At 37.2% G+C, this 115,343-nt stretch carries 94 protein-coding genes (2 of these 94 cut by a window edge); 43 read left to right on the forward strand and 51 right to left on the reverse strand.

Annotation, left to right across the window (positions count from 1 at the left end):
• From D0T08_RS19075 to D0T08_RS19085, 3 genes are all read right to left on the reverse strand, one after another.
• On the reverse strand, nucleotides 1–495 hold the start of the coding sequence (locus D0T08_RS19075; RefSeq protein WP_116984436.1) for a porin. Its footprint begins 630 nt before the window's first position; the window shows 495 of its 1,125 coding nt (coding positions 1–495); the start codon lies at nucleotides 493–495; its stop codon lies beyond the left edge, outside the window.
• A 345-nt stretch (nucleotides 496–840) separates the two neighbouring features.
• Entirely contained in the window at nucleotides 841–1,191 is a 351-nt protein-coding gene (locus D0T08_RS19080; protein ID WP_116984285.1) for a 4Fe-4S dicluster domain-containing protein, read from the reverse strand.
• Between the two features lie 235 nt (nucleotides 1,192–1,426).
• On the reverse strand, nucleotides 1,427–1,777 hold the full coding sequence (locus D0T08_RS19085; protein WP_116984286.1) for a 4Fe-4S dicluster domain-containing protein: 351 nt from the start codon (nucleotides 1,775–1,777) through the stop codon (nucleotides 1,427–1,429).
• A 115-nt stretch (nucleotides 1,778–1,892) separates the two neighbouring features.
• Between D0T08_RS19085 and D0T08_RS19090 the strand changes: the two genes are divergently transcribed.
• Nucleotides 1,893–2,912 carry an acyl-CoA reductase gene (locus D0T08_RS19090; RefSeq protein ID WP_116984287.1) on the forward strand — a complete coding sequence of 340 codons (1,020 nt, stop codon included), beginning with the start codon at nucleotides 1,893–1,895 and terminating at the stop codon, nucleotides 2,910–2,912.
• Between the two features lies 1 nt (nucleotide 2,913).
• Here D0T08_RS19090 and D0T08_RS19095 read toward each other — a convergent pair whose 3' ends face one another.
• The 6 genes from D0T08_RS19095 to D0T08_RS19120 all read right to left on the reverse strand — a co-directional run bounded on the left by D0T08_RS19095 (nucleotide 2,914) and on the right by D0T08_RS19120 (nucleotide 10,248).
• Nucleotides 2,914–4,107, reverse strand: a complete 1,194-nt coding sequence (locus D0T08_RS19095; RefSeq protein WP_116984288.1) for a VWA domain-containing protein — start codon at nucleotides 4,105–4,107, stop codon at nucleotides 2,914–2,916.
• 23 nt (nucleotides 4,108–4,130) lie between these two features.
• The gene (locus D0T08_RS19100) at nucleotides 4,131–4,991 is read right to left on the reverse strand and encodes a MoxR family ATPase (RefSeq protein WP_116984289.1); all 861 of its coding nucleotides are present in this window, start codon (nucleotides 4,989–4,991) and stop codon (nucleotides 4,131–4,133) included.
• A 21-nt stretch (nucleotides 4,992–5,012) separates the two neighbouring features.
• Entirely contained in the window at nucleotides 5,013–5,546 is a 534-nt protein-coding gene (locus tag D0T08_RS19105) for a hypothetical protein (RefSeq protein WP_116984290.1), read from the reverse strand.
• Between the two features lie 2 nt (nucleotides 5,547–5,548).
• The gene (locus tag D0T08_RS19110; RefSeq protein WP_116984291.1) at nucleotides 5,549–6,994 is read right to left on the reverse strand and encodes an MBOAT family protein; all 1,446 of its coding nucleotides are present in this window, start codon (nucleotides 6,992–6,994) and stop codon (nucleotides 5,549–5,551) included.
• 530 nt (nucleotides 6,995–7,524) lie between these two features.
• The gene (locus D0T08_RS19115) at nucleotides 7,525–8,847 is read right to left on the reverse strand and encodes a dihydrolipoamide acetyltransferase family protein (protein ID WP_116984292.1); all 1,323 of its coding nucleotides are present in this window, start codon (nucleotides 8,845–8,847) and stop codon (nucleotides 7,525–7,527) included.
• A 126-nt stretch (nucleotides 8,848–8,973) separates the two neighbouring features.
• Nucleotides 8,974–10,248 (reverse strand): competence/damage-inducible protein A, encoded by a 1,275-nt coding sequence (locus D0T08_RS19120; protein WP_116984293.1) that lies wholly within the window; start codon nucleotides 10,246–10,248, stop codon nucleotides 8,974–8,976.
• Between the two features lie 239 nt (nucleotides 10,249–10,487).
• On the opposite strand from D0T08_RS19120, the gene D0T08_RS19125 reads away from it, so the two are divergent.
• A complete protein-coding gene (locus D0T08_RS19125; protein ID WP_116984294.1) occupies nucleotides 10,488–11,216 on the forward strand; it encodes a DUF4197 domain-containing protein in 729 nt (242 codons plus the stop codon).
• A 73-nt stretch (nucleotides 11,217–11,289) separates the two neighbouring features.
• On the opposite strand, the gene D0T08_RS19130 is transcribed toward D0T08_RS19125, so the two are convergent.
• Genes D0T08_RS19130 through D0T08_RS19145 form a run of 4 tightly spaced genes read right to left on the reverse strand, consistent with a single transcriptional unit; the run spans nucleotide 11,290 to nucleotide 16,173 of the window.
• Nucleotides 11,290–12,639: a glycoside hydrolase family 105 protein gene (locus tag D0T08_RS19130; protein WP_116984295.1), complete on the reverse strand. Its 1,350-nt coding sequence runs from the start codon at nucleotides 12,637–12,639 to the stop codon at nucleotides 11,290–11,292.
• Nucleotides 12,640–12,651: 12 nt separating this feature from the next.
• Entirely contained in the window at nucleotides 12,652–13,692 is a 1,041-nt protein-coding gene (rhaT, locus tag D0T08_RS19135) for an L-rhamnose/proton symporter RhaT (protein ID WP_116984296.1), read from the reverse strand.
• Between the two features lie 13 nt (nucleotides 13,693–13,705).
• The gene (rhaM, locus tag D0T08_RS19140; RefSeq protein WP_229238997.1) at nucleotides 13,706–14,023 is read right to left on the reverse strand and encodes an L-rhamnose mutarotase; all 318 of its coding nucleotides are present in this window, start codon (nucleotides 14,021–14,023) and stop codon (nucleotides 13,706–13,708) included.
• An 11-nt stretch (nucleotides 14,024–14,034) separates the two neighbouring features.
• Nucleotides 14,035–16,173 carry a hypothetical protein gene (locus D0T08_RS19145; protein WP_116984297.1) on the reverse strand — a complete coding sequence of 713 codons (2,139 nt, stop codon included), beginning with the start codon at nucleotides 16,171–16,173 and terminating at the stop codon, nucleotides 14,035–14,037.
• A 274-nt stretch (nucleotides 16,174–16,447) separates the two neighbouring features.
• Here D0T08_RS19145 and gldC point away from each other — a divergent pair, with 274 nt between their 5' ends.
• Entirely contained in the window at nucleotides 16,448–16,792 is a 345-nt protein-coding gene (gene gldC, locus D0T08_RS19150) for a gliding motility protein GldC (protein ID WP_116984298.1), read from the forward strand.
• Nucleotides 16,793–16,853: 61 nt separating this feature from the next.
• Here gldC and D0T08_RS19155 read toward each other — a convergent pair whose 3' ends face one another.
• The 8 genes from D0T08_RS19155 to D0T08_RS19190 form a co-directional block, all read right to left on the reverse strand.
• Nucleotides 16,854–17,633: an acyl-CoA desaturase gene (locus tag D0T08_RS19155; protein ID WP_116984299.1), complete on the reverse strand. Its 780-nt coding sequence runs from the start codon at nucleotides 17,631–17,633 to the stop codon at nucleotides 16,854–16,856.
• Between the two features lie 146 nt (nucleotides 17,634–17,779).
• Nucleotides 17,780–18,454: a DUF4159 domain-containing protein gene (locus tag D0T08_RS19160; RefSeq protein WP_116984300.1), complete on the reverse strand. Its 675-nt coding sequence runs from the start codon at nucleotides 18,452–18,454 to the stop codon at nucleotides 17,780–17,782.
• Between the two features lie 28 nt (nucleotides 18,455–18,482).
• Entirely contained in the window at nucleotides 18,483–19,178 is a 696-nt protein-coding gene (locus D0T08_RS19165) for a 16S rRNA (uracil(1498)-N(3))-methyltransferase (protein WP_116984301.1), read from the reverse strand.
• 30 nt (nucleotides 19,179–19,208) lie between these two features.
• The gene (locus D0T08_RS19170; protein WP_158561309.1) at nucleotides 19,209–21,164 is read right to left on the reverse strand and encodes a sialate O-acetylesterase; all 1,956 of its coding nucleotides are present in this window, start codon (nucleotides 21,162–21,164) and stop codon (nucleotides 19,209–19,211) included.
• A 168-nt stretch (nucleotides 21,165–21,332) separates the two neighbouring features.
• Nucleotides 21,333–23,576 carry a sialate O-acetylesterase gene (locus D0T08_RS19175; RefSeq protein WP_116984303.1) on the reverse strand — a complete coding sequence of 748 codons (2,244 nt, stop codon included), beginning with the start codon at nucleotides 23,574–23,576 and terminating at the stop codon, nucleotides 21,333–21,335.
• Nucleotides 23,577–23,723: 147 nt separating this feature from the next.
• Complete coding sequence (locus tag D0T08_RS19180; RefSeq protein WP_116984304.1) at nucleotides 23,724–24,461, reverse strand: murein L,D-transpeptidase family protein; 738 nt, start codon at nucleotides 24,459–24,461, stop codon at nucleotides 23,724–23,726.
• A 10-nt stretch (nucleotides 24,462–24,471) separates the two neighbouring features.
• Nucleotides 24,472–27,090, reverse strand: coding sequence for a DUF5686 and carboxypeptidase regulatory-like domain-containing protein (locus tag D0T08_RS19185; protein ID WP_116984305.1), 2,619 nt, complete (start codon nucleotides 27,088–27,090; stop codon nucleotides 24,472–24,474).
• A gap of 38 nt (nucleotides 27,091–27,128) precedes the next feature.
• Nucleotides 27,129–27,932, reverse strand: coding sequence for an esterase family protein (locus D0T08_RS19190; protein ID WP_116984438.1), 804 nt, complete (start codon nucleotides 27,930–27,932; stop codon nucleotides 27,129–27,131).
• Between the two features lie 374 nt (nucleotides 27,933–28,306).
• Here D0T08_RS19190 and D0T08_RS19195 point away from each other — a divergent pair, with 374 nt between their 5' ends.
• From D0T08_RS19195 to D0T08_RS19220, 6 genes are all read left to right on the forward strand, one after another.
• Nucleotides 28,307–29,026, forward strand: a complete 720-nt coding sequence (locus D0T08_RS19195; protein WP_116984306.1) for an alpha/beta fold hydrolase — start codon at nucleotides 28,307–28,309, stop codon at nucleotides 29,024–29,026.
• Between the two features lie 95 nt (nucleotides 29,027–29,121).
• Nucleotides 29,122–30,228, forward strand: coding sequence for a RimK family alpha-L-glutamate ligase (locus tag D0T08_RS19200; RefSeq protein ID WP_116984307.1), 1,107 nt, complete (start codon nucleotides 29,122–29,124; stop codon nucleotides 30,226–30,228).
• Between the two features lie 85 nt (nucleotides 30,229–30,313).
• The gene (locus tag D0T08_RS19205) at nucleotides 30,314–31,411 is read left to right on the forward strand and encodes a carboxylate-amine ligase (protein WP_116984308.1); all 1,098 of its coding nucleotides are present in this window, start codon (nucleotides 30,314–30,316) and stop codon (nucleotides 31,409–31,411) included.
• 189 nt (nucleotides 31,412–31,600) lie between these two features.
• A complete protein-coding gene (locus D0T08_RS19210) occupies nucleotides 31,601–32,413 on the forward strand; it encodes a type 1 glutamine amidotransferase (RefSeq protein ID WP_116984309.1) in 813 nt (270 codons plus the stop codon).
• Nucleotides 32,414–32,523: 110 nt separating this feature from the next.
• A complete protein-coding gene (locus D0T08_RS19215; protein ID WP_116984310.1) occupies nucleotides 32,524–33,720 on the forward strand; it encodes a hypothetical protein in 1,197 nt (398 codons plus the stop codon).
• A gap of 151 nt (nucleotides 33,721–33,871) precedes the next feature.
• Complete coding sequence (locus D0T08_RS19220; protein ID WP_116984311.1) at nucleotides 33,872–35,239, forward strand: glycoside hydrolase family 140 protein; 1,368 nt, start codon at nucleotides 33,872–33,874, stop codon at nucleotides 35,237–35,239.
• 54 nt (nucleotides 35,240–35,293) lie between these two features.
• On the opposite strand, the gene D0T08_RS19225 is transcribed toward D0T08_RS19220, so the two are convergent.
• The 3 genes from D0T08_RS19225 to D0T08_RS19235 all read right to left on the reverse strand — a co-directional run bounded on the left by D0T08_RS19225 (nucleotide 35,294) and on the right by D0T08_RS19235 (nucleotide 38,421).
• Complete coding sequence (locus D0T08_RS19225; protein ID WP_116984312.1) at nucleotides 35,294–35,560, reverse strand: hypothetical protein; 267 nt, start codon at nucleotides 35,558–35,560, stop codon at nucleotides 35,294–35,296.
• Nucleotides 35,561–35,574: 14 nt separating this feature from the next.
• Nucleotides 35,575–36,006, reverse strand: a complete 432-nt coding sequence (locus tag D0T08_RS19230) for a hypothetical protein (protein ID WP_116984313.1) — start codon at nucleotides 36,004–36,006, stop codon at nucleotides 35,575–35,577.
• A 150-nt stretch (nucleotides 36,007–36,156) separates the two neighbouring features.
• Nucleotides 36,157–38,421 (reverse strand): aconitate hydratase, encoded by a 2,265-nt coding sequence (locus tag D0T08_RS19235; RefSeq protein ID WP_116984314.1) that lies wholly within the window; start codon nucleotides 38,419–38,421, stop codon nucleotides 36,157–36,159.
• Between the two features lie 307 nt (nucleotides 38,422–38,728).
• On the opposite strand from D0T08_RS19235, the gene topA reads away from it, so the two are divergent.
• From topA to D0T08_RS19250, 3 genes are read left to right on the forward strand one after another with little or no spacing between them, the layout of a single operon-like run.
• Nucleotides 38,729–41,197 (forward strand): type I DNA topoisomerase, encoded by a 2,469-nt coding sequence (topA, locus tag D0T08_RS19240; RefSeq protein ID WP_116984315.1) that lies wholly within the window; start codon nucleotides 38,729–38,731, stop codon nucleotides 41,195–41,197.
• Nucleotides 41,198–41,236: 39 nt separating this feature from the next.
• Nucleotides 41,237–41,932, forward strand: a complete 696-nt coding sequence (locus D0T08_RS19245; protein WP_116984316.1) for an NAD-dependent deacylase — start codon at nucleotides 41,237–41,239, stop codon at nucleotides 41,930–41,932.
• 29 nt (nucleotides 41,933–41,961) lie between these two features.
• Nucleotides 41,962–43,056 carry a serine hydrolase gene (locus D0T08_RS19250; RefSeq protein ID WP_116984317.1) on the forward strand — a complete coding sequence of 365 codons (1,095 nt, stop codon included), beginning with the start codon at nucleotides 41,962–41,964 and terminating at the stop codon, nucleotides 43,054–43,056.
• Between the two features lie 70 nt (nucleotides 43,057–43,126).
• On the opposite strand, the gene trxA is transcribed toward D0T08_RS19250, so the two are convergent.
• Entirely contained in the window at nucleotides 43,127–43,453 is a 327-nt protein-coding gene (gene trxA, locus D0T08_RS19255) for a thioredoxin (RefSeq protein ID WP_116984318.1), read from the reverse strand.
• Between the two features lie 102 nt (nucleotides 43,454–43,555).
• On the reverse strand, nucleotides 43,556–47,140 hold the full coding sequence (dnaE, locus tag D0T08_RS19260; protein WP_116984319.1) for a DNA polymerase III subunit alpha: 3,585 nt from the start codon (nucleotides 47,138–47,140) through the stop codon (nucleotides 43,556–43,558).
• Between the two features lie 265 nt (nucleotides 47,141–47,405).
• Between dnaE and D0T08_RS19265 the strand changes: the two genes are divergently transcribed.
• The 4 genes from D0T08_RS19265 to rplT all read left to right on the forward strand — a co-directional run bounded on the left by D0T08_RS19265 (nucleotide 47,406) and on the right by rplT (nucleotide 50,427).
• The gene (locus D0T08_RS19265) at nucleotides 47,406–48,428 is read left to right on the forward strand and encodes a bifunctional heptose 7-phosphate kinase/heptose 1-phosphate adenyltransferase (protein ID WP_116984320.1); all 1,023 of its coding nucleotides are present in this window, start codon (nucleotides 47,406–47,408) and stop codon (nucleotides 48,426–48,428) included.
• A gap of 7 nt (nucleotides 48,429–48,435) precedes the next feature.
• On the forward strand, nucleotides 48,436–49,713 hold the full coding sequence (locus D0T08_RS19270) for an AGE family epimerase/isomerase (protein WP_116984321.1): 1,278 nt from the start codon (nucleotides 48,436–48,438) through the stop codon (nucleotides 49,711–49,713).
• 69 nt (nucleotides 49,714–49,782) lie between these two features.
• Nucleotides 49,783–49,977 (forward strand): 50S ribosomal protein L35, encoded by a 195-nt coding sequence (rpmI, locus tag D0T08_RS19275; protein ID WP_101727000.1) that lies wholly within the window; start codon nucleotides 49,783–49,785, stop codon nucleotides 49,975–49,977.
• 105 nt (nucleotides 49,978–50,082) lie between these two features.
• Complete coding sequence (rplT, locus tag D0T08_RS19280) at nucleotides 50,083–50,427, forward strand: 50S ribosomal protein L20 (protein ID WP_116984439.1); 345 nt, start codon at nucleotides 50,083–50,085, stop codon at nucleotides 50,425–50,427.
• Between the two features lie 71 nt (nucleotides 50,428–50,498).
• Here the strand turns inward: rplT and D0T08_RS19285 are convergent, their stop codons facing one another.
• Nucleotides 50,499–50,954, reverse strand: coding sequence for a nuclease A inhibitor family protein (locus tag D0T08_RS19285; RefSeq protein ID WP_116984322.1), 456 nt, complete (start codon nucleotides 50,952–50,954; stop codon nucleotides 50,499–50,501).
• A 118-nt stretch (nucleotides 50,955–51,072) separates the two neighbouring features.
• On the opposite strand from D0T08_RS19285, the gene D0T08_RS19290 reads away from it, so the two are divergent.
• The 3 genes from D0T08_RS19290 to dnaK all read left to right on the forward strand — a co-directional run bounded on the left by D0T08_RS19290 (nucleotide 51,073) and on the right by dnaK (nucleotide 56,572).
• Entirely contained in the window at nucleotides 51,073–51,651 is a 579-nt protein-coding gene (locus tag D0T08_RS19290; RefSeq protein ID WP_116984323.1) for a DUF937 domain-containing protein, read from the forward strand.
• A 249-nt stretch (nucleotides 51,652–51,900) separates the two neighbouring features.
• Complete coding sequence (locus tag D0T08_RS19295) at nucleotides 51,901–54,480, forward strand: NPCBM/NEW2 domain-containing protein (protein WP_116984324.1); 2,580 nt, start codon at nucleotides 51,901–51,903, stop codon at nucleotides 54,478–54,480.
• A 193-nt stretch (nucleotides 54,481–54,673) separates the two neighbouring features.
• Complete coding sequence (gene dnaK, locus D0T08_RS19300; protein WP_116984325.1) at nucleotides 54,674–56,572, forward strand: molecular chaperone DnaK; 1,899 nt, start codon at nucleotides 54,674–54,676, stop codon at nucleotides 56,570–56,572.
• 70 nt (nucleotides 56,573–56,642) lie between these two features.
• On the opposite strand, the gene D0T08_RS19305 is transcribed toward dnaK, so the two are convergent.
• From D0T08_RS19305 to trpS, 3 genes are read right to left on the reverse strand one after another with little or no spacing between them, the layout of a single operon-like run.
• Nucleotides 56,643–57,068, reverse strand: a complete 426-nt coding sequence (locus D0T08_RS19305; RefSeq protein WP_116984326.1) for a DUF2147 domain-containing protein — start codon at nucleotides 57,066–57,068, stop codon at nucleotides 56,643–56,645.
• Nucleotides 57,069–57,093: 25 nt separating this feature from the next.
• Nucleotides 57,094–57,657 carry a phosphatase PAP2 family protein gene (locus tag D0T08_RS19310; protein WP_116984327.1) on the reverse strand — a complete coding sequence of 188 codons (564 nt, stop codon included), beginning with the start codon at nucleotides 57,655–57,657 and terminating at the stop codon, nucleotides 57,094–57,096.
• Between the two features lies 1 nt (nucleotide 57,658).
• On the reverse strand, nucleotides 57,659–58,633 hold the full coding sequence (trpS, locus tag D0T08_RS19315) for a tryptophan--tRNA ligase (protein ID WP_116984328.1): 975 nt from the start codon (nucleotides 58,631–58,633) through the stop codon (nucleotides 57,659–57,661).
• A 62-nt stretch (nucleotides 58,634–58,695) separates the two neighbouring features.
• Between trpS and D0T08_RS19320 the strand changes: the two genes are divergently transcribed.
• Nucleotides 58,696–59,364 (forward strand): DUF2461 domain-containing protein, encoded by a 669-nt coding sequence (locus D0T08_RS19320; RefSeq protein ID WP_116984329.1) that lies wholly within the window; start codon nucleotides 58,696–58,698, stop codon nucleotides 59,362–59,364.
• A 2-nt stretch (nucleotides 59,365–59,366) separates the two neighbouring features.
• Here the strand turns inward: D0T08_RS19320 and D0T08_RS19325 are convergent, their stop codons facing one another.
• The 5 genes from D0T08_RS19325 to D0T08_RS19345 all read right to left on the reverse strand — a co-directional run bounded on the left by D0T08_RS19325 (nucleotide 59,367) and on the right by D0T08_RS19345 (nucleotide 66,423).
• Complete coding sequence (locus tag D0T08_RS19325; RefSeq protein ID WP_116984330.1) at nucleotides 59,367–60,560, reverse strand: aspartate aminotransferase family protein; 1,194 nt, start codon at nucleotides 60,558–60,560, stop codon at nucleotides 59,367–59,369.
• A 389-nt stretch (nucleotides 60,561–60,949) separates the two neighbouring features.
• Nucleotides 60,950–61,675 carry a LytTR family DNA-binding domain-containing protein gene (locus tag D0T08_RS19330; RefSeq protein ID WP_116984331.1) on the reverse strand — a complete coding sequence of 242 codons (726 nt, stop codon included), beginning with the start codon at nucleotides 61,673–61,675 and terminating at the stop codon, nucleotides 60,950–60,952.
• 133 nt (nucleotides 61,676–61,808) lie between these two features.
• Nucleotides 61,809–62,834 carry a sensor histidine kinase gene (locus D0T08_RS19335; protein WP_116984332.1) on the reverse strand — a complete coding sequence of 342 codons (1,026 nt, stop codon included), beginning with the start codon at nucleotides 62,832–62,834 and terminating at the stop codon, nucleotides 61,809–61,811.
• Between the two features lie 271 nt (nucleotides 62,835–63,105).
• Nucleotides 63,106–64,650, reverse strand: a complete 1,545-nt coding sequence (locus D0T08_RS27985) for an MFS transporter (protein WP_229238998.1) — start codon at nucleotides 64,648–64,650, stop codon at nucleotides 63,106–63,108.
• 39 nt (nucleotides 64,651–64,689) lie between these two features.
• Nucleotides 64,690–66,423, reverse strand: coding sequence for an alpha-amylase family glycosyl hydrolase (locus tag D0T08_RS19345; RefSeq protein ID WP_229239004.1), 1,734 nt, complete (start codon nucleotides 66,421–66,423; stop codon nucleotides 64,690–64,692).
• A 171-nt stretch (nucleotides 66,424–66,594) separates the two neighbouring features.
• Between D0T08_RS19345 and D0T08_RS19350 the strand changes: the two genes are divergently transcribed.
• From D0T08_RS19350 to D0T08_RS19365, 4 genes are all read left to right on the forward strand, one after another.
• On the forward strand, nucleotides 66,595–68,472 hold the full coding sequence (locus tag D0T08_RS19350; RefSeq protein ID WP_116984334.1) for a glycoside hydrolase family 13 protein: 1,878 nt from the start codon (nucleotides 66,595–66,597) through the stop codon (nucleotides 68,470–68,472).
• A 185-nt stretch (nucleotides 68,473–68,657) separates the two neighbouring features.
• Nucleotides 68,658–69,308: a beta-phosphoglucomutase gene (gene pgmB / locus D0T08_RS19355; RefSeq protein ID WP_116984335.1), complete on the forward strand. Its 651-nt coding sequence runs from the start codon at nucleotides 68,658–68,660 to the stop codon at nucleotides 69,306–69,308.
• A gap of 90 nt (nucleotides 69,309–69,398) precedes the next feature.
• A complete protein-coding gene (locus tag D0T08_RS19360) occupies nucleotides 69,399–71,720 on the forward strand; it encodes a family 65 glycosyl hydrolase domain-containing protein (RefSeq protein ID WP_116984336.1) in 2,322 nt (773 codons plus the stop codon).
• Between the two features lies 1 nt (nucleotide 71,721).
• The gene (locus tag D0T08_RS19365; protein WP_116984337.1) at nucleotides 71,722–72,369 is read left to right on the forward strand and encodes a hypothetical protein; all 648 of its coding nucleotides are present in this window, start codon (nucleotides 71,722–71,724) and stop codon (nucleotides 72,367–72,369) included.
• A gap of 67 nt (nucleotides 72,370–72,436) precedes the next feature.
• Here D0T08_RS19365 and D0T08_RS19370 read toward each other — a convergent pair whose 3' ends face one another.
• The 6 genes from D0T08_RS19370 to D0T08_RS19395 form a co-directional block, all read right to left on the reverse strand.
• Nucleotides 72,437–73,162, reverse strand: a complete 726-nt coding sequence (locus D0T08_RS19370; RefSeq protein ID WP_116984338.1) for a hypothetical protein — start codon at nucleotides 73,160–73,162, stop codon at nucleotides 72,437–72,439.
• Nucleotides 73,163–73,254: 92 nt separating this feature from the next.
• Complete coding sequence (locus tag D0T08_RS19375; protein WP_116984339.1) at nucleotides 73,255–73,809, reverse strand: DinB family protein; 555 nt, start codon at nucleotides 73,807–73,809, stop codon at nucleotides 73,255–73,257.
• Nucleotides 73,810–73,871: 62 nt separating this feature from the next.
• On the reverse strand, nucleotides 73,872–74,336 hold the full coding sequence (locus tag D0T08_RS19380) for a DinB family protein (protein WP_116984340.1): 465 nt from the start codon (nucleotides 74,334–74,336) through the stop codon (nucleotides 73,872–73,874).
• 144 nt (nucleotides 74,337–74,480) lie between these two features.
• The gene (locus D0T08_RS19385) at nucleotides 74,481–75,305 is read right to left on the reverse strand and encodes an enoyl-CoA hydratase/isomerase family protein (RefSeq protein ID WP_116984341.1); all 825 of its coding nucleotides are present in this window, start codon (nucleotides 75,303–75,305) and stop codon (nucleotides 74,481–74,483) included.
• Nucleotides 75,305–76,135 (reverse strand): hydroxymethylglutaryl-CoA lyase, encoded by an 831-nt coding sequence (locus tag D0T08_RS19390; protein ID WP_116984342.1) that lies wholly within the window; start codon nucleotides 76,133–76,135, stop codon nucleotides 75,305–75,307. The genes D0T08_RS19385 and D0T08_RS19390 overlap by 1 nt, the downstream gene beginning before the upstream one ends.
• A gap of 26 nt (nucleotides 76,136–76,161) precedes the next feature.
• On the reverse strand, nucleotides 76,162–77,313 hold the full coding sequence (locus D0T08_RS19395; RefSeq protein WP_116984343.1) for an acyl-CoA dehydrogenase family protein: 1,152 nt from the start codon (nucleotides 77,311–77,313) through the stop codon (nucleotides 76,162–76,164).
• A 141-nt stretch (nucleotides 77,314–77,454) separates the two neighbouring features.
• Here D0T08_RS19395 and D0T08_RS19400 point away from each other — a divergent pair, with 141 nt between their 5' ends.
• The 4 genes from D0T08_RS19400 (at nucleotide 77,455) to D0T08_RS19415 (ending at nucleotide 84,054) form a co-directional block, all read left to right on the forward strand.
• Nucleotides 77,455–79,059 (forward strand): acyl-CoA carboxylase subunit beta, encoded by a 1,605-nt coding sequence (locus D0T08_RS19400; protein WP_116984344.1) that lies wholly within the window; start codon nucleotides 77,455–77,457, stop codon nucleotides 79,057–79,059.
• Between the two features lie 151 nt (nucleotides 79,060–79,210).
• Nucleotides 79,211–82,168 (forward strand): M12 family metallo-peptidase, encoded by a 2,958-nt coding sequence (locus D0T08_RS19405; protein WP_158561310.1) that lies wholly within the window; start codon nucleotides 79,211–79,213, stop codon nucleotides 82,166–82,168.
• Between the two features lie 359 nt (nucleotides 82,169–82,527).
• Nucleotides 82,528–83,244 (forward strand): ferritin-like domain-containing protein, encoded by a 717-nt coding sequence (locus D0T08_RS19410; RefSeq protein WP_116984346.1) that lies wholly within the window; start codon nucleotides 82,528–82,530, stop codon nucleotides 83,242–83,244.
• A 12-nt stretch (nucleotides 83,245–83,256) separates the two neighbouring features.
• Nucleotides 83,257–84,054: a ferritin-like domain-containing protein gene (locus D0T08_RS19415; RefSeq protein ID WP_116984347.1), complete on the forward strand. Its 798-nt coding sequence runs from the start codon at nucleotides 83,257–83,259 to the stop codon at nucleotides 84,052–84,054.
• 103 nt (nucleotides 84,055–84,157) lie between these two features.
• Here D0T08_RS19415 and D0T08_RS19420 read toward each other — a convergent pair whose 3' ends face one another.
• Nucleotides 84,158–85,270 (reverse strand): MBL fold metallo-hydrolase, encoded by a 1,113-nt coding sequence (locus D0T08_RS19420; protein WP_199538192.1) that lies wholly within the window; start codon nucleotides 85,268–85,270, stop codon nucleotides 84,158–84,160.
• Nucleotides 85,271–85,289: 19 nt separating this feature from the next.
• Complete coding sequence (locus tag D0T08_RS19425) at nucleotides 85,290–86,705, reverse strand: aldehyde dehydrogenase family protein (protein ID WP_116984349.1); 1,416 nt, start codon at nucleotides 86,703–86,705, stop codon at nucleotides 85,290–85,292.
• A 187-nt stretch (nucleotides 86,706–86,892) separates the two neighbouring features.
• Here D0T08_RS19425 and D0T08_RS19430 point away from each other — a divergent pair, with 187 nt between their 5' ends.
• Both D0T08_RS19430 and D0T08_RS19435 read left to right on the forward strand, forming a co-directional pair.
• Nucleotides 86,893–87,951 (forward strand): helix-turn-helix transcriptional regulator, encoded by a 1,059-nt coding sequence (locus D0T08_RS19430; protein WP_116984350.1) that lies wholly within the window; start codon nucleotides 86,893–86,895, stop codon nucleotides 87,949–87,951.
• A 64-nt stretch (nucleotides 87,952–88,015) separates the two neighbouring features.
• Nucleotides 88,016–89,161 carry a methionine aminotransferase gene (locus D0T08_RS19435; RefSeq protein WP_116984351.1) on the forward strand — a complete coding sequence of 382 codons (1,146 nt, stop codon included), beginning with the start codon at nucleotides 88,016–88,018 and terminating at the stop codon, nucleotides 89,159–89,161.
• Nucleotides 89,162–89,256: 95 nt separating this feature from the next.
• On the opposite strand, the gene D0T08_RS19440 is transcribed toward D0T08_RS19435, so the two are convergent.
• The gene (locus D0T08_RS19440; protein ID WP_199538193.1) at nucleotides 89,257–90,369 is read right to left on the reverse strand and encodes a hypothetical protein; all 1,113 of its coding nucleotides are present in this window, start codon (nucleotides 90,367–90,369) and stop codon (nucleotides 89,257–89,259) included.
• Between the two features lie 108 nt (nucleotides 90,370–90,477).
• The gene (locus tag D0T08_RS19445) at nucleotides 90,478–91,671 is read right to left on the reverse strand and encodes a histidinol-phosphate transaminase (protein WP_116984352.1); all 1,194 of its coding nucleotides are present in this window, start codon (nucleotides 91,669–91,671) and stop codon (nucleotides 90,478–90,480) included.
• A 957-nt stretch (nucleotides 91,672–92,628) separates the two neighbouring features.
• Here D0T08_RS19445 and D0T08_RS19450 point away from each other — a divergent pair.
• The 3 genes from D0T08_RS19450 to D0T08_RS19460 are packed head-to-tail and all read left to right on the forward strand — an operon-like array spanning nucleotide 92,629 to nucleotide 97,823.
• Nucleotides 92,629–95,799 carry a SusC/RagA family TonB-linked outer membrane protein gene (locus D0T08_RS19450; protein WP_229238999.1) on the forward strand — a complete coding sequence of 1,057 codons (3,171 nt, stop codon included), beginning with the start codon at nucleotides 92,629–92,631 and terminating at the stop codon, nucleotides 95,797–95,799.
• 39 nt (nucleotides 95,800–95,838) lie between these two features.
• A complete protein-coding gene (locus tag D0T08_RS19455; protein WP_116984353.1) occupies nucleotides 95,839–97,308 on the forward strand; it encodes a SusD/RagB family nutrient-binding outer membrane lipoprotein in 1,470 nt (489 codons plus the stop codon).
• Between the two features lie 41 nt (nucleotides 97,309–97,349).
• Entirely contained in the window at nucleotides 97,350–97,823 is a 474-nt protein-coding gene (locus D0T08_RS19460) for a hypothetical protein (RefSeq protein ID WP_116984354.1), read from the forward strand.
• A gap of 62 nt (nucleotides 97,824–97,885) precedes the next feature.
• Here the strand turns inward: D0T08_RS19460 and D0T08_RS19465 are convergent, their stop codons facing one another.
• From D0T08_RS19465 to D0T08_RS19475, 3 genes are all read right to left on the reverse strand, one after another.
• The gene (locus tag D0T08_RS19465) at nucleotides 97,886–98,611 is read right to left on the reverse strand and encodes a hypothetical protein (RefSeq protein ID WP_116984355.1); all 726 of its coding nucleotides are present in this window, start codon (nucleotides 98,609–98,611) and stop codon (nucleotides 97,886–97,888) included.
• Complete coding sequence (locus tag D0T08_RS19470) at nucleotides 98,577–99,677, reverse strand: AMP-binding protein (protein ID WP_116984356.1); 1,101 nt, start codon at nucleotides 99,675–99,677, stop codon at nucleotides 98,577–98,579. The genes D0T08_RS19465 and D0T08_RS19470 overlap by 35 nt, the downstream gene beginning before the upstream one ends.
• 64 nt (nucleotides 99,678–99,741) lie before the next feature.
• Complete coding sequence (locus D0T08_RS19475; protein WP_116984357.1) at nucleotides 99,742–100,212, reverse strand: ubiquinol-cytochrome c reductase iron-sulfur subunit; 471 nt, start codon at nucleotides 100,210–100,212, stop codon at nucleotides 99,742–99,744.
• 361 nt (nucleotides 100,213–100,573) lie between these two features.
• Here D0T08_RS19475 and D0T08_RS19480 point away from each other — a divergent pair, with 361 nt between their 5' ends.
• The 6 genes from D0T08_RS19480 to D0T08_RS19505 all read left to right on the forward strand — a co-directional run bounded on the left by D0T08_RS19480 (nucleotide 100,574) and on the right by D0T08_RS19505 (nucleotide 106,610).
• A complete protein-coding gene (locus D0T08_RS19480; RefSeq protein WP_116984358.1) occupies nucleotides 100,574–101,044 on the forward strand; it encodes a DUF2452 domain-containing protein in 471 nt (156 codons plus the stop codon).
• A 91-nt stretch (nucleotides 101,045–101,135) separates the two neighbouring features.
• Nucleotides 101,136–101,948: a 1,4-dihydroxy-2-naphthoyl-CoA synthase gene (gene menB / locus D0T08_RS19485; protein WP_116984359.1), complete on the forward strand. Its 813-nt coding sequence runs from the start codon at nucleotides 101,136–101,138 to the stop codon at nucleotides 101,946–101,948.
• A gap of 76 nt (nucleotides 101,949–102,024) precedes the next feature.
• Nucleotides 102,025–102,432, forward strand: coding sequence for an EVE domain-containing protein (locus D0T08_RS19490; RefSeq protein WP_116984360.1), 408 nt, complete (start codon nucleotides 102,025–102,027; stop codon nucleotides 102,430–102,432).
• Nucleotides 102,425–104,059 (forward strand): hypothetical protein, encoded by a 1,635-nt coding sequence (locus D0T08_RS19495; RefSeq protein WP_116984361.1) that lies wholly within the window; start codon nucleotides 102,425–102,427, stop codon nucleotides 104,057–104,059. Before D0T08_RS19490 ends, D0T08_RS19495 begins: the two co-directional genes overlap by 8 nt.
• 88 nt (nucleotides 104,060–104,147) lie before the next feature.
• Nucleotides 104,148–105,686 carry a hypothetical protein gene (locus tag D0T08_RS19500; protein ID WP_116984362.1) on the forward strand — a complete coding sequence of 513 codons (1,539 nt, stop codon included), beginning with the start codon at nucleotides 104,148–104,150 and terminating at the stop codon, nucleotides 105,684–105,686.
• A 27-nt stretch (nucleotides 105,687–105,713) separates the two neighbouring features.
• Complete coding sequence (locus tag D0T08_RS19505; RefSeq protein WP_116984363.1) at nucleotides 105,714–106,610, forward strand: class I SAM-dependent methyltransferase; 897 nt, start codon at nucleotides 105,714–105,716, stop codon at nucleotides 106,608–106,610.
• Between the two features lie 30 nt (nucleotides 106,611–106,640).
• On the opposite strand, the gene D0T08_RS19510 is transcribed toward D0T08_RS19505, so the two are convergent.
• Complete coding sequence (locus D0T08_RS19510; protein ID WP_116984364.1) at nucleotides 106,641–107,138, reverse strand: hypothetical protein; 498 nt, start codon at nucleotides 107,136–107,138, stop codon at nucleotides 106,641–106,643.
• A 210-nt stretch (nucleotides 107,139–107,348) separates the two neighbouring features.
• On the opposite strand from D0T08_RS19510, the gene D0T08_RS19515 reads away from it, so the two are divergent.
• From D0T08_RS19515 to infC, 3 genes are all read left to right on the forward strand, one after another.
• The gene (locus D0T08_RS19515) at nucleotides 107,349–108,617 is read left to right on the forward strand and encodes a tetratricopeptide repeat protein (protein WP_158561311.1); all 1,269 of its coding nucleotides are present in this window, start codon (nucleotides 107,349–107,351) and stop codon (nucleotides 108,615–108,617) included.
• A gap of 56 nt (nucleotides 108,618–108,673) precedes the next feature.
• Complete coding sequence (gene thrS, locus D0T08_RS19520; protein ID WP_116984442.1) at nucleotides 108,674–110,623, forward strand: threonine--tRNA ligase; 1,950 nt, start codon at nucleotides 108,674–108,676, stop codon at nucleotides 110,621–110,623.
• Between the two features lie 134 nt (nucleotides 110,624–110,757).
• Nucleotides 110,758–111,318: a translation initiation factor IF-3 gene (infC, locus tag D0T08_RS19525; protein WP_116984366.1), complete on the forward strand. Its 561-nt coding sequence runs from the start codon at nucleotides 110,758–110,760 to the stop codon at nucleotides 111,316–111,318.
• Nucleotides 111,319–111,388: 70 nt separating this feature from the next.
• Here the strand turns inward: infC and D0T08_RS19530 are convergent, their stop codons facing one another.
• Entirely contained in the window at nucleotides 111,389–112,303 is a 915-nt protein-coding gene (locus tag D0T08_RS19530) for an S-adenosyl-l-methionine hydroxide adenosyltransferase family protein (RefSeq protein ID WP_199538194.1), read from the reverse strand.
• Nucleotides 112,304–112,443: 140 nt separating this feature from the next.
• Between D0T08_RS19530 and leuS the strand changes: the two genes are divergently transcribed.
• The gene (leuS, locus tag D0T08_RS19535) at nucleotides 112,444–115,236 is read left to right on the forward strand and encodes a leucine--tRNA ligase (protein WP_116984367.1); all 2,793 of its coding nucleotides are present in this window, start codon (nucleotides 112,444–112,446) and stop codon (nucleotides 115,234–115,236) included.
• 92 nt (nucleotides 115,237–115,328) lie between these two features.
• Here leuS and D0T08_RS19540 read toward each other — a convergent pair whose 3' ends face one another.
• On the reverse strand, nucleotides 115,329–115,343 hold the end of the coding sequence (locus D0T08_RS19540; protein ID WP_116984368.1) for a PIG-L family deacetylase. 2,457 nt of this gene lie beyond the right edge of the window; only the last 15 of its 2,472 coding nucleotides appear in the window; its start codon lies beyond the right edge, outside the window — the gene reads right to left on this strand; it ends in the stop codon at nucleotides 115,329–115,331.

The raw sequence follows: 115,343 nt of genomic DNA on the forward strand, positions 1-115,343 counted from the left end.
AAAAAGGTTTGACAACGAGTAGTTGTAATTTACCGGGGCATCAATTACTTCATAACCGATATGAGTACCGAACTGACCAGCTGTTAATGAGAATTTGTCTGATGCTTTCCAGGTAATGTAAGCTTGTTTAATTGCTAAGGCTGTACTGGTTGCTCCTGTAACCGGGCTGATAATATTACCATAGTTTCCAAGGTCAGCGTGGTTACCGAATACTAGATCAATTACTCCATCCACTTTATCAGTCGAGTATGTCAATTTCGTTTGCGCAAGACCTAATTGGAACTGACCAGGTTTTTGGTCGAAGATGCGCTCGAAACCTGAAACTCCTAAATTTGATCTTGATGCAGGGTTATTTAAGTTGCCGAAAAAATAAGTATCAACGTAGCCTGAAAATGTAAGTGGGTTCTTTTTCTCTTCTGTGGTTGTTGTACTTTCTTGTGCTTGAGTCGCTGCAATTGAAAACAACGATAATACTGTAAAAATCAATTTTTTCATAATAATCTTTGGTTTAAGTGGCGATTTCTTTAAAGCAGATTTCATTACAAATGTTCGGTAAAAATATTTTAATTCCAAATTTTACGTTCAAAAAAAATAATAATTTCTTAAAAAAAATATTTTTTAGTCATTTATAGCTATTATAAAATATAAAATATTAGAAAAATACAATAAATATTGAAAACAAAGATTATACTGATTTTTCATCAATATTCAGTATATTATTCCGAAGTGCAATTATTTCTTAAATATGTACAATTGTAAGATAGAAGTAAAAAAAATGCCTGCCCGATTTCTCGGACAGGCTTCTAATATTGGTAACGAAATACAAATCAATTCTAAATATTATACTTCAGCATGAAGCCAAGATTTTTTAGCAGCAAGTATATCATCATCTTCGATATTATCTGGATCAGGCACACAACAATCAACCGGGCAAACTGCTGCACATTGTGGTTCTTCATGAAAACCATGACATTCTGTACACTTATCTGTTACTATATAATAAAATTCGTCTGATATCGGTGACATTGGGTCTTTACCTCCAATAATCGAGCCGTCGCCTAATTCAACTTCCGTCAATTTTGTTCCTCCTCCCCATGTCCATTCTACTCCACCTTCATAAATTGCCGTGTTTGGGCACTCGGGTTCGCATGCAGCACAATTGATACATTCGTCTGTAATCACTATTGCCATACTTTCTCTGTTTATTTAGTAGTTTTAAATAATTTACGAATATACAGCTTCAAGGCTTCATATTTAAACGATTTTAAATTATGCTCCATTACCTTTTGGAATAGTTAAATTTGAAGACTTACTACTCTCAAAACAAACTGTATAAAATTTCCAGAAACAAGACAAAAAAAGTGCCTGCATGATTTCTCATGCAGGCACCGAATATGGAGAGCCAAATTTATATCAATATTAAATATTATGCTTCAGCATGAAGCCAAGATTTTTTAGCCGCAAGCGTATCATCGTCTTCAACGTTATCAGGATCAGGGACACAACAGTCAACCGGGCAAACGGCTGCGCATTGTGGTTCTTCGTGAAAACCATGACATTCGGTACACTTATCTGTAACTATATAATAAAATTCATCAGAAACAGGCGACATCGGGTCTTTACCACCGATAATCGAACCATCTCCTAATTCAACTTCTGTCAATTTTGTTCCTCCACCCCATGTCCATTCTACTCCACCTTCATAAATCGCCGTGTTTGGGCATTCAGGCTCGCATGCACCACAATTGATACATTCGTCTGTAATCATTATCGCCATACTCTCTCTATATTTTTAGTAGTTTTCAAATAATCAACAAATATACGGCTTCAAAGTTTCAATTTAGTCGTATTTTTGTAGGTTTTTAAGATACAAATCATTTTTTCTAAAAATAATGCAATTAAAAGACCTTATACTTACATTTTCACAATTAGGGGATTTCATACTTGATGAAAATAACGCTGAACTGATTAAACAATGGTCTTATGCCACCCGCAATGAAAATGCCTGGTTTACAGAAGATAACGTAAAATTAGCCCTGAATAATACAGCTAAATATTATCTCAATAAAGAACAATTAGAAAACTTTGTTGTCGCTAACCATATTGAAACAAATATTAGTCCAAAAAAAGTGGGGATTGTAATGGCAGGAAATATTCCTGTTGTAGGATTTCATGACTTGCTATGTGTGGTTTTGAGTGGAAATATCGCTATGGTTAAGTTAAGCTCAAGTGATTCTATTCTGATGCGTTTTCTCATTCATAAAATATTTGAGATTAATCCTGAGCTTAAAGAATTGATCCGAGTGGTAGATAAACTGAATGCAGCCGAAGCGATGATTGCTACCGGAAGCGATAATACAGCTAAACATTTTGAGTACTATTTTTCTAAAATACCACATATTATTCGCAAGAACCGAACTTCAGTCGCTATTCTGACAGGTGCAGAGTCGAGAACGCATTTAGCTAATCTGGGCAATGATATTTTTCAATACTTTGGACTCGGTTGCAGAAATGTTTCGAAAATGTTTGTCCCAAAGGGTTATACATTTGATAAATTCTACGAATCTATAGAGTACTGGAGTACTATCAGCATTCACCATAAGTATAATAACAACTACGACTATAATAAGTCGGTATTACTCGTAAACAAAACACCACATTTTGATAATGGCTTTTTATTATTAAAGGAAGATACTGCTTTGGTGTCAGCTATTTCGGTTTGTCATTTTGAATATTATGAGAGTGAAAACCATTTGAAGGAGTTAATTTCAAACCATCAGGAAAAGATTCAGTGTATTGTATCTAAAGAAAGGACTTTTAAGAATAGTTTTGATTTCGGAGAAGCACAATCACCACATTTAAATGATTTTGCAGATGGAGTGAATACGATTGAATTCCTGAAAAATATCTGATTCAATACTTCAATTTCCTATTCTTAAGGCATTTCATGGCTTTTTCAATACCATTAATAGTTATAGGAAACATGCGTTCATCTGTCCACTCTCTGATTTGCTTAATGGTACTGGTATATTGCCAATAACCATCATTAATCGGGTTTAACCAGACAAGATTCGGGAATTTATCTTTGAACCTTGCCAACCAGGTTAAGCCTGATTCTTCATTATAATGTTCCACACTTCCCCTTGGTTCTGATAATTCCCAGGTAGACATGGAGGCATCTCCTACAAAAATAACCTTGTAGTCTTTATTATATTTATTCAGGACCTCCCAGGTAGAAATCTTGTCTTCATATCGTCGCCCATTATCTTTCCATAAATTCTCATAGATGCAATTATGGAAATAATAGTGTTCTAAATGTTTAAACTGATATTTGGCCGAAGAGAAAAGAGTTGAGCATTCTTCAATATAATCATCCATTGAGCCACCCACATCTAACAACAAAAGTATCTTCACCCGGTTCTGCTTGGATGCTTGCATTTTAATATCCAGGAGACCTGCATTCTCGCTGGTCTTGTGGATTGTCTCATCTAAATTCAGTTCATCCTCCACCCCTTCTCTTGTTAATATCCTTAAGCGTCGTAACGCCATTTTTGTATTTCGGGTATTCAATTCAAGGTCTTCATCGTAGTTTTTAAACTCTCTTTTATCCCACACCTTAACAGCGCTTTTCCTACCACTGTTCCCTCCTATTCTGACTCCGGCAGGATTATATCCGGAATTACCGAACGGAGATGTACCACCTGCACCAATCCATTTGCTTCCCCCTTCATGTTTTTCTTTTTGCTCCTCTAATAATTCCCGAAATCTATTAAGCAACTCCTCCAGTCCACCCATTGCTTTTATGGCTTCCTTTTCTTCGTCGGTCAGTTCTTTTAGTAAATTTGTTTTTAGCCAATCTTCATTGATATTCGCCAATATTTTCTCAACAGGGATATTTTCAGAATCCCCAAAGAATTGGCCAAACAATCTATCAAACAAATCAAGGTTTTGTTCGTGCTTAACAAAAATGGCCTTACTTAAAAAATAAAACTCCTCTACATTATAGGCAATCACTTCCCTGTCGAGAGCCTCCAGTAAAGTCAAGTGCTCTCTCAATGAAACCGGAAGTTTATTACTTTTAAGATGATAGAAGAAATCTAAAAGCAATTTTGTAGATATTTTAAATGGTGTTATTTAATTCCTTTTTCTCTCAGCGCTTTGTATAAATCATAATCTGATTCGTTCTTTAACAAAGCACCTAAAAATGGTGGTATTTCGTTAATCTCACTTAAATCATTCAAATCATTAGCTGATACTCTACCAACCAGAAGCAATTTCAACCAATCTATTAATTCGCTTGTTGAAGGTCTTTTCTTCAGGTTTTTGATTTCTCTGATACCAAAGAAAGTTTTCAACGCATTTGTAAGTAATGCTTCTTCAAGGCCCCGATAATGTACATCAACAATTTGTTGCATGGTTTCCTTATCCGGGAATCGGATAAAATGGAAGAAGCAACGACGCAGAAAAGCATCAGGCAGTTCCTTTTCATTATTAGATGTGATAATAATAATTGGTCGATGTTTGGCTTTTATGGTTTGCTTTAACTCATAACAATAGAACTCCATCCTGTCGAGTTCCTGCAATAAATCGTTTGGAAATTCAATATCGGCTTTATCAATTTCATCAATCAATAATACACTCTGCTCGTCGGTATCGAATGCCTCCCAGATTTTACCTTTCTTAATATAATTCTCCACATGATTCACTCGGGTATCACCTAATTGAGAATCACGCAAGCGAGAAACCGCATCATACTCATATAAGCCTTGCTGAGCAGTTGTAGTAGACTTAATATGCCAGGTAAAAAGTTGCTTTCCTAAAGCCCTGGCAACCTCAAAAGCCAGAAGTGTTTTGCCAGTACCAGGCTCGCCCTTTATAAGCAAAGGTCTTTGCAAGGATATAGAAGCATTTACTGCTGTTTGCAGTTCTCTGGTTGCTACATAATCAGATGTACCTGTAAAGCTATTGTTTTTATCGAAATTGCCTGCCATAATTGTTCTGATTGCCGATGATTACTCTTCCTCACTCATGAAGCTATATAAAGTCGGGTCAAGCTTTAACGTACCTGCATTAAATTCATTCACGAATTTAGTAATGACTTCACTGTCAATCTCTTCTACATTCAAGGCAATATCTAAACCAATACCGTACTCAAAGTCTTCGTCAATCTCTAAAGTCTCTGCTACCTGAATCACTTCTTCTTCTTCCAATTCTTCTATTATTTCTTCCAGCATCAATTCCATGTCTTTATTGACCTTGTAATTGGGTTTACGTTTATCTACCTCTATGTAGTCTGGGTAAGATTTTTTCATTCTGTTCTCCGCCTCTTCAAAAACCAGACTGCTATGATTTAAGCGTAATGTTCCCATTACGGCATCATAAATTACTTCCTGTCCATTATGCTTGCCAACAAACTGAAAATGTGCAAATTCGCCTGAATCATTCATGCCGTCTTCATCCTCTACTATTACATAGTTTTGTCCTTCCTGCTGACATTCGGCTTTTAGTTCGGCTATTTCCTGTGGGTCAAATCCTTCGTTTTTCATATCTAAAATTGGAAATAAATAAATTGTGAATTATTATAAACACCATAGCATAAAATCATAAAAAGTACCAGATAATATGCCCCCCATCTTTGCCAGCGTGGTTTGGCATCAATCCAGGATGATAAGTTTTTACCTCTCTGCAACCACTGAACTACTTCCATGATAACGAATGAAATGATAATTAAATATAGTTCATTTTTACCGATCATGTATAGCACATGGTCTAAAGAATGTGATGGGGCTTTGAAAATATTTTTGGCAATATAAATAGCATCTGCATTTGTATTGGCTCTAAAGAAAATCCAGGCAAAGGCTACTAATACAAATGTAATTGCCCCGTGAAGCAGTTTTTGAGGAATGGTAGCATGTTCCAGCGAGGTTTTAACACCTGTAATTTTCCTTTGAAATGCACCAGTAATTTGACCAACAATCAAGTAAAATCCATGCAATGCTCCCCATATTACATAATGCCAATTAGCACCATGCCATAAACCACTTACCATGAACACAAAAAAACGATTAAAGTATTGTCGAGGCTTTGAAACACGGTTTCCACCTAATGGTATATAAAGGTAATCACGAAACCAGGTAGAAAGTGATATATGCCAACGTCGCCAGAACTCTCCTACTGATTTAGATAAATAAGGTCTATCAAAGTTTTTCATCAGTTCAAAGCCCATCACGCGAGCCGAACCCAGAGCAATATCCGAATAACCAGAAAAATCGCAATATATCTGAAAGGTGAAGAATATTGTGGCTACAATAAGCGGTAATCCCTGATATTCTGTAGGATTATTATAAATCAGGTTTACAAATTTGGCAAGCCTATCAGCAATGACTACTTTTTTGAACATTCCCCACAGCATCAGGCGAAGCCCACTGACAACCATATTGTAATCAAAATTATGTTTTTCATAAAACTGATGTATCACATTTTGTGGACGCTCAATTGGACCTGCTACTAATTGGGGGTAAAACATGACATATAAAGCATAAATACCAAAGTGCCGCTCGGCTTTCTGATTTCCCCTATACACCTCAATGGTATAACTCATGGCTTGAAACGTGTGGAACGACAAGCCAATGGGTAGGATAATATCCCAATAAGGTAGAAGTTGTTCAGGATTGATTTTGAACAAGACTGAATTAAAATTCTCAATAAAGAAGTTGTAATATTTAAAAATTGCCAATACGCCGATATTTGCCACTAAACTCATCACCAACGCCCATTTCCTTTTCTTTCCGTGAGATTGCTCTATCCAGATTCCGGCAAAGTAATCAATGATGATGGTAAAAAAAAGGATAAGTATATAGTAAGGGATAAAGAAGCTATAAAAAATACAGCTTGCTACCAATAAGTGAAACCAGCGGTATTTGTGCGGAAGAGCAAAATAAAGAAGCGTGACAACAGGAAAAAATATTAAAAACTCTAGCGAATTAAAAAGCATCTTCAGGTGGTTCAAAGTTCGAATCTCAAAGTTCTCGCTTTAATGTTAGATTTTAAAACAAATCGAGTGTTTTTGAATCAAAAATTATTTATTAAAATACAGAACTGGCTTAACATTCTTGGTCTCTTTCAAAAAGTTTCCCACCATATTGGTAACCTTTTCTGGTTCCGTTTTCATGGTTAGTAATGCAAGACTGGGCGTCCCTTAAATCTCCGGTTTTTGGATTTAGTTTTCAAGTCGAAAATCATTTATAAAATATAGGACTTGTTTAACTTTACTATTCCCGGTCAAAAAGGTATTCACCATAATGGTAACCTTTTCTGGTTCTGTTTTCATGGTTGGTAATACATGACTGGGCATTCACTAAATTTCCGGTTTTGGATTGTCTTTTCAAAGTGTTTGAAAGGTTTTTAATATTATCAGACTGTTGCTTATATTAGCAAGGCGGCTTCCTAGTCTGGGTTTCATTATCTTTATGAGTTATTGCATAAAATAATAAGAGGTCTGAACTGTCAGACCTCTTAAATATACTAAAACAATTTTCTATCTAAATCAAAATTTTCAAGATAATCCGAAACACGCTTTACGAATTGGCCTCCCAAGGAGCCATCTACAACCCGATGGTCATAAGAATGAGAAATTATCATTTTCTGGCGGATACCAATGGTATCGCCATGAGGGGTTTCTATGACTGAAACCTTTTTCTGAATTACACCAAACGCCAGAATCGACACCTGTGGTTGCATGATAATTGGTGTGCCTGCAATATTACCAAATGAACCAATATTAGATACCGTCAGAGTTCCATCAGATAAATCATCGGCCTTTAGTTTATTCGCCCTGGCACGATTGGCAAGTTCATTTACCTTTTTGGTAAGGCCAATTAAACTATAAGAATCAGCTTCATGTACTACCGGAACAATCAGGTTTCCTGATTGTAAAGCTACCGCCATACCTATATTAATTTTTCCTTTACGGATGATTTTTTCACCATCTACCTGAATATTAATTAAAGGAAAATCCTTAATTGCTTTTACTACCGCATCAATTAATAATGGTGTAAAAGTAATATTTTCGCCGGTTTCCTCATGAAATTTCTTTTTGATTTTATCTCTCCATAAGGAGATATTCGTCATATCCGTTTCAACAAATGAGGTAACGTGAGCTGATATTCTTTTCGACTCCACCATTCTTTCAGCAATCATTTTTCTCATTCTGTCCATTTCTATAATCTGGTCAGTTGAGCTTGGAATATAGGTTGCTGGCTGAGCAGGTATAGCTATTGATGGACTAGAAACCGCTTGTATTCCTTTTTCTTTTTTCTGTTTTACGTATGCCAGAATATCATCTTTGGTCACACGATTTTCTGCGCCTGAGCCTTTGATACTTTCTAATTCTTCGCTTGATATGTTTTCTTCTTTGGCAATATTCTGTACTAAAGGTGAATAAAAACGACCAGTCAGCGAATTAGCCTTTGGCTCAGCATTTTCAATAAGAATCGAAGTTAATTGTGATTGTTTTTCCAGCTCATTAGCTACGTTTTCAATTTCTTTTTCTTCTACTGGTGTTGTTACAGCGGCCTGTTTATCTTTAGAAACAGGTGTATTTTCAGCATCTGTTTCAATAATACATATGGGTTTACCTATAGTGGCAATTTCTCCCTTTTGAACCAGTATTTGTTTCAGAATGCCATCAAAAGCCGAGCCTATCTCTGTATCGATTTTATCGGTTGCCACTTCAAGAATCATTTCATCTGATTCTATTTTATCGCCTACATTTTTCAACCAACTCAATACAGTACATTCAAATATACTTTCACCCATCTTAGGCATTATCATTTCTACAAGCGCCATAGTCTATTTTTAGATTTTGTTGATGTCAAATTGAGGATATGCTTAAAATAATTATTAAACAAATATCATTCTGACAGCAAAGGTAGCTTTTTTAATTATCCTTTTTGGTCAAAAAACAATATTTCCCTATGATTCATAATCGCCATTCAGCATTTTTCTCAAAAGATTCATGGCCACCACACTTCCATAATTTATATTAGTTTCTCTCTGGTTAGACATCTGAATTTTGCGGGCTATAGTCCTTCCTTCCATTGCACAGGCAATCCAAAGTGTGCCTACAGGTTTTTCAGGTGTTCCACCCTCAGGGCCAGCCACACCGCTGGTAGCAATCGCATAATCGGTCTTCATTAATCCTCTCACACCCTCGGCCATTTGCGTTACGGTTTCTTCACTTACCGCTCCATAGGTTTCAATGGTTTCAGATTTTACACCGAGAACATTAACTTTTACTGAATTATCATAACTCACAACCCCACCCATAAAATAGGCCGAACTTCCCGGAACCTTAGTGAATAGGTGTGAGATAAATCCACCTGTACAACTTTCTGCCGTTGAAACGGTTTTGCCTTTACTTTTTAAGAGTTTGCCCAAAGCCACTTCTAGATCATCATCGTCGTATCCGAAAATAAAGGATTGAATTAAAGGTAATACTTTATCAACTTCATTTTGTACCTCTTGTTTCAGAATTTCTTCATTTTCACCTACTCCGGTCAGTCTTAAACGTACCTGGCCGAAACTCGGGAGATACGCTAATTTAATATGTTGCGGTAAACTATCCTCCCATTTTTCAATTTTCTCTGCCAGAAATGACTCACCTACCCCAATCGTTCGAATCATTTTATGATATATTATCGGTGTTTCAAAGTATTTCTTTAGTCTGGGAATTACTTCGTTTGCCATCAGATACTTCATTTCATGAGGAACACCCGGCATTGAAACAAAAATTTTGCCTTTTGCCGAACCTTCTGATTTTTCAAACCACATTCCTGGCGCTGTACCGGTTTTATTCGCGAGATAGGTGCAATGTTTAGGCACCATTGCTTGTAGTCGATTTAACTCCGTCATCGGTCGCCCTCTTTTTGTAAAAAATTCTGTGATAAAAGCTAAGGCATCGTCATTGATGATTAGTTCGTCATCAAAATATTTGCAGAGAGTTTTCTTAGTTATATCGTCTTTGGTGGGGCCTAATCCTCCTGTTAATAATATAATATCAGCCCTTGATTCCGCTTCTGGCAGAATTTGCAAAATTTTATCCTCCTGGTCTCCTACCGATGACTTTCGCACTGTTTTGATTCCAATTTTATCCAATTCAGTACTCATCCACTGGGTATTTGTGTCGGTTATTTGTCCGTACAAAATTTCATCACCAATTGTTACTACTTCCGCTAAAATCTGTCTCATAGATGTGGCACGGGTTTTTGTTATTTTCTTAAGTATGAATTAAACCAGAAATTGTTTGAATTGTCTTAATGAAAAATGAGATACCTTTGCAAAAATATGGGTGTTTAAATGCTACTCATTTTAATTTAGGAAATTAGGCTTGAACAATTTCTTAATTTGCACAAAAATACAATTTTCGATGTTCATTCGTTAGTAAGACAATTATTAATTCAAAAAAAACAATTTTAAACGCGTCAAAAATGAGAAGATTACTTATTCTTTCGTTGATTATTAGTGTTTTAAGCCTACAGAGTTGTGCGGGGCAGAAAATAAATCTGGGTAAAGTTTTAGACAATATTTCTAAATCTACCCAAGGTGGTGGTTTGAGTACGGAAGAGGTTATATCAGGTTTAAAACAGGCACTTCAGGTAGGAATTAATAAGGGTGCTGATAGTGCATCAAGATTGAATGGGTATTATCTGAATCCAATCATTAAAATTGCGTTTCCTCCAGAAGTAGCAAAAGTGGAAGCAGCTTTGAGAAAGGTAGGTTTGGGTGGCGAAGTGGATAAATTTGTAATGGCTTTAAACAGAGGCGCAGAAGAAGCAGCCAAGGAAGCTAAGCCTATTTTCATTAATGCCATTTTTAGTATGAATATTTCTGATGCGTGGGGAATTCTGAGAGGAGAAAAAAATGCAGCCACTATGTATCTGAAACGCACGACTTCAGATCAATTAATAGCAGCCTTTTCACCTGTTGTTGAAAAAGCTTTACAAAAAACACAAGCAACAAGATATTACACCGATTTAGCTAATACTTATAATAGATTGCCTTTTGTGCAAAAAGTAAACCCTGATTTGAAAGGGTATGCAACTCAAAAAGCCATCGACGGGTTGTTTATATTAGTTGAAAACGAAGAAGCCAAAATCAGAGAAAACCCTTGGGCCAGAACCACCGATTTATTGAAAAGAGTATTTGGCTCTATTTGATAAAAACCTTATTTACGCAAAAAGGACACCCTCAGAGGTGTCCTTTTTTGTTGGTGTCTATCATGCAAAACTATTATTTGCTAAATATTACCGCACTATCATTTAAATCAAACTTTTTGCTTTTCAATAATTTTATCATTTCTGAACCTGCTAAGAGAACCGGGCCATAGCCATGCGCTGCGTATACATTTACAGGACGATAGTAATAGAAAGCAGGGTCAAAACCCATTCCTGTTCCCACACAAACACCTTCTATCTGGCCTTTTTCATTTACTTTAGTTGCTACGGCATTCCAACCTAATAGAGCCATTGGGCCATAAGTGGTGGCATCTAACCAACCTCTGTTTATGGCTTTGGCGATGCTATGAGTATAAATAGCTGTGGCAGAAGTTTCCAGGTAAGAATCGTGACGGTCAAGTAATTGGTGCCAGAAACCTGAACCTGATTGTTGTGCAGCTAATCCTTTTGCATGCGCTTTTAGCTGATTAAGTACAGCTGCCCTGCCTGGATGGTTTTCAGGTAATACTTCCAATAATTCTACCATTGTCAGAATTGCCCAGCCGTTGGCTCTTGCCCAATGGAATTCGGGATGCGTCTCCATTTCTTGTACCCAACCATGCATATAAATGCCTAGGTCTTTGTTGAACATTCTCCTTGAAAACTGTAAGACTTGCTTAACCGCATCGTCATAATATTTTTTATCTCCCGTCAGGCTTCCCATTTGGGCAATGGCCGGCACGCCCATAAACATATCATCCAGCCATAAAGTATTGGGCAATGGTCTGTTCCTGGCCAAAGTGCCATCTTTCAGACGCAACTCTTTAGTGAAAATATAATTAATATAATTGTCAATAATTGGTCTTAAATTAGTATTCCTCATCAAACCACTCTTTGTTGCGCGAATCATAGCTGCACACATAGCCCCACAATCGTCTAAAGCATGAGGGGCAATGATTTGTCTCAACGAAGTTTGAGGGTTTGTTTTGTAAACTTCTCTGAAATAAGGCACTACATCAGCCAGAAACTTGAATCTTTTGGTGGTATAATTAGTAAATGATGTATCGCCTGTTACTTCGCCTGCCAGAAGCATAGCCTCATAAGTGACTCCCCATTCATAACTGGTCAGACTGAAATCTCCTTTTAATACAATTGAGTTCATATTAATTTTTGAGTAATCGCTGATTTCAGCATTCGTATTTTTATCTACTACTTTAATTGGAGTGGCTTTATCTAAATAACTTTTTACTCTATTCATCACACTAATAATATCTTCAGGCTTTGTTGTGCCATATAAAGTAGGATAATCAGGCTTTGCAGTATGTAGCGCATCTGAATGTAGAGTAGAGGCTGGTGCTTGCACCTGGGCATAGCCCTGCCATGTGACTGCCAAACTAATGGCCATCAGTTTAATTGATCTTAACATATAAATAATAGTTTAATGAACGAAATAGCTTCCCATTCCGATAAAAGCCGAAGAAAGTACTATCAGGAATAAACCAATATACAAAACACGCATGGTTGGAGTACTTGCACCTTTCCACTCTTTATAAAATAGTCCCCAAAGTGTACCTACTAGAATAATGAAAGCCATATGGAGCGTCCAGGAAGCAAAGTCTAACGATTTACCTAGTTTAGACTGCCCCATTCCATAGAAAAAGAACTGAAAATACCAGGTTACTCCTGCCAGTAAAGCCCATAAATAATTGTTTTTTAAAGGTGCTTTACTATTGGAGTAATCACCAAAAGACTTATTTTTGAAATTGAGAATCATACACCAGACAAAATTGGTGGCAAATCCGCCAATCAATAATACCGGCAAAATTGCATTATTCTTAAATAGCGGGTCTGTCCCATTGGTTTCAGCCTGAGTGGCTATGGGTGCACCAACTGCTAATCCGAAAGCGAAACAGGCACTCATAATGCCACAGAAAGTCCCAACCAATAACCCCTTTTTCAAATTAAACTCTTTGACAGTTTCTTGTTTGGCCTTATCGTCCAATTCTTTTTCTTTCATCATTCCTGCTTTACCACACACAAAAATCCCTATCACACAAAGAACCACCCCTCCCAGAGTGATTTGTCCAGAACTTGTGGCCATTAATTCACCAAAACGACCTTCATAAATCGGTGGAATAAGTGTACCAAATGCCGCACAGAAACCTAAAGCAACAGCGACACCTAATGAAACACCCAAATAACGCATGGTAAGCCCGTAGGTAAGCCCACCAAAACCCCACAATACACCAAATAAGATGGTATAGAAGATAGTCTGGCTGTCAGCTGACTGAATACTTGGTATTAAATCTTTGACGGTCAGAAAACCAAAAAGCCAGGGAGCAATGATCCATGAGGCCACGCCTCCTATAATCCAACCACTCTCCCACGACCATTTTTTAATGTTTTTATAAGGAATATAAAAGCTACCGGAAGCAAAGCCACCGATAAAATGAAAAATAATTCCAAGAATTGCGTTCATAAAGGTTTATGTATTAGGGTAAGTAAAAGACTTCTTTTAATGAAACTGAAACAGGCGATTTATCAGGATTAGTATCCATAATATCAGCCATATAAGTCCACCAACGTTTCACCGTTTCAGTTTGGGGCAGAGTATCTAAAAGCTCCGGATTTTCAATTTTCAGCGAAGCAAACAGAATATTTGTTTCCTCATCCAGAAAAATGGCATAATCTTCAATGCCAATGCTTTTTAATAATTCTTTCATTTCAGGCCACAACTCATCATGACGGCGTTTATATTCTTCCGTTTGACCTGCATGTAATTTCATTTTAAGAGCGACTCTCTGCATCATAGCTTTATATTCTAAAAAAACTTTTTCAAACCTTCCCACTGCACTTTCCAGCTTCCATCTTTTGGAAAACCTGGATTAGTTATTTTACAATCATCATATCCGGCACACATTAAGGCTACAGCCGTTAATAAACCTCCGTTACCTGGCATATATAATCTTAGTCTTTGGTCTTGAAAATTATGACCATTATTCAGATACGTATTCGTTCTGATATTCATCAATAAACCATCAATGGCATATTCAGGCATATCCAAGCGAGTAGCTGACATGGCGACCATCGGAAAATCCCAGCCCCAGGTATCATCCCAATGCCAAACTTTCCATACTTTTTCAAAAGTATTTTTCATGATTTTGGTATCAAGCATAGGTGTTTCTGGCAGCATGCCAAAAGTAGCCAATACTGATGGGTGGTCGGTTAAATATAGAGGATTTGTGTAAGAATCAGGAGAGCTTTCAGTGGCCAAATAAACTTCATCTTTTACAGGCAGAGGGGATAATTTATCAATTACCTCCTGCCATGATTTATCAGGCTGCAGGCCAAGCCTTTTTCGCCAGTTTTGCGCAGCATTTAATGCCCAATACCAGTAATTAATTTCATAGGTTGGGTTAAAGGTCTCTTCCGGTTTGAATCTTTCCTGAGCAGGGATGAGTCCCTTGCCTAAAATGTATTTACCTTTTTGTTTATCAAAATACGCATAAGAAGCCATGAAATGGGCTGTCTCAAAAATCAGCTCTTTGTATTTTTCGAGTGTTTGTTTAGTTGGTTTTTCACGATAGCACAACTCGGCAAAAGTAATAATATGGGGTTGCTGCCAGATAAGATAAGCCCCCACTGAAGAACCGGTTTCACCGCCTTTATTATCTGTCATTTTTTGCCATCTTGCTCCTCTGAATCCTTGTCGCTGCGCAATTTTCTTTGCGGTTGGCAAAGCAATTCTATACCAATCAAGACTTTTTTCCAATAAATCTATTCTTCCCCACAAAGCAAAATGAACACTATGCCACCAGTGCATCTCTAAATGAGGCTTACCAAACCAGCTATTATAGGTCAATCCGGTTTCTTGAGGAGGCGTATTGGTTGTTCCTTGTACTTTTGTAAGATATTGAGATAAGATAATTCGTCTTTCTAATTCATTAGCCCGAGTATCAGTACTTCCTGAAAAATCTATCGCCCCGCCAGAGTTCCAGAATTTATTCCAGCCTTGCTGACTATTTGTTTCGATTGCTGCAAAAGTTAATGGAATAGTTGATGGTGCTTTTTCAGCAAAATCACAGGTAAAAGACCATTTATCAGTTTGGATAGATGGCTGAATGATAAAATAATGCGATTGTCTGATTTGAGACTTAATATTCTGGTCTGAGGCAAATGCTATAGCATAGTTTAGATTATCTATTTTATGCTGAATAGCTACTCGCTTTTCACCTTGTTTGGTAACAATTGATGAATGTTTATCTGCGTTAGCCCAATTATTGCCATTATCCAAAAATTTATCAGTCGGATAAGGAATTCTTATTCGTACCATTAACTGCCCGGTTTTTAGCAAAGGAGACTCAACTGAAACACCTATCACATCTTTTTGTTGATGGCTAACGGTTTTTACATTGACTGGCTGACCATCAAATACAAAATGGCTTATAATCTCTCCTGTCCATAAATTGAGTGTCTGGTCAACTTGGCTTATATCATTAATCTGAGCCTTTGTACCATCTTTTTTATACAATTCGAAGCCAATATTTCCAAGATGTACCCTATGCGGATTTTGACGCAGGAAATTGATTGCGTCTTTTTTTCGTTGCGGCTCTGAAAACTGCGGCGTATAAATAACTTTTCGTCCATGGCTATTCATCTCTTTAAAACCCTCTTCAATTGAGTAGTTTTCTTTATTTGGGAAGCTATGCCAGCTCCATTCTGATTGTGTACCTAACGGTATTCCGTTAGCATAATAATCAGGGAAAGTTTGTAGTCCGGTAGCATCAACAGTAAAGGCGAAACTACCATTACCAACAGTGAGAGAAGATAGGGTATCTAATGACTTTACTAAAACTTTATGTCTGTTAACCAATGCTTCACGGTCAATCTTTTGGGCAAAGACAAGCAGAGGACAGATAAGAAATAAATAAAGTTTAAGCAGACGCGAAAGGTTAATCATTAGAGCAATTAAGGTATTTCCTTGTACCAAAGATACAGATTATATCGAATTATTCTCTCATGCACACTCATGTTAATTAAATTTTTTCATTGAAAAGTCACATTTTGGTCAATTTACCATCAGAAAAGAAAAAGACTTTACCAGAATTTTACATGGATTTTGAACTTTCTGACAGAAAAAATAATTTTGTAACTATGACTTAAGTATTGCACTGCTCATAGAATCATAAACGACACGGATTAAGAACCCGTTTTACTTATCTAATATTAGTTGAATGAAGAAATCAGAAATTAATTTTACTGTCGAACTAGACGATACCAGAATCCCGGAGAAAATTTTCTGGGATGCTACAGAGAATCCAAATGAGGGAATCAATGAAAGTAAAGCCATTTCAATAAGTGTATGGGACCATTATCATAAAGGTTTATTAGGAATTAACCTTTGGACAAAAGATATGGCCTCAGACGAAATGAAGCATTTTGCCATAGATATTGTTGGAAATGTGGCTCAGATGGTAGCTGATTCTACAGGAGATAAGAAAATGATTGAGATTTTGGAAAGTACCTGTAGAAGTCTGAAAAGACATTTAGACGAAGAATTGAAGAGTAACCCTCAATAAGGATTATCAAAAATGATAAAAAATGGGCATTCTAACGATTTGTTATGAATGCCCATTTTTTTTAATGAGTGTGAGTATGTGTATGAACGGAGTTCTTTGCCGCTCGTTTTGGCTTAATAATCTTTGTCCAGGTAAGGAACTTAATAACCGGATAAGTTGGGTCTATCTCATACCATTTCTTTCCGAAATTAGTCGACATCGGATGCATGTGGTGGTTATTTTGGAATAATTCACCTAACATCAGGAAGTCAAAGAATAATGAGTTTTTAGACTCATCTTTATTATCAAAATTCTGATATCCGTATTTATGACCACTCCAATTTACAATAGCACCGTGAATTGGGCCCATCAGAAAGTGAATCGGTAATAAGAAAAAGAATCCCCAGTGGATATCAAAATAGAAAAAGCCTAATACATAAAATAATACATAACTTGTTCCCCAGCTGATTCTTGAAATCCAGGTATCGCCGATTTTATCAATGATTTTCCATTCAGGTAAATCCTTTTCAAATCTTTCTTCGATTTTATATTTATAATTCAATAAGGCATTATAAATCTCTTTGGTTTTCCACATCATGGTAAATACGTTTTCAGTATGATGTGGTGAATGAGGGTCTCTTTCTGTATCGCTATAAGCGTGGTGCATGCGATGTAAAATAGCATAAGAGCGTGGATTAAGATAAGATGAACCTTGTGAAACGTAAGTAAGAAAATAAAAGAATTTTTCCCAGAACTTATTCATAGTGAACATTTTATGCGCAGAATATCTGTGCAAAAAGAATGTTTGGCTAAACAATGATAAGTACCAGTGTCCAATAAAAAACGATAAAGCGGCAACCATTTTGTTATATTAAGTAATTAGATTAAAATACAAATATACGGGGTAAACGCCAAAATTGACAAAAATGTTACCTTGTTGCAAAAGAAACAAGAAAGTTCTTTAAAATGTCCAAATCTTATTCTACGAATTATCCAATTCGTATTTTATCAATAATTCGTAAAAGCGTATTGCACTAAATTTGCCCCCATTTGGAGAGCTTTCAGGCGAAGCTCCTCAGGATCGTGATAGACACTCTGGTCTTCCCACCCGTTTCCTAAATCACACTCAAAACTGAAATAAGAAACCAATCGCCCCTGCCAGATCAATCCAAAGCCTTGTGGAGGCTGGTTATCATGTTCATGCACTTTAGGCAATCCCGCCGGAAATTTATACTTCTGCTGATAGATTGGGTGATTATAGGGTAACTCAATAAATTCTAATTCAGGAAATACTTTTTTCATTTCTCGTCTGATGAATTTATTCAAACCATAATTATCATCAATATGCAAAAAACCACCAGAAATAAGATATTTACGTAGGTTCTGCACTTCTGCATCTGTAAAAACTACGTTGCCGTGACCAGTCATATGAATGAACGGGTATTGAAAAATATCTCCGCTACCCACCTCAACAATGTCCTCTTCGGGATATAAATTCATTTTCAGATTCTGATTACAAAACTTAATCAGGTTTGGTAGAGACGTTTTATTGGCATACCAATCTCCACCACCACCATAGCGTAGTTTGGCAATTTTCAAAGTGGGTTGTTGGGCAATTGCCTGTATAAGTAAGGCAAAAATCAACGACAGACTTAGTAAAGAAATTTTAATAATCTTTTTCATCGAATTAATCTAAGCGGTTAATTGTATTTTATCGAAGCAAATTGTTGCTTAAAGTACAGGCAACTAGGCCTGCGGTTTCTGTTCGTAATCTTGCATTTCCTAGAGTAACCCATACAAAGTTTTCGTGTTTCGCCTGCAAAATCTCTTCACTTGAAAAGTCTCCTTCCGGGCCAATCATGATGCAATAAGATGATTGGGGTTTTAGCAAACTTACTAAAGGTTGTGAATCATCAGTCAGGTGCGCCAAAAACTTTTGTTCCTGCTTGACCGTTTGTAGAAATTTATCAAAAGGCATTAATTCATTGATTTTCGGCAAATATGCTTTTAGCGATTGTTTCATAGCAGAAATAGCTATTTTTTCGAGCCTTTCTACTTTCTGTTGTTTTCGTTCTGAATGCTTTGTTTGTATTAACGAAATTTCATCTATTCCTATTTCAACACATTTCTCAATAAACCATTCCAACCTGTCTGCATTTTTAGTGGGTGCAATAGCAATATGCAAATAACTATCTCTTTGCTGAAAATTTTTCTGCTCCGAAATAATCTTAAACTCACATTTCTTATCATTGCCTTTAATGATTTCACACTCATACAGCCCTCCTACACCATCCACAATATGAATGATATCTTTGGTAGTTTTTCTTAAAACTTTGACACAGTGACGGGAGTCTTCAACATCAAGGAAATGATTCTGAGAAATATTTGGCTGAAAGAAAAGAAGCATGTAATCTTTTATATTGTTACGAAAGACCGTTTATTCGTTTTTACATCCACCTATTTGGGCTGTAAAGACACTCCCATGTGAGGCATCAAAACCGGGATTCAGGTCTATAAATTTATTTGCTTCCAAAGTTAGTTGTTTTGTGCTATTTAACGAAATGATTGCCGTAATTGAAGTATTGGCACCGATATAAGCCAGTTGCGTTATATTTTTTAATAAGACGCTATCAAGGCACTTTAACAGCACATCTTTTACAGCCGATTGCGCTGTTTCAGAAGTAACTTTATAATAGTATGTATTATTCAACTCTACTTGTGTATCATAATAATTATCGCCTTTAATAGTTCCTATTTCAGTGAGATTATTAGCGTTATTTACACTTCTGAATATATGATATTTGGTTTGGGCATCTCCATTCCATGTCAATTTAACCATCATTTCTTCATTTGTACTTACTGTTAAATCTAATGAAGTAGGCGTAACCGGAGGGTCTGGGTTGTTTGGGCCGGGAGGATCTACCGGAGGTTCAGGATTAGTTGGTGGGTCTGGATTGACTGGTGGCTCCGGGTTTGTCGGAGGGTCAGGAGTAGTAGGTATTTCGGGTGCTTGTCCACCAATCTGCACATTATCAAAGCTAAAAGCCCGCATACCCCAACTGTTCTTGATATGTACGCCATTATAAAACGGATAAGTATTATCTGCAAACCAGTCAGGTAAGTATGAGACTGTTTTAGGATTATTAATATTGGCTAAACTCAAATAAATCTTGTTGCCTATCCCCTCTCCATACTGCACAACATTGTTTTTCCCATCCACGTAGATATAATCTTTCATACTTCTTAATGTGAAGTTTGCTGTAGAATCTTTCGGATATATCATTTGCATACCCGCATCAAATTCCAATACTAATCGGTTACCTTCCCAATAAATTCTTTGAATATCAGGTGAATAAATTTCATTTGATTCAAAATTGCCATAAATCTCTCTTCCAATAAGCCTTGATAATTCAAAAGCTGTTTGTTGATAGCCTTCAAAGACATAATGGAGCCCATCATACCCTCTTGTACCAACTGTGCTCAGTGTACTGATTTTGGGATATAAATATTTAGTACGTCTCTGAAAATCTCTTAAAAACCCTGCTTTATGATTAGATTGTGTTAAAATATTTGCCTGCAGGTTATAAATTTTACGAAGATTAGGAAAATCACTATTTAAATAGTTGTACAATGTTGTAAACTGTTCAGGATAGGCTTCTGAATCAGCAAAATAATAACCATCACTTTCGCCATGTCTGAATACCAGATATTTAATCTGGTCTTTCAAACCGCTGGCATGAGCTTGAATAAGCATTTTGCCGTAATTATCATTAGGATTTGAAGGATTTTGCGCATTTCTATCATTTAAAGCTTTGATAGCAGCCCCTCCTACTGCTGCTACCACAACCCCAACAGGATAATTGTATTTCTGGCTCAATAACCTTTGCAACTCTAGAGCAATCAGGCCTGTCCCAGGCCATTGTGAAGATTCAAAAGGCACTAACCATTCACCAGTATTATTGTTAAAATCGTACATGACATAGTACCGCAAAAATGGGTCTTTGGCAGGTTGGTATTCATTTATACCCCCATAACCCAAAGCATTTGACTGCCCATAAACTAAAAATACATCTCCGGCTGCTACTCTTGTAGCCGATTTTACTTCCTTACCATCTAAATATAGTCTGACCGAATAATTATATTTTCCTGCCCGGATTGTTGGCGAAAATTCAAATGAAGCAACACCTGAAACATTGATGGTATTATCATAAACTATATTTTCTTCCTGAAATATTTTCAGGTTAATAGAAGAATGGTTTCTTTCTGTAATCAGTCCTTTTACATTAACAATTGCTTCGTTTTGTTCATTTCTTTGAAGAACCTGATTTGAAAGGGGGAATTTCTGATAAGAGATCTGTGCGTAAGATACCTGCCAACAAGATACTATTGGCAAAACAAGTTTTAGAAAACTATTCTTCAGGTAAAAATGGCTTAGTTTAAACACAAATAAAAGATTTCAGATATGTTTTCAGTATTAAATCAGAAAAAAACGTGCCAAATTTTTGCAAAGTGAATATGGCTTGGTAAAAGCTTAACTATCAGGTATATATAAAGATTTGAATTACTGAATAACTATTTTTCCGGAATTGATAATTTCGCCACTTCCTATTTTATAAAAATAAACCCCTTTATCCAATTTTTTTGTGGAAATTTTCTGTTGTTCATAGAACTGCGCTTCCTCAATTAATCTTCCGTTGATATCGAACAACCTAAAAACTGTTAAGACTTTATTGTGCGTGTTAATCATAAAATAGTCTGAAGCTGGATTCGGATAAACCTTAATTAATTGAGAATTACCCGGCTCGTTCACCAGAATTATCTTTTTCACGTCTATTTTAGCTGCGCCTTCTACCTTACCATTGCCACACACATTTCTTACTTCCAATACAGAATAAGTTGTTGTTGCCAGCGGTTTTACAATTAAATCTAATTCATTTTTTGTTGCTCTATGAACTGATGAGTCAGAAAGTCTGAAGTCAAATGGAGCTAACCCTGTAAATTTCAAATGGAGAATTCCCGCCGACCCTTCATTGATTTGCGGTGTTTCGGTTGAAATGGTAACTGATGGCTTTATCTGAACCGCAAAGCTGTTGGTGGTCATTTCATTCGTTTTATTATCAACAATAAGTCTAATTTTATAATTATTGCCAGCTTTAATATCTTCTGAAAAACCCACAGTTATGGGCGATGTTTTTCCCTCACCAATAATTTTACTTGTAGTGAAAGACCCATTTTCATCTGATAATTGCACCTTAAATACAACATCTGAAACATCTTCGTAGGTGGTATAATGCACCTCTCCTTGTGTTCCAATACATTTGGTGGTGGAATCAATATAGAGTGTCAAAGGCCCTAAATGTGGTGAGACTTCAATAGGATTATTTTTGATATTTACGTTATCGAAACTAAATGCCCGCATGCCTAAGGAATTGGTAAAATGAGTACCCTCATAAAAAGAGAGTGGTGAAGTATTACCATAAGAAGAGGGTAAATAAGAAACAAATGAGCCTTTGGCTATCGTATTGAGGTAAATCTTATTTCCAACCCCACTTCCTGAACTGACTAAGCCACTTTTACCATCAATATAGATAAAGTCTTTCATTCGCCAGACATGATTGTTGATAGTTGTATCTTTTGGATATTTCATCTGCATATTCTCATCGAATTCTAATACCAATTGATTGTTTTCCCAATAGGTTTTTTTTAAATCAGGGGAATAAATCTCCGCTGATTCTTTGATTCCATAAACCTCCTTCCCGAGTATTCTGGATAATTCAAAGGCTGTTTGCTGATAGCCTTCTGTATGGTAATGTAAGCCATCGTAACCTTTCGTGCCAACCGTACTGATATTGGTAATGATTGAAGATACATTTTCAGAATTTCGCTGAAACTCTCTTAAAAAACCGGCTTTGGTGTTGTGGGTATTCAGTATATTCGTCTGGAAATTGTATATCTTTTTTATATGAGGAATATCTGTTTTCAGGTAAGTGAGGAGCTTGGTAAACTGATGCGGATAGGTTTCAGATAAACCGTAAAACGTTGCATCGCTCTCACCATGTCTGAAAATCAAGTATTTTATCTGATCCTTTATTCCGCTTGCGTTTACTTGTGTTAATAGCTTCCCATAATCAGTGCGAACATCTGTAGGGTTAGAAGCGTTGCGGTTATTCAAGGTAGCAATATCAGCACCACCGACTGCTCCTACTACCACTCCAATAGGATATTTATGCTTCTCATAAAGCATTCTTTCTAATTCTAAAGGAAGCAGACCTGTCCCAGGCCATTGTGAGGTTTCAAAGGGTACCAGCCATTCACTTTCCTTATTATCAAAATTATACATTACAAAATAGCGGAGGTAAACGCTTCTTAATGGTCGGTATTCATTAATACCGCTATAGCCAAGCGCATTAGATTGGCCGTAAAACAAATAAATATCACCAGCTACTACCCTATCAGCCTTTTTTACTTCATTATCATTAAAGTACACTTTTACATAATAATTATGCTCACCAGCCTTGATTTTAGGAGTAAAACTGATTTGGGTTTGACCAGTAAGATTAATTTCGCTTTCTGTATACAAGCTTTCTTCCTGCCATATTTTTAAAGTCAATTTGCCTCTTAGAGCAGTATTCACTGTTCCTGTAATAGGAATCACCGCCTCATCTTTTTCATCCCTTTGAAAAATCTGATTATGAGTTGGGAATTTCTGGAATTCAACCTGGGAAAAGCAATGAAATGTGGATAATAGAGACAAAATAAGCACAAGCATACTTTGTCTACCAAAGTAGAAATTTTGATTTTTCATAGAGTTATGTAGTCTAAAAACAAATATACCTTTTTCTAAGGAAAAAGTACAGTTCTTTTTAAGACTAACGATTTATTAATAATGATAATACGCTATGAAATGGGAATTGTTTCCGAAAATTGATTTTAAGGTTGATTTTCTTATATGCTATAATAGTTCATACTTACCTTCAGCATTGATTTTCACAGTAGGTAGCTGTTTGTTTTTCTCGAAAGATTCGTACACGGGTTTTAAGTTTGACCAGAACGACAGTAAGTCGGGATTATCCTCATAATGGGATTTTAGTTTTGAATAGGCTTTACTATTCATGTGTGATGGAAATATATGTACCTGAATTATACCTCCTGCATTTTTTGCTTTAGCTGCTAATAGATATAATTCTTCAATATTATCGTCTCCCAAGGGAATGCATCCAATAGAGACACAATCGCCATGGATATAAATATCATTGCCTGGATTCTTTTTGTCAGCAAAAACCAAATCTGATTTATTCGGATAATTTATTTTAAAAGAAAGATGATACGAGCTCTGTGGATTGAAATTACTTACCTGATAAACACCTTCCGGAATCTGCAAGTCTCCCGATTTTCTCTTTGGGCCTAAGGTGCCCGAGAATGTACAGAAATCGTAAGTTTTAATTAAAGTAAAAATTTTTTGATTCTTGTTTTTAGCCCATACTTCCAATTTTTGCTCTTTTTTTAAAGCACGCAGAAACAGGTCGAATTTTGAATTATAAATATCATTGGAACTTAATAGTATGTCAACTTCTTTTCCCTTAGAATGATAAGCTTTGGCAACTCTTGGAAACTCTAATTGTTTCTTAAAAAAATCTGGTTCAGAAATAAAAGGTAACATGCTTAGGATAGTTAGCAATAGCGATTTCATATAGTGTTTATTACATAGTTACACCCAGTTTTACACCCCACCTTTGGTACTTTCCATTCTCATAACTCATAACAGCTTCTAGACGGATTGCTTTCAGAATGCCGTCTACTCCATAGCCAATCTCTACATAATTCTTTAAGGTAGGCGAATTAAGATAATTTACAAATATATCTTCTTTTAAGCCCCAGATTCTAACCAGCGGAACCTGAGTTAAAAGCAATTTCTTAAACTCATTAATTACATGTCCCTGTAAATAACGTCCTTTGGTGCTAAATCTGTAAGGATTCAGATAAGTTATATTTTCTTCTCCCTGAACAGGAACACGGGTTTCCAATAAACGATATCGTGCGAATAACCCTGTCTGCAGCGCATTCAGGTAGTTATTATTGATATGCTTTAAATCCATCAGATATACTTTCCTGTCATTCAAAAAGTCTCCTGCTTCAATCGTATAATCTAATTTACCCAATTGGCCAAGACTGATATTTTGTTTGATATTAAGACTTAAGTAGTCAAAATCTGTATCAATCATGCCTTTTTTATAGGTAAGGGTAATTGCCGGAGCTTTTCCCATCAAAATCTTTCGTATGCCATTCCGTATAGTAACCTTAGAAGATGGAGTCCATCTTACCTGCCACTGCCAGATAAGTGCTTTATGTTTTGGGAAAGCGCCATCACCTAGTTCAATACTTGGCGGATTATTGACAGAGAAGCCATTTTTTGGATAGTCTTTTATGACATAAATCTTGCTCAGGTTTTCTAAGGGAGACCTTTTAGCCAATTCAATATTTGTCGATAAAGATAATCTCGGGTCTCTTTCGAAAGTATAACCGAGAGTGAGATATTTTTTATCGTAAATTTTCAGGAAGTTCTGCTCATTGAGAAGCGTCGTCACCGAGTTCATCCATTCAAAAATAAAACTGTTTGGGTCAAACTGCGTGATGTATTTACCTACTCCAACCGCTAGTTTAGAAGGCCCTTTGTCGAATTCAAAACCTAGTCTTCCTCTTAAGCCTTTTTCTTCAAAAGCATATCTAATATTGCCATAAACATTGTATTTAAAGGGTACTCTTGGACTGAAAAGTGTATGATTTTTATATCCTAGACCCAAGTCTGCCACTATGCCTTCTACAGAATTATAGTTTAAGCCGACTAATGGCATATAAGGTGGCTCGAAATGCAGGTATTTGCCATTTTTGAGTTTAAAATCATAGTTCATAATAAAATATTGCCACGATTTGCGAATGGAGTCTTTCTTGAGACTGTCTCTTTTTAAAACACGGGCAACTTTTATGCTATCTCCAAATTTATAACTCTTCTTTTCTTCGGTTGTTAATGGAATATTCCGAACTGAACTCCAGAAAGTTGAATCTCTGGCACTAGCTTGTGGGTCAATTTCAATTACTTCGCTACTGAGAATACCTAAATCCTGATTTTTTTCTTTAGCACGTTCCCTTTCCTCTTTCTCAAAATCCTTCATTATTTTCTTTATATTCTTTATCGAAAACTCTTTCTGGTCTTTCAGCAATTCTTCAGTTTTTGAGTTTTTTAAAGATTTTTTAGAAAGTGCATCCTGAAATTTACCCTCCTTGGTTTCATCTATAAGTTTTATTTCTTCAACAAAAGCCGGATTAGTTTTAATGGTTGAATAATTAGCATTTACCTGAGCTTTTATCAGGAAATCAAATCCAAAAAGTTTCCCTGAAAAATCAAGCCGCTGATTGATGGGCAACCAGACTTTTTCTATAGGGCCATAATACTGGCTTAGTTTGAGATTCAGTCCATTATCAATGGTTTCTACATCGACGCTATGGATATTCCAATAATCATCAATGATATGAATTGTGCCCTGCCATACACCATCTCCATAAGATTTCGGGATAATTTTAATTTTATTGACAATTAATCCTCTATCTTCAAAGAATCCTTCATATTCAAATCTGTAATATTTAAAAGCCAAAGGAGACAATGGGGAAACCCGATTAGTGCCGGGGTCGTAGAAGTCAAAAAGATAAAAACCGTCAGACATCGAAATGCCATCAAAAGTACTCTTCTGTCCAAAAACCTTGGTGTATTTTGAATTAGGCTGTTCAAAGCTAATTTCCATTACCGATTCTGACAGAAAAGGGACACCCTCTTTAATGTTCTGCTTATTAAGATCCTTTCGTAAAACGAGGGGAATTTTATTGAGTAGGACTGAATTTTTGACATACGCTTTCGCCTGATAGCTAATAATCTGCTTTTGGTGAATCTTGCTTTTTGCAATGGCTTTCCGCATAATGGTGTAAGCGGGATCCTCTTCTTTAGAACTTATTTTTACCTCTTTCAGCGTGACGGTCTGCTCTTCTAATCTGATATTCAATTCGATAAATTCCTGACTGATTGTTACACGTTTAGTCAAAGTTTTATAGCCCAAGAACTGGAAATTCACATCATATATACCAGGCTTCAGATTCATCAGATAAGCTCCTTCGGCATTTGCCATCGTTCCGGAGTTTTGTCCTTTTACGATAACAGAAGTAAAAGGCAATCTTTCGCCTTTTGTATTGGTTATAATCCCTTTTATACCGCCTGCGTGAATTTCAGTGTAGAAAAAGAAGAAAAGATAAATAAGTGTTAGTCTGAACATAAATGATTTAAAAGTGAATTAACGCATGCCATGAGGATTTATTTCCCGACCAACCATTTCAGGAAAACAGGCATGGCTTCGCTCCATGTTTTCTGGTTGTGCTCCCCGTCTTTTACCTCATAATACACTATATCAACGGCTTTTTTATATCCATGGTTTTCTAATTCTGTAATTAAGTCAAGCGTATCTTCAATTGAATCTATAATTCCGTTATTGTTACGGTCATCTTTTTCGTCATTAGTACCACATTCGAACCAGAATTTTTGTCCCCTATGATAGGTGCCATTTTTGACAATGTTGTGCATAATTCTATCTGAATCGTCATTGTAGCCTTCTTCGTATGCTTTTTTTCGCCACCAGAAAGATCCACTGAAAACACCTGCTTTTGAGAATTTGTCAGGGTTATTCCAGACAATATCCATAGCCGAAAGCCCACCTAATGAAAAACCGCAGAAGAAATTATCTGCTTTGTCTAACGATACAGCATACTTACTCCTGATATATGGTAGAAATTCTTTAATAATAAAGCTATTATAATTATCAGCTAAATCCCCTCTGTTTTTATAGTCGGCCATTCCTGCTGTTCCATACTCCCTTATACGGTTTTCGTTAGTATGAATAGCCACTAAAACAAAAGGCTCTATTTCGGAGTTTTGATAAAGATTCTGGATTACCTGCTCCATATTTAGTGCAGATAAATCCTGCCCATCATTCATCAATAACAGGCTGCTCAGAGAAGCTTGAATTATGTAGTCGGGTGGTAAGATTACGTCATAAATAACATCTCTATTTAGGAATTCTGAATGGATTTTAAGTTCTTTCTTAACGGAAATCTTTCGCACTTGTGAATAGGTTTTAATTGGTAAAAAGACTGATAAAAAAGCTATTAGTCTGATTGACTGAACAAAATTTTTGAAAATCATTTGTATGATTGATTAAAATCGACTAATATTTCAGTTCAATGTTTTATTCTGACAAAAATACAAATTCAATACTCGAAAACACCAAATCAACACAAAACAATATTTTATATTTTCACATAAACTTTTTACAAAATTTTATATTTACACTAAAGCTCAAAGCAATTAACAATCAGAATTTTATTTTGCAAAACATTTTTTCATTAATAGATTATCTACGATTTTTGCATTAAAATATTTTCATCAACCAAATAAACTGCTCTAAAGCTACGAGCCTTTTAAGCATTCTAAGCTGTATGGACGAAAAACATATAAAATTCTTTTCTCATTTTTTAGGTCGCGACATTGACTTATTGGTAAGTGGGCATTGGGGTTATCCTGTTCTTATGTTTCCGACTTCAATGGGAAACTATCTACAAAACCGAGATTTCGGGCTCAATAACTCTATTGCTAATCTGGTAAACGAAGGCAAAATAAAACTATATAATGTTGACAGTATAGACTTTCAGAGTTTTTATGCACAAGGCTTATCGCCTAACGTGAAGATTTTCAATTATAACTTATATACCAGGTTTATCCGCGAAGAACTTATTCCTTCTATTCAAAGAGAATGTAGCGTACATAGGATTGCTGTAGCAGGCTGTAGTTTTGGTGGGTATCACTGTACTAATTTCGCCCTGAAATATCCAGATGTAGTTGATTACTGCTTCAGTATGAGCGGAGCTTTTGATATAAAGAGCTTTATGAAAGGCTATTTTGACGATAATGTGTATTTCAATAATCCAATTGATTATATGCAGAATCAGGATGGTTGGAAGTACAATCACATGAAAATAGTATTGGGTACATCGGATTGGGATATTTGCAAAGATGATAATATCAATATGTCGCGAATTTTAGCAGCCAGAAGCGTTAATCATTGGTATGATGAGAAAAAATGGGCGTCTCATGACTGGCCTTTATGGAGAATGATGTTCCCTGAATATATCGGCAAGATGTTAGCCGGACAACTATAATAAAGTGACTAATCAGGCACTGAAAGGTTAGATAATGAATTGATTAAACTTACATTTAATAAAAAATAAAGCAATTATTTAATTAAGACTTGTTTATGAAAAAAATAGGAATTCTTTTTGGCATGGAAGACACTTTTCCGTGGGCATTTATTGAAGAAGTAAATAAAACCGCTCCTGCCGGAATCATTGCTGAACCTGTATCTATTGCTAAGGTAGAGCAAGGTGTCCCAACCGATTATGCAGTAATTATTGATAGAATTTCGCAAGACGTACCTTTTTACAGAGCTTATCTGAAAAATGCAGCGCTTTGTGGCACAGCAGTTATTAATAACCCATTCTGGTGGAGTGCTGACGAAAAGTTTTTCAATAACTGTCTGGCGGTGCAATTGGGCGTTCCAGTACCTAAAACAGTACTTTTACCTTCAAAAGAAAGACCAACAGATACAACAGATAAATCATTCAGAAACCTGAAATTTCCGATGGATTGGGAATATATGTTTGGCCAGATTGGTTTTCCGGCATATATGAAACCTCATGCAGGTGGTGGCTGGAAAAGCGTATACAAAGTTTATGACCCTAACGACCTTTGGCAAAAACATGAAGAAACAGGCCAATTAGTGATGTTGTTGCAAGAAGAAATTGAGTTTACTGATTATTATCGTTGTTATTGCCTAAATGGTAAATATATACATATTATGCCATATGAGCCTCGCAACCCACATCATCTACGTTATGCAACTCAACCTAAAACACAGGGTGAAGAGCATAAAAAACTGATGGCAACTATTACAGATTATGTATTAAAATTAAATAAAGCCTTAGGGTATGATTTCAATACTGTAGAATTTGCCGTTCGCAATGGAATCCCTTATGCTATTGATTTCTGTAACCCTGCGCCAGATGCTGATGTAAATTCGGTAGGACAACAAAACTTTGAATGGATTGTAGAGAATGCAGCAAAAATGGCTATTGAAAGAGCAATTAAGCAAAAAGATGGCCAGAATAACTGTACATGGGGTACATTCGTAGGTTCGGCAGTAGGAAATATTTCTGCTCCAACACCTCAGGCTCCGGCAGCTGAGAAAAAACCTGCTCTTGCAAAAAAGGCAATAGCTGAGGCAACACCGAAAGCGGCTCCTGCTAAAAAAGCGCCTGCAGCCAAAAAAGAAGAAGTTCCCAAAACAGCAGTTAGGAAAAAATAAGCTATCGACCTTGGTTGGCAATGAACCTCTCCATTGCCAACCACACTAAACTGTTCCACTGTTAACCCCCTGAACTAAGAAAATTATGTCACAATTCACATTAGGTATTGAGGAAGAATTTCAGACTATTGACCCAAAAACGCGTGAGCTTCGCTCACATATGTCAAAATTAGTTGAGGGTGGCCAGGTTATTTTACAGGAAAGAATTAAACAGGAAATGCATCAGGCGGTAGTTGAAATGATTTCGAGTGTTTGCGAGAATATTCAACAGGCCAGAGAAGAAGTGACTTATCTGAGGAAAATGCTGTTTGATTTGGCTGCCAAGCAGAATCTTCATATAGCCGCAGCAGGCACTCATCCATTTTCAGACTGGCAGAACCAATTGATCACTCCTAATGAAAGATATGAGAAGTTGATTGATGATATGCGCGATGTGGCCCGCGGAAATCTGATTTTTGGTTTACACGTGCACGTAGGTATTCCAAATCGGGAAGAGGGTATGCAGATATTGAACACAGCTAGGTATTTTTTGCCCCATATCTATGCACTTTCAACAAATTCCCCTTTCTGGTGCGGGCGTAATACCGGTTTTAAATCTTATCGTTCAAAAGTATTTGATAAATTTCCTAGAACTGGTATTCCTGATTTTTTTTCAAGTGTAGCAGAATACGACAATTATATTAATCTTTTAGTGAAAACTAACTGTATTGATAATGGGAAGAAAATCTGGTGGGATATCCGTTTACACCCATTCTACCCTACTGTTGAGTTCAGGATTTGCGATATTCCTATGCGCGTGGATGAAACGATTTGTCTCGCGGCTCTGATGCAGGCAATTATTGCCAAAATCCATAAGTTGCACCAGCAGAATCTAAGTTTCCGTCCTTATCATAGAATGTTGATTAGTGAAAACAAGTGGCGCGCAGCAAGATATGGTATTCAAGGAAATCTGATTGATTTTGGTAAAGAAATTGAAGTACCTTATTCACATCTGGCAGAAGAATTAATAGAATTCGTGGATGATGTACTGGACGAATTAGGAAGCCGTAAAGAGGTAGAATACATTCATGAAATATTAAGAATGGGCAGTGGCGCAGACAGACAATTAAAAGTATTTGAAGAAACTAATAGTCTGAAATCTGTAGTAGATTATATAGTATCTGAGACCAAAGTCGGTCTGTAACAAGGGAACGAAATAGTGCTAGAATACTGTTATCCCTTTTTAGACAAGTAAATCCTGTAAGCGAGATGCTTGCAGGATTTACTTGTTTAATGAATCACTACATCAACTAATCCGCAATTTTTTGTTAAATTTGTATTAATTTCTTACTAATATAAGCCTTGTTGAAAAATAACAAGCCTGTTGTGTTTTATGAATATTGCAATTTTAGACCTATACGATGGCAGACCCAATGAGGGAATGCGTTGTATAAAGATGTTATGCGACCAGTTTTTATCGCAGGAAGGGATTGGTGGTGGCTATGATATTTTTGATGTTCGTCAAAAAAATGAAATCCCTGATATTAATGAATATCAGATATTTATTTCTACCGGAGGCCCAGGCAGTCCATTACCTGAGGGACATGTTTGGGAGAAGAAATTTAATGATTTTATAGACTCGATTTTTGAATACAATCAACAAAATGAGGTAAAGAAATATCTATTTCTGATTTGCCATTCTTTCCAGATTGCAAGTAATCATTTAGGATTTGGCGAAGTTTGTAAAAGAAGATCAACTTCTTTTGGCGTGATGCCCATTCACCGCACAGAAGACGGTGAAAGCGAACCATTATTCGATAAATTACCAGAGCTTTTCTTTGCGGTTGACTCAAGAGATTATCAGTTGATTCAGCCAAACTGGAAAAAAATCAATGCATTTGGGGCAAAAATATTGTGTTTAGAAAAAGAACGTCCTTATGTGCCTTTGGAACGTGCGGTAATGGCAATAAGATTCTCCAACGAAGTATTTGGCACACAGTTTCATCCGGAAGCCGATTCAGAGGGGATGATGCATTATTTTAAACAACCTGAAAAAATGCTGGCGGTTATCAAAGAGTATGGTTCGGATAAATATGAAGAAATGATTGACCGTTTAGATGATCCTGACAAGATTATGCTTACCGAATCCGTCATTATTCCAACATTCTTAAGAAATGCTGCTGAAAATATATTAGAATTAGCATAAATCATTTGAGAGAGAGGTTGAAAATGCGTTTTCAACCTCTTTTCTGATTAGTTTATTTGTGCTTTCTATCCACAACCTTTATATTCACTTCATTAATAATCCCATCATTTATGATTCCTGAAATCCGTCATGAATTCAATAAAAGTTTTTCAACTGAAAAATATCAGGCTCTCTTAGCCGAAATTGAAAAAGATTTCCCATCTCAATTAGATTTTCGAGTGGCAGAAACTCCGGTATTCGTTCCCCAATCGCTCAAAATCAAGATTCTGCAAGCTTGTAATGATATTATTGATACGCTCCTAAAAGACGACTTTAAAAGCAAGACTGATAGAGCCATTCCAATCAATCAGAACGTGCCCAATGAGGATTCACACCCGAATTTTTTAGCAATAGATTTTGCAGTTTGCCTGGATGAAAAAGGAGAATTAAGCCCTCAATTGATTGAACTACAAGGTTTCCCATCCTTATTTGGCTACCAATGGTATATCGGACAGAAGTACAAAAAATTCTTTTTTAACCCTAAGAACTTTAGCCAATATTTTAATCGCCTGAATTTGGCGAGTTACGTGGAGTTCATGAAAAAAGTTTTCTTAGGTGGTGAAAAGGCAGAGAACGTTATTCTATTAGAGATTTATCCTGAAAAACAAAAGACTCGCCTGGATTTTGAGATTACCAAACAATTGTGGGGTATTGAGCCTGTTTGCTTAACCAAAATAAAAAAAGAAGGAAGAAAGCTATATTATGAAAAAGATGGTAAAAAAATTGAAATAAAGCGTATTTATAACCGTCTGATTTTTGATGATATACTGCAAAATTTCCCTGATTTAGAAACAGAATTTAAGTTAACTGACGATGTAGACGTAAAATGGGTAACACACCCAAACTGGTTTTTCAGAATCAGCAAGTTTACTTTGCCTCTACTCAATAGTCCGTTTGTGCCTAAAAGTGAGTATTTGTCTGAATTAAAAGAATATCCTGCAGACTTAGAAAATTATGTTTTGAAACCATTATTTTCGTTTGCTGGAAGTGGCGTAAAACTGAATTTCAGCAAAGAAGATTTAGATGCCATTGAAGATAAAGAAAACTTCTTAATTCAAAGAAAAGTAAAATATGAACCGATTATTGAAGACCCTGAAGGCAATCTGATAAAAACTGAAATCAGAATGTTATTTGCCTGGGAAGATTCAACGCCACGCCCTACTCTGGTTACCAATCTTGCCAGATTAAGCCGTGGAGAAATGATTGGTGTAAATTTCAATAAGAATTTTGATTGGGTTGGTGGTAGTTGTGCCTTTTTTGAAGATTAATAGAGAATAGTTTTAATTTAAATATATTTCATGCCGATAAATGATGATGCATTTATCGGCATTTTTTTGTAAGAAATTTATCAAGCTTTACAATTTTATGGATTTTATTGATTAGTTTGGAATTCTATTCAATCAAGAATTCCTATAACACATGAAATCAATTCGACCTTATTTAACTTTATTACTCCTTTTTACTAGTACTGGCATCTATGCTCAAACCTTTTCAGTCAGTGAAAACAAGCGGTTTATTCTAAAAGAAGGTAAACCTTTCTTTTGGTTAGCTGATACGGCCTGGGAGCTATTCCATCGACTTGACCGTGAGGATGCCGATTATTATCTAAGAAAACGCGCTTCACAGGCATACACGGTTATTCAAGCGGTGGCACTTGCAGAATTTGATGGTTTAAATGAGCCAAATCCTTATGGAGAAAAACCATTAATTAATAATGACCCAACTAAACCAAATGAAGCTTATTTTAAGCATGTGGATTATATCATTGACAAAGCAGCCGATTATGGCTTAACGATTGGTTTCTTGCCAACCTGGGGGGATAAACTGAATAAATCAACCTGGGGAAAAGGCCCGGAAGTGTTTAACGTAGATAATGCCAAGACTTATGGAAAATGGCTGGCTACTAGATATAAAAACAAAAAAAATATCATATGGATATTAGGTGGTGACAGACAACCCCGTGCTAATACCAACGATGTAGAAGTCTGGAGAGCAATGGCTGCAGGGATTGTTGAGGGTGCTGGTGGCAACGATAAAGCGCTGATAACCTATCACCCACAACCCAATAAAGAAGGTTCAAGTGAATGGTTTCATAGTGATGATTGGTTTGATTTTAATATGTTTCAGAACGGACATTGCAGAGATATGCCCATTTATGATAACATCAAAGGTTCTTATGATAGAGCCGTTGTGAAACCCGTAATAGATGGAGAGCCGTTGTATGAAGACCATCCTGTTTGCTTCAATGTGCACGATTTAGGGACATCTAATGCTTATGATGTACGTAAATACGCTTATCTCGACCTTTTTGCAGGAGCTTTCGGACATACCTACGGTTGCCATGACATCTGGCAGATGTATTCTCCTAATCGAGAGGCTGTTAATGGTCCTCATATTTACTGGCAACAGGCTATGGAATTACCAGGGGCCAAACAAATGCAACACGCCAGAAGACTAGTTGAATCTCGTCCTTTTTTGGATAGAATGCCTGACCAGTCTTTAATAGTTGAAAATAATCAGGCTCCTAGTGAACGAATTCAGGCCACAAGAGGGAAAGATTATGCCTTTATCTATTCTGCAGCTGGAAAGTCATTTACTGTTAATTTGGGCAAAATATCAGGTACGCAACTGAATGCTTACTGGTTTGACCCAAGAAATGGTAAGGTACAAGATCTGGCTAAAGTTGAGAATAAAGGAACTCGAAAATTCACTCCTCCGCGTTCTGGATATGGGCAAGATTGGGTTTTAGTTTTGGATGATGATTCTAAGAATTTTTTGAAGCCGTAATTTATTTCTATTCCTAATTTTCAGAATTTGGCTACTATTTTTTACGGGCTCATCCTAGAAATCTCTATACTCAATACTAGAACCTCCGATAATAATTAAAGTCCAGCTCTGGGTAGAAGAAGTTAGTTTTAATGAATAAGAAAAGTTTTCATTATCTATCTCCAATAAGTCTATTGGAATATTGGTGCTGAGAATAATGGAATTAGAAGAAGCAGGAGTATTAAAAGTAAAAATACTTGTAGCCCCATTAAAATTATCTAATGGTGCGCGAATAATCTCCCCGGTTATTGATACTGAATTAGTATTACTGTTATTAAACAAAAACTTAATGCCACTTAGTTTACTTTTATGAGGAAAAAAAGTGGAGCATAAAGCGCCCTGTTTGTGCTGGGCTCTAAAAATATAACATACTGATCGCCATAATAAGTAAAATCTGATCCATATGCTGTAGATGCTCTATCTGAATTAATATCGTAACTTAATTTGAAAGCCGAAGGGTGGATACTAAAGTAACCCGTTACATATCCTGTAACTAAAAACCCATCATTGTTTGCATAAACTGGTCTCGCTATAAAAAGGTTTCCTGTAGCAAGTCCATTGATTCTAACTGAGTTACTTTCTGTTACACCTGATACCTTTACGTTCCCTTTAATATCTTGAATATTATCACCATTAGGATCAATAGTAACTGATTTGGGTTGTGGGACTTGTGCAATACACTTAATACTTAAAAAGATAAATACAAGAATAATAGGTGTGTTCTTCATTTGGTTCGCTATTCTTTAATATCTCAAAATAAGTCAATAATCAAGATGTTGTAAATAGCATAATAGTGTTAGGGATGCGTTGCACAGAAGCCATAAAAAAATATCCTGCGTTTCCACAGGATATTCTTAGTTAATACATACTACTCAGGATTAAACCTCTGCAGCAATCAGATTTAAGGCAGAACCAGCTTTAAACCAGCCGATTTGACTTGTATTATACGTATGGTTCAATTTAATTTCATCCTTTGAACCATCTGCATGATGTGCTACTAAGGTTAATGGAACTCCCTCAGCGAAGGTGGTTAGACCTAAAATATCAAAAGTATCATTTTCCTGGATTTTATCATAATCCGCTGGCTCAGCAAATGTTAGGGCCAACATACCTTGTTTTTTAAGGTTTGTTTCATGGATACGTGCAAATGAACGAACAACAATCGCACGAACACCTAAGTGACGTGGCTCCATTGCAGCGTGCTCACGTGATGAACCTTCACCATAGTTTTCATCTCCTACTACGATAGTTCCCACGCCAGCGGCTTTATAAGCACGTTGTACAGCAGGTACTTCGCCATATTCGCCTGTTAATTGGTTTTTTACTTTGTTGGCAGTGCCATTTGCAAAGTTGATTGCACCAATCAATAAGTTATTAGAGATATTATCTAAGTGACCACGGTATTTTAACCAAGGACCAGCCATAGAAATATGATCAGTTGTACATTTACCCTTAGCTTTAATCAACAATTTTAAACCTGTCAGGTCAGTGCCTTCCCATGCTTTAAATGGATCTAACAACTGAAGACGATCAGATGTCGGGCTAACAGCAACTTTCACACCGCTACCATCTTTTTTAGGTTTCTGATATCCGGCATCTTTTACATCATAACCTAGAGGAGGTAATTCAAGTCCTTGAGGAGGGTCTAATTTTACCTGCTCGCCTTTTTCGTTTGTCAAAGTATCTTTCGCAGGATTGAAAGTCAGACTACCCGCAATAGCAAATGCTGTTACGATTTCAGGAGAAGCTACGAATGCATGTGTATTTGGGTTACCATCGGCACGTTTAGCAAAATTTCTATTAAATGAGGTGATGATAGAGTTTTTCTCCCCTTTCTCTGCCCCATGTCTGGCCCATTGACCAATGCATGGTCCACAAGCATTAGCTAATACTACCCCACCTATTGCATTAAACGTATTAAAGATTCCGTCTCTTTCGGCTGTATAACGAACCAATTCAGAGCCTGGCGTAATAGTAAATTCGGATTTAGCAACCACATTTTTAGAAGCTGCTTGCGCTGCTATTGAAGCCGCACGAGTCATGTCTTCATAAGAAGAGTTTGTACATGAACCAATCAAACCTACATCCAGTTTTTCAGGCCATTTGTTTTTCTTAACTGCTTTAGCAAATTTTGAAAGAGGCCAGGCCAAATCTGGTGTGAAAGGACCATTGATTCTTGGCTCTAATCTTGAAAGATTGATTTCGATTACCTGATCGTAATACGCTTCCGGATTATCAATGCACTCCTGATCAGTGCGAAGTAAATCTTTAATACCATTGGCTAAAGAAGCTACTTTTGCACGGCCGGTTGCTTTCAGATAAGCAGCCATTTTGCGGTCATAACCGAATAATGAAGTAGTAGCACCGATCTCTGCACCCATATTACAGATAGTACCTTTACCGGTTGCTGATAGGGCATCAGCACCTTTACCTATATATTCCACAATGTAACCTGTTCCGCCTTTTACAGTTAAGCGACCAGCTACTTCAAGAATTACGTCTTTAGCAGATGCCCAGCCCTTTAATTTTCCGGTTAGTTTAACACCGATTAATTTAGGCATTTTTAACTCCCATGCCAGACCTGACATCACGTCACAGGCGTCTGCACCACCAACACCAATCGCCACCATACCTAAACCACCCGCATTTGGTGTATGTGAGTCGGTACCAATCATCATACCACCCGGGAAAGCGTAGTTTTCAATCACTACCTGGTGAATGATACCCGCACCTGCTTTCCAGAATCCGATACCATATTTATTAGAAACCGATGAAAGAAAATCGTAAACCTCTTTATTTTTTTCGTTAGCAACTTTTAAGTCTTCAGCAGCACCTACTTTTGCCTGAATCAAGTGGTCGCAGTGTACAGTAGAAGGAACGGCAACTTTTGGACGCCCTGTAGTCATAAATTGCAATAATGCCATCTGTGCAGTGGCATCTTGCATGGCTACACGGTCAGGAGCAAAATCCACGTAATCAACCCCTCTGTTATATGCTTTTGCGGGAGCTCCTTCCCATAGGTGAGAATAAAGAATTTTTTCCGCCAAAGTCAAAGGTCTACCCACAATTTTGCGAGCAGCCTCTACTCTTTCGGGCATTCGAGCGTAAACGCTCTTAATCATATCTAAATCAAAAACTGCCATTTGTTAAAGAAAATTTTAAATGTTAAAAACTCAAATCTGGATTGATGAGATGAAGGATTGCGCCAAAATTACAAAACATCGTCAAATTATAAATAGTAAATTTTCAAATATTGCTAAAAATCTACACTTAAATGCAGATAAAACCATTTTCAGCAAAAATGCGTCTATAAGAATAACCTAAAAGTCATGCTTTTTTGTTCAAATCTTTTCCGTTTTATAATTTTTTAATAATTTTTCTAAAACTTTTGTATTCAGTTTTGCATTTATATCTTAATATCGCACAAAAATTAAATCGAAAGGCCAAAGAATGTCTAAGAACTTAGTAATAGTTGAGTCCCCCGCAAAAGCAAAAACCATTGAAGGTTATCTCGGAAAAGATTTTACAGTCAAATCAAGTTTTGGACACGTAAGAGATTTACCTGAGAAGGAATTAGGAATTGATATCAGTAAAAATTTTGCACCCAAATATACTATTTCCTCAGACAAAATAAAGGTGATTAATGAGCTGAAGAAACTGGCCAAAGAATCTGAAACTGTATGGCTAGCGACTGACGACGACCGTGAGGGAGAGGCCATTTCATGGCATTTGAAAGAATCTCTGGGTTTAAAAGATTCGACGCCAAGAATTGTTTTCAGAGAAATTACAAAAAAAGCAATAACTACAGCCATTCAGAACCCTAGGACAATAGATATGGATTTGGTAAATGCTCAACAGGCACGCCGAATTCTCGACCGTCTGGTGGGCTTTGAATTATCTCCTGTATTGTGGCAAAAAATCAGAACCGGTGAAAGAACTAATTTATCGGCAGGTAGAGTACAATCGGTGGCTGTAAGAGTAATTGTTGAAAGAGAAAGAGAAATTGATAATCATAATTCGAAGTCTTCATTTAAGGTAATAGCACAGTTTATAGTAGATAAAGGCAAAGTACTGAATGCTGAATTACCTAAGAATTTTGAAACAGAAGCACAAGCAAAGGCATTTTTAGAAAAATGTATCAGCGCTATTTTTACCATAAAAAATTTAGAGGTAAAACCTGCCAGGAAATCGCCTGCAGCGCCTTTTACTACTTCAACCTTACAACAGGAAGCGTCAAGAAAATTAGGATTTTCGGTTTTACAAACTATGACGGTGGCCCAGAAACTTTATGAATCTGGTAAGATTTCATACATGAGAACTGACTCGACAAATTTATCGGGTGAAGCCATTGAGAAAGCCAAAATTCAGATTGAGAATGCTTATGGTGAAAAATATGTAAAAGTAAGACAGTATAAAACCAAAAGTGAGTCGGCACAGGAAGCTCACGAAGCTATCAGGCCTACTGATTTTGGTGTTGAGAGAGTTGATGGTGACCGTAGCGAACAGCGTCTGTATGAATTAATATGGAAGCGCTCGATAGCTTCTCAGATGGCTGATGCTGAACTGGAAAGAACGATTGCCACTATTGGTATCTCAACTACGCCGGAAGAACTGGTAGCCACTGGTGAAGTAATTAAATTTGATGGGTTCCTGAAAGTATATCTGGAGTCAAGCGATGATGAGGATGAAGAAAGCAAAGGTATGCTGCCACCCTTAATTATCGGTCAGACACTTGATCTTTCAGAAATGAAGGCTACCGAAAGATTTACTAAACCTGCGGCAAGATATACAGAGGCAAGTCTAGTAAAAAAACTGGAGGAAATGGGAATCGGACGACCATCTACCTATGCTCCAACTATTACAACGATTATTAAGCGTAATTATGTAGTAAAAGAAGACAGGCCGGGTAAAGAGCGAAACTTCAAGGAGTTTTCGTTGAAGAACAATGCTATTTCTGAAAAAGTAGGTAAAGAAACCTACGGTACTGAAAAAGCCAAGTTATTCCCTACCAATACTGGAATAGTGGTTAACGATTTCTTAGTCGATAATTTCGATGATGTAATTGATTATAGTTTTACGGCCAATGTCGAGAAAGACTTTGATAAAGTAGCAGATGGCAAAGTAGAATGGCAAAAAATGATTGCTGATTTTTACAAAGACTTCCATCAGAAAGTTGAACAGGCAGACGGTGTCAAAGCAACCAAGGGTGCAAGAGAATTGGGTATTGATCCTAGAACTGGCAAGAAGGTATCAGTTAAGATAGGGAAATTCGGGCCATATGTACAATTGGGTGATATAAACGATGAAGAAAAACCTGTATTTGCCAGCTTACTAAAAACCCAATTGGTTGATTCTATTACTTTAGATGATGCCCTGGCTTTATTTGATATGCCTAAGCTCCCACGCGAGGTGGGTTTTTATGAAGATAAGCCACTGGTGGTTGCCATTGGTAAATTCGGGCCTTATATCAAGCATGACGATAAGTTTTATAACTTAGAAAAAAGCGATGACCCATATCTCGTAACAGAGGAAAGAGCCATTGAAATTATTGAAGCCAAACGCAACAGCGGAGATTTATCTCAACCAAAAGACTTGGGTATCTATGAAGGATTAGCTGTGAATATAGGCAAAGGCAGATTTGGCTTCTATGTAAAACATGGCGACAAATATTATAATATTGAAAAAGGTATTGTAGCCGCTGAAGTGACCATTGAGAAAGCGATTGAGATTATCAAAGCAAAAAAAGCTGCAGAAAGTAATAAGATTATTAAGGAATTCCCTGAAGATAAAACGATTCAAGTATTGAACGGACAATATGGACCGTACATCAAAGTGGGAAAAAGAAATGTAAAAATACCAAAGGGAACAGACCCCTCATCTCTCACTCTGGAAGATTGCAAGAAACTGGCAAATGGATAAACTTTACAATTATTAAGACATAAACTCTTACTCTATCTCATGAAAAAACTGGTTGTGTTAACAGGTGCAGGCATTAGTGCCGAAAGTGGCCTTAAAACCTTTAGAGATAGTGATGGTTTATGGGAAAATCATAGAATTGAAGATGTAGCGACTCCCGAAGGCTGGGCTAAAAACCCAGCCCTTGTTCTGCAATTTTACAACGAACGCCGGGCTAAGGCGGTTGATGCCAAACCAAATGCAGGACATTTAGCTTTGGCAGAATTAGAAAAGTATTTTGAGGTAAATATTATAACCCAAAATGTAGATAACCTCCACGAAAAGGCAGGCTCTACCAATGTTCTGCACCTACACGGAGAATTGACCAAAGTTCGAAGCGTTAAAAATCAACATTTAATTACGGATATTGGTGGCAAAGCGATTGAAATTGGCGATTTAGGAGAAGATGGGCAACAGCTTCGCCCTCATATAGTATGGTTTGGTGAAGCCGTACCTATGATTGAATCTGCTACTGATATATCGATGAACGCGGATATTTTTGTAGTAGTGGGTACCTCTTTACAAGTATATCCTGCTGCTGGGTTAATTCATTACGTGAACAAGACAGTACCAAAGTTCATTGTTGACCCACATATCCCAGAGGCTTCTTCCAATTACAGAAGCATTACCTTTATTACTGAGACAGCCACTGTGGGCGTCCCTCAGTTGGCTGAAATTCTGATTCGTGATTTTCAATAATCATAATAGTGATAAATCACTTAAACTTCATGAGAAAAACCATTTTATTACTACTAATGGCAAATATTTCGCTTGCACAAAGTTTGCAGAAGAAATTAGACTCTCTTTTACAGGCACATGTAAAGAAAGATGAAGCAGGAATGGCTGTATTGGTGATGAAAAATGGGAAGACTCTCTATAAAGAAGGTTTTGGGTTCGCGAATATTGATGCACAAACGCCAATTACACCGCTGACTAATTTCAGAATGGCTTCGGTGTCAAAACAGTTCACAGCAGCTTGTATAATTCTTCTTGAAAACAGGAAGAAATTAAGCTATGAAGATAATCTCTTGAAATTCTTTCCTGATTTTAATAAAGAGGTTGGCTCAAAGATAAAAGTGAAACATTTGCTTACGCATACCTCAGGAATTTTAGATTATGAAGAATTAATATCTGATAATCAGAAAGATCAGTTATTGGATGAAGATGTATTACAATTTCTGAAAACTCAATCTAAAACGTATTTCAAATCTGGCGAAAAATTTCACTACAGCAATTCAGGGTTCTGTTTATTGGAGCAAATCATCGAGCGCGCATCAGGGCAAAATTTTGTAACCTTTATCAAAGCGAATATTTTTGAGCCTTTAGGCATGAACAATAGTACCATTTATGAAGCAGGAAGACCAATGCCCAATAGAGCGATGGGTTATGCTCGAAATAAAGAAGGTAAGCTTGTTTTTTCAGACCAGAGTATCACAAGCGCTACCAAAGGTGATGGCTGCGTTTATTCTTCTTTAGAGGATTATGCCAAATGGTACCATGCTATAGTAGAGAATAAACTAATTAATATAGATAAAGAGCTAAAAAAGATAAATCATCAGATTGAAGGCACAAAAAATATTAATTATGGCTTAGGTTGGTTTAATGGAGATGGAACAAAAGTTACAGAGTTATATCATACAGGCAGCACCTGCGGATTCAGCAATGTAGTGAATATAGTACCCGATAAACAATTCTTATTCGTTTGTTTTTCTAACATTGCCAATAATCACGCCGTTGAAAAACTAATCAGAGATTTATTAAGAGCAGAAAAAATTGATGATACGTCTATAGACTTTAGCAAAACTTTGAGTTTGACAAACTGATTTTCAAATAATCAAAAGCAAAAGAGCCGGATTATCAGATGATAACGCGGCTCTTTTTATGCATATATAATTAGTTCAACTGAGCTTCTAATTTTGAAGTAAGTATATGTTTTGGAACAGCCCCAACAATTTTATCAACTAACTGACCATTTTTAAAGATCATTAAAGTTGGGATTGAACGGATACCAAAGTTCATAGGAACATTTGAGTTAGCATCTACGTCCATTTTACCAATAATTGCTTTGCCTTCATAATCACCCGCCATTTCTTCAACTACCGGCCCGATCATTTTACAAGGTCCACACCATTCTGCCCAAAAATCTACTAGTACTGGTTTGTCAGAGTTAATCAGTTCAGCGAAATTTGCATCCGTGATTTCAATTGCTTTATGTGCCATTTTATAATGATTTAGTACCTTTTACGCTATTTACGTTAAGGTTTTTTATTTATTATTTTGTTTGTTATAGGTCTAACAAATGAGCATTTAATAAAAGTTCCATCACGAGAAGACAACATTTTCTTCCCCAACAATTTGCTTCAATTCTTTAACAAAATCATTAGTAGAAGCCACTTTTGCCTTTCTTGAAAGCAGTAAAACATCCAGTCTTTCGTCGGCATCGTGCACAGATAATTTGAAATCAAAATTACCCGGATACCGTGTGGCCATAGCATCAATTTCTTCAATGAGTTGTGCATTGATTTGCTGTAAACCCAGGATAATTTTAATTTCCTTAAACATCTTATTCCTTAGCTCACTCAATAGTTCCATGCTCACAGGTTTGAAGTCCCATTCACCTTCCCTACCCCATTTATTCTGCAATTTTCCTCTGATAAAAAGGAATAGGCCCATATTCAGGAATTTCGAGAAATTGACATAATCCTGCCCGAAAAGCATCATCTCCATACTTGAGCCATAATCTTCAATTTTCAGGATTCCGAATGGATTACCGTTTTTAGATTGCTTATGCTGCACATTGGTAACTACGCCACCAATAGTAATTTCCTTATTTTGGTTAAGAGGGTCGAAAACCTGATCAAGTGCCACACAACGCTTCATTTCCATCGAAAATTCATCTAATGGATGGCCTGAGATGTAGAAGCCAACCACATCTTTTTCTAAACGGAGTTTTTCAATATCTCCCCATTTCTCACAAATATTCACTTTTGGCTTGGCAATATCAAAGCCACTTCCACCCATCGCACCAAATAAAGAGTTTTGTCCAGCGGAAGCGTTTTCATGATATTTGTTAGCATATCTGATTAATTTCTCAATTAGGGTAGCGCCATCAGAATTATCAAAATACTGGGCTCTGTGCAAATCTGTAAAGCAGTCAAAAGCTCCCGCATAAGCAAAAGATTCGAGTGTCTTTTTATTCACTGTGCGCAGATTTACTCTGATTATAAAATCAAAAATATCTTTGAATGCCCCCCCTTTCTTTCTTTCTTCAATAACCGCATCAACGGCTGCATCGCCTGAGCCTTTTATGCCACCCATACCGAAGCGAATCTCTCCTTTCTTATTTACACTGAATTGCTTTTGCGATTCATTCACATCCGGCCCTAAAATTGTTAAGCCTTTAGATTTACATTCCTCCATAAAGAAGGTAATCTTTTCAATATTACCTAATTGAGAAGTCAAGACGGCCGCCATATATTCTGATGGGTAATGGGCTTTCAGATAGGCAGTCTGATAGGCCACAAAGGCGTAACAGGTTGAGTGCGATTTATTAAAGGCATAAGAAGCAAACGCCTCCCAGTCTGTCCAGATTTTCTCTAATTTCTTTTCAGGATGTCCTTTAGCTTTTGCTCCTTCCAGAAACTGAGGTTTCAGTTTATCCAGCGTTTTCCGGTCTTTTTTACCCATTGCCTTACGCAACACGTCGGCATCTCCTTTTGTAAATCCGGCCAACTTTTGTGAAAGTAGCATAACCTGCTCCTGATATACAGTAATACCATAGGTTTCTCCTAAATACTCTTCCATATCGGGCAAGTCATAACTTACTTCCTGCAGACCATGTTTACGCTTAATAAAATCTGGAATATAAGCAATGGGGCCTGGACGATATAGGGCATTCATGGCAATTAAATCATCCAGACGGTCAGGTTTGAGGTCTTTCATGTACTTTTTCATACCGTCAGACTCGAATTGGAACACCGCATTGGTCTCCCCTCTCTGGAATAACTCGTAAGTAAGCGTATCGTCAAGCGGAATATTATCAATGTCGATTTCTACATCATGATTTTCTTTAATCATACGCAGACAATCTTTAATAATCGTTAAATTTCGCAGACCCAAAAAATCCATCTTGATTACCCCTGCGTCTTCAATGATCTTCCCTTCATATTGGGTCACTAATAAGTCAGAATCTTTGGAAGTAGATACAGGCAGAATATTAAATAGCTCTTCGGGAGCAATAATAATACCTGCCGCATGGATACCTGTATTTCGAATCGTACCTTCTAATTTCTCGGCTTGTTGCATAACCTTAGCAGTAAGGTCATTGCCGTGATAAAAAGCACGCACTTTCTTTACATTCTCAATTTCATCTGGTTGTAAGCCAATCTCTGTCAAACTTTTTGGTCCCTCTAAAGGATAATGAATTAACTTCTTAAAATCAATCTGATAAGTAGGTTTATCAGGTATCAGTTTTGCGATATAATTGGCATCGGCTAATGGCAACTCCATGACACGGGCTACATCCTTTATTGACGATTTGGTAGCCATTGTACCATAAGTGATAATTTGTGCTACCTGATTTTTGGTATATTTCTGCACCACATAGTCAATCACTTTCTGACGGCCTTCGTCGTCAAAATCGGTATCGATATCGGGCATTGACTTACGGTCAGGATTCAGGAAACGCTCAAAAAGCAGATTATACTTAATTGGGTCGATATTCGTGATGCCAATACAGTAAGCTACTGCGCTACCCGCAGCACTACCACGGCCAGGCCCAATCATAACACCCAAATCACGTCCGGCTTTAATAAAGTCAGCTACAATCAGGAAATACCCGGCAAATCCCATTGATTTGATAGTAAATAACTCAAAATCCAGACGTTCCTGTACTTCTGATTGAATTTCTCCATAGCGTTGACGTGCACCCTCATAAGTTAAGTGCTTCAAATATTCCCATTGGTTCATCACATCATCTACATGAACTTTAAATTCCTTAGGAATCGGGAAGTTTGGAAGCATGATATCTCGCTTCAATTTTAGCGTTTCTACTTTATCTACAATCTCATTCGTATTATCAATCGACTCAGGAATATCGCTGAAAAGCGTTGTCATTTCCTGCGTATTTTTGAAATAGAACTGATCGTTGAAGAAGGCAAAACGTGTATCTCTTGACATCGCCTCATCATCATTAAACTCTTTAGCTGATGGCGTTGACAATTTTTCGTTGGTATTGACACATAACAAAATATCATGCGCTACCCAATCCTGTTGATCAACATAGTGACTATCATTGGATGCAATTACTTTTACTCCATACTTTTTGGCAAACTTTAACAATACTTCATTTGCCCTGATTTGCTCAGGAATTTCATGACGCTGAATCTCTACATAATAATCCTCTCCGAATCTGTCAAGCCACCACTTAAATTCTTTTTCTCCCTCTTCTTCTCCCTTTTTCAATATAGTTTTAGGCACTGAGGCACCAATACAGCAAGTAGTGGCAATTAGTCCTTCTTTATGTTGTTCTATCAGGGCTTTAGTAATACGCGGAAACTTACCATATAAGCCTTCGATGAAACCTAAAGAGCAAAGTTTTGTCAAATTTTTATACCCTGTCGCATTTTTTGCCAATAAGAGTTGATGGAAGCGCTGGTCCTTTTGCTCTTTAGTAAATTGCTTGCGAGTATGGTCTTCTACCACATAAAACTCGCAGCCTACAATGGGTTTTACATTGTATTTTCCGGCTGTAGCTACAAAATCAAAGACACCGAACATATTGCCATGGTCGGTAATAGCCATTGCCGGCATGCCATCAGCCTCTGCTTTGGCAAATAGTTTTTTTATGTCGGAGGCACCATCAAGGAGCGAGAATTGTGTGTGGTTATGTAAATGAGAAAACTTCATATATGGGGCTTTGTGTATTCTATTATAACACTAAATTACGAAAAAATCTCTCTTCTGCATTGATTATTTTTTCTAAAGAACGATAAAACCTTCAATATCAGTAGTCGCTTTTTATATTTTTTCAGTCTTATAAAAAGACTATTTTTTATGATAATAAGTTTTAAAGGTTTTTAGTCTCTATTTAGCATTTTTTTAGCAATTTTACCACCCTCATCTATTTTGTATTTTTAAAATAAAACTTAGCAAGAATTTAATATCCTGACGAATGCCTATTATCAAAAGTGAAATTGAAGCCATTTTTAATAGAATTAGTAACCTGCGAGTTGGAGTCATTGGCGATTTTGCAGTCGATTTTTATTATGACATTAATTATCAGACCGGAGAATTTTCGGTTGAAACAAATAAAGAGGTTTTCTGGGCAAGTAAACCTCACTCTTCTTTAGGAGCTGCAGGGAACGTAGTTAATAATCTAAGTGCTTTGGGGGTTAAAAATATTCAGGTTTTTGGATGTATAGGAAATGATATTTATGGAAGGGAAATGCAAAGCCTTTTTCATGAAATTCATGCCAATACCCAACATTTAAAAATCCTTAATTCTGATTGGGACACTTGTACATATACCAAGCCGATGGCTAAAGAAGGTGAATCTAACCGACTTGATTTTGGTACTAATAACCAATTATCTGATGATTTATTTAATGAATTGCTTGATACACTGGCAAAGGCTTTACCAAATTTAGATGTTTTAGTTATCAATCAGCAATTTCCGAATCCTTTACTTAATCCTAAGCGAATTGAACAATTAAATGCCTTAATCGCTCAATCTTCTGATTGTCTTTTTGTCTCTGATTTGCGTGCTTACGGATATTGTATAAAAAATACCATTCTGAAAGTAAATACGGAGGAAATGGCTAGACTGCTTAACATTAAGGAAGTGGATGAAGCTGATGAAAAAGCATGCATTGAACATGGCAAAAATTTACAAGCCCAAATTGGCGATTGTTTAATAGTAACTCGTGGAGAGCATGGCATTTTATATATGGATAAAGAAGAAACACAGAACGTAAAAGCTATTCCCCTTAAAAATGAAATTGATACGGTTGGGGCGGGTGATACTGTGGTTGCGGCGTTTTCGGCTACCAAAGGTGCAGGTGCCTCCATCAAACAGTCTTTAGAAATAGCCAACCTGGCAGCGGCTGTTACAGTGCAAAAACTAAGACAGACCGGGACAGCGACATTGGACGAAATTTTAACAGTTTATCAGGCAAATTCAATTCAAAATATATAACACACCTATGTACTCAAAAGAAACCGCTATTCAACTTCGCGATGAAATAATTAATTACCTTAACACTGGTCTTCTACCATTCTGGATTAGCCGTACGGTTGATAATCAATATGGAGGATTTCTGACTCATTTTGACCAATTTGGCAATGATTCGGGAGAAGACGAAAAATCTTTGATTGCCCAATCCCGTTCAGTTTTCACGTATTCTTCTGCACACAGAGCAGGATATGGTGGCGGTAAGCTGGCTGAAATGGCTCGGCATGGTGTTGATTTTCTATTAGATAAAATGTGGGATCATGAATACGGTGGCTTCTACTGGATGGTAAACCGTAAAGGAGAAGTGACGATTGATGAAAAAATTGTATATGGTCATAGTTTTGCCATTTATAGTCTAAGTGAGTACACCTTGGCAACAGGAGACCCAAGAGGAAAAGAATATGCCGAAAAAGTATTTGACCTTTTGCAAAAATATGCTGTCGATACCCATTATGGCGGTTATTGGGAGATGTTCTTAAGAAATTGGGACTTGAAAGGCCCGGGTGCAGCAGGTGGAGACAGAAAAACATTGGATGCACATATGCACTTAATGGAAGCCTTTACTACACTTTATGAATGTACTGGTCAACAAGTTCATAGACGTAAATTATTAGAAATAATAGAATTATTGACCAGGAAAATCATGCACCCGGAATATGGCACAGGTATTCCGCAGTTCTGGGCCGATTGGTCAATAGCACCGCAAATCAAGTTTGATATTGTATGGGGTTGGGATAGGTTCTCAGAAGATGGCCAAAAGGCTTCTGCAGAAGACAATACCAGCTACGGCCATAATTCTGAATTTGCCTGGTTATTAATGCATGCACTGGATATTCTTGGGCTGCCTTATGATACACATCGTGAGCAAATCATAAAATCTTATAGCCATTCGGTTGATAATGGCGTGGACTGGGAATTTGGCGGTGTATTTGTTGAAGGCTCCCATGCAGGTGAGGTCTACGACCGTGAAAAAGAATTCTGGCAACAAGCAGAAATGCTGATTGGTATGTTAGATGCTTTCAGATACCTGAAAGATGAAAAATACTGGAATGCATATGTAAATATTCATCGGTTCGTATTCGACAAAATGATTAACCATGCTTTGGGTGAGTGGTGGCCTTTAATGACCCGCCAGGGAGAGCCAATTTGGAAGCATATGAGCCATTCCTGGAAAATAAATTATCATGATGTGCGCTCAATGGTACAATCTGTGGTGCGTTTAAACAAGATTTTAGACTCAGGTTTGTAAAAACAAGAATTAAATTGTAATTTTGCAGCCCAATTTACTTTTTTGTTCAATACTTAAAGTTTCAGTACAATGCCAAAACAAAAAACCAATTCTGGAGCGAAAAAACGCTTCAAAATTACAGGTACTGGTAAAATCAAGCGTAAACACGCTTTCCATAGCCACATCCTGACCAAAAAATCAAACAAACGTAAAAGAAACTTAGTTTCTGCTACATTAGTAAGCCCGGCTGATACTAACCGTATCGAGTCATTACTAAGCATGTAATTGTAGTCTCAGGACTCTTACATTTGGTTCAATTGTTTCACCCGATGAATGGCACCGAAGAGTTCAGATTTTCTGGACCGCCAAAGTCAAAAAACTAACAAAAAAATGCCTAGAAGTGTCAATCACGTTGCCTCAAGAGCAAGACGTAAAAAAGTTTTAAAATTAGCCAAAGGCTATTATGGACGTCGTAAGAACGTCTGGACGGTTGCTAAAAACGCCGTTGAAAAAGGTTTAGTTTACGCCTACGAAGGTCGTAAACAAAAGAAAAGAAGTTACCGCCGTTTGTGGATTGTTCGTATCAACGCAGGGGTTCGTCCATTAGGATTATCTTACTCTGTTTTAATCGACAAATTAAACAAGGCTGGCATTGAATTAAACAGAAAAGTATTGGCCGACTTGGCGATGAACCACCCTGAGGCGTTCAGAGCTGTAGTTGAGAGAGTAAAATAAGCAGCAGATTTTCAATTCTCTGTTATAAGAGGTGTCAATATAAATTGACACCTCTTCTTTTTTATAGAAAATCAGCTTTCAATAATCAACGTCTTTAATCCTTTCCATTTGCCCTCAAAGTCTTTTCCGATAAGATAAGCTTCAACCTCCACCCTTCCCGCTCTTAAGTACTCTAGTTCAGTGAGGTTTTCTTGCATAATCGCTTTGATTCTGGCAAACTTCTCTGCTCTTTGTTTTTCAAAGTCAGTCCACCAATCTTGTTTGTCGAGTACTACAGTAAAAAACTTTTCCCAAGGCAAGGTTTCTACTCTGTCTGAAGGAGTCAGACCAATGTATTTTCTGAAAAGGATTGGACTAAAGGGTGCAGGATGATCAGCCTGCCAATCTATCACCTTTAATTTTTCATCCGATTCACTCGGATATAAGACATCAATCACACTATCTTTTAATAATTCAACAACCGATTTCTGAGCTAAGTTTGTTTCTTTAGAAGATTCTGACTCAACATTATTTTTTTCTGATTCCATTTTGTTACTTTACAAAAATTTATTAGTCTAAACATCGCGTATTTAAACTAGATTCTGGTTTAAATGTAGACAAAAAATATAATATTGTACCCCTTAACAACCATAAAAATTCAAGAAAATGTTAGAAGTTTTGCAAGGTCTTATTCAACAATACGGCCAGGGAGCCGTAGTTAACAATCCTGCCGTACCCAATCAACATAATGAAGGTGTTATGAACGAGGTTATGGAAGGACTTATGGGCGGCTTGTCTAACCAAGCTAATAGCCAAGGTGGTCTTGGAAGTCTATTGGGTTTGCTTGGTGGTGGGTCTGGTTCTGGCCAAAGCATGATGTCGAATCCAATTGTTGGAAACATTGCTCAAAGCGTAATCAGAAACCTTATGGAAAAATTTGGCTTATCAAATTCTGCCGCAGCAAGTGTAGTAGCAAGCATGCTTCCTCAGGTATTAGGCAGTTTGATTAATAAAGCGAATGACCCTGATGATGATTCTGTAAATACTGGAGGTATTATGGATGTATTGTCGGGAGGTAAAACATCAGGCATTGATTTTGGCAGTATTTTAAGCCGTGGAGCAGGAGCATTAGCTGATGGCAAATTAGACATGAACGATTTAATTAATATTGCCGGTGGTGGCAGACAACAAGGTGGCGGAAGTGGAATTGGAGGTCTGCTTGGTGGTTTATTTGGCGGAAAATAATTCTTAAGTTTAATAATCAGGTCTACCAAATCATAAAATCAAAACCGTAAAATCAATTATGGCTTTGATTTTGTGGTTTGGTTTTTGTTTTTTTAATATTTTTGTATTGGTTTTATGCCCCGGAAAGTAATGAAGCGTAAACTGTCAGATTATTTATTACAATTCTCTTCTATCTGAATATCAAGCAGTTGCCTGATTGTAGGGTGGGCATCTTAATTTAATAATTTGGCAGTGTCTAATAAAAAAAACATGAATTTTAAATCCTCTTTTTTACTATCTGTTCTTTTGCTGACTACAGTTTATGCGAATGCCCAGATAAGCATCACTTTTCCTATGGAAAAGGCTGTATTCCAAAGAAATCAAAGCAATTTTGCTACACTCTCTATTGCAGGTAGCTATCCTGTTAATATTTCTCTCAGTTATGTTCAGGCGCGTCTCATAAACCCCTACAACGAAAGCGTTGCTATGGGTTGGACCACTATCCAGAATAATCCATCCGGAGGAGTTTTTAATGGAACACTCCAAGGTGTACCTGCAGGATGGTACAGATTAGAAGTGCAAAGTTATTCAGGCGGGGTAATTAGTGGGACTGCGACGCTTAATCGTGTGGGCGTAGGGGAAGTTTTTATCATTGCGGGCCAATCAAATGCGCAAGGGCTGGAGGGATTTTCAACTATAGCGAACGATGAGCGTGTAGTAACTCATAATGAAGTTACATGGTATGATAGCAATGCAGGGCAATGCAACAATAAATTCCCTAATTACCCAACGTTTTCACAGATTTCGGGAGGCTACATTTCTAAAACAGGGGTAAGTACATGGGCGTATGGAAGATTGGGTGACTTACTGACAAGCCGATTGGGCATTCCGGTAGCTTTTTTTAACGCAGCTGCCACTTCGACCTCAAGCATAAACTGGAAACAAAGTTCGGATGGGCAACCAACTGAAAATCATTATAATCCGGCCCAGACAACATTCTGTAATCAGTTAGGAGTTCCCTATTCAGGCTTAAAAAGAGTTATGAACTATTATGCTTCTACTTTTGGTGTTAGAGCCATCTTATGGCATCATGGCGAAACTGATAATTTTATTAATACCTTAGGTAGCGAATATCAAAGTAATGTTTCTTACGTAATCAATAAAAGCAGAAATGACTTTGGCAGTCAAATTCCATGGGTCATTTCAAAAGCTACTTTGTTTAATACTAACGAGACTCAAGCGGACATTAGAGTTGCTCAACAAAACCTTGGGACAGATACAGGTAATCTGGGCAAGGTGTTTTCCGGTCCTGATACAGATGTACTTAATGCTTCGTATCGGCAAGATGATGTACACTTTAATATGAGTGGCGTTATAGAGTTAGCTAATTTGTGGAATGCAGCACTTACTAATACTTTTTTTTCTGATGCCACCCCAATACCTGCAAAACAGTTACCATTTGTAAATGTTACTCAAATTAATTCTGAATTCCAATTGGCTGCTCCGGGTGGGTATACTGCATACAAATGGGTTAGACTGGATATTGGTAATTCAGACTTTGAAGATCCATCAGAATCAACCTCTCAGGTTATTAGTAGAACTAGCGGCATTTATCGGTGTTATTTAACTGATAATCAAGGTAATATTACATTTACACAACCTGTTAACTGCGGTTGTCTGGGTGCATTAAATTGTAATGGAGTTACTTATCTCTCAGATATGGTTGCTTGTACAGCTATTGATGGACGCGATAATACTATAAAATATGATAAAAGTATTGATGGTGCTCCTATCAAATTAAATGGAACTACTTATCCTAAAGGTATTGGTTGTCATGCCAATTCAGAAATTATATATAAATTAAATGGAAATTTTAGTCGCTTTATCAGTGACATTGGTATTGATGACGAAATTGCCTCTCCTCCTACTCTAGGATCAGTTTATTTTAGAGTATATGCCGATAATACTTTACGTTATGAAAGCCCGCTTTTAAATAATACCAGTACTACAATCAAACTCAACATTGATGTACAGGGCGTTCAGGAACTGAAAATAATTACTAATCAAGGCCCTGATAATTTCAATTTTGACCATACAGACTGGGCAGGTGCAAGATTACATTGTATTGATAATCAGGCTCCTTCAATCCCTCAAAATCCGAATGTAAGTCAAGTTGGCCAGAACTGTGCAACGGTTGTGTGGACGGCCTCTAATGATAATATGGAAGTTGAAAAATATGAAATTTATGTTGATGATGTTTTAGTTGGTTCTGTAGATGCACCTGCCACAAGTTATAATATTCAAGGACTTGAACCTATGCATTATTACACAGTTAAAATCAGAGCTAAAGATTTTTCTGGTAATGTGTCAGCCCTTAGTAATATGACTGAAATTGTAACTTCTTCGTATCTTTTAATTGCGGCAACTCCTAAAACAATAAATGCAGGCCAATCGGTTGTATTAGATACCTACGGGTGTACAGGTGGTTCAATCATCTGGAGTCCGGGAATTACTGCTCAAACCCAATCAGTTATTGTAAATCCTACTGTAACCACAGAGTACTCAGCTTCTTGTAAAATCGGGAATTGTATAAGTAGCCCGGTTAAAATTACAATTAATGTATTACCTAACTGTGCAACTTCTTATAATTTAGTAAGCCCTGATAATGATTTTTATGGATCAAATATAAACCTGACTTTCAGAGCTTCAACAATTATTACAGCTCAAAATATAATTTTACCTGATTCTAAGGTTACGTATCAGGCTGGGCAATCCGTCACTTTACAGCCAGGTTTTCAGGCTGAATTTGGCACAGTTTTCCGGGTTCAGATAGCCGGTTGCAATAATTAAAGGTGCTGTGACAGTTTGTACATCCTGATTTTTCTCTAAACATACTCATTAAGCCAAAATCGCTTAATTTGGCACTGATTCAATATTTCACTACTGCCAATCTGTCAGTTTTTCCTGCCAAATACAGGCTTGGCACGTCCATTGAGGAAGTAGTAATAAATACTTTGAATTAATTTACTGATAAATAAAAAATATGGGAAAAATTATTGGAATCGACTTAGGAACAACAAACTCATGCGTTGCCGTAATGGAAGGTAACGAACCAGTTGTTATTGCTAACAGCGAAGGTGCCCGCACAACTCCTTCAATCGTAGCGTTTTTAGAGAATGGTGAGAAAAAAGTAGGTGCTCCTGCTAAGCGTCAGGCAATCACTAACCCTAAAAATACTATACAATCTATTAAACGCTTCATGGGAAAACGTTTCAATGAAGTGAGTTCTGAAATGAAAACCATCTCTTATGATGTAGAGCAAGGACCAAATAATACTCCTCGCGTACGCATTGGAGACCGTCAATATACTCCTCAGGAAATCTCAGCTTTTATTCTTCAAAAAATGAAACAAACTGCTGAAGATTACTTAGGAACAACTGTATCTGAAGCTGTTATCACGGTTCCGGCCTATTTTAATGACGCTGAACGCCAGGCAACTAAAGAAGCAGGACTGATTGCAGGCTTAGATGTAAAACGTATCATTAACGAGCCTACTGCGGCAGCTCTTGCCTATGGCCTTGATAAACAAGGCAAAGACATGACTGTAGCTGTATTTGACTTAGGTGGTGGTACATTTGATATTTCGGTTCTTGAATTAGGTGATGGTGTATTTGAAGTAAAAGCTACAGATGGCGATACCCATTTAGGTGGTGACGACTTCGACCAGGTGATTATTGAATGGTTGGCTGACGAATTCAAGAAAGATGAGGGTATCGACCTACGTCAGGATGCGATGGCTTTACAACGTTTGAAAGAGGCTGCTGAAAGAGCTAAAATCGAGTTATCAAGCTCGGCACAGACTGAAATCAATTTGCCGTATATCTTCCCGGTTAATGGTATTCCAAAACACTTGGTAAGAAGCCTAAGCCGCGCGAAATTTGAACAACTGGCTGATTCATTAATCCAGAGAGCAATGGAGCCTTGCCGTAGAGCGATGAAAAACGCGGGCATGAGCAATAGCGATATTGATGAGGTAATCTTAGTAGGCGGTTCAACACGTATTCCTCGTGTACAGGAAGAAGTTGAGAAATTCTTCGGTAAAAAACCATCTAAAAATGTAAATCCGGATGAAGCAGTAGCAGTTGGTGCTGCCATTCAAGGTGGTGTATTAACAGGTGAGGTAAAAGATATTCTTTTGTTAGACGTTATTCCGCTTTCATTAGGTATTGAAACTATGGGTAGTGTATTTACCAAAATGATTGAGTCAAATACAACCATCCCAACTAAAAAAGTCGAGACTTTCTCAACAGCTGCGGATAATCAACCTTCGGTAGAATTACATATTCTTCAAGGTGAGCGCCCAATGGCATCTCAGAACCGTACGCTTGGTAGATTTCACTTAGATAGTATCCCTCCAGCACCACGTGGCGTGCCTCAGATTGAAGTAACATTCGATGTTGACGCTAATGGGATTTTACATGTAACTGCTAAAGATAAAGGTACTGGTAAAGAACAAAAAATCCGTATTGAAGCATCTTCTGGTTTGTCTGATGCTGAAATCCAAAAAATGCGTGATGAAGCGAAAGCTAATGAAGAAGCAGATAAAGCAGAAAGAGAAAAAGTTGAGAAAGTAAATGCGGCTGATACTATGATTTTCACTACTGAAAAGCAGTTGAAAGAATTTGGTGACAAATTATCAGAAGGTAATAAATCAGCAATCGAAAGTGCTTTGGCAGAATTAAGAGCTGCTCATGGTACAAGAGATGCAGCAGCCATTGATGCCTCAATGGAAAAAATAAATAATGCATGGCAGGCGGCTTCTCAGGAAATCTATGCTGCAGGTGGCGGTGCTCCAGCAGGAGAACCGACCAGCAGTGGCCCGGCAACAGGTAGCGGAAAAGATGAAGAAGTCACTGATGTAAATTACGAAGAAGTAAAATAAGTCGGTGCTTGTAAAATATAAAAAACTCCCTTAGCGATAAGGGAGTTTTTTGTTACAATCAATTTTGATATTAATCAGCTTTTGTAAAATGCTCTGTTCGGCCAATAATAGATAACCCGATAAAACCCCTTACGTCTAAAGTTGTAGGGCTTGTGAGTGTCATTTTACATGAATATGTTTTACCATTTTTAGGATCATATACTTCTCCATCTTCCCATGAATCTTTATCTGTCTGCTTAAAATTTTTAAGATTTACTAATCCTATTAAAGGCCTTGTACGCAGTTTTTCATCGGGATTCTGTTTGTCAGTACGTGGCTTACCAGCTTCATTAGGTTCTTTAAGCCATACAATTTTTCCAAAATATTTGTCTCCTTGCTTAAAAAATTGAATTTTACCACTTTTTTCCTGATTATACCAGGTTCCTTGGGTAATATCCTGAGCGAAAGAAAGTGTTGAAAATAAAAGTAAAACGACAAATAAAGATAGTTTTTTCATGTTTTGATGCGAGAATCCCTCAGTTTTAAGTTAGTAATGATTGCTTAAATTTAATTATAACAAAATAAATGATTAGAGTAACTAATACGCCAACAATGGCCCCTACTATTAAATCAGTTGGAAAATGTACCCCTACATATATACGACTATAAGAAACGAAAATTGCCCACAAAAACAGAAAATATTTCCACTTATTAGCATTATTATTTATTAAAAGAAAAGCCAGTGCCAATGCAAAAGTATTCGCTGCATGGCTGGACGCAAAACCATATTGCCCGCCACAGCCGCCAACCACATGTACCAGATTCTGTATAGCAGGGTCATGGCAAGGTCTGAAACGCATAAAGTAGGGTTTCATGAGTCCAGACGTAACGCGGTCAGACAACCCCACAGAAGCCATGATAAAAAAGAGTTTATACCAGGCGTTTTTCCTGATAACAACCAAAGTATAATAAATCAGAAAAATGTATAGGGGTATCCATGTAAAACGGTGGGTAACCCAATACATAATTATATCCCAGAATGGAGAATGGAAGCTGTTGAGCCAAAGAAACCATTCATATTCGGCATTTCTGATAATTTCAATCATATCAATTAAATCCTAGAGCATTTCTGACATCCTGAATAGTTTTTCTGGCAATTTCTCCCGCTTTCTCCTCGCCCTCTTTTAATTTTTTATCTAATGCCTCATTATTCTCTATATAATAATTATAAAGCTCTCTTTCCTTGCTGAATCTTTTCAGAATCAATTCATAAAGCGCTTGTTTAGCGTGTCCATATCCAAATCCTCCATTCAGGTAATTCTGGCGTAAGGTTTCTGTTTCTGCCTCTTCAGCTATTAAAGAATATAATTTAAAGGTTACATCAGTATCAGGATTCTTAGGTTCTTCTAGAGGTGTACTGTCTGAAATGATGGATTTTATCGTCTTTAATAATTGTTTTTCAGGCAAAAATATGTCTATATAGTTATTATATGACTTGCTCATCTTTGAACCATCAGTTCCCGGAATTACCATTACACTCTCATCAATTAATGGCTCAGGAAGCTTAAAGACCTCGCCATAAGTTCTATTGAAGGCAGCGGCAATATCTTTCGACATCTCCAGATGTTGTTTCTGGTCTTTACCTACCGGAACAAAATCGGCATGATACAAGACAATATCGGCTGTCTGTAATACAGGATAAGTGAAAAGCCCTGCATTTACATCTGAAAGCCTGTCTGCTTTATCTTTGAATGAATGCGCATTGGCAAGCATAGGGTATGGTGTCTGGCATGAAAGATACCATAGAAGCTCGGTATGATAAGCCGCTAAACGTGACTGACGATAGAAGAAGTTTTTATCAGCATCAAAACCACATGCTAACCATGCAGAAGCCACAGCACGGGTGTTTTCGGCCAGGGTTTCAGCATTCTTAACTGCTGTTAGAGAATGTAAGTCTGCGATAAATAAAAAAGACTCGGAATCTGATTTCTGAGAAAGCTTGATTGCAGGTAAAATGGCGCCTAAAATATTACCCAGGTGCGGACGACCAGTTGCTTGTATACCTGTCAGAATTCTTGCCATAAAATATTAATAATTGTTTCGATAATATAATGTAATTTGAAGCAAAAATAGACAAATTAATAATGCCTACTCAACATACACTTCAATTTTTAAAGAATCTGGAAGAAAATAATAACAGAGAATGGTTTCAGGCCCATCGGCAAGACTATGAAATAGCTAAAGCTTCGTTTGAAAAACTTTGTGAAGAAATATTAGATGGCTTATGTAAAGTGCAGGACGATTTAGCCAATACCAAAGTAAAAGACTGCATATTCAGAATCAATCGGGACATACGTTTTGCGAAAGACAAATCTCCTTATAAAAAATTCTTTTCAGCAGCATTTGGTCCTGGTGGTAGGTCATCAGGAAGAATTGACTTTTTTCTTCAAATACAGCCTGGTAATCAATCAACGCTGGGCGGTGGTATGTGGGAACCTACTGCAGCCCATTTAGCCTCATTCAGGCAAGAGATAGATTATAATCCTGAGCATCTCAAAAGCATTATTGAAGATGAGCAATTTAAAGCCTATTATCCTAATATCTGGGGCGAAAAGGTGAAGAACATGCCAAAAGGTTATTCGGCGGATCATCCGGACATTGAATTACTAAAGTATAAACAGTTATTCTTTTATCATAAGTATACAGATAAAGAGGTGCTTGCTGAAGATTTTGGGCAAGAAGTAATCAAAGGTTGTCTCATTCTGAAACCTTATCTTAATTATCAAAACGAGCTTTTTTATGACAATATCTGAAACTAGTCTATACTTGCCAAAATAACTTTGCAGGCTTGTCTGATTTCTTCTTCTGTAATAATTAATGGCGGAGCTATACGCATAGAGTTATCGCAATACAAAAACCAATCAGTAATGACTCCTTTGCTCATAGCTTTATCAATAATAGGTTTCAGTGTATCGAAATCTTCAAACTCAACGGCCATCATCAACCCTTTATTTCGGACTTCTTTAATTTTAGGGTGAAGTAATAACTTCTTGAAGAGGTTGGCTTTCTCTTCAACATCTCTGGTCAGATTCTCTTCCAGAATCGTATTAAGCGTAGCAAAAGATGCGGCACAGCTAACCGGATGGCCTCCAAAGGTAGTTATATGCCCTAAAATCGGATTCTCTTTAAAAACTGACATTATCAATTTCGGCGCAATAAAAGCACCGATGGGCATGCCACCACCCATGCCTTTCGCACATAGCAAAATATCAGGGACAACATCATATTGCTCAAAAGCCCAGAAAGTGCCTGTTCTGCCAAAACCTGATTGTACTTCATCAAAAACCAATAAAGCGCCTACTTCATCGCAACGCTTTCTTAATTGTTTCAGATAAATATGATTAGCAGGACGAATACCGGATTCCCCTCCCACAGGCTCAAAAAAAACTGCAGCGGTATTGGCAGTTATTTTTTCTAAATCGATTAACTGGTTTCGATGGATTTTAATAATTGATGGTAGCAATGGTCGGAAATTTCTTTTGAAATGCTCGTCTCCCAGCGATAAGGCGCCCTGTGTAGATCCATGATAAGAACTATGGCAAGCAACAATCCCGGTGCGTCCTGTATAGCGTTTCGCAAGCTTCATAGCTCCCTCCACAGCCTCTGCTCCGGAATTAGTAAAATATACGTTATCTAATGTTAAACCTGAGGTTGTTTGAAAATTGACTAGTGTCATTGTTATAGCATCTGCTAGCATCACTTGCGGCTGCTGAATGTATTCTCCGTACACCATCAGATGCATATATTTATCAACTTGTGATTTAATTGCATTTACTACATTCGGGTGCCGGTGCCCCACATTACTTACACCTATACCCGAGATTAAATCCATGTATCTTTCACCATTTTTTCCATACAAGTAAATGCCTTCTGCCTTTTCTATTTCAAGAGCTAAGGGGAAATCAGAAGTTTGTGCAATATTCTGTAAGAAAATTTGTCGATGATTCATTTTAATTAAATTCTAATGATTAATTTTAACGCAAAATTGAGATAAAAAAAACTCGCAAGCAAAGCTCGCGAGTTTTACGTACTAACCTATTATTTATGAGTAGATATTTACTCCATTTCCAAAATTCCCACCGCACTTCCTGAATCAGCTTTATTTGTTTAAACAACAACTTGTTTGCAAGTTTGTCTTTGGCTGGCTTCCTCACCTCCTTTTAAGAATTGAGCTAGACTTCAGTTTATACTCAAAACTATTTGACACTGTGCGTAGGAGAACTCTCTTTGAGTTTACAAATATAAAGACGTTGATTTGCTCTGAAGAGATGCACAATATTAAACATATATGTACCTTTAATAAAATACTTTCGACAAAACACCCGATTCTCGCGACGTCTATTTACCCCCTATTCTACGCATTAGTTCTTCCGAGAACTGCTCACTAACAGGTATCTGGTGAGTACCAATGCTAATTTTGAGATTTCTGATAGACTCAATCTTGTTGAGAGAGACAATGAAAGATTTATGAACACGCATAAAAGGTAGTGAAGAGAGCTTTTCTTCTATACCTTTCATGGTCATACGGGTGATAACAGGGCGGCTTTGTGTGGCCAGATATATTTTGATATAATCTTTTAAGCCTTCAATATAAAGTATATCGTTGTAACGGATTTTTACTAACGAATATTCAGCATTGACAAAGAAATGTTCTTCTAGAGCAACTGGAGCTGCCACTGGTTGTGGTATACTCTTTAATTGATATAACTCATGGGCACGATTACAAGCTTTCAGGAAACGTTCAAATGATACCGGCTTTAAAAGATAGTCTATAACATTCAGTTCAAAACCCTCCAAAGCAAATTGTTCGTAGGCAGTAATGAAAATAACCATCGGATTCGTCACAAGGCTTTTAAGGAATTGAACCCCAGTAATACCAGGCATTTGAATATCTAAAAAAAGTAAGTCTATCTGACGAGACTCTGCTTTTTCTTTCTGAATCAACTGTATAGCTTCAAAAGCGTTTCTACAGCGTCCGACTAATTCTAAATAAGGAACCTGCCTGATATTATCTTCTAATAAATCTAATGCAAGAGGTTCGTCATCAATGGCTATACAACGCATATTATTTGGGGTTTTCAGATGAAAATTTCGCTAAAGAAACGAAAGTTTCTCTATTAAATAAAATACAAACCTACTGAAATCTAAACGATAATTAAATTCCGCTATGAATGTGAACGCAATTAAGAAGAAATGGTTAAGCAACCTGTCTTAAATTCAATTTCAGCTCAGTTGTATAAAAATTATCTTTTTCTTGCACTTTTAATGAATGCTGATCAGGATAAAGTAATTCTAATCTTCTTTTTACATTGGTCAGACCAATGCCTGAAGCACCATCTTTTACTTCCTGAATATCAGTATTAAATTTATTCGTTACCTTAAACAGCAACTGGTTTTCCACTGTTTGCAATTCAACTCTGATAATAGGCTTTTCTATCATACCCACCCCATGTTTAAACGCATTTTCTACAAATGGTATCAAAAGCATAGGTTCTATATTTTTACTGAAAGTAGGGGCTTTTACTGAAAAGTCTATATCTACATAATCTCCGAACCGCAATTTCTGTAAGTCTATATAGTTTTGGAGGTACTTTACTTCATTATCAAGCGAAATCTGTTTATCATCTTTTTCGTAAAGCATATATCTTAGTAAATCCGACATCTTTAATAAAACAGGCTCTACCAGATTTGATTTTTTTCTATTTAGAGCCACCAGACTATTGAGCAGATTAAACATAAAGTGTGGAGAAATCTGCGAGCGAAGAAACGCCAGCTCAGACTTCAATCTTTCATGCTCATTATCGCGTTTAGAACTTTGTTGACGCTGGTAGTCAGTGAAGAAACTATAAGAAGCGCTGATACCAAAAATATACAGGTATTGCAGGAAGCCGTTTATATAAAATAGAGTCTGATTGATATCATTGCCAACAAAATTCACACGAGCCAGAAAACGCCCCACAAGCAATATAGCAATAACCAGAATCAGATAGATAAAGTACCGGATAGGCTTTTGTTTATAAATTTTCGGGAAAAGATACTCAGAGTTAAAATAAAAAAGGATTATTGCAGAAAACGATGCATAAGCCCAATAATAGCCATTGCTATAAGGATTAATCTGTGGTCTTGAGCTATCTCGCAGATTGATATTCAATTGAGGCAAGGCGGTATAACCTAACCACATAATGATATGAAGAAATGGATATAAGTACCTGCTTTTAAACATTTGATCGGGTTTTCAGTACAATTTAGAATTATTTAAGCACAGAGAAATACTTTTAAGATAAAGCAGTAGTGGAATAAGACCATTTTTATAATTGTATAGACTTACAATTATAGTGAATTAGAGCATTATAAATTAATCCAAAATAACTTAATCAAAGAATTTAGACTCAAAAGTTATATAAATTTTTAAAGAAAAACCATATACCGATCGGTTATTTCAGTATATGGCAGTTTGTGGAATTATACTATTTTTATGACAATATAAGCAATTTTCAATCTTTATCTTCTACCCTTAAGGCTAATAATCCCGCCAGAATCATTGATACTCCACCCAAAACAATAGTATTCAATGTATCAGCACCGAAAACTTTCATGGTAAAAAAGCCCAAAATAGTTGCAGCCACAATCTGTGGGATTACGATGAAAAAGTTAAATACTCCCATGTAATAACCCATTTTATTAGCTGGCAATGACCCGGAGAGAATTGCATAAGGCATAGATAATATACTTGCCCACGCAATACCAACCATAGCCATAGAAAGAATAATGAGTTGCGGAGTGGTAACAAAATAAATAGAAATCAAACCAATGCCACCAATAAGCAAACAGATCATATGAGTAATTTTACGATTAGTCCGCAAGGCAATCAAAGGAATAATAAAGGCAAATAAGGCAGCTACGCCATTTCTTACGCTTGAACAAACATTCAGCCAGTCGGCTCCATCGTTGTATTCATGCTTTACCCTCTTCAATTCGCTTACTTCTACGGCACTCAAAGTATTTTCTTTATTCTCTTCAAAATAATTGGCAAGGTTTATTGAAATAGTTACAGGATTCTGGTTAGCTCTGTATTCATTTATTTCATTTATATCAGCTTGCAGAGATTTGAATATCTTACTTTCCTTAGCATCGAGTTGAGGCGATTGCAATTTAGCTTGAAGTGCCGTTTCCATTTTATTTACCAGAGCCTTTTCTACTTTCATATTGTACTTAGTACTGGTAACTGCATTAGTACTGTAAATCCACATAGCAAATAAGCCAAACCAAGTAAAAAACTGTACAATTGCTAATTGAGCCATAGTTTTAGGCATTTTAAAGATACCAACAAAGGTTTCTCTGAACCCATCCATGAAGCCGGCTTCTTTCACTTCTTTTTTAAAGGCCTCCATATCTTCCGGAGGAAATTCATCAGTGGTGAAAACCGTGTAAAATACAGCTACAATAAAGGCTATACCTCCTATATAAAAGCTATACTTGACCGAATCAGGGATTTCACCTGCTGCGGCGGTATTACTAAAGTGAAACCAGTTGGTAAATATCCATGGAAGCAAAGCTGCAATAACAGAACCCACCCCTATAAAGAAACTTTGCATGGCAAAGCCTGTAGTTCTTTGTTGAGAATTGAGTTTATCACCTACGAATGCCCTGAAAGGCTCCATAGATATATTAATGGAAGCATCCAGGATCCAAAGCATACCCCCAGCAACCCAAAGCACAGACGAATTTGGCATCACAAAGAGGGCAATAGTGGCAAGGATAGCACCAATAAAGAAAAAAGGTCTTCTTCGTCCCCAATAGGGGTGCCAGGTTCGGTCACTTAAATAACCGATAATTGGTTGAACTACTAACCCTGTAACAGGTGCCGCAATCCAGAGCAAAGGAATTTCGTCTTTATTTGCACCTAAAGTTTCAAAAATACGGCTCACATTAGAGTTCTGTAATTCGAAACCGAATTGAATGCCGAAAAATCCGAAACTCATATTCCAAATCTGCCAGAACGAAAGCATTGGTTTGCCTTTATTGACAATTGTTGCCATTATTTACCTGGGTTTATATAGGTTAAAGGGTTGAGTATATCACTTAATTTCAAAAATCAAAACACTGTTTTGTGGAATATCTATTTTTATCTTATCTGAATTCTGGTCTTTCATATTCAATTTATTGCCAAAAACTCCTTTAAAAGTATGTTTTTCTGATGGATCCAACTTCATCATTTCCCAGGCACCTTTTGGAATATTAACAGCGGTTGAATATGAATTTTCCAAGTCAAAGTTGCAAATAAACAACAATTTTTGTTTTTCAGTAAATCTTAGATAACTAAATATTTTGAGGTCGTTATAATGTGGTGATTGTCCATTATTATTGACATATTGTAAATCAAAGAATTGTCCATTTTGTATGGCATCACTGCTATTGACGAATTTTAACAAATCAGCATAAAACTTCCGGATTTTCTTTTGATCAGCCGTTAGTTTACCACCATCATACTTATGGTCATTTACCCAATTCTGAAATTCTGGTACGCCCCAATAATCAAAAATCGTAGTGCGTCCATCGTCTCCACTAAAGCCTTCTGGCTCCGTTGGATTGACTCCGACTTCCTGACCAAAGTATAACATAACCGGGCCTGAGTGTAAAGTGGCACTAACTATCATAGATGGAATAGCTTTAAATGGATCACCAGCAAAATACTTTGAACTGATGCGGTGTTCATCATGATTTTCCAGAAATCGTATCATATGATTAGCAAAATTGCCCGATTCGTTTTGCCAGACTTTTGTAATATCATTGGCATCACCTGCGCCTTGCATCAATCGCCTTAAACTATCATATAAACCCACTTTATCGTAGAGGTAATCAAACTTTCCCTCATCAATGTATGACCAGTAAGCAGATGGATTGTAGATTTCTGCAATAAAAATGATATTTGGATTTATTTTCTTTACTTCAGGAATCACCCATCCCCAGAATTCCTTTGGTACCATTTCAGCCATATCACATCTGAAAGCGTCAACTCCTTTGCCAGCCCAGAAAAGCAAAATATCTCTCATTTTCAGCCAAGTACTTGGCACAGGATTAAAATAATGTGCCCGATCATCCAGATAATCAATTCCATAGTTCAGCTTCACAGTTTCATACCAGTCTTTATTACTTGGGCTTGCCAGAAACACATCATTTCCTGTAACCTTTGCCGGAGATTCGATGTAAGGCTCTGTAACTTTTATGGGAGGGGTTATACTATCCGGCACTATAAAGTCTTGTCCTACCATATAATAGAAGTTATTATTAAAGGCAAAACCTTTTGACTTATCGTCATCCTGGCCTAAATCTCTTACCCCTGCAGGCTTTACATCTGAATGATATTGGCGAGACACATGGTTTGGCACAAAATCTATGATAACCTTTAGCCCATTTTTGTGACTTCTTTGTACCAATGCTTCAAACTCTTTCATTCTGTTTTTTACATTCACTGCCAGATCAGGGTCAACATCATAATAATCTTTCACAGCGTAAGGTGAACCTGCCATTCCTTTTACAACTAATGGATTATCTTTTTGGATGCCCTGTTTAGAATAATCAGTCATGGTCGCATGTTCTATTACACCCGTATACCATACGTGCGACACTCCGAATTTTTTCAATGCCTGCAAAGCTGCATCATTAATATCATTAAATTTTCCGCAACCATTTTCCTTAATAGTTCCGTTGAACTTGTTGGTCGTTTTAGTATTTCCAAATAACCTTGTGTAGATCTGATACACTATCAGTTTATCGGCGTGTTTTTCAATTTTAGTTTTTTCTTTGGTCATTTTTGTTGGCGTTTGTGCTGTTGCTAACTGACAAAATAATATCAGAGCAAAGCATATATTCTTATACATCTTTCTAACAGGTTAAAGTGTTTTCAAATCTAATGAGTATTTTTTTATGAAAAAAAACTTTGTTTGTGTTATTTTGCCACATAAACGAAACACTTTAACTCGATGAAACTACACGGAAAACCTATTATTCTTGTTTTTATCCAATTATTATTATTTACGGAAATTTTTGGACAAAAACCTGATATACAACGCATCAATCCTACTAACTGGTGGGTTGGTATGAAAAATCCGAATCTCCAAATCTTGCTTTATGGCAAAAATATAGCTGCCCACAATCTCAGTTTAAAACCCTATTCAGGCGTAAAAATTAAAAAAGTTAACAAGGTTGAAAATCCTAATTATTTATTTGTGGATTTAGAAATTGCTAAAACTGCTAAAGCAGGGAAGTTGGCTTTTAATTTAGGAACAGGAGCAAATGCTGCAACAATAGTCTACGAACTAAAGACCCGGACAGCCAAACCTCAGGCAGTAACACAGGCAGATGTAATTTATCTGATTATGCCAGACCGTTTTTCAAACGGAGATGAATCAAATGATAAATTTCCGGATATGGTTGACAATAATTCAGACAGGAAAAACCCTTGGCTGCGTCATGGTGGCGATTTGCAGGGGATTATTAATCATCTGGATTACTTTAAAGAGTTGGGTGTAACTTCTCTTTGGCTTACGCCAGTTGTTGAAAACAATCAGCCGATAACCAATGAGGGAGGCAGCATGCGCAGTGCTTACCATGGCTATGGATTTACCGACCATTATAATGTTGACAAACGTTTAGGAGGTAACGAAACCTATCAGAAACTAATTAATACGGCCCATGAAAAAGGTATCAAGATAGTACAGGATGCGGTTTATAATCATGCAGGAATTAACCATTGGTTTTTGAAAGATATGCCTTCAAAAGACTGGTTGAATCAATGGGATAATTATACAAATACTTCTTATAAAGACCAGCCTTTATTCGATATTCATGGATCTAGTTACGATAAAAAAGTTTCTTCAAACGGTTGGTTTGTCCCATTTTTGCCAGATTTGAATCAGAAAAATCCGTTCATGGCAAATTTCCTGATTCAACACGCGCTCTGGACAATTGAGTATTTTAATATTGATGCATGGCGCATAGACACTTATATCTATAACGATATGGAATTTATGAACAGATGTAATAAGGCTATTTTAGACGAACACCCAAATATGCTATTATTTGGAGAATCAGCAGTAGGAACTGTAGTAAGTCAATCTTATTTCACCAAGAACAATTATAATATTCCATTCAAATGCAATTTACCTTCTAGCTGTGATTTTCAGATACAAAATGCTATTAATACTGCTTTGAATGAGAAATTTGGTTGGAATGAGGGAGTAAACAGAGTTTACCAGGTAATCGCACAGGATATGGTTTATCAGAACCCTGAAAGATTAGTACCCTTTGTTGAAAATCATGATAGTGACAGATATTTCTCAGTGATTGGCGAAGATTTCAACAAATATAAAATGGGTCTTACCTGGCTTTATACCCTCCGCGGGATTCCGCAAATGTATTATGGAACTGAAATATTAATGAAAAACTTCAAAAACCCATCGGACGCTGAAGTACGCAGAGATTTTCCGGGTGGTTGGCAAGGTGATAAAGAAAATAAATTTGTGGCAAGTGGAAGAAATGAGAAAGAAAATGAGGCCTTTGAATGGAATAAGAAATTACTGAATTATAGGAAAACATCAGAAGCACTTACGAAAGGCCGGATGATGCAATTCCTGCCATTTGATGGTATTTATGTATATTTCAGATACACCGAAAATCAAAGGGTCATGGTTATTAGTAATTCGAATAATGTAGAAAAAGAGGTTAATACTCAGAATTTTGCCGAGATTTTGAAAACGTCTCAGTCTGCAAAAAATATTATGACAGGAGAAACACTCACTAATATCAAAAGCATTAAAGTCCCTGCTATGACAGCCTTAGTATTAGAGGTTAATAATTAGTCATATTCATTAAAAAATACAATTCAGAGCAATTTTCTCTCAAATGACAATTGCTCTTAGAAAAACTATTAGTTAATTTGTAGATTCACAGCAATAAATAGAGAAATGCCTACTAATTTCTATCACTTACCTATTTTTAGAGGCGAATTAACCAATTGTGGCGATTATGACAACCAAAGAAAGATATGATTAAAGCATTTTTATTTGATTTAGATGGGGTAATTGTTGATACAGCTATTTACCATTATCAGGCATGGAGGCAAATGGCGAATGGTTTGGGATTTGATATTTCGGAAGAGTTTAATGAGAAACTGAAAGGTGTCAGTAGAATGGACTCGTTAGACATTATTCTGGCACATGGCGCAGTTGAATTAAGTGAGGAGGAAAAATTATCTTTAGCTTCACAGAAAAACGAAAATTATCTGAATTTAGTGAGCAAAATGAGTCCGGACGATATTCTTCCCGGAGTAACTGATTTTTTTACTCAGGTGAAAAAAGAAAATATCAAAACAGCCTTAGGCTCAGTAAGTAAAAATGCCAGATTAATTCTTGAAAGAATCGGCATGTTAGATAATTTTGACTCAATCATTGACGGCACCAAAATAGCAAAAGGCAAACCAGACCCTGAGGTATTTTTAAAAGGAGCAAAAGAGCTCGGGGTTTCACCAAGTGAATGTTTGGTCTTTGAAGATGCCGTTGCAGGAGTGGAAGCTGCTAAAAAAGGTGGAATGAAAACTGTAGGTCTTGGTAAAAAAGAAGTCCTAGTTGAAGCAGATATAGTTTTTGAAAATCTGGTAGGAGTTGATATTCATGAATTACTACAAGCTATTAAATGATTAATCACTCAATCTCTCATTCACACAATCATTCAATAAACATTACTTACTTTAACCAAAAAATAAGCGTATAGCCGCAATAGAATACATATGAAAAATTATATTGTCCATGATGAATGGTGCATTATTGAAGAAGGTTTTCATCCGGAATATAATGAGATTACCGAAAGTCTGATGAGCCTGGGAAATGGGCGTATGGGTGGCAGAGGTAATTTTGAAGAGAAATATTCTGGTAAAACTTTACAAGGTAATTATGTAGCCGGTGTATGGTTTCCTGATAAAACCCGGGTAGGCTGGTGGAAAAATGGATATCCGAACTACTTTGCCAAAGTATTGAACGCTTGCAACTGGACTGGCATAGACCTTGAAATTGAGGGTGAAGTATTGGATTTAGCCAAATGTGAAGTATTGGAGTTCAGAAGAGTATTAAATATGCTTGATGGTACACTTGAGCGCTCTTTTATTGCCAAATTCCAATCGGGTAAAGCAATTAAGGTAAATACTTTGCGTTTCTGCAGTTTAAAGGATGATGAATCTGGTGCAATAAGGTTTTCCGTTATTCCTGTAAATTTTTCAGGCTCTGCGAAAGTAATTGTTTCATTAGATGGAGACATATCTAATAAAGATTCTAATCATGGTGAAAAATTCTGGAATGAAATCAGTAAAGAAACCGCTCATGGTCAAGGATATATAACACTGGAAACCAAAAAATCAAAATGGGAATCAGTACCTACTTTTCAGGTTTGTACAGGTATGAGATTTGAATGTTATCAGAATGGTGAGGCGGTTGATTGCCAGACCATGCCTATCAAGAAAGATAAGTACGTTGCAAATGAGTTAAAAATATCTTTAAAGCAAAATCAGGAAACGGTTATTTACAAATATGCAGTCAATCTATCTTCTGAAAATTATTCGATTCAGGTTCTCACATCAGAAGCTAAAAAATATCTGGAAAGAATTGCTTCAAAAGGATTTAATCAGATGTTTGAAGATCAAAAATCAGCCTGGAAAACCAAATGGGAAGGTAATGATATTCAGATTGATGGTGATATAGCTGCACAACAGGGAATCAGATTCAATATCTTTCATCTACAACAAACGTATACAGGAGAGGATGCACGATTAAATATTGGCCCGAAAGGTTTCACCGGTGAAAAATATGGAGGCTCAACCTATTGGGATACAGAAGCTTATTGCCTACCTTTTTACCTATCTACCTCTGAGCAAAAAGTAGCAAGAAACTTATTGATTTATAGACACAATCATTTGAAAAGGGCGATTGAAAATGCGGAAAAACTAGGTTTTTCTGACGGGGCGGCTTTGTATCCGATGGTTACTATGAACGGTGAAGAGTGTCATAATGAGTGGGAGATTACCTTTGAGGAAATTCATCGTAACGGAGCCATAGCGTATGCTATCTATGATTATATAAGATATACAGGCGATGAAAGTTATTTAATTGAGTATGGATTGGAGGTTCTGATAGGTATTTCAAGATTCTGGGCACAGCGCATTAATTGGTCATCGGCACAGCAGAAGTATGTAATGTTGGGAGTTACTGGGCCGAATGAATATGAAAACAATGTCAATAATAACTGGTATACCAATTATTTGGCTGTATGGTGCTTGAAATATACTTTAGAGGCTATTGATAAGGTTAAGCAAGTTCATTTCAAATTTGAAGATATCGCCAGAATTACCAAATTTGATGAAACTTCAGAAACTTCAAAATGGAAAAACATTATTAAGAATATGTATTTCCCTTATGATGCCCAACGTGAGGTGTTTTTGCAGCAGGATGGTTTCCTGGATAAGGAATTACTCACAGTCAATGATATTGCTCAACAACGCCCGATTAACCAGAAGTGGTCATGGGATAGAATTCTGAGGTCTTGTTTTATTAAACAGGCAGATGTGCTGCAAGGGATGTATTTCTTCGAAGATGATTTTTCAGCTGATGAACTCAGAAGAAACTTTGACTTCTATGAACCTATGACAGTTCATGAATCGTCTTTATCACCTTGTGTGCATGTAATTCAGGCAGCCAGGTTGGGCAAGAAAGAAAAGGCTTATGAAATGTATGTGCGAACAGCAAGACTAGACCTGGATGATTATAATAATGACACAGAAGATGGACTACATATTACTTCAATGGCAGGTACCTGGATGTCGGTTGTAAAAGGTTTTGGGGGTATGCGCGTGAAAGATAATATGCTCTCGTTTAGTCCTTTTCTGCCTGAACAATGGCAAAGCTTTTCATTCAGAGTCGGTTTCAGACAGCATATATTAAAGGTCATAATTTATCGTGAGCATATAGAGATTGAAAATCTTTCAGAATTTCCTGTTTCAGTTTTAGTCGAAGGGAACAAGGTTAGTATCAAGGGTTCGGAAACTGTAAATATTCCTCATTGATATGGATATTGATCCAAGCAATAAGATAGTAAAGTTATGTGCTGAAGGCATGAGTGCTGAGTTTGAAGGAAAACTAGAAGATTCAGCTGCATTATTCAGACAAGCCTGGGAATCGGCCTCAGACAATTTTGAAGCTTTTATTGCAGCTCATTATATGGCTCGCAGTAAATTGTCATTAGAAGAAAAGCTGAAATGGAATTTAGAATCTTTTCATTTAGCTAATGCAATTGAAAGAGATGGTATGAAGAAATATTTTCCATCGCTTTGCTTGAATATTGGGAAGTCTTATGAAGATCTCGGGCAAATTGAGAAAGCTACAGAGTATTATCAATTAGGAGCTGATTATTCTGATATCCTTACTGTAAACCCATATGGAAATATGATAAAATCCGGTATTACAGAAGGATTGAAAAGAGTGGGTGCCTCAAGAAATCAAAATCCAATTTTAGCGTCTTTGATTGAAAAATGGTGCGAGCGAAAAGATTTGAAACCGCTTTCTTTTATACTTCCCTCCTATGTAGGTAATTTAGGGACAATACGCGACAACAACAAAATAGCAAATGCTTTAAGTTATTTAAGTGCTACAAAGTGTTTGAATGATGAAGAGCAAAAGCTTATCGAAGAATTGATTATCAGTTTTCAGAATTAAAATTATTGAACAATAAAAATGGGTTCTTTTCAGAACCCATTTTTATTTGTATCTTTATTTTTGTTATTTAATTGACCATCGGTCTTCTCATCATTCGGAATGCTTTCCTGAAACCACCAACTAGTGCCCAAACACCCAAACCTAACAATGCTAAGCCCCCAATTACCCCTAAGGCCACCCCTCCTCCAGCACTTCCGCATTGAATGCCACAGACTAAAACCACAATCCCGGCAGCAAGCAAAAGTATCCCTAAAATTACCAATAAAACTTTGGCCGCTCCATCAGCCTTTGGTCGAAGCAAAGTTGATTTCTTTATTTTGGCTATTGCATTTTTAAAATAATTCTTGAAAACTGACTTAGTTGTGAGCATTGAGCTTTCTGATTCTCCAAGAGTATTATTGGTCAATGTTACAGCCAGCACTGAAAAAGGATAGCTGTAAACTGGTTTCACACCTAGTTCTGCCATGCGGACATTTTCAAAATAGGCCGCAGTCTGATTTCCAATGAATCCCCAAAGAGTTGCAGCAGACAGACAAGCCACTAACTGCATAGCTTTGAGCTGATAGTAGTACTTGTGAATTAACTCTTTGGCATTGAAAGGATAAGCTAAACAAACACCAATATTAATCACAACCACTGTCAGCAAGAACGGTATGGAGAACGAAGTTCCCTGAAAGAACATTTCTGCTCCTAATACAAACGCCATGCGGCACTGAACATAAAATAAAATCGGGAGAATAATAAAACGAACAAGGGTTGGATGCTTCCCTGCCCACCTGGTGATTTGATACATAGTCGTTATGGATTTTGAGTGAATTTAAATTTCTTCAAAATTATAAGATATATTTATACATTTCCAAGTTTTTACTACATTTTTTTTATTTGTCAGTACTCATCGTTGAAGTCTTCACTATAATAACGGCTACTTCTCGGATCATCTTCATCATCGAATTTACTCGTTTTCGGAGCCATTTTTTTCAGAATACCAATCTGACCGTTATGATAAAGGTCATGGTTAATGATACCATGTAGAAGAGTATAGAAGTCATATTCACTACCCGGAACTATCTCTAATAGAAAATCATCTGTTTTTTCTTCAAGACTGCTCATTAATTCATCATGGCTAAGCGTTAGTTCCATTTGAAGGGTTTCCCACTCAAATTCATCAATTTCTTTCAGGTTTCCCCAATTTTGCTTCTCGGTTTTGATGTCAAACTCAGCCTCTCCCTGAATTTTCTTTAAAACAAAGATTCTCCAGGTTGTCATGTGGTAAACTAATTCAGCAATAGTATGAATCCCTTTCTGACGGTTTCCGGCAGTTTTAGGCTTTATATCCTTGACATTCTCCAGTACTGATGGGCCATGCCAGGAGCCACCATGAAAAGCGGCATTCAATAAAGTTTTAATTCTGTCTATTTCTTTAGTTTGTAGTTCTTCCATTATATTTTAAATCTAATTCTATTTCTAACGTTTAAATAATTCGTATTATTAACACTAGCACATTATTCCCATAAAACCCAAATCATGCCTAAGTGATACGTATCATGCTGGATTAATCCGGTCAATAATTTATAATAATCATAATCCTGACCAGGTACCAATTTAATAAGCAAATCATCATCAAACTCTTCAAGTTTATTTATTAATTCTTCTTGATTGGTTTTCAATTGCTCAACCAAATTAGGCCAGTTTGCTTTGGATATATCTTCTTCAGTTCCGTAATTATTTTCGTCAGTTACTAAATCGAATTTGATATTGCCATTCAGTTTTTCTATGACAAACTTTCTCCATATACCCAAATGATAAATTATCTGGCAAATGGTGTACTTCGAATATTCTTTTCTCACATCAACCACATCAGACGGCATTGAGTTGATAAATTCCATTACCGATGGCCCATGCCAGGCATCCCCTCTAAAAACTGTATCTAAATTATCAATGATTTTATCAAGCTCGTTACGATTCATAAGCGCTACTCTAAATTTTCGCCAAAAATAACATTAAAATTCCGGACTGCAAATTTGCGGAAAGAGGAATGCCGCCCAAATGTAGGATTTGAAATACTTTCTATCAAAAAATATTCCTAAATTATATAATATAAAAGACTTTACTTACTCATTCTTCCAGATGGGCTCTCTTTTCTCTTTAAAAGCTTGTATACCCTCCTGCGCATCAGCTGAACCCCGAATCTCTTGTAATAAACTAATCAGATATTGATGTTGTTCGTTTTCAGGGAAATCGGATAAATTATGATAGGCTTCTATGCCTTTTTTTATAGCAAATGGTGAACCACCTAAAATTACTTTAATTAAATCATCAGTATCTTTTTCAATGGTATCTTTTGATGAAAGATTGCTTACCAAACCTAAATTCAATGCTTCTTTGGCTGTATATTTTTTTCCTAAAATGCACATTTCCAAAACTTTTCTTTGCGGCATAATTTTTAGTAATGTGGCCATCACCTGCAATGGAAAAATTCCTCTTTTTACCTCTGGTAAACTAAAGTTAGCTTCTTCAATTGCTACCACAAAGGTGCATCCTCCAATTAATAAAAATCCTCCTGCCAGCACATCTCCTTTTACTTTGGCTACGCAAGGTTTAGACAGGCTTTTAAAAGCATCTCCCAATGTAATTTCATTATTAGGTTTAGGTAAATTTTCATTTTTAATATCCAATTCAGTATTCTGAAAAACGTTTAAGTCCATTCCTGCACTAAAAACCCGCCCCTCTGCTTCTAATAATACACACCATATATCGCTCTGATAATTAGCATAAGCCAAAGCAAATGCAATTTCATGTACCATAGTTGGAGTAAAGGCATTTCGTTTTTCAGGCCTATTGAGCGTAATAACAAATAAATTTTGTCTGAAATCTGTTTTGATCAGTTTCATCTCGACGTCAGGAAAGGTAAGAATATCGTTTTCAGTAAAATACATTAGCTTATCAGGTTTTGGAAAGCTATTTTTAGAGACTCAATCTTTTCATAATCAGTATTATTAATAAACGAAAGTAAATTTTCTGTAGGCATATTTCCGACTAGTTCATCTGCTGCCATCGGGCAACCACCATAGCCTAATATTGCCCCGTCGAATCTTCTGCACCCCGCGCTATAAGCACTTTCAACCTTTTCTTTCCAGGTATCTGGTGTCGTGTGCAGATGCGCACCAAATTCTAAATCAGGATATTGTGGAATCAGGCTTTCGAAAAGATACTTTATGCTTTCAGGATTTGCTACACCAACTGTATCTGAAAGTGAAAATATTTTTATACCCAATTGCTTCAGTTTTTCTATCCATTCTAATACAATTTCGACATTCCATATATCGCCGTAAGGATTTCCGAAACCCATTGATATATAGAGTACTAATTGCTTACTTGCTCTCTCGCAAATTTCCTGAATGGCTTTTACTCTTTCTAACGATTCTGCAATGGTTACATTAGTATTTCTTAATTGAAAAGTTTCTGACACTGAAAACGGATAACCTAAATAACCGATTCTTTCATAAACTGAAGCTTCCTGAGCTCCTCTTTCGTTGGCAATAATAGCCAGCAATTTTGTCTTTGATTCAAAAAGGTTCCCACCAGAGAGGACACCTTTTGTATCGGCCATTTGAGGGATAGCTTTGGGCGAAACAAAGCTTCCGAAATCAATCGTATCAAAAAGATTGCTTGCCAACAATTGATTAATATAGGCAATCTTTTTCTCTGTCGGTATGAAATGATGAAGCCCCTGAATGGCATCTCTTGGGCACTCAATTATCTTCATAGTTCTGATTTATAGCCCTTCTTCAATTATTTTCTTGTAATTTCTCTGGCAATTACCACTTTCTGAATTTCAGAAGTACCCTCTCCTATCGTGCAAAGCTTGGCATCTCTATAATATTTTTCTGCCGGAAAGTCTTTAGTATAACCATAACCCCCATGTATTTGTACCCCTTCATTGGCCACTTCAACGGCCGTTTCAGAGGCAAAGAGTTTCGCCATAGCTGATAACTTGGTTACCTTTTTACCACTATCTATTAAATAACCCGCTTTACGCGTCAGGAGTTCTGATGCTTCAATTTTTGTGGCCATATCAGACAGTTTAAAGCTAACTCCCTGAAAATTAATGATTGCCTTGCCGAATTGCTCTCTTTCCTGTGCATATTTTAAGGCAGCCTCTAGAGCACCTTTTGCTATCCCTAATGAAAGTGCCGCAATAGATATACGTCCACCATCTAAAATCTTTAATGATTGCACAAATCCATCGCCAACATTCCCTAAAATATTATCCTTATGTACACGACAGTTATCAAAAAACAAGCAAGCCGTCTCGCTGGCACGCATGCCTAATTTATTTTCTTTTTTCCCAGCCGAAAAACCAGGTGTATCTTTTTCAATGACAAAGGCCGTCATAGCATGAGAATCACCCTTTTCTCCCGTGCGTGCAATAACAACTGCTACGTTTGAACTAATGGCATGGGTAATAAAGTTTTTTGAACCGTTTAGCACATAATAATCTCCCTCTTCTACGGCTGTTGTTGTCATGCCGCCTGCGTCAGAACCTGTGCCCGTTTCGGTCAATCCCCAGGCACCTATCCACTCGCCACTAGCCAATTTAGGCAGGTATTTCTGTTTTTGCTCGTTGTTAGCAAAAGTCAGGATATGATTTGTACATAATGAATTATGAGCGGCCACAGACAAACCTATTGACCCACAAACCTGCGAAATTTCATCTATAATAGTAATGTATTCCTGATAGCCTAAACCAGAACCACCGTAGTTTTCGGGTACCAGCACACCCATAAACCCAAACTCCCCCATCTTATGAAAGAGCTCAACCGGGAATTTTTGGGTTTCATCCCACTCCATTACATGTGGTCGAATATAGTTCTCAGCAAAGTCTTTTGCACTTTGCCGAATCATTTCTAACTGCTCATCTGTATCTAATTCAAAAACTGTCATATCTTTAATTTTGTATATTGAGAATTAGTTGCAATACTAATTATTTTTCTGACAACTATTTATCATATTTGCAAAAAAAATTGTTCAATATTAAGAATTTATATCATTATTTTGTCTCACTAACGAAATTACTTAAATATTATGCTAAATCTGGAATCATTGATTGAGGAACTGAATCAAAAGAGAGAACAAATAAGATTGGGGGGTGGTTTAAAAAAAATTCAGGCGCATAAGGCCAAAGGTAAAATGACTACTTGGGAACGGGTTGAGTATCTGATTGATAAAGATAGCGCGTTTGTGGAATTTGGTGTTTTTGCCGGAGAGGGCATGTATGAAGAAGATGGCGGTTGCCCGAATGGTGGAGTTGTTTGCGGAATAGGATATGTGAGCGGCAGATTATGTGTAATAGTGTCTAATGATGCGACAGTAAAAGCAGGTGCCTGGTTTCCGATTACGGCCAAGAAAAATCTGAGAGCGCAGGAAATTGCCATGGAGAATCAGCTACCCATTATTTATCTGGTAGATTCAGCAGGAGTTTATTTACCTATGCAGGCAGAAATTTTCCCGGATAAAGAGCATTTTGGACGAATATTCCGAAACAATGCGCAAATGTCTTCTATGGGTATTCCACAGGTTGCTGCCATTATGGGAAGTTGTGTGGCCGGAGGCGCCTATCTGCCTATTATGTCAGATTATGCCTTGATAGTTGAGGGTACAGGCTCTGTTTTTCTGGCTGGATCCTATTTAGTAAAATCTTCTATAGGTGAAGACATTGATAATGAAACCCTGGGTGGTGCTACTACCCATTGCGAGATTTCGGGTGTGACCGATAATAAATTTCCAAACGATGCGGCTTGTCTGGATGAAATCAGAAATATTTTTGACAAAATGGGGCATAATGCCAAAGCCGGGTTTGACAGAAAAGCATCCCTGCCACCCTTAAAAGACCCAAAAGAAATCTATACTATTTTACCAGCAGATAGAGTAAAGCCATATGATATGGTAGAGATTATTGAAAGACTCGTAGATAACTCTGAATTTGACCAATACAAAAAAGGTTATGGACAAACTATACTTTGTGGACTTGCCAGAATTGATGGATGGGCCGTTGGAATCGTGGCCAATCAGCGCAAAATCGTGAAATCTAAAAAAGGCGAAATGCAGATGGGCGGTGTTATTTATTCTGATTCTGCCGATAAAGCTGCCCGATTTATCATGAATTGTAATCAACAAAAAATCCCTTTGGTGTTTTTGCAGGATGTAACAGGTTTTATGGTTGGTAGCCGCTCGGAACATGGAGGAATTATTAAGGATGGCGCTAAAATGGTAAATGCCATGGCCAATTCTGTAGTGCCTAAGTTTACATTTATAGTAGGTAATTCATACGGTGCAGGCAACTATGCCATGTGTGGCAAGGCGTATGATCCTAGATTAATTTACTCATGGGTAACAGGACAAATGGCGGTCATGAGTGGAGCTTCTGCCGCAAAAACGCTTCTACAGATTCAGGAAGCAACACTCAAGGCTAAAGGAGTTGAGATTTCAGAAGAAAAAGAAAAGGAATTACTGGATACCATTACAGATAAATATAATTCTCAATTAAGCCCTTATTATGCGGCTTCTAATCTTTGGGTTGATGGTGTGATTGACCCACTAGAAACCAGAAAAATCATTTCAATAGGCATAGAAGCGGCAAATCATGCTCCTATTACTAAAAGATATAATGTGGGTGTCATTCAGACTTAGTACCATAAGATAAAAAGTAGGATTAATTCCAGATTCATAAGTTTTTTAATACTAAATTGCGAGACCAATGCTTCCTTCATTATTACAATTTTGCGGGGAGCATTTTTTATGCTTAAAGTATTATTATTCATCACCCTTAACTCCATCCTTTATGAAGAGAATTTTCCTCCTAATTCTTTTGCTTGGCACTCAATCACTCATCTTCGCACAAAATCCAACTTCATTTGGTCGCGAAGTGCAAATCAATCTAAATCAATTAACCCAGCAACTGCAAAATGCCAATGCTGCTACTGATGATTTATTGCCTGTAATAAATTTACCTTCTCCAGATGGAAGCTCCATGCTTTTCCGCATTAAATCTTCACCTGTGATGGAAAATCAGGTAAGTGAAGTGAAAACTTACAGCGGTGTAACCCTTGATAAAAACATCCCTATCCGTATGGCTATAACTCCTTCAGGATTTACTGCCATTATGCGCTACAACAATGGTTATTATTTTATTGAGCCTATTGAAGGAAAATCACAGGCATATAGGATTTATAATATTAATGAAGCTCCTAAAGGTGCTTGTAATCTAAATGGAGATGAGGCTTTTTTGAGAGAACACAAAAATGGGCGCATTTTAAGTGCTTCTCCATTTCCAATTGGCACACAATTGCGGACATTCAGAATGGCTGCCGCTGCTACCAATAAAATGACAACTGCTTTAGGCGGCCAAACTCAGGCAAGAGATAAGATTGTTTCTGTCATTAATGCGGTAAATTTAATTTATGAGGTTGAAGTTGCTATCAGATTTACATTAATTGCGAAAACAACCACCTCAATGTCTATCATTCTTACCTCGCAGGCCTCTGACCCTTTTGTAATAAACCCTACTTTTGCCAGTGCAGCAAATGCGCAGACAGGTTTTACCGCTATGCATAACACCGGTGCGAATCCGTATAATGGTCTTTTGAATTATAGCGAATATGATATCGGACATGTTTTTAATTCTTATACTACCGGGAGTGGTCCAACTTATTATGTAAGAGGACAAGCTGGTCCTACCCCTTGTGAGGATGATAGTAAAGCAAGAGGTTGGACAGAATTCGTAAGTAATGCTGCATTAGGGACGGTTGTAGATGTATTTGCCCATGAAACCGGCCACCAGTTTATGGCCTGGCATACTTATAATGCTATAGGTGGTGAAAACAATTTTTGTACGAATGGTTGGGATGATGAAACCGCAGTTGAACCTGGTAGTGGTACAACCTTAATGGGATATGGAACAAATTGCGACTCACCTGTTAACTACGTATTAAGAGCTCCGAATAGTGAATCTTATTTCCATACCAAGAGTATAGAACAAATTCTTAACTCAGTAAATAATTTCAATACTTGCCGTACCCTATCAGCAACTGGCAATACTCCCCCCACTTCCAATGCTGGTAGTGACTATACCATTCCAAAAGGTACACCATTTACTTTAACAGGTTCTGCAACAGACCCTAATGCATCAGATGTTTTAAGCTATGCTTGGGAACAATATGATGTGGCTTCTGCTAATGATAAAGGAGCTCTGGGTAGCAGTATTAATGGTTCGGGTGGTTATCCAGCAATTAGAAGTACATTAAGTGCTCCTTTATTTAGAAGCAAAATCTCTAGTGTGCCCATAAGGAATTTCCCTGATTTAAAATTTGTGCTGAATAATGCCAATAATCCGCCGGATAATGAGGGAGAAGATTTACCAATGAAAAGCAGAATTATGAAATTTAGATTGACGGTAAGAGACAATAAGGCCAATGGAGGTGGCGTTGATTCAGATGAGGTTATCATTACCGTAGACTCGACTAAAGGTCCGCTGGCGGTTACAGCACCTAACGGTGGCCAAAGTTGGGCTGCAGGTGCTTCAAATACCGTCACCTGGAGTGTGAATAACACTAATTTACTTACGGCAAATATTAAAATTCTTTTGTCAATTGATGGCGGATATAATTATCCTTTTGTTCTTGCCGCATCAACTACTAATGATGGCACTCAATCAGTAACTATTCCTGCAAATGTGCCCAATACTACCCAGGCAAGAATAAAAGTGGTTAGTACCAATAGTCTGACAGCCGAGTTTTTTGATGTCAGCAATGCTAATTTTACGATTACCTCTACTTGTAGTGTTGCAACCACGTTTATTTGTCCAGAAACTGCAGTTTCGGGTAATAGTGGAAGTGGGGTTTTTAATTTGGGTTTAACCAAAGCGACTGGCAATTTATATTTAAATAAGAGTAAGAGTGTTAGTCTTACAGGTCAGTCTGCAAGGCCTTTAATAGTCTACACTGATAATACTTTTTCAACCTGTTCTGTAAATAATTCATGGTCACCAAATTCTCAGGTTGTTGCATTTAAAGTAACTAAAACTGGAAGTTATAGCATTTCGGCTATACCAAATGACAAAGGAAGTACAGTTTTCAGCATTTTCAACTCTTCCACATTCAATTGCTCTACTTTTATTGGTTCTAATGGCTATGGTGAAATTAGTTGGGTAGGAAGCAGATCTATCACATTAAATGCTTGTACTACTTATTATGCAGTGGTATATAGTTTTTATGCCTCATCAACAAGTTTTACTTTAAACTTTAGTGGCACTGGCGATATAATTGATATTCAGAATGACCCTGCCGGTTTCAGCTATACCTATGTAGCTGTTAATGAAACTACCAATCAAATTCAGGCCGTTTCAGCATCTTCTAACTTTACTTCATTGCCTGGTGGTTCATTTATAGCATATGGCTTATCTTATGCTAATGGATTTGATACCAATACGCTACTTAATAAAACTATAGAACAAGCCTATGCTTTGGGTACTTGCATGCTCTTTAGTAGTAATAGTAAACAACTAACCATTATTGCTGTGCCTTGTCCAACAAATATCGCTTTGGTACATCCAGCAGATGACATTACATCGGGAGATATTAATAAGATTGCATCAGCCACAAACGGAAAAATTGCAGCCACTAACTACGTAACAGGAGCTGGTACAAAAGCCACTTACCAAGCCAAGGCTGTTGAGCTAAATGCGGGATTTAAAGCAGAAACCGGAACAATTTTCAGAGCAGAAACTGGAGGGTGTAATTAAATTTTTAAAATATTTTTTGTTAAAGTCCTGTGCTTTAAATACAGGACTTTTTTTATATAGATGAGTCAACTCTTCCCCATAATGTTGTAATTAATAACGTATAGGTAGAAACTATACCTCCTTTTAGTAATTGTCAATATACGAAATTGTACTGGTATAGTTTTTTCTCGTTACACAAACAAAATTCGGATATTTCAAGAAAGTAAAGAATAATTAGAAACAATTGTTGCATACCTCAAAAAATATTTGTCTCAAGAAATCCGAAAGAATTGAAACTCCGTAAATTCTAGTATTACAATAAATAAATTAAATCCAATCATAGCTTTCAAAGGCTATATCATTTAAACATTTTCATGCCCATGGAAACACCTAATTTGGGTTCATCGCCACTCGTGCGCTCAAAAGATGAATCAGTTAAATCCGTAGACAGACGCAACTTTTTAAGAAGTGCAGGACTGACAACCGTTGCCGGAGCTGTATTTTTAGCAGGTTGCGATAATGACGATGACATGAATCCATCCCCAACTTCTGTTGATTTAGGAAGTGGAGACACTGGAATTCTTAACTATGCTTATGCTCTCGAACAACTTGAAGCTGCATTTTACACACAAGTAGTTGCCACGCCTTATTCAGGAATCACAGATGCTGAAAAAACTTTGCTTACCGACATTCGCGACCATGAAATTATTCACAGAGATTTCTTGAAAGCTGCCCTTGGTACTAATGCCATTGGGAATTTAGAGGTAAACTTCACAAGCATTGATTTTACCAAGAGAGACAGTGTATTGGGTGCTGCCAAACTTTTTGAAGATACAGGAGTAGCAGCGTATAATGGAGCAGGTAGATTGCTTACCAATGGTACTAATTTATTAGTAGCAGGTAAAATTGTATCGGTTGAGGCACGCCATGCTGCGGCAATCAGAGATTTATTGTCTCCGAATTCAGCTTCTTTCGCAGGGGATGATATCGTTAACAGCAATGGTCTTGATCATGCCACAGCTCCTGCAGATATTTTAGCAGCGGTAAAACCTTATGTTAAAACGACAATTACAGCATCAAAACTTCCAACTGCTTAACCCAATCAGACAATGAATTTTTTCCATATAATATCAGAATTAGAGAAAGTGGACGCAGACGTTCACGAAAGATTAGAGCATATTTCAAGACGTAGTATGTTCAACACTCTAGGTAAAAAAGTTTCAGCCTTAGCTATTCCTGCAGTTTTAGCGGCATCTCTACAAAAAGCTTATGCTGCTACTCCGGGTGCTATAGATATTCTGAATTTTGCTTTAACACTTGAGTATCTGGAAGACGACTTTTATAAAGCTGGTCTTGCAGCAGCCAATTTAATTCCGGCGTCAGATAAACCTATTTTTCAGCAAATCAGCAAGCACGAATCAGCGCACGTAGCTTTATTGAAATCTGCCTTAGGTGCAAAAGCCATTGCCAAACCTACGTTTGATGTAACAGGCAAAGGAGCATTTGCAGACGTATTGACTAACTACAAAACATACGCCATCGTTTCTCATGCTTTGGAAGATACAGGTGTAAGAGCCTATAAAGGTCAGGCAGGTAATTTGATGACTGCAGAAGATAAACCTCTATTACAGACTGCCTTGCAAATCCACTCGGTAGAAGCACGACATGCGTCTATGGTTAGACGTCTGTTAAATGCTAAAGGTTTTGTTCCGGGTGCGAAAGGTTGGATTACTCTGAATCAAGGTACACCGGCAGCTGTTTATGCAGGAGACGATAATTTAACGCAAGCTGGAGTAAATCTTACCGGTCTTGCAGGAAAGTCTAATGAAGCTATTTCTGAAGCATTTGATGAGCCTTTAACTAAAGATCAGGTATTAGCAATTGCTACACCTTTCATTAAATCTTAAGACTTTTTGAGGATTCATTTCTCAAAAAACAAGAGTCTGCCTTTACGTTTGTTGTAAATGGCAGACTCTTTTGTTTATAAGCAGATTAAGTGATAACAACTGACTAAGCAATATTCCACCAGACTTTATCAGGGTTTTTCTCTCCCACAATGACAGGCTCGCCAATCAATGGGGTTGTAATCGGCAGATTACTTTTATGAGCTGCCACTACTAATCTTTGAATAGGCTCATTCCAGGGATGATTAGCCAGTACAAATTTTCCCCAGTGAACAGGTAATAGAAGTTTTGCTCCCAAATCTATGGCCGCTTGAGCTGTTTGCTCAGGAAACATATGGATTAAAGGCCAGTCCTCACCATACTGTCCGTTTTCGAGTATGACAATATCAAAAGGTCCATATTTATCACCAATTTCCTTGAAATGGGTATCATAGCCTGAATCTCCGCCTAAGAACAATTTATAACCATGAATATTGAGTATAAAAGCTGACCATAGAGTTTTTCCACGTGTCAGGCTTCTGCCTGAAAAGTGTCTGGCAGGAGCAGCTACAATCTCAATGTCATTGGCTACTTTATGTTTATCCCACCAGTCTAGCTCTACTATTTTTGATGGATCTGCACCCCAATATTCTAAATGGGAACCAACGCCGAACGAAACATAAAATTTTTTGACTTTGGGTAGAAGTTTTACAATCGTTTTATAATCGAGATGGTCATAATGGTCGTGAGAAAGAAAAAGAATATCAATTTCTGGTATATCAACTGCTTTATAAATATCACTTCCATCAAATGCACTACCAAAAGACCCACCAATCGGAGAAACAGAGCCACTCAATACAGGGTCAATCAGAATTGTTGTGTCTTTAGATTTGATAAAATAAGAGGAATGTCCAAACCAAACGATTGTTGGTTTATCTGCTTTCAGATTCTTTAAATCTGTTTTAACCGATGGTAAAGTTGTAGGTGGTTTAATATCTTTGGGCTTATTAAAAAACTGTCTCAGCATTTTGAAATAAGACGCATCTTTCTTCATTACCTCTGTTGGAGATATATTCTGAAATGAATCATTTTTATAATGAGGCGATTTCAGAATCTTTTTAAGCCTTTCGCCTAATGGATTTTGTCCAAAAAATTTTTGTCTCATAAATATAATGGTACTTACTGCTGCAAGTGTAACAAAGGCAGATAAAGAAATAAATGCCCTCCGGGTTAATTTCATAGTGTTTAGTGTTAATTGATTACAGCCATTTGATAACCATATCTAACATTTTCATTACTCTATTAGTAGCAGGTGGGTGAAACATACTGAAAGTTGAAAACTTATTCTCTACAACTGCTTTTTTATTAGAAAATTCTTCGAAACCATACTTTCCGAATGATTTACCGATACCTGAATTGTTGACGCCTCCAAAAGGCAAATTATTCTGTAAATAGTGGATGGTGGTTTCATTAATTACCACCGCACCGGAAGACGTATTCTGCACGATAGTATCAATATTGCCTCGTTTTTTGCTGAAAATATACAATGCCAGAGGCTTCTCACCCTCATTAATATAAGTATTGACCTCATCCAGATTCGTGAATTCCAAAATTGGCAAAGCAGGGCCAAAAATCTCTTCCTGCATAATTCGCATTTCTGCATTAACGTGTCTAACCACCGTTGGCTCAATAAAGTTCTCTTCATGGTCGGTATTTCCACCAATGGCAATTTTAGCCCCTTTTTCAACGGCATCATCAATTAATCCTTTTATACGACTAAAATGTTTACTATTAACTACGCGACAATAATCGGGAGATTTTGAGACGTCTGAACCATACATTTTTTCAATGTATTTAGCCATTTCTGCTACAAACTGGCTTGTTTTTGAACGATGAATAAATATATAATCCGGAGCGATACAGGTTTGCCCATTGTTCAAAAATTTTTCTGCGGCAATGGTTTGCGCCGCAAATTTGATGTCCGCTGTTTCATCAACAATGGTGGGAGATTTGCCTCCTAATTCTAAAGTAACCGATGCCAGATGTTTGGCTGCGGCCTGCATTACTACTTTGCCAATAGCAGGGCTTCCCGTAAAAAAGATATGATTAAATGGCAGATTTAGTAGCAAGCTTGCTACTTTGGCATCTCCTTCCACAACTGCCACTTCGTTTGTCGGAAACAATTCCTGCGCCATTGTAGCCAGTAGTTTTGACGCATTTGCAACGATTTCAGAGGGCTTGATAATTACTGCATTCCCGGCAGCAATGGCTTGAAGTAAAGGCTTCAAGGTAAGATTGAAAGGATAATTCCATGGGCTCATAATCAGGCAATTACCTTTCGGTTCGGTAATAATCTTGCTGGTTGTACCCAGCATTTTGAGTGGGGTTTCAACGCTTTCAGGTTTCATCCACCTGTCTAAATGTTTGATGATGTATTTGGCCTCACTAACCACGGGCATCACCTCACTTACCTTAACCTCGAAAAGACTTTTCTGATAATCGGCGCTCAAAGCTTCTGCCATGAATTCCTGATTTTCAAGTACCCAGTTCATTACTTTTCTAATCTTTACTATGCGCTCTTTTGATGTAGTGGCGGCAAGACTTATTAGATTTTTCTTTTGTAACTGAAACAAAGCATCAATGTCTGTTTCGATGGTAGCAGGTATATGTGTCATCCAATTTTTTCGATTAAATAAGAGATATTCAAAATTCAAAAAAAACACTTAATTATGCAAAAAACTTTCATTAACCAATGCAATTTGGTGATTTACTAAAAATTTTAGATATTCGGGAAGTATTTGTGCGCTCTATCTTTCTAATAATCTGAAAATCGTTCTATTCACACCTCATAAATAAGTCCAGATGTCACTAATAAGTAATAATCTGAAATACCTCCGACGCATCAACGGACTGACCCAAGACCAGTTTGCCAGACGTATTGGCACCAAAAGAGCCAATGTAGGCGCTTATGAAGAAGCCAGGGCTGTTCCACCCGTTGATACCCTTAAAATCATTGCTAATACTTTTGGAATCAGTGTAGATGATTTTGTAAAGAAAGATATCCGAAAACTAAGAGAAACTCCTGACCTGACTTTCGGTTTCGAAGCAAAACCTACTTATAGTGATGATCTTCCTGAGCCGGAAGATGATCCGTTTGACTTCCCTCCTTCTATCGGAGATTTAATGGGTCAGTTTTTAGGTAATGATACTCCGACACAGGAAAAAAATACGGGAATGGTGGCGCAAAAGGTCATGCTCAGACCTGCTGATAAAATGCAATTTGAGTCCGAGCCTATGATTGCCCATCCTTCACCAAAACCGAATCCAATAAAAGAATTTACAGAGCCAACACCTAAGTATACACCAGATAATCAACCTTTCAAAGCACCTATCCAACCAGAATATACTGAACCTACTCCCAAGTACGTTCACGAATCTCATACTCATAAAAATACTATTCAGATTGTTCGCCGTTTTCAATACAACGACTACTTAATGAAGAACAAAGAGTTGAGTTTTCTGAAAACATTGGCTGAATTTCATCTGCCTACTTTATCGGCAGGAGACTACAGGGCCTTTGAAGCAGCAGAAGATTTTGCTTTTGATGGGGCACTATTAATTGGGACACTGGTTAAAAACTGGTATGAGATAACTGATAGCAAAAACTATGTGTTGGTTACCAAACCTCAGGGAATCATCTATCGCAGGGTATATAATCAGGTAAAAATTAAGGGCACATTATTGTTGAGCTCGGATAATCATCGTTTCCCAAGTACTGAAATATCGATTAATGATGTGATTGAAACCTGGGAAATAAAAGCTTTTATCAGCTATCAATTGCCTGAACCTAGTCTAAGTTTTGATAAATTGAGCCATCTGGTTGGCGAAATGAAATTTGAACTCGATAGATTAAAAAAATAAAACCTGAATTGCTTACACTAAATAATTAACAATTCGCCGGTTCTTATTGGCGAAGTTTTACTCAATGATCATTACATCTAAACAACCGAATGTGGGCACTACCATATTTACGGTTATGTCTCAATTGGCTGCCGAAACGGGGGCGCTCAATCTTTCACAGGGTTTTCCAAATTACAATTGTTCGCCCAAACTCATTGAATTGGTTAATCATTACATGCAAAAGGGCATGAATCAATATGCCCCAATGGCTGGAATTATTCCCTTACGTGAGATATTAGCCCAAAAAACAGCTGATTTATATAATTTACATTATCATCCCAATGATGAAATAACTATCGTATCAGGATGTACGGAAGCGATTTATGCTACTATGGCTGCCATTTTGCATCAGGGAGATGAAGTGATTGTTTTTGAGCCGGCCTATGACAGTTACGTACCATGTATAGAATTGAATGGTGGGAAAGCCGTTTATGTAACTTTAACTGCTGAAAATGATTTTACTATTGATTGGGCAGTTGTGAAAAGTAAGATTACAGATAAAACTAAGGCGATTATATTAACCACACCGCATAATCCAACCGGAAAATGTCTGACACAGGAAGATTTGAATCATCTGGCTGATGTGGTCAAGGGAACAAATATTTTTATTGTTTCGGATGAGGTTTATGAACATATTATTTTTGATAATAGACAACATCTATCTCCTGCCTCTCACTCAGAATTGAAAGAAAGAACATTTTTGTGTGGCTCATTTGGTAAAACTTTTCATACAACTGGCTGGAAATTAGGTTATTGTCAGGCACCAAAAGAATTAACTGCTGAGTTCAGAAAGACGCACCAGTGGATTACATTCGCCTCTCCTACTCCCATGCAATATGCTTTTGCAGATTTTATGAAAGACCCGAATAATTATCTATCAGTAAGAGGGTTTTATGAGGAGAAACGTAATAAATTCATCAATTGGCTAAAGGGTTCAAGATTCACTTTAAAGCCTGCAGAGGGCAGCTTCTTTCAGATGGTTTCGTATACACAGATTACAGATGAATCGGATTATGATTTAGCTGTTCGCTGGACAAAAGAAATTGGTGTAGCATCAATCCCGATTTCAGTGTTTTATCATGAGCGATATGACAATAAGATTCTGAGATTTTGCTTCGCCAAGGATGACGAGATGCTTGAGAAAGCTGCGGAGAAATTATGTAGGCTGTAGTAATAGATTTTATGCAACAATAAATCTTTGAAATTCAAAGATTAAAAAAAAGACAGGGAGGTGCCCTGTCTCTAATAAATTATCAAAAAAAGATTCTACGCTTCTACTTTTTCAACTCTTGCTTTTACTACCCTTGCTGTTTTAGTAAGGTATTTAGGTATAAAGCTAAAGGTAATTAATACAAGACCAGTAATAATCAGTGTTTCAGTATGAGCAAAAAATGTTCCTGCAGTTAAGATACCCATTACCAGAATAGTTGAGAACGGTAAGGAAAAAGCCAGAATTAATACGGCAAATTCTATATTGAATGTTCTCTTTTCTTTAGGCACATGATTATTTTCTTCTTTCAAGGCAACGGCTGACATGTGTGCAAATGGCCAGAAGCTACATGAACTTAATGGTACAACTACCGCTAACAATACCATAGTCGGTGAGGATATCTGGAAAATGGTAATGATCAATACACTGAAAAGAATAGTTATTCCGGCCCGAAATAGCAAAATAGAACTAGCTAGCCTGATTTTCCCTTCTTTTAATTGTACTGCTAACCCGATATAGATGAGTACCATGGGTGTCATCAATGAACTGGTTCGATTGAAGATTTCTGAGATAATTGGCGGGAGATCTTCAAAACTGATACCAAAGCTCAGAAATGCAATGGCCAGAAGCATAACAATATTAATCGGTTCTTTTACAAGGCTCAATAACAAACTCTTTAATTTTCCCTCTTCTTTTACATCACCAGTTTTGTTATTTTTGAGGTACATATTCATGGCGACAAAGTACAGGAAATTCAGAGCAAAGAATTTATTACCCACATCAGCCATAGCGGCTTTAGCTAAAGGTTCTTTTCCCAGAAATTCATGAATAAACGGAAAACTTGATAAACCCGGCGCTAATGAGGGCATCAACATAGTAAGGGTTCGCCCGATTGAACTGTCTGTTTCAATCTTGAAGAGCGTAAGAATGTATGGCATTGACAGGTAAATAAAGAAGTTAAATGCCAATGTGATGAGTGGGTAAATTAATAAGGATGAATCTATTTTCACACCCATTAAGGCCACAAAAACTGTCGAAGGAAGCGCCACTGAAAGAATCAACTCTTTAATTCCATTCAGTTCGGTTTTGCTCTTGAATTTTGTCCTTAACGCCAAACCAATCACTATCAATAATAGGAGTATAAATGTCTTTTGAAGTGCGATTGCCATAAGAAATTGGGAATTTAGGAAAATACTTTCCTGTGATGTTCGGATAAGACTCTTAAACGAAGCGATCTTACCCAAACATCAATGAATAATATAATAATCGAGACAAGCTTAGCTGATTTCTTCCAGGGCTTTAACGAAGAGTTTCATTTCGTCCATAGTACCCATGCTTACTCTACACCAGGTTTTCTTCTGGATGTCGAAAGTTCTTACACCAATACCTTTCGCATACATTTTGGCTAAGAAATCTTTACCATCCATCGTAATTGGGAAGATTACGAAGTTGGTATAAGATGGAATGTATTTGTAATTCATCTTATCCAGATTTGAACACAAGTAGGCTTTCACCTCAGAGTTCAGCTTCTTGGTCATAGTCTGAAACTCCATATCTTCGATACTTGCTGAGGCAGCTAAAACCGAAGTATAAGAGATACCCATACCACCTCTGGTGATATTCTGAATTTTATCTAAGAAAGCTGGCTGAGCAGCAATATACCCCACACGTAAACCTGCCATACCCATAATTTTAGAGAATGTTCGGGCAATGATTACGTTTTTGTTTTGTCCTAATAATGATACCATACTTTGGGTACCTGTTCCTTCTGCTAACTCTAAATAAGCTTCGTCAATGAATACGGGAACTTTTTCTGATACACGTGCGCAGAAATCTAATAAGGCTTTGCCATCAGTAATACTACCTGTTGGGTTATTTGGATTACATATATATACTAATTTGGTATCTGCATCGATGGCTGCTTCCATAGCAGGTAGGTCATGAGACCAGTCACTTTTACATGGAACGGCTTTCCATTTTGCACCAACCGATTTTGCTACACTTACTAATGACATATAGCATGGGTCTGCAGAAACGATGTTGCCGCCATGCATGAATTGTACTAAGGCTACTTTTTCTAATAAATCAGATGATCCAGGGCCCATCATAATATGATTTGGTGTTACACCAGGTCCTTCTTTTTTAACAATTTTACCTACCAAATCACTCAACTCTTTCCAGGCATAGCGGTTACCTAAGGTAACAGAATCAACTACTGCCTGTTTTGCACTGGCTGGTGGACCATAAGGGTTTTCGTTAGCATTCAAACGTGCCTTTAATTTGGTTACATCTGGAGGATTACTGATGAAATGTTCACGCATTAAAGGAGTATAATATAATCTATTTTTACTGTCTAACTGAACAGGTGTATTCGGAAATGCGCCCATACTTAACTGAGGAGCGATTACCATTCCACCCAATGTCAACAAGCCTGACTTTAAAAGATTGCGTCTGTCAATGTTCTGATTCATCTTAATAGATTGTTTAAAGAGTATAAAATTGTTTAGCTTTTAAGTAAACTGATTAATTCTAAGTATTTGCTTAAACAGACAGTGATTGACTGAACTGTACAATTCAGAAGATTCGGCTTGCGTTGACATTGAAATATTGCTGAGTATTTCAATGTGTTTTAGAAATTGTAGAAAAGTAATATTATTTAACAAAAGTAGTATAATGCAATAAAATTACAAAATTTTATTGCATTAAATTTTAACATGTTTTTTATATATTTTTATTTTTTCCGACAATTTAGTTTAATATGAAATATATAATTCAAATTTTTATATAAATTTATAAAATTTTGGTCAAAAATTAAATTTGTAATATATTTTAAATAATTTCGAATTTATAGTAATAAATTTTAAATTATTGCACATATTCAAGTTAATATTTAACGATTTAAACTATTTTTAATATTAAGTTAAATTTTTGTTAAAATAATTTGCAAGTAATTTTTACAACATATACTATTGCAGTAGAAATTATTAGAAAAGTACAATAACACTTCATCAGAAACTCACTTCCGACCGCATAAGCCGAGTAACTGAACTCTATAACACTCAAACTTCTTATTAGCGAAGTTGCGGGGCCGATGGTCTTCTTTAATGAACGACTATTAGCAATTGCTGAATACCTTTAAATATATTCAGAAAAACTCATATAAAGAGTTGAAAATCTATTTATATGTCCGTTTTGGACATATACCGGTAATACATTGCCCATTTGACATCAATAAACTAAACTAAACCTCTAAAGATTAGAAGAGTTAGGCTTGCACCTCTCTTGCTGACGTGGCTCCCGACTTCAATCATACCTCGAAGCTGAGCGGTCGGAAATTCGAGCGATTGATTGAGTCGGACAGCTTCGTAAGTCTCACTCGCCTCTCTTACTGCCTATTGTTTTAAACCTTTACAAATCACCTTACACTTATGAAAAAACATTTATACTATCTGACAGTTATGTTGCTTCTCCCCTTAAGCATCCTCGCCCAGGACAAGGTTCTGACAGGGGTTGTCAATTCAATAGAAGAAGGTGCACTACCAGGGGTTTCAATTGCCTTAAAAGGATCAGCTATAGGAACATTAACCGATGCCACAGGGAAATTCTCTCTTAAAGTACCTGCATCAGGCGGAGTTTTAGTATTCAGTGCCATTGGCTTTGCCACATTAGAAGAAAAAATAGATAATAGAACGACATACGAAATTTCACTGAAAGCAGATGCCAGAGCATTGAATGAAGTAGTAGTAACAGCTTTGGGGATTTCTCGTGAGAAGAAATCACTGGGATTCTCCCAACAGGAAGTAAAAGGTGACAATCTGGTAGAGGCACGTTCAACCAACGTGGTAAACTCTCTTTCTGGTCGTATCGCCGGAGTAAGAATCAGTAGCAATGGCGGGCCGGGTAGCGGTTCCACTATCCAGATACGCGGTTCATCTTCGGTTTCAGGTAATAACCAACCTCTGATTGTATTAGATGGCGTACCTCTTCAGCAACAATATGATAAACAATTCGGTGGCGGGATTTCAGAGATAAATCCTGACAATATTAAAGACATTTCAGTACTTAAAGGGCCTAACGCTGCTGCCCTATATGGTTCAAGAGCAGCCAACGGGGTTATCCTGATTACTTCAAAAGACGGTGCAGGTTCTAAAGGAATCGGCATAGAATATAATGCCAACTTCACGGCTGAACGCCCTTTGGTAAAACCAAATTTCCAGAATACTTACGGCGGTGGTAATGGCTATACCACCTGGTATTCTGATGGTTGGAGTGGTACTATCCAACCTGATGCCTATGACCAATATAAAGCCGCTTATGGTTTTGTAAATCCCGGAAAAACTACCGGAACTGACGGGACTGATGAAAGCTGGGGCGCTCCTATGGACGGACGTTTGATTCGCCAATGGTTTACTGGAAAAGACGTTGCCCCGTTGACTCCTCAACCTAATAACTGGAATGAATTCTGGGAAACAGGGACATCATTTACTAATCATATCGCCCTATCAGGCGCTAACGAGAAAGGAAGTTTCCGTGTAGCCTATGATAGATTAGCGCAAAAAGGTATTGCCTATGCCAATGACTTCGAAAGAAGCAACTTCAAACTTAATTCAAATTATAACCTGACCAAGTATCTTTCAGTTACCGCCTCAGGAGAGTATATTAAATCTGGTGGCAATCGTACTTATCAGAATGGCGATACTTTTATCTGGTCTCACCGTCATGTTTCCTGGGATCAACTCGCTAATTATAAAGATTATGCGGGCGTTCATATTCAACGGGCAGTGGCTGGTAAATTACCTGATAGTGACCCGCCTAACTGGCAGCATACTTATTTTACTAACCCTTATTATACCAACGAATATCTGCCTAACAGAAACGACAAAGACCGTTTGGTTGGTAATATCGCCATCAATGCCAAAATTCTACCCTACCTTAAATTAATGTTAAGAACCGGAACTGATTTATGGACTGATACCAGAATTAACATCGCCAACTTTGAAAGAGTACGTAACGGTAACAAAACACCTGGTACGTATTCAGAAGAAGTGCTTCGTCGTCAGGAAAGCAATCACGATTTCTTGTTGAGTTTCGATAAAAATTTTGGTAAAAACTTTTCATTAGTCTCACAAGCGGGAGGAGCATTGAGAACCAATTATTATAAAAGAAATTTTACAAACGTGGGTGAACTGGTAGTTGATGGAGTTTACAACCTATCTAACTCTAATCCAAGCCAGAACTCAGTTGCTAGCCGTATAGAAAAACAAAACGTACAAAGTTTGTATGGTTCTGTGCAATTTGGCTACCTGAACGCCTTATTCCTGGATGTCACTGCCAGAAACGATTGGTCGAGTACCTTGCCAGCCAATGCCCGTTCTTATTTTTATCCATCTGTTTCGGCCAGTGCGGTTATTACAGATCTGGTAAATATCCCTAAGAATATATTATCATTCGGAAAAGTAAGAGCCAGTTTAGCACAAGTAGGAAACGATGCTGACCCTTATCAGTTAGCGCAAACCTTCCGTGCCAGTGGTTCGTGGAATGGCTCAATTCCTGAGTATTATGAGAACATAACCATCTCAAATTCAACCCTTAAACCTGAGATTACCACAGGAATTGAATTAGGACTCGACCTTCGTTTCTTTAAAAACAAAGTGGGCTTAGACTTAACGTATTACGACCAGGCTACCAAAAACCAGATTCTTGGTGTAGAAATTTCTAAAGCCAGTGGTTACGATAAACGTATCCTGAATGCCGGTAGAATCAATAACAAAGGTATTGAGATTACATTGTCTGGTACACCATTTGAGACAATTAGCGGCTTTAAGTGGGATGTAGCGCTGAACTTTGCCAGAAACAGAAACCTGGTTGTTGAATTAGCCGAAGGCCTAACTACTTACACTTTACAAGAACGCAGAGGCTTGATTTCGATAGCACAAGTAGGTCAACCTTACGGCTCGCTATATGGCATCGGTTTCAAACATGCACCTGATGGACAAATAGTTTATGTAGATGGTTTGCCGGTTGTAGAAACCTCTCCAAGAGTATTAGGCAATATCCAACCTGATTGGACGGGTGGTATGTCGAATACTTTCTCTTATAAACGCTTAAGCCTGACTTTCCTGATTGATGTGAAAAAAGGTGGTGATTTCTTTGATGAAGGAACAGGAACTGCCCGCTGGACTGGTCAATATGCTGAAACAGGTATTGGTCGTGAAGAGGGAGTAATTGGTAAAGGGGTGAAAAATGTAGGTACTACCGATAATCCTCAATATGTACCAAATGATGTAATGGTGGCTGCGAACCAATTCTATGGTTATAATAACCCAAGAAGATATCATGAGGCCGCTATTTTTGATGGTAGCTATGTAAAACTTCGTGAGGTTTCATTAGGCATTAAATTACCGGAATCAATTCTGAGAAAAGTAAAAATCCAGAACGCTAAACTTTCAATCGTAGGTAGAAATCTGGCTATCTTATTCAAAAACGCTCCTCATATCGACCCTGAAGTTGACCGTTTCGGTGGCAACTCGCAAGGATTTGCCTATGGTGAATTACCATCGTCAAGAAGCATGGGTGTCAATCTGAATTTAGGGTTCTGATCTGAGGAATTTGTTTTTCATTACTAAACTTGAAATCTTATGAAATCATATAAAATACTAGCCTCAATACTTGTTTTATTGAGTATTTCTCTGAACTCATGTATCGAAGAGTTCGACGAAATGAACACAGACCCTAATAACCCCACAAGCATAAGTCCCCAATATTTATTGCCTTATGCTATTGAAAAATCAGTTGACAGGTACTGGGGTAGCAATATCAGATTTGAACGTCTGAATTTGGATGGCGCTATGCTATGGATTCAGTACTTATCAAGAAATATCTACTCAAATGAGGGTGATAACTATGGTATAACGCCAACTTTCTATAATAATACCTGGAAATCATTCTTCAATGATGGCCTGGTAAACTTTAACAGTATTATAAAACAGGCAGGGTCGGACAGCAAAACACCAAACGCTAATTATGAAGGTGCAGCTATTGTCATGCGTAGTTGGGTATTTTCAGTATTAACTGACCTTTATGGTGCCATTCCCTACTCGCAAGCCTTAAAAGGTACAGATGGGTCTCCTATATACACTCCTGAATACGATTCTATGGATAAAGTCTATGCAGGTTTAATAGCTGATTTAAAAGTAGCTAACGAAAAGTTAAGTGTAACAGGCCCTGCCATTTCTGGTGACATTTTGTATGACGGCAACATTCTGAAATGGAAAAAATTTGCCAATTCTTTGAGACTTCGTCTAGCCAACCGTCAGGCGGCTAAGAAACCTGCAGAATCAAAAGCAGTAATGGCTGAAATTTTAGGGGATGCTACCAAGTTTCCAATTTTCACGAGCAATGATGATAATGCGCTTTTGAAAAATACCGCTACCCGCCCAAGTAATAACGAGTGGCATGAGGTAATGGTAATGGGTAGTCGTACGGACTGGAGCATGAGCAAGACTTTTGTTGATAAACTGACCAGTTTAGGAGACACACGCCTATCAGTATTTGCCAATACCAATGGCGCAGGTAAATATGAAGGTATTCCGAATGGTTTGCCTGATGCCATTGCTACCACTTATTTAAGTTCAGCTTCAACTTTGGGCAGCTATTTTATGCAAGCGAACACTCCAAGTGTAATTATGACTTATAGCGAATTGCAATTAATTCTGGCGGAAGCGGCAATTGACGGGGATGTTTCTGGCGATGCCGATGCTTACATGAAAAAAGGTATTCAGGCTTCGTACGATCAATATAAAGTGACTGTTCCGGCTAATTACTTTGAAAATCTGGGTACTGCTACGAGAGAAAAAATCCTTGATCAGAAATGGATAACCTTATTTGGTAATGCAGTTGAAGCATGGACGGAGTATCGTCGCACAGGTTTCCCTATATTACCAGCCAAAGATCCAAGAGCAGTTTTTGAGAATGAGGGAGTATTGCCTACCCGATTACCTTATCCGACTACTGAATACTCACTCAATAAATCAAGTCTGGAGAAAGGAATCACAACAAATGGTGGAGCTGATAATATGAGAACTAAACTGTGGTGGGCTGAGAAGTAATTTTTGGTGCCCCCTTTTTATCACTTTTAAACTTAAAGAACATGAAAAAGACCATATATATATTATTTCTGGGGCTAATCATATTAGCATCAGCCTGCGAAAAGAAAGACCCCTTTGTAGATAGAGTAGTCTCCCCGTTGCTTTTCTTAGTAATAGATGATAATGGGGTAGCATCATCTGGCTTAACAACTGAACCAACGGTTTCAAGCAAAATCTCCAAAGATGTTACTTTCTCCGTTAAATTAGTTGAATTAGATAAAACCAATATTCTGGACAATACCAAAGGTATTGATTCCTTAGCTGTGAAGTCTTTACCAATTTCGCTATCCATCAGAGGTGGCGCGAAAATTGGTGATTTAACAACCAATGAAAAAGGCATGGCAAGATTGACAAAGTCGTGGGTAGATTTGGGTATTGCTGCACCGAAAGCAGGCACTACCGTCTTATTAAGCTGGTCGGGTACATATAAAGATGTGAAGTTTACGAAGTATACCCGCGTTCAAGGAGCGAATTAATAATCATAGGTTGAATAGATAATGCATAAACTCATCTCAAACTTTAGAGATGAGTTTTTTATTTATAGCTTAAACAACTTCTGAATTTTATAGGACTCAATTAGTAACGACTTACCCACTTCGTACCAATAGCCATCACCAATATTAACAAAAGTACCTTTATGGGCAGGCTTCTGGTTAAAGGCTGTATCCATAATAAACTCGCCCGAAAATGTATTCTTCAGGATAAAATTGAGTTCTTCCCAAGGAAGGATAGATGTTCTTCCGGACTGGTTATTTTCTTTTCTGCTGAGGTCAACTCTTCTTTCTACGAATGAAGCATTGATGGTTATTTCTTTTGTTTCACCCGCCTGATTTTTAAAGAAAACAAGATGAAGTGGTAATTCTCTTTTGGCTTTTTCGAAAACCGCCTGTTGTACTTCTTCTAACAGATACGACAATTTTTCTGCATTTGACGGATAAAATGATTGCCTATCTAAATCCAATTGCCAGAAAGATTGATGCGGTTCTAAATCTTTAACTTTTAATGGCTTAGCCGATTTCAGATTGCCATATAAAATATCTTTCCAGACATCAGGCAATGTGCCCTGCCAGCTAAAATCATCATTACCCAAGAAGCCTTCATCCAGAATTTCTTCTTCAGTCAGTAAATCTCTATCCAGATAAGACAATTCAAAAGAAAGGTTTAGTTCTTTATTTTGTACAATTTCCCCTGAAAGTTCTATTGCATGAGCAAAAGGCGGTGGGATATTCTCAGAGGTTTGGTATTTGAGGGAGAACGTAGACATTGACGGTTTTAATTTTATCGATTTTACCTGTTGGGGTTTCAATCATTTTTTCAACAAAAAATACTTCTTTGGGAATCTCAAATTTAGATAATTTTTCTAAGAAACTCAGTCCCAATTCATTGCCGTTTGAGAGCGGCTTTTTACTTTCTACTACCAGTATCAGCTTTTGTCCCAGTTTAGTATCAGGCACGCCATAGGCAAAGAATCTTCCGTTAAAATCCAGTTTAGCCAGTATCTCCTCCCCTACGCTTTCAACTTTTTCTAACTGAATTTTTACCCCTCCGCTATTAATAATATTATCAAATCGACCAATCAGTTTAAATTTGTTTTGTTCAATTACCTCAACAATATCGTTCGTGATAATCCATTCGTTATCCGTTGATTTAGACTTGATTTTCAAGCATTCTCTTTCGTCTTGTGCAATTTCAACTCCTTCTAAAACTGTAAAGAAATCTTCCTGATTTGGCCCATTTAATCGCTTGATGGCAATATGAGTAAGGGTTTCTGTCATGCCATAGGTAGCATAAACCGGTGCATAGATTTTCTGTATCTGTGCATGAACTGACTCACTAATACCTGCACCACCTATAATGATACTTTTGGCCGAATTTAGTGTATCAAGAAATTTTTCAGATTCTTCCAGAATCGTTTGAATCTGCAAAGGCACAAAGGCGAAAAAGTTTTTGCCACGATTTGAGTTGAGCAGGTACAAGTGCTTTTCGTTACCCGTAAAAGGGCTAGAGCTTGGCTCTACAATCATTAAATCCATACCGAGTTCAAAGGCACGCACCAGCATCATCATTCCGGCAATATAATCTACACTTAAGCAACAGAAAGCTGTATCACCCTCTTGCAAATTAAAGGTTTTAGCCGTTAAATAAGCTGATTCGATTAATTGCAGACGTGTGAATGTAATAGGCTTGGGAATACCCGTTGAACCAGATGTATGAATGGTGAAAGTTTGTTGCCCCGAGTCCCACGCCTCTTTAAATTTCAATACTTTATCATAGTAGATGTTGTTGGGAGCAGTATTAATGAGCGTTCCATCTTTTTCTAAGAATATCATACAAGCAAAATAAAAACCCTTCTTAAGCGAGTCAAGAAGGGTCGTTTAAGATTATGGTGCAAATTTACTCAAAAATGCGCACAGTATTATTGGTTAAATCAGAAGAAATCGAATATTTCTTCAGCGCCGTAGTTGCAGGCCCTTTTTGCACAGTACCATCTGACTTAAATTCTGACTGGTGATTCGGGCATAAAAAATCGTTGGTAGCGGCTCTGTAGCCGATAGTTGCAGACTCATGGGTACAGATGGCGCTTACAGCTATAAAAGCATCAGCATTAGTATGCGCTACAATAATGTTTTGTGGTTTTACGACTACAAACCCTCCCTTATTTTTCAATGTTGTATAAGAAGCGTTGTTTAAGTCTAGAGTAAAATCTACTTTGCCAGAACCTCCGTTCGGGTCCGGGTCTGGGATTTCACTGTCTCCACCACAGGACTGTATACAGTTCATAAGCAGAATTGCTCCAAAACTAATACCTACCTGTTTCATAAATTCCTTTCTGTCAATTGTTTTACTGTCTGCCGTTGGAGTCATAGTATTATTCGCTATGGTTTAAATGGATGCATTATATAGTTTTAACTGTTGTGTTTATATTCATACTTAAGACGTAAGATTATGGGCAAAGGTCGCAAATGAGAGCCCTTAAAAGTCATAAAATCTATAATTTCAAAAATTAATAGATATTTAATCTATAATAAAAAAAAATACTTTACTTATTATCTATATTTACTTACATTTGCAGTAATAAACAATTTAATTGTTATTAAAAGTAAAACTCAAAAGGTGGTATTTTGGTTTTAGTAAATAGCACAGCATTTTGAAAAATTACATTTTAGAAATTATTATTTTTTAAATATTTAGTACGGAAACAAAGTTTTCAAAATAAATTTGCATGATGGAAAAGAATCCGATAGACAAAATTAAGGTGGCCGAAAATCCGGGCTTAATGGAATATGCCCATACAGCAGGTAGTGCAGTGATACGCCCTGAGGATGTCGGAAAAGTAAAGGGCAAAGCGCAATTGGCCATGCGTCAGCAGACCAATGAGCAATTGGGTAAGATTTACAAGCAAATGGAATTACTGGCTCAACAGGCCAAAGAAATCAAAAACCGGATTGATATTTCAGAACGTATATATGATGCGGCCATCGGATTTGAGCCTATCATCAACCATGTCTATTATTTATATGAAAAGAAAGATGGTTCAGATATATTATCAATGGTAGCGCCATTAGAATGGGGACGTTCTTTTCCTTTCAATCAGTTTTTAGCGAGAGTTTTTTTATTAGCAGATCATACCTGGAAAGTCGAGTTTTTTCAGGAAGATGACCGTACAGATACGCTAGATTTAGATGAATTGGATTGAAAATATTAGGTCATAATTCAGCATTGATACTAATTCTTGCATATTACAACAATCATATATTTTTTACTAATTATATCTCCAAATATAAATTATGAATTGGGAAACAATTAAAGAGTACGAAGATATTAAGTTTGGTTTCTTCGAGGGAATTGCCAGAATCAGTATTAATCGTCCGGAAAAACATAATGCTTTTCGTCCGCAGACGGTCAAGGAAATGATTGATGCCATGGCGTTTTGTCGTGAGGAGCCTTCAATTGAAGTAATTATTCTGACGGGTGAAGGCGGAAAAGCTTTTTGTAGTGGAGGCGACCAATCGGTTCGTGGGCATGGCGGTTATATTGGCGACGACCATATTCCACGTCTGAATGTACTCGATTTGCAAAAAATGATTCGTTCGATTCCTAAAGTTGTGATTGCTTCGGTAGCAGGTTGGGCGATTGGCGGGGGTCATGTACTACACGTGGTTTGTGATTTAACGATTGCTGCTGAAAATGCACGTTTCGGACAAACAGGCCCGAAAGTAGGTAGCTTTGATGGGGGCTTTGGTGCGAGTTACCTGGCGCGCATAGTAGGTCAGAAAAAAGCACGTGAAATCTGGTATTTATGCGACCAATACAATGCACAGGAGGCTTTAGATATGGGATTAGTTAATAAAGTAGTACCATTAGAGCAATTGGAAGAAGTAACCGTTGAATGGTGTAGAAAAATACAGGAGAAATCGCCATTAGCTGTCAGAATGTTGAAATCATCATTCAATGCTGAGTTAGATGGACAAGCAGGTATTCAGGAATTAGCTGGTAATGCTACATTGCTTTACTACCTGTCAGACGAGGCCAAAGAAGGGTTCCGATCTTTTTTAGAAAAGCGCAAACCTGACTTTAAAAAATTCCCTAAGTTCCCTTAATAATATTTTGCAGAATCAGCCCCATTTACTGGGGCTTTTTTTATATTTACCCATTAACTTAAAACTATCGATAAAAATGAACTATTGGCTTGTAAAATCTGAACCTTTCAAATATTCTTGGGATGATTTCGTTAATCAAGGCGTAGGGATGTGGGATGGTGTACGAAATTATGCCGCACGCAATAATCTGGCTGCTATGAAGCTGGGAGATCTTGTGCTTTTTTATCACTCCAACGAAGGACTTGACGTAGTTGGAATCGCCAAAGTTGTGAGAGAATCTTATCCTGACCCAACCATAGATGACCCTCGCTGGGTAGTTGTTGATTTATCGCCAGTCGAAAAATTACCTAAGGGTGTCACTCTACAAGAAATTAAAGCAGATGAAAGATTACAAGATATGGCCCTAATCCGTCTATCAAGGCTTTCAGTACAACCAGTAAAAAAAGAGGAGTTCGACATTATAGTCGCTAAAAGTTATGAATGACAATCACAAATATGTTCAACAAAAGACCAATCATACACATACTGCCTTAATATTCGTCAAACTGTGTATATTGGCAAGCGTGACGCTTCTTCTAACCTTAACTGCTACTCAGGCTCAGAGTGTCAAACGCATTGAAATACCAACAAATGGGGAAGATAATAAATATCAGGTAATTACTCTTGGAGAGGAGGGATTGTTAATATTGTCAAAAACATCAAAGAAGACATTCAATATCACCAAGTTTGATGCTGAACTGCAGCAATCGTGGTCGGTTAACGGAGATTTGGAAGAAAACCAGTCTTACGTTGATTATGCGCGTGATGGACGGGATATTTATTTTCTTTTCAGCAAATTCAATAGTGATCTTTATCAGATTATTAAGGTTTCTACCGGAATAGGTATTATGCAGAAATTCTTCTTCGAGAATATCTCACGATTTGAGGTATCAGAATTTAAAGTGCATAACGATTTTGCTTACCTGGCGGGAATGGTAAAGGAAGAGCCTGTTTTAATGAGTGTCAATCTGCAAAGATTACAACCACGTATTCTGGCTGGCGGACTAAAAGGCACTGCCAGTATATCATCCATAGATTTTGATGATGAAAACGGTTTGTTAGTGGTTTCATATTCTGTAAAAAAAGGCCGTTCAAGCTATATGGTAGTAAAACGCATTAATCCAAATGGAAAAATCGTAGAGCAGCTAAGCGTAGAACCGGAGGAAGATTACGGACTTTTGACAGGAAAGTTATTTTCATTGAATGATGGTACACAATTAATGATTGGTAATTTTGGTTACAAAGGCTATCAGTCAAATGGTGTTCCTATGTCGCAAGGTTTATACATCAGTAAAGTTGATGAGGAGAACCCTGAATATGTAAAAATGCATAGTTTTACAGAGTTTAAGAATTTCTTCAAGTTCATGTCTCAGAAACAACAGGACAGAATAGAAAGACAGATTACAAAAAAACGTGATAAAGGCAGTGATTTAAGGCTGAATTATCGTGTTCTGGTACATGATATTATCCAAAAAGATAATCAATATATTCTGGTAGCTGAGGTATTCTACCCTGAATTCAGAAACAATAATAATTTTTATGGCTCAGGTATGTATGGTAGTCCGTTCTACAGCCCTTACGGGTTTAATACCATGAGTTATTACAGATACTACGGCTTGAACTCATGGGCCTGGAACCCATGGTTATATGGCGGTAGCAGAGGGTTTAATAATCAGCAATTTGATGGTTTTAAATATACTCATGCGGTGGTAGCTGCTTTTGACGAAAAAGGTAATCTGATTTGGGATAATAGCTTTAGTTTCGACAACGTGAAAAGTCAGGAATTGAAAGAGAAAGTAAAAATTAAGCTGGACAGTAATAACGATATTACACTTGTATATAGTAATAAGGGCAAATTAGCCAGCAAAATAGTGCGAGGTAATGAAGTAATTGAAGGCAATAAAGTGCTTGAAGTAGGTACAGAGCAGGATGGAGACAAAGTAAGAGATACTTCGACCGACGACCTTGAATACTGGCATCAGAATTATTACTTAGCCTGGGGTTATCAGAAAATTGCCAATAAAACTGGTGGTTCAAGAAAAGTGTTTTATCTGAATAAGATTGCATTCTAGTCTCAATGGGAAAACAGTATTAATAGTGTTTAAAATATTAATCACTAAATCACCCAATTACTTAGCAGTAAAAGAAAATCTATTATTGATGAGAAAGGCATTTGTTATTATTTTTCTACTCAGTTGCTTTAATATTTCTGCACAGGTTTTAAAAACAGTAGAATTTGAGATTAACGGCAGACCAACATGGCAACAACTGATTCCGTTAGGGAAAGATGGCATTATTCTGTTTGCCAAAAAAGATGTTACAAAGGCTGTAATCGTTAAGTTTGATACTGATTTAAAAAAAGTATGGGAATCTGAGATATTTCTTGATGTAGAAAAGAAGCCGACTTCCTACACCATTGATAAAGAACACATTACTTTTATATTCAGTGAAACAAAGGGAATGTATTATCAGGTTTTTAGTATTTCGCTGAAAGATGGGAAATTTAATAATAGCGGGTTTGAACTAAGAGAGTTTTTTCAGGATCAGGATTATGCGTTTTTCAAAAACCGCATCTTAATGGCAGGAGTCAATGAAAAAGGCGCTGCTTTTTATAATTATAATTTCGATGCAGACTTAGGCGAATTCATCACTGCAGAACTGATTGGTAAAGCACAGGTGCAATACTTTAATTATGATGCAGAAAAGAATATCATAGAAAGTCTCTGGGCAATTAAAGAGTCGGCTTATACCAATGAAAAGAAGAAAAAAGGTGAATTTATTAAAGATGCCTATGTAGTGTATGCTAAATATGATACTACAGGCAAGCTGATTATCAAAAATACAATTGCTTCAAATGCTGGCAATTTCCCTCTTACTGCTACACTAACAGATATTTCTTCTACTACCAAGTATATTTCAGGTACTTATCAGTCTAACTCAGGTGCTAAAGGTATGTATGTATCTAAAGTAGAGAATGGAAAAACAACGACCACGAAATTTTATGATTATCGCCAGTTGTTGAAAGGTATCCCTCCTATTGATGATGCCACGGTGAAGAAAATAATTGACAATTTTGTATTGCTCCCTATTAGGCCTGTTTTTGGTCAAAATACACTTACCATCGGCGGCACTTTCTTTCAGGCAAATTTCCAGACAGTTACAACCAGTACACCTTATTATAATGGTTATGACCCCTACCCAAGTTATGGTCGTTATGCCAATTCTAACTATAATTATCCTCGCACCCAGTCTAAACAGGTTTTTAAGGGCTATAATTATTTGAATGGATTTGTTGCGAGTTTCGACCTCGACGGTAATCTGGTTTCTCAACATAGAATCGATATGAACCTGATTTCTCCACAGGTTCAGGAAGCAATAGCTGTTTCGGAAGATAAATCTACTGCAGTTTGTATCAAAGGGGCCTTAACAGTCAATAATTTCGCTGAATTTGCTCGTCCTGCTACTTATAAACTTTCGGATGAGCCAATTGATGTAAAGAACAGCCAATTTGTGGCTAATTATCACGGTGTGAGAAATTGGTATGAAAATTATTTTATTGCTGACGGAAGTCGTATTAAATTTGAGGCCATAAAAGACCTGGATGCCCCTAAAGAAAAGCCCAACAAGCGCAAAAAAGGGCAACAACAGCTTCCTCAAACAAATATCAAGAAAATTATTTATCTGAGTAAGGTGCAATAAAATTGATTTCATTTAAACGTATTAACCTTGTATCAACTTCTACATCCAAAAATATTCTCTTACGAATTAATAGATTCGGGCAATTTTGAAAAACTGGAACGTTTCGGCGATTATATACTGGCACGTCCTGAGCCACAGGCTGTTTGGGATAAATCTTTAAACGAAGAATCCTGGGAAAAGAAAGCCTCTGCTATTTTTAGAAAAACAAAAGGTAAAGACCAGTTGAGCCCGGATGAAAGAGGTGAATGGCATAATCTGAAAAAGATGCCTGAAAAATGGTATATGAATTATGAGCAAGGAGGCAAAAAATATAAATTCAAGCTTTCCCTCTCTTCTTTTAAACACGTAGGTATCTTTCCTGAACAAGCAGAAAACTGGCAGTATATTGAAGAAAAGCTTCAAAAAATGGGTATTCCAGACCCAAAAGTTCTTAATCTTTTTGCTTATACCGGAGGGGCATCTATTGTTGCTAAAGGCAATGGTGCTGATGTTACGCATGTTGACTCTATTAAACAAACGATTTCGTGGGCAAGAGAAAACATGGATATCAGTCAATTGACTGATATTCGATGGGTGGTAGAAGATGCCTTGAAATTTGTAAAAAGAGAAGTAAAAAGAGGCAAAAAATACAACGGAATCATACTTGATCCTCCAGCATATGGCAGAGGCCCGGATGGTGAAAAATGGATTCTGGAAGAAGGAATCAATGAATTGATTAAAAACTGCCTGCAACTGATTGACGACAAGAACTTCTTTTTTATACTGAACCTCTATTCAATGGGTTTTTCAGCTGTAATAGCTGAAACTATCATTAAGCAAAATTATCCTAATATCACAAATGCTGAAATGGGTGAATTGGTATTGCAAGACTCTTTTCAGAAACGCTTACCGCTTGGGGTATTTTATCGTTTTGCTTCCATCTGAAAATATCCTGCAAAGAAGTATCTTACATCATTAAAATTGAGTTTGTAATAATCTTATTTTTGAAGATTTGAGTTCATCGTGTAAGATAATCAATAAAATATCGAAACCCGAAAAATGCATTCTATTGATTTTTGCTCCCTTTTCCCACTGAAACAATAATTCACCACATTTAAAGCAAATAAATATGCTTAATAAATTTTTATCTTGAGAATCTCCAAATATAACCACGAATCCCGGCTCAAATGCACAACCTGAAACTGGCCCATCCCAATTATAGGAAGATAAACCGAGAAAAAAGCTTTTTAAGTCGCATAAACTAGATACAGCTGGCGTGTCAATAACTTTGTTAATTCTATGTCCATTAAAATGAGTAGAAGTAATTGAGTTCCTATCAGCTTCGGGCACTTCATCTATATCATAAAGAGCGAGTGCGCTACTTTGTATTAATAAATCTATAACTTCGGTTCCTAATAAATTTACAATTCTATTACTCACTGGAGAACTAAAAGAATTTTCTTGATATTCCATTATCGGTTACTTTACACTAATCGAATAATTTTTCTTGAAAAATAGGAATTCAACTTAAAAGATGAAACAATTTGAACAAAAATATAAGTAAGATTAGTTAATCGCTACTCAGTATTAATGCTATCTGAAGAAAATCTATTTAAAAATTCAGAAAACCATACTCTATATTCTCATCAAAGGTTTTTATTGTTAGAAAATTTTCAGATTTTTGTGAAAATATTGGAACATGCCCAACGGCATGCCCTTGAAATGATGCAAAAAACATTAAATATATATTTTTTATTGATTATAACTGTGCTGTTGGCTGCTTGCGGACAGGGCAATCGTGACCGTTCTAAGATTCCACCTTCTCCTTTTCAGTTAGAAAGCGTGATGAATACGGCAGCAGTTGATGCTTTAACAGATGCTATCAGAAGTAACCCAAGTGTGGCAGAAAATTATTTTAAAAGAGCGGCTGTATTTTTGAAAATCAATAATACTGAAAGAGCTATGGAAGATATTAACCGTGCAGATCAATTAAAGCAAAATACGGGCAAATATCTGTTTGTAAAGGCGTTGATATTAAGAAAAATGAAAAGGTATAATGAGGCTTTTTCATTTGCCCAAAGTGCAGAGATTCTAAATGTAGATACCCCGGAGTTGTATACTCTGTTGGGAGATTTATCACAGCAAAAAAATGACATTCCATCGGCAGAGAAATATCTGGCAAAGTCTTTGCAAATTGCTCCATACGATGGTGAAACGCATTTTTATAAAGGAACTTTAGCTGCCAGAAAAGGCGATACCCTTACAGCTATCTCTTTAATTAATAAAGCCATTGAAATGAAACCGTCTTTTAGAGAGGGGTACACTAAACTCACAGAAGTGTTGCAGAATTACCGTATGTATGATTCGGCTTTGGTGGTTAATAAATCAGCTATGATGCAGTTTCCGAATAGTGCAGATTTATTTGTAGAACGCGGTTTGGTGTTTTTCAAATTCGGCCGTTTAGATAGTGCCTTGGTTAATTACGAAAAGGCAGCAGCCATAGATAATAAAAGAACCGATGTCTTGCTGTACTCTGCAGCTATTTACTATCGATGGAAAAGTTATACCAAAGCGCTTGAAAATTACGAAAAAGCACTTGATATTAATGAAGATACTCCTAAGGTTAATTATCTGATAGGTTTGACTCAGGAGCAATTGGGTAATATGGAGGGTGCTGAAGAAGCCTTGAAAGAAGCTGTTGAGAAAAACCCGAATGACGAACAGGCAATTATTGCCCTCAATCGTGTATCTGGACGTGTAAATGATGGTATGACCAATTATACACCTCCTACTCCTTTTAAAGCCAGAAAGCCTGTGACACCTGCACCAAAACCTGTAGTTGTTGAAGAACCCAAAAAGCTTTTAGATACTTCAAGATTGAGAATCAATACCATCAAGCCTAAGGCTAAAGTGAATGTAAAAACAGATTCTGCAAAAAGAGTTGGGTTCTAAGCGAACCATTGTATAGCTATTATTGATTATTTATGTATATAGTACAACCAAGTGTTATGATTAAAATTACATTACCGGACGGAAGCGTAAGAGAATATCCAAAAGGAAGCTCGAGTTACGATGTCGCCCTATCCATTAGTGAGGGGTTGGCAAGAAATGTATTGGCCGCCAAGGTGAACGGAAAAGTTCAGGACGCCAATCTACCTATTGATGAAGACTCAACCTTGCAACTTTTGACGTGGAATGATACGGACGGTAAATCGACATTCTGGCACTCTTCGGCACACTTAATGGCCGAAGCATTGGAAGCGTTGTATCCAGGTGTGAAATTCTGGGTTGGGCCTCCTTTAGAAAATGGTTTCTATTATGATGTTGATACCAATGGTGTTTCGATTTCAAATGATGATTTCAAGAAAATAGAAGATAAGATGCTGGAGTTGGCTCGTCAGAAAAACGAGTACCAACGTATTCCTATGTCAAAGGCTGATGCCATAAAATATTTTGAAGAAAAAGGAGACGAATATAAATTAGACCTATTGTCTGGCCTGGAAGATGGTTCTATCACTTTCTATCGCCAAGGAAATTTTACTGATTTATGTCGTGGGCCGCATATTCCTAATACTGGTTTTATCAAGGCTGCTAAGATTATGAATGTAGCTGGTGCCTACTTTAAAGGTGATCAGAATAACAAAATGCTGACTCGTATTTATGGAGTTACTTTCCCTAAACAAAAGGAGCTAGACGATTATATTCAGCTTTTAGAGGAAGCCAAACGTCGCGACCACCGTAAATTAGGGCAAGAATTAGAATTATTTACGTTTTCTGAGAAAGTGGGTAAAGGTTTACCATTGTGGTTACCCAAAGGTGCTATGTTGAGAGAAAGGTTAGAAAACTTCTTGCGCAGAGCACAAGTCAAAGCAGGTTATCAACAAGTTGTTACCCCGCATATCGGTGGTAAACAACTCTATATCACTTCAGGTCACTGGGAGAAATATGGCAAGGATTCGTTCCAACCGATTACCACACCCGAAGAGGGAGAAGAGTTCATGTTGAAACCAATGAACTGTCCGCATCACTGCGAGATATACAAAGCGCGTCCAAGAAGTTACCGTGAACTACCTTTACGATTGGCTGAGTTTGGAACTGTTTATCGCTACGAGCAAAGTGGGGAGTTACATGGTCTAACGCGTGTACGAGGTTTTACGCAGGATGATGCCCATATTTTTTGTCGTGAAGACCAGGTAGAAGATGAGTTCAAGAAAGTAATTGACCTGGTATTATATGTTTTCAGAGCTTTAGGATTCGAGAATTTCTCTGCGCAGGTATCTCTGAGAGACCCGGAAAACAAAACCAAATACTTTGGAACTGATGAAGCCTGGGATAGTGCTGAAAATGCAATCCGTCGAGCCGCAGCCGAAAAAGGCTTAGATACAGTTGAAGAATTAGGTGAAGCGGCTTTTTATGGCCCTAAGCTGGACTTCATGGTGAAGGATGCTTTAGGTAGAAAATGGCAGCTGGGAACCATTCAGGTAGATTATCAGTTACCACAAAGATTCGAGTTAGAATATGTGGGTTCTGATAACCAGAAACACCGCCCTGTGATGATTCACCGAGCACCATTTGGTTCGCTAGAGCGGTTCATTGCCATTCTGATTGAGAATACTGCAGGTAATTTTCCATTGTGGTTATCACCTGACCAGATTGCAATACTGCCGATTTCGGAAAAATATGAAGATTATGCCAATGATGTATTCCTGACATTACAGGAGAACGATATCAGAGGATATGTTGACCATAGAGATGAGAAAATCGGCCGTAAAATCCGTGATGCAGAAGTAAATAAATTACCTTTGATGTTGATTGTCGGTGAAAAAGAAGCGGAAGAGGGCAAAGTATCTGTTCGCAGAAAAGGCGAGGGAGACTTGGGGGCAATGACTATCGAAGAATTTATTACTTATGCCAAAGCCGAGATTAACAAAAATATCCCGCAGTTTGGGCAAAAATAATGTCTAGTACATTTTAATCATAAAAACAAACAATCCCTACTAAAAAATCGTTTAAAACGATAGTATTGTTTGTTTTTATGATTTTTATTTATAATTTCGTAAAATTCAATTTTTAGCAACCTTAAAATCGTTAAATGGCACAACAACCATTCAATCGTAATTTCAGAAGACCAGTACAGAAAGAAGACGAACATCGTATCAATCAGAGAATACGAGTACCTCAAGTCCGATTAGTCGGCGACAACGTTGAGCAAGGAATATTTGACATCGAGCAGGCATTGGCTATGGCCAAAGCCCAGAGTCTTGATTTAGTCGAAATAGTTCCTACTGCCAATCCACCAGTTTGTAGAATTGTTGATTATTCTAAATTTAAGTATGACCAAAAGAAAAAGCAGAAAGAAATAAAAGCAAAAGCTGCAAAAACGGTCATTAAAGAAATCCGCTTCGGCCCGCAGACGGATGACCATGACTTTAGTTTTAAACTAAAACATGCCATCAGTTTCTTGAAAGAAAATGCCAAAGTAAAAGCCTATGTACACTTTGTTGGACGACAAATTGTATTCAAAGACCAGGGTGTTGAATTATTGAAGCGATTCATTGCCGGGTTGGATGATTATGGCAAACCAGAGGGAGAATTAAAATTAGAAGGCAAGCGTATGATTGTTTTCATTGCTCCTAAAGCTCAGAAGAAATAAGCATTAATTATATAATTCTTAAACAAAAGATGTATCAACTCGATTGATACATCTTTTTGCTATTATATGTTTATTTGCTTACTTCTACTTTCCAATCCCTGCCACTTGAAATCCCATATCTATTGGCAAAGTCATTCATATTTATCCCGATTGATAAATTCATCAAACTATTCATATACAGCAAATTATCTCCCTCTTTTACATCTCCGAAAGTATGAACATAAGGCATTATGCCCTGAAATACCAGGCTATCTTTTGATAACACCTTTACATTCAGCATTTCTCCTGGTTTTACACCTAGTTTATCAAAAGTATTTTTGTCAATATTAGTCCAGACATTACCATATTGAATATCTAAAACTGGAATACCGCCTGAAGCTATACCATTTTCAAACCTTGACTTTGGATAGTCTAGCATTACTAATTGGTTATTTGGAATCACCTCCCCTACCTCAGCAAAACTGATTTTCCCTGATGCTAATTTAGCCCCAGAATAGGCAAATACATCCCGGCCATGAAAAGTGTATGAGTCTTGTGAGTCCGGACGGCGATTAGCACTTGAAATCTCTCTGATTTCTTCTACTCCTTCACTTTCAGCAACTAACGTAAAAAGGCCATTATCCGGGCCTACAAAATAATGATTGGCCTTGGTTTTCAGGATTATGGATTTGCGTTTTGTCCCTACTCCCGGGTCAACTACGCAAACAAAAACTGTTCCCTCTGCCCAATAAGGTGCTGTTTGTTGCAGGCGATAGGCTCCTTCCCAGATATTATAAGTTGGTATCTCGTGAGTTAAATCATGAATGGTTAATTCAGGAGATAGCTTCAAGGCAACACCTCTCATCGCCGCCACTGCTCCATCTTTCACCCCAAAATCGGTCATTAAAATCAGGGCTGATTTAGATTTGTCAGAAGAAATATAAAAAACACCCAAGGCGCCCAATATTAACAGTAAAATAAGACTCAATAAAATTTTACGTATCATAGCTGATAATTTTAGGTTTAATAGCCACTGAAGATAAGTTTTAGGGATAATATTTGACAAATTACAAAATTTGAAGCCTTAAAATGCTATTTTTGCAAAAATTTTCACTCAAACACGTTTACACAATTATTCTATATTATATGTCGGAGTATAACCATCGTGAGATTGACAAGAAATGGCAACAATTCTGGGAAGAAAACAAAACCTATGAAGTAAAGATTGACCATTCGAAACCTAAGTTTTATGTATTAGATATGTTCCCTTATCCATCAGGGGCAGGCTTACACGTGGGTCATCCACTCGGATACATAGCCAGCGATATCTACTCAAGATACAAAAAACTCAAAGGTTTTAATGTCCTTCACCCGATGGGCTTTGACTCGTTTGGTCTGCCTGCGGAACAATATGCTATTCAGACTGGTCAACACCCTGCTATCACTACAGAGGCAAATATCAGCACTTATATCAGCCAGTTGAAGAAAATCGGCTTCTGCTATGACTGGAGCAGAGAAGTTCGCACCTCTGACCCAAAATATTATAAATGGACGCAGTGGATTTTCATGGAGTTGTTTAAAAGCTGGTATAATAAAGATTCTGATAAAGCAGAACCGGTAGAGACATTGTATGAAAAGTTTGCCGAGAATGGTACAAAAGGAGTAAATGCCGTTTGTGATGAAGATGTAAGAAGTTTTACTGCAGAAGAATGGAATGCACTTTCAGAAACTGAGCAATATACTATCTCGTTAAAATACCGATTGACTTATCTTTCGGAAGCAGTAGTAAATTTCTGTCCTGCTTTGGGTATGGTATTATCAAATGACGAGGTGAAAGATGGTGTTTCTGAACGTGGAGGTTACCCGGTGATTCAGAAAAGAATGCAGCAGTGGATGATGCGCATTACTGCTTACGCTGACCGCTTGATTAGTGGTTTAACTACCATTGATTGGTCTGATTCATTAAAAGAGCAACAACGCAACTGGATTGGCCGCTCGGTTGGTGCCATGGTAAAGTTTGAAGTCGAAAATAAGCCAGACACCTTAATTGAGGTTTTCACAACCCGAGTTGATACAATCTATGGGGTATCTTTTATGGTTTTAGCACCCGAGCATGAATGGGTAACTAGTTTAACCACACAGGAACAAAAAGAAAGTATTGACAACTATATTACTGAAACTCAAAAACGCTCTGAATTAGACCGTATGTCTGATGTAAAAAAGGTTTCAGGAGCATTTACAGGTAGCTATTGTATCAATCCATTCAGTGGAGAAAAAGTACCTATCTGGATTGCAGATTATGTATTGGCTGGTTATGGTACAGGCGCAGTAATGGGTGTACCATCAGGTGATCAACGAGATTGGAATTTTGCGACACATTTCAATCTACCAATCGTTCCGATTTTAGATTCTCAGCAGGATATTGAAACTCAGGCCGATGCTACTAAGGAAGGTAAATATATCAATTCTGGTATTATTAATGGCCTAGGTTATCAGGAAGCAACTAAAAAACTAATTGACTCATTGGAAGAAAGAGGCATTGGTAAAGGAAAAGTAAACTACCGCTTAAGAGATGCGGTTTTTGCCCGCCAGCGATATTGGGGTGAGCCTGTTCCTATTTATTTTAAGGACAATTTGCCTTATTTAATCGATGAAAAAGATTTGCCAATGGTTTTACCCGAAATTGATAAATATCTACCAACAGAAGATGGTGAACCACCACTAGGTCGTGCCGATGGCTGGAATTACAAGGGTAATCAATACGAACTAAGTACAATGCCGGGTTGGGCAGGAAGTAGCTGGTACTGGTTCAGATACATGGATGCTCACAACGAAAACGAGTTTGCCTCAAAAGAAGCCATTGATTACTGGCAGAATGTTGACTTGTATCTGGGTGGTACAGAACATGCAACCGGACACTTATTATACAGCCGTTTCTGGAACAAATTCCTGAAAGACAGAGGTTATGTGCCACAAGAAGAATATGCCTTGAAATTAATTAATCAGGGGATGATTCAAGGGAAATCAAGTTTGGTTTATCGTTTGAAATCAAGTGAGGGAGCTGACAAAAACCCGATTTTCGTATCGTACAATTTAAGAAACCAGTATGAAACCACTACAATTCATGTTGACGTAAGTTTAGTTAAGAATGATGTTTTAAACGTTGAGAAGTTTAAAATATGGAGACCAGATTTAGCCAGTGCTCAATTTATTCTTGAAGACGATAAATACGTTTGTGGTTCTCAAGTCGAAAAAATGTCTAAGCGACTTTATAATGTTGTTAATCCAGATGACATTGTAGAAGAATACGGCGCGGATACTTTCAGATTATACGAAATGTTCTTAGGGCCATTGACAGAAAGCAAGCCATGGGATACTCGTGGTATTGAGGGAACTCATCGCTTTATCCGTAAGCTATGGCGATTGTTCTATGATCAGAATGGTAAATATATAGTGACAGATGCTGAGCCGACAAAAGCAGAACTGAAAGCATTGCACAAAACCATTAAGAAAGTGTCTGAAGATGTTGAGAGCTTCTCTTTCAATACATCAGTAAGTACTTTTATGATTTGTGTGAATGAACTATCTGATTTGAAATGCTCTAAAAAGGCTATTCTGGATCAGTTAGTAATTGTTTTATCTGCTTATACCCCACATATTTCAGAAGAATTATGGGAGATATTAGGTAATGAAAAAGGGACAATCACTCACCAAAGCTATCCGGAATTTAACGCTGATTATCTAATAGAAGATTCATTCGAATATCCCATTCAGATAAATGGTAAAGTAAGAACTACTATTTCATTCCCGGCAGATATGAGCAAAGAAGATATAGAAAAAGGAGTTTTAGCCAATGAAAACGTTATCAAATGGTTGGAAGGTAATACACCTAAAAAATTAATTATAGTGCCTAAGAGAATTGTGAATGTGGTGATTTAAAAAATACCCCTAACTCCTGAAGGGGAATTAAAAAAGCTCTTGCCAAATAAATGGAAGAGCTTTTTTCATCCCCTTCAGGGGTTAGGGGCATATCACTTACCTACTGA

The organism is Emticicia sp. C21, assembly GCF_003418935.1.
Taxonomy (GTDB): domain Bacteria; phylum Bacteroidota; class Bacteroidia; order Cytophagales; family Spirosomataceae; genus Emticicia.

Bases quoted from the DNA above. Each gene is read 5' to 3' on its own strand.
- D0T08_RS19080 (WP_116984285.1), bottom strand. From the start codon at position 1,191: ATGGCAATAGTGATTACAGACGAATGTATCAATTGTGCTGCATGCGAA.
- D0T08_RS19085 (WP_116984286.1), bottom strand. From the start codon at position 1,777: ATGGCGATAATGATTACAGACGAATGTATCAATTGTGGTGCATGCGAG.
- D0T08_RS19090 (WP_116984287.1), top strand. From the start codon at position 1,893: ATGCAATTAAAAGACCTTATACTTACATTTTCACAATTAGGGGATTTC.
- D0T08_RS19100 (WP_116984289.1), bottom strand. From the start codon at position 4,991: ATGGCAGGCAATTTCGATAAAAACAATAGCTTTACAGGTACATCTGAT.
- D0T08_RS19105 (WP_116984290.1), bottom strand. From the start codon at position 5,546: ATGAAAAACGAAGGATTTGACCCACAGGAAATAGCCGAACTAAAAGCC.
- D0T08_RS19110 (WP_116984291.1), bottom strand. From the start codon at position 6,994: ATGCTTTTTAATTCGCTAGAGTTTTTAATATTTTTTCCTGTTGTCACG.
- D0T08_RS19115 (WP_116984292.1), bottom strand. From the start codon at position 8,847: ATGGCGCTTGTAGAAATGATAATGCCTAAGATGGGTGAAAGTATATTT.
- D0T08_RS19120 (WP_116984293.1), bottom strand. From the start codon at position 10,248: ATGAGACAGATTTTAGCGGAAGTAGTAACAATTGGTGATGAAATTTTG.
- D0T08_RS19125 (WP_116984294.1), top strand. From the start codon at position 10,488: ATGAGAAGATTACTTATTCTTTCGTTGATTATTAGTGTTTTAAGCCTA.
- D0T08_RS19130 (WP_116984295.1), bottom strand. From the start codon at position 12,639: ATGTTAAGATCAATTAAACTGATGGCCATTAGTTTGGCAGTCACATGG.
- rhaT (WP_116984296.1), bottom strand. From the start codon at position 13,692: ATGAACGCAATTCTTGGAATTATTTTTCATTTTATCGGTGGCTTTGCT.
- rhaM (WP_229238997.1), bottom strand. From the start codon at position 14,023: ATGATGCAGAGAGTCGCTCTTAAAATGAAATTACATGCAGGTCAAACG.
- D0T08_RS19145 (WP_116984297.1), bottom strand. From the start codon at position 16,173: ATGATTAACCTTTCGCGTCTGCTTAAACTTTATTTATTTCTTATCTGT.
- gldC (WP_116984298.1), top strand. From the start codon at position 16,448: ATGAAGAAATCAGAAATTAATTTTACTGTCGAACTAGACGATACCAGA.
- D0T08_RS19155 (WP_116984299.1), bottom strand. From the start codon at position 17,633: ATGGTTGCCGCTTTATCGTTTTTTATTGGACACTGGTACTTATCATTG.
- D0T08_RS19160 (WP_116984300.1), bottom strand. From the start codon at position 18,454: ATGAAAAAGATTATTAAAATTTCTTTACTAAGTCTGTCGTTGATTTTT.
- D0T08_RS19165 (WP_116984301.1), bottom strand. From the start codon at position 19,178: ATGCTTCTTTTCTTTCAGCCAAATATTTCTCAGAATCATTTCCTTGAT.
- D0T08_RS19175 (WP_116984303.1), bottom strand. From the start codon at position 23,576: ATGAAAAATCAAAATTTCTACTTTGGTAGACAAAGTATGCTTGTGCTT.
- D0T08_RS19180 (WP_116984304.1), bottom strand. From the start codon at position 24,461: ATGAAATCGCTATTGCTAACTATCCTAAGCATGTTACCTTTTATTTCT.
- D0T08_RS19185 (WP_116984305.1), bottom strand. From the start codon at position 27,090: ATGTTCAGACTAACACTTATTTATCTTTTCTTCTTTTTCTACACTGAA.
- D0T08_RS19195 (WP_116984306.1), top strand. From the start codon at position 28,307: ATGGACGAAAAACATATAAAATTCTTTTCTCATTTTTTAGGTCGCGAC.
- D0T08_RS19200 (WP_116984307.1), top strand. From the start codon at position 29,122: ATGAAAAAAATAGGAATTCTTTTTGGCATGGAAGACACTTTTCCGTGG.
- D0T08_RS19205 (WP_116984308.1), top strand. From the start codon at position 30,314: ATGTCACAATTCACATTAGGTATTGAGGAAGAATTTCAGACTATTGAC.
- D0T08_RS19210 (WP_116984309.1), top strand. From the start codon at position 31,601: ATGAATATTGCAATTTTAGACCTATACGATGGCAGACCCAATGAGGGA.
- D0T08_RS19215 (WP_116984310.1), top strand. From the start codon at position 32,524: ATGATTCCTGAAATCCGTCATGAATTCAATAAAAGTTTTTCAACTGAA.
- D0T08_RS19220 (WP_116984311.1), top strand. From the start codon at position 33,872: ATGAAATCAATTCGACCTTATTTAACTTTATTACTCCTTTTTACTAGT.
- D0T08_RS19230 (WP_116984313.1), bottom strand. From the start codon at position 36,006: ATGAAGAACACACCTATTATTCTTGTATTTATCTTTTTAAGTATTAAG.
- D0T08_RS19235 (WP_116984314.1), bottom strand. From the start codon at position 38,421: ATGGCAGTTTTTGATTTAGATATGATTAAGAGCGTTTACGCTCGAATG.
- topA (WP_116984315.1), top strand. From the start codon at position 38,729: ATGTCTAAGAACTTAGTAATAGTTGAGTCCCCCGCAAAAGCAAAAACC.
- D0T08_RS19245 (WP_116984316.1), top strand. From the start codon at position 41,237: ATGAAAAAACTGGTTGTGTTAACAGGTGCAGGCATTAGTGCCGAAAGT.
- D0T08_RS19250 (WP_116984317.1), top strand. From the start codon at position 41,962: ATGAGAAAAACCATTTTATTACTACTAATGGCAAATATTTCGCTTGCA.
- trxA (WP_116984318.1), bottom strand. From the start codon at position 43,453: ATGGCACATAAAGCAATTGAAATCACGGATGCAAATTTCGCTGAACTG.
- dnaE (WP_116984319.1), bottom strand. From the start codon at position 47,140: ATGAAGTTTTCTCATTTACATAACCACACACAATTCTCGCTCCTTGAT.
- D0T08_RS19265 (WP_116984320.1), top strand. From the start codon at position 47,406: ATGCCTATTATCAAAAGTGAAATTGAAGCCATTTTTAATAGAATTAGT.
- D0T08_RS19270 (WP_116984321.1), top strand. From the start codon at position 48,436: ATGTACTCAAAAGAAACCGCTATTCAACTTCGCGATGAAATAATTAAT.
- rpmI (WP_101727000.1), top strand. From the start codon at position 49,783: ATGCCAAAACAAAAAACCAATTCTGGAGCGAAAAAACGCTTCAAAATT.
- rplT (WP_116984439.1), top strand. From the start codon at position 50,083: ATGCCTAGAAGTGTCAATCACGTTGCCTCAAGAGCAAGACGTAAAAAA.
- D0T08_RS19285 (WP_116984322.1), bottom strand. From the start codon at position 50,954: ATGGAATCAGAAAAAAATAATGTTGAGTCAGAATCTTCTAAAGAAACA.
- D0T08_RS19290 (WP_116984323.1), top strand. From the start codon at position 51,073: ATGTTAGAAGTTTTGCAAGGTCTTATTCAACAATACGGCCAGGGAGCC.
- D0T08_RS19295 (WP_116984324.1), top strand. From the start codon at position 51,901: ATGAATTTTAAATCCTCTTTTTTACTATCTGTTCTTTTGCTGACTACA.
- dnaK (WP_116984325.1), top strand. From the start codon at position 54,674: ATGGGAAAAATTATTGGAATCGACTTAGGAACAACAAACTCATGCGTT.
- D0T08_RS19305 (WP_116984326.1), bottom strand. From the start codon at position 57,068: ATGAAAAAACTATCTTTATTTGTCGTTTTACTTTTATTTTCAACACTT.
- D0T08_RS19310 (WP_116984327.1), bottom strand. From the start codon at position 57,657: ATGATTGAAATTATCAGAAATGCCGAATATGAATGGTTTCTTTGGCTC.
- trpS (WP_116984328.1), bottom strand. From the start codon at position 58,633: ATGGCAAGAATTCTGACAGGTATACAAGCAACTGGTCGTCCGCACCTG.
- D0T08_RS19320 (WP_116984329.1), top strand. From the start codon at position 58,696: ATGCCTACTCAACATACACTTCAATTTTTAAAGAATCTGGAAGAAAAT.
- D0T08_RS19325 (WP_116984330.1), bottom strand. From the start codon at position 60,560: ATGAATCATCGACAAATTTTCTTACAGAATATTGCACAAACTTCTGAT.
- D0T08_RS19330 (WP_116984331.1), bottom strand. From the start codon at position 61,675: ATGCGTTGTATAGCCATTGATGACGAACCTCTTGCATTAGATTTATTA.
- D0T08_RS19335 (WP_116984332.1), bottom strand. From the start codon at position 62,834: ATGTTTAAAAGCAGGTACTTATATCCATTTCTTCATATCATTATGTGG.
- D0T08_RS27985 (WP_229238998.1), bottom strand. From the start codon at position 64,650: ATGGCAACAATTGTCAATAAAGGCAAACCAATGCTTTCGTTCTGGCAG.
- D0T08_RS19345 (WP_229239004.1), bottom strand. From the start codon at position 66,423: ATGACCAAAGAAAAAACTAAAATTGAAAAACACGCCGATAAACTGATA.
- D0T08_RS19350 (WP_116984334.1), top strand. From the start codon at position 66,595: ATGAAACTACACGGAAAACCTATTATTCTTGTTTTTATCCAATTATTA.
- pgmB (WP_116984335.1), top strand. From the start codon at position 68,658: ATGATTAAAGCATTTTTATTTGATTTAGATGGGGTAATTGTTGATACA.
- D0T08_RS19360 (WP_116984336.1), top strand. From the start codon at position 69,399: ATGAAAAATTATATTGTCCATGATGAATGGTGCATTATTGAAGAAGGT.
- D0T08_RS19365 (WP_116984337.1), top strand. From the start codon at position 71,722: ATGGATATTGATCCAAGCAATAAGATAGTAAAGTTATGTGCTGAAGGC.
- D0T08_RS19370 (WP_116984338.1), bottom strand. From the start codon at position 73,162: ATGTATCAAATCACCAGGTGGGCAGGGAAGCATCCAACCCTTGTTCGT.
- D0T08_RS19375 (WP_116984339.1), bottom strand. From the start codon at position 73,809: ATGGAAGAACTACAAACTAAAGAAATAGACAGAATTAAAACTTTATTG.
- D0T08_RS19380 (WP_116984340.1), bottom strand. From the start codon at position 74,336: ATGAATCGTAACGAGCTTGATAAAATCATTGATAATTTAGATACAGTT.
- D0T08_RS19385 (WP_116984341.1), bottom strand. From the start codon at position 75,305: ATGTATTTTACTGAAAACGATATTCTTACCTTTCCTGACGTCGAGATG.
- D0T08_RS19390 (WP_116984342.1), bottom strand. From the start codon at position 76,135: ATGAAGATAATTGAGTGCCCAAGAGATGCCATTCAGGGGCTTCATCAT.
- D0T08_RS19395 (WP_116984343.1), bottom strand. From the start codon at position 77,313: ATGACAGTTTTTGAATTAGATACAGATGAGCAGTTAGAAATGATTCGG.
- D0T08_RS19400 (WP_116984344.1), top strand. From the start codon at position 77,455: ATGCTAAATCTGGAATCATTGATTGAGGAACTGAATCAAAAGAGAGAA.
- D0T08_RS19405 (WP_158561310.1), top strand. From the start codon at position 79,211: ATGAAGAGAATTTTCCTCCTAATTCTTTTGCTTGGCACTCAATCACTC.
- D0T08_RS19410 (WP_116984346.1), top strand. From the start codon at position 82,528: ATGGAAACACCTAATTTGGGTTCATCGCCACTCGTGCGCTCAAAAGAT.
- D0T08_RS19415 (WP_116984347.1), top strand. From the start codon at position 83,257: ATGAATTTTTTCCATATAATATCAGAATTAGAGAAAGTGGACGCAGAC.
- D0T08_RS19420 (WP_199538192.1), bottom strand. From the start codon at position 85,270: ATGAAATTAACCCGGAGGGCATTTATTTCTTTATCTGCCTTTGTTACA.
- D0T08_RS19425 (WP_116984349.1), bottom strand. From the start codon at position 86,705: ATGACACATATACCTGCTACCATCGAAACAGACATTGATGCTTTGTTT.
- D0T08_RS19430 (WP_116984350.1), top strand. From the start codon at position 86,893: ATGTCACTAATAAGTAATAATCTGAAATACCTCCGACGCATCAACGGA.
- D0T08_RS19435 (WP_116984351.1), top strand. From the start codon at position 88,016: ATGATCATTACATCTAAACAACCGAATGTGGGCACTACCATATTTACG.
- D0T08_RS19440 (WP_199538193.1), bottom strand. From the start codon at position 90,369: ATGGCAATCGCACTTCAAAAGACATTTATACTCCTATTATTGATAGTG.
- D0T08_RS19445 (WP_116984352.1), bottom strand. From the start codon at position 91,671: ATGAATCAGAACATTGACAGACGCAATCTTTTAAAGTCAGGCTTGTTG.
- D0T08_RS19450 (WP_229238999.1), top strand. From the start codon at position 92,629: ATGAAAAAACATTTATACTATCTGACAGTTATGTTGCTTCTCCCCTTA.
- D0T08_RS19455 (WP_116984353.1), top strand. From the start codon at position 95,839: ATGAAATCATATAAAATACTAGCCTCAATACTTGTTTTATTGAGTATT.
- D0T08_RS19460 (WP_116984354.1), top strand. From the start codon at position 97,350: ATGAAAAAGACCATATATATATTATTTCTGGGGCTAATCATATTAGCA.
- D0T08_RS19465 (WP_116984355.1), bottom strand. From the start codon at position 98,611: ATGTCTACGTTCTCCCTCAAATACCAAACCTCTGAGAATATCCCACCG.
- D0T08_RS19470 (WP_116984356.1), bottom strand. From the start codon at position 99,677: ATGATATTCTTAGAAAAAGATGGAACGCTCATTAATACTGCTCCCAAC.
- D0T08_RS19475 (WP_116984357.1), bottom strand. From the start codon at position 100,212: ATGACTCCAACGGCAGACAGTAAAACAATTGACAGAAAGGAATTTATG.
- D0T08_RS19480 (WP_116984358.1), top strand. From the start codon at position 100,574: ATGGAAAAGAATCCGATAGACAAAATTAAGGTGGCCGAAAATCCGGGC.
- menB (WP_116984359.1), top strand. From the start codon at position 101,136: ATGAATTGGGAAACAATTAAAGAGTACGAAGATATTAAGTTTGGTTTC.
- D0T08_RS19490 (WP_116984360.1), top strand. From the start codon at position 102,025: ATGAACTATTGGCTTGTAAAATCTGAACCTTTCAAATATTCTTGGGAT.
- D0T08_RS19495 (WP_116984361.1), top strand. From the start codon at position 102,425: ATGAATGACAATCACAAATATGTTCAACAAAAGACCAATCATACACAT.
- D0T08_RS19500 (WP_116984362.1), top strand. From the start codon at position 104,148: ATGAGAAAGGCATTTGTTATTATTTTTCTACTCAGTTGCTTTAATATT.
- D0T08_RS19510 (WP_116984364.1), bottom strand. From the start codon at position 107,138: ATGGAATATCAAGAAAATTCTTTTAGTTCTCCAGTGAGTAATAGAATT.
- thrS (WP_116984442.1), top strand. From the start codon at position 108,674: ATGATTAAAATTACATTACCGGACGGAAGCGTAAGAGAATATCCAAAA.
- infC (WP_116984366.1), top strand. From the start codon at position 110,758: ATGGCACAACAACCATTCAATCGTAATTTCAGAAGACCAGTACAGAAA.
- D0T08_RS19530 (WP_199538194.1), bottom strand. From the start codon at position 112,303: ATGATACGTAAAATTTTATTGAGTCTTATTTTACTGTTAATATTGGGC.
- leuS (WP_116984367.1), top strand. From the start codon at position 112,444: ATGTCGGAGTATAACCATCGTGAGATTGACAAGAAATGGCAACAATTC.